Raw genomic sequence first — 115,060 nt, forward strand, 5'->3', positions numbered from 1 at the left:
AACCTCGGCAATGTCGAGCAACGACACGCGTGCCGGCACGCCGGTCGCCACGCGCGCCAGTGCTTCCGGCACGCCGGCTTCGGTAAAGACCTGCCGCTGCTGTGCGGCAGCCTGCGCAGATTCCTCGGGTTGCAGCGCGTCAATCTCGGGTGCCAGCGCATCGACCGCAGACCGGAAGTGCTCGACTGCGGTCGGCACATCGGCCACGCGCCGCCGCAGGAACCACAACGTCGCGCGCTCGTGCAACTGCGCGAGCGCCGTGAACAGGGTAGTTTGCGTTTCGTGCGGCACTTGAGCGTCCAGGGCATCGACTTGCTGCCAGAGCGCGTCGAGCCGGTAGACCGCGCGTGCGACGAGGCTTGCCCACACCACGGCAAGCGGCTCTGCGCCGGTCTCTTCGGCCATCCGGTGCACGAAGGTCACACCCGCTCGGTTGACGAGCGCGTTGGCGTGCATCGTCGCCAGAATCTCGCGACGCAGCGTGTGCCGGGGGATCGACGTAGCGCAACGCGTGTGCAGCGGCTGCGGGAAATACGCCGGCAGACCATCGGCCACGAAAGGCTGGTCGGGCAGGTCGCTGCCGAGCAGTACGTCGTACAGCCACATCTTGCTGTAGGCCATCAGCACGGCGCGCTCGGGTGTCGTCAGGCCGCCGCCGCTTGCGCGGCGGGCGTCGATGTCTTCATCGACGGGCAGGAACTCGATGGCGCGATTCAGGCGCCCGCCGCGCTCCAGATACCGCATCAGCCGCGCCTCGGGGTCGAGCCACAGCGCCGTGCGCGTGCGTGCAAGTGACAACGCCTGCGTCTGGAAGTAGTTGTCGCGCAGCACCAGTTCGCCCACCTCGTCGGTCATTTCGGCCAGCAGCGTGTTGCGCTGCTTGAGCGTCATCTCGCCGTCGGCCACGACCAGCCCCAGCAGGATCTTGATGTTGACCTCGTGGTCGGAACAATCCACCCCGGCAGAGTTGTCGATGGCGTCGGTGTTGATGCGCCCGCCATGCTGCGCGTATTCGATGCGGCCGAGCTGCGTGCAGCCCAGGTTGCCGCCCTCGGCCACGACCTTGCAGCGCAGCTCGGCGCCGTTCACGCGCAGGCCATCGTTGGCCCGGTCGCCCACCTGTGCATGCGTTTCGGTGCTGGCCTTGATGTAGGTGCCAATGCCGCCGTTGTAGAGCAGATCGGCGGGCGCCTTGAGGATGGCGTGCAGCAGGTCGTTCGGCGCCATCTCGGTGGCCGTCACATCCAGCATGGCGCGCACCTCCGGCGTGAGCGCGATCGACTTGACCGTGCGCGGGAATATGCCGCCGCCGGGGCTGATCAGCGCACGGTCGTAATCGGCCCAGCTTGAACGCGGCAGGTTGAATAGCCGCTCGCGCTCCGCAAAGCTTGTGGCCGCATCGGGCGACGGGTCGAGAAAGATATGCCGATGATCGAACGCTGCGAGCAGGCGGATATGGCGCGAGAGCAGCATGCCGTTGCCGAACACATCGCCCGACATGTCGCCCACGCCCACGACCGTGAAGTCCTGCGTCTGCGTATCGACACCCATCTCGCTGAAGTGCCGCTTGACCGATTCCCATGCGCCACGCGCGGTGATGGCCATCTTCTTGTGGTCGTAGCCCACTGACCCGCCCGAAGCAAAGGCGTCGCCGAGCCAGAAGCCATATTCGGCCGAGATGGCGTTGGCGTAGTCGGAGAACGTGGCCGTGCCCTTGTCGGCGGCAACGACCAGATAGGGATCGTCTTCGTCGTACCGCACGACATCGCGCGGCGGCACGACGCGGCCGTCGACGTAGTTGTCGGTCAGGTCGAGCAGCCCGCGCAGGAAGGTCTGGTAGCACGCCACGCCTTCGGCCAGATACGCATCGCGGTCGCTGGCCGGCGGCGGTTGCTTGACGACAAAGCCGCCCTTGGAGCCCACCGGTACGATGACCGTGTTCTTGACCATCTGCGCTTTGACCAGGCCCAGCACCTCGGTACGGAAATCCTCGCGCCGGTCAGACCAGCGCAAGCCGCCGCGCGCAACCTTGCCGCCGCGCAGGTGCACACCTTCCACGCGCGGTGAATACACCCAGATCTCGAACATCGGTTTGGGCTCGGGCAGGCCTGGCACGCGGGCCGGGTCGAACTTGAACGAAAGGTACGGCTTGGGCTGCCCCTGTCCGGAGTCCGGCAGGTTTTGGAAATAGTTCGTGCGTAACGTGGCTTCCACCACGCCCAGGAACTGCCGCAGGATGCGGTCTTCATCCAGGTTGGGTACGTCTTCGAGTGCCTCGTCGATCTGCTTGCGCAGTGTTTCGCTTGCACGCGAGCGCTCGGCCTCGGCCAGCGCGGGGTCGAAGCGCACCAGGAACAGCCGCACCAGCGCCCGCGCAATCGACGGATTGCCGTTCAGCGCGCTCTCCATATACGCATTGCTGAAGGTCGAACCGATCTGGCGGATGTAGCGCGCATACGCACGCAAGATGCGCACCTCGCGCCAGGTCAGGCCGGCCTGCAGCACGAGTCGGTTGAGATCGTCGTTCTCCAGCTCGCCGCTCCAGATGCGCGCGAAGGCGTCTTCAAAGCGTGCGCGGGCTTCGTCGAGATCGACTTCGCTGCCGTCGGTGGTCTCCATGCCGAAGTCGTGCATCCAGATCGGGGCGGCGTCGGCGGGTTCGATGCAGTAGGGGCGCTCTTCGTTGACGCGCACGCCTAGGTGTTCAAGCATCGGCAGGCTGTGCGACAGCGAAGTCGGCTGGCCGGCGCGGTAGATCTTGAAACGCAGCGCACCAGGCGGCGCTTCGAGCGGCCGATAGAGCTGCATGCTGAGCACGTTGCCAGTGGCTTCGGCGCCAATCAGCGGCTCCATCAGTTCAATGTCGCGCACCGCAAGGCGCGCGGCGTAGTCCTCGCGGAAGCCCGCAGGAAACGCGCCGGCATAGCGGCGCAGCAGGCGGTTGCCGCGCTCTTCGCCGCCGCGTTCGAGCAGCGCGTCGGCCAGGTCGTCCTGCCAGCGCCGGGCGGCCTGCACGATGCGGTCTTCGAGTTCGGCAACGTCCACCTCAGGCACGTTGCCCGGCAGCGTGCGCACGGTGATGTGGATGCGCGCCAGCATCGATTCCGACAGCAATGGCGTGAACTCCACAGCGGTGCCGTTATACGCTGCCTGCAGCAGGCCCTGGATACGCACGCGCAGATCAGTATTGAACTTCTCGCGCGGCACGAACACGAGGCACGACACGAAGCGGTCAAACGGATCACGGCGCACGAACAGGCGCGTGCGCTGGCGCTCTTGCAACCGCAGGATGCCGAGCGCGATGTCGTGCAGCGCTTCTCCGTCCATCTGGAACAATTCGTCGCGCGGGTATTGCTCCAGGATCGTGACGAGCGTCTTGGCCAGATGCCCGTCGGGAAGGAAGCCCGTGCGTCGGATGACGTCGGCCACCTTGCGACGCACCAGCGGAATGTCTTCAGCGGGCACCATGTAGACGTTCGACGTGTACATGCCCAGGAAGCGCCGCTGCCCACAGACACGGCCTTCGGCGTCGAACAGTTTGATGCCGATGTAGTCGAGATACCCGGGCCGGTGCACGGTCGCCCGCGAATTGGCCTTGGTGAGGAAGATGGGCTCGGGCGCGTCGATAAACTTGGCCGCGCCCGGTGCCAGGCGCGTCGTGTCCGGCGTGGACGTGTCGCGCAGCGCTTCTCGCAGCACCCCCAGGCCCGTGCCCGGTATGCCGCGCAGGTAATGGCCATCGTCTTGCGTGATCAGTTCGTAGTCACGATAGCCAAGGAAGGTGAAATGCCGCTCGAGCATCCAGGTAAGGAAGGCCTGCGTTTCCGCAATCTCGGCGCGTTCCACGTCCCCGGCGGAGGGCTGGGCGGCGCGAACGGCCAGCGCCTCGATGGCGGCGTGGGCGGCGGCCTGCATGGGCTTCCAGTCTTCCACGGTGGCACGCACGTCGCCCAGCACACGCATCAGGCCGTCGTGCAGCGCCTGCAGGCGTTCGGGCTCGGAAAAACGGTCGACCTCGATGTGGATGGTCGATTCGAAGCGGGCAGCGCCGTGGGTTTCCGTATCCGCGTCGGCGGGTGTATCGGGCATGTCGCCCGCAAGGGCCGCCGGGCGCTGGACACCGCCACCGGCCGATACCGCCACGCGCATGCCTGCGGCATCGCGCTGTACGCGGTAGACCGGGTGGAAGGCGGAATGCAGTGCCAGCCCCTGCCGGTTGATCTCCATGGTCACGGAGTCGAACAGGAACGGCATATCGTCGTTGACGATTTCAACGACCGTGTGACCGCAGTACCAGCCGTGCTGTTCGAGGCTTGGGTTGTAGACCCGTACGCGGGGTTGCCCGGACACGAATTTCTGACCGAGCTGCCAGTGCGCCATCGCAGCGCCGTAGAGGTCGGCAACGCTGCGCGAGATCACGTCTTCGGGGTCTGCCAGACCGTAGTAATGCCGCAGGAACGGCTCGAACAGGTCGGCAATATCGGGCGCACGTTCGCGCGCCAGGGCCACTGCATCCGCCATGTGCTGGCGGACCTTGTCTTCGTGCTGGGCAGGCATGAGGCGGCTCCCGAAGAAGGGCTGCCTCATGCTACGCCGCGTGCCCATGGCTGGCAATCAGCGTGCGCGGCGCACGGCTTTTCAGATGCCGCTGTGTGCAGTGCAGCGAGAGAAGAGGTGGTTCACTCGCTACTTGCCGCGTGCATCAGCGATGCGTCATCCAGCCTTTACGACGTTGATGCGCAGGGCCGGCTCACCCGCCGCGATGGCCAGCAGGCGGTCCACATTCGGGTGGGCGCCAGGGCGGTTGCGTGCGTCGATGGTGTGCTCGGCAAACACGGCCAAACCGTGCTCGGCGGCCTTGATATCGAGCTGGCCGAACGTCTGCTGCAGGTAGTGATACACCGCCACCGAACCTTGCTTACCCGGCTTGTTTTCGATATCGGCCACCACGGCGCCCTGGCCGTCGATCAGATCGATGCGTTCGATGCCGTCAATGGCGGGCAGTTGGGCGAGATTGTCCTTGAATACGCTGGTCGGTTGAATCACTGCGGTTGCTCCGTTGGTTGATCAGGCGGGCCGTATGTTAACGGCTCCGGCCCGACCCGCGCGAGCTTGCACGTTCTTCAACGCTTGGCGCCGGCCTTGTTCACCGCGATGGCTGCCTGGATGAGCGCTTTCAACGCCTTCTCGTTCACCTTGTCGCCCTCACGGAAGTCGATGGCGCGGCGCGTGTTGCCGTCCAGGCTGGAATTGAACAGGCCGGAAGGGTCAGGCACGGAGGCGCCCTTGGCAAACGTCATCTTCACCGTCTGCTTGTAGGCCTCGCCGGTGCAGATCAAGCCATGGTGAGACCACACGGGCACGCTCCATTTCCATTCCTCTACAACGTCGGGGTCGGCCGCGCGGATGACGGCGCGCAGGCGGGCGAGCATCTCGCCGCGCCAGTCGTTCAGCTCTGCAATGCGTGCGTCGATCAGCTCGGATGCGGGTGCGGCGGTGTCCTGCGTGCTTTTCTTCATGTGTCTGCCTCCGTGGTGGGCCTAAGCAAAACATTCTGGCAGGAACAACGGCCGGTAGCCACTCGGCAACGGTGGGCGAGATACCCCATCAGGCTGCGCGCCGGGAAGCTGACAAACCCCTTTTTTCTGCTTATGGAATCAGTGCGAAAAATAATTTGCGAAATAAAAGAGAAAATAAAACGGCGCTGAGTTAACGGCGACGAGAAAAATAACTTTAGCGATTTCGTGCAATTCCCCTGCTTGAGTAGGGATGTCAAACGATTTCGCCGGGAATCCAAGTTCCGCGCGGGTATGCGGCGCAATACCTGCGCACGGAAATTCAATACCGCAATGCCCGGATGGTCGATGTGGCGGTCATCGATTGGTCATCTTTCGACTTCAATAATTGCGCCTCCGATGTTCAGGAAAACATATTGAGGCATCCCTTCTTTCAGGGGGTGACTGAATCGAGAGAATTTCAAATGACCATTCGTCATCGCATTACATTGCTGGTGGTGCTGATGTTTGCCGCGCTGGCGGCCATCGGCGGATACGCGGTCTACCAGACCCGCGGCAGCGCGGCGGAGGTCCGCCAGGTGACGGAGGGCGTGGTGCCGAGCGCGTTGGCATCGGCTGACCTCGTATCGCTCGTCAAGGACGTGCAACTTGCGACGATGGTGCTGGTGTATGCGCCCGACGGCAACATCGTCGCGCAGGCCCGGGACGACCTGAAAACCAAGGAAGCGGCGCTGCGGGCGGCATTGGACGTGCAGGCCAAGCGCGCCAACAGCCACGCGCAGGAAGGCCTGGTTGCGCAGGCCAAGGAAAGCGTCGACAGCTACGTCGAGGCCATCCAGCAGACCACCGACATGAAGCTCGCGGGCAAGGACGAGCTGGCGCAGGCCTTCCTGTTTGCCAACGTGGCCAGCTATCGAGACGTGCTGGAAAAGATTGTCGAGACGCTGCGCATCGAGAAAAACCGTGAGAAAGACGAGGCCATTGCCGGCCTGAACGGCAAGCTCGCGAGCACGGCCACCACCATTGGCGTGGTGAGCGGCGTGGCCATCGTGCTGCTGACCGCCGTCGGCATGCTGCTGTATCGCCAGATCACCCGCCCGCTCACGCGCATGCAGGCCGAGATGAGCGAGATCGCCGCTAGCCAGGATTTCACGCGCCGTGTGCCGGTGGGCCGCATGGACGAGATCGGCCACTCGGTCGTCGCGTTCAACCAGATGATCGAGAAGATCCAGGAGAACGCCGCGCTGCTCAAGCAGAAGACGGCCGACATCCAGGCGATGCTGCAGAACATGCAGCAGGGCATCCTGACCGTGGTCGATGGCGGCGTGGTGCACGAGGAATACTCGATCTACCTCGAATCAATCTTTGAGACGCAGGAGATCGCCGGCCGCAAGCTGATGGAACTGATCTTTGCCGATACCAGCCTTGGCGCCGATGCGCTGTCGCAGGTGGAAGCGGCGGTCGATGCCTGCCTCGGGCAGGACATCATCAACTTCGCGTTCAACCAGCATCTGCTTGCGAGCGAGGTGGAAAAGCGCATGCCGGACGGACGCACGAAGACGCTCGATTTGTCGTGGTCGGCCATTACCGACGAGAGCGACACGATCCTGCGCCTGATGCTGTGCGTGCGCGATGTGACCGAGCTGCGCAAGCTGGCCGCCGAGGCCAGCGAGCAGCGCCGCAACCTGGAGATGATTGGCGAGATCCTGGCGGTGAGCCAGGAGAAGTTCCAGCACTTCATCGACAGCTCCACGACCTTTGTGCACGAGAACGAACGGATCATCCGTCAGTATTCGCAGGCGGACAGCGCGGCCATTGCGGCGCTGTTTCGCAACATGCACACCATCAAGGGTAATGCGCGCACGTACAACCTGCAGCATCTGACCAACGTGGTGCACGAGACCGAGCAGACCTACCACGCGCTGCGCGAACCTGACACCGAACACACCTGGGATCAGGACTGGCTGATGGAAGAGCTGACGCGTGTGCGCGAGGCCATCGAAAACTACGCCCGCATCAACGAGGTGAAGCTGGGCCGCAAGGGCGATGCAGCGTCAGGCCATGCCACGCAAGTCGCCCCCGATGTGATGGCGCGCATTCAGGAAAGCCTGCGCTTGCTGGAGTCGGCCAACCCATGCAGCCTGCACGAACTGGTTGCGATGCGCGATTCAATTTATGAGGAGCTGCGCCTCCTGGGCAGCGAAACGGTGGACGAACTGTTATCCGATGCGCTGCAATCGCTGCCGTCGCTGGCGCAGGAACTGGGCAAGGAGCCTGTGGCCGTGCGCATCGACGACAACGGCTACCGCTTGCGTACCGAGGCCCGCGGCATCCTCCAGAACGTGTTCATGCACCTGCTGCGCAACTCGATCGACCACGGCATTGAACGCGCAGACGAACGCATCGCGCACGGCAAGCCGGCGGCAGGCACGATCGACGTTGAAGTGGGTGTGGACCAGGGCATGCTGCAGATCACGCTGTGCGACGATGGCCGTGGCCTGGCGCTTGACCGCATCCGCAGTATCGCCATGGAGCGCGGCTGGATCGGCGCAGACCAACAGGCGACCGACGAAGACATCGCGCAGTGCATCTTCCGCCCTGGCTTTTCGACCGCAGACAAGGTGACAGAAGTGTCCGGACGCGGCGTCGGCATGGACGCCGTGCTGGAGTTCCTCAAGCGCGAGCAGGGCCGTATCGAGCTGCGCTTCACCGACGATCACAAGGGCGCGGCGTTCCGCCAGTTCCAGACGGTGGTGTGCCTGCCTGAACGGTTTGCGGTCGACAGCGTGAACGCCGAGCTAGGCGCGCAACGGGCAGTGCGCATGGACCTGGATAAGGAAGCATCGTGATGGGGTCGATTGTTTTGGCCGTGATGACTGGCGGCTTGGTCGCTGGCGTGCTGATGTGGCTGATCCGGCAGCGGAAGGTGAATGCGATGGCGCGCACCTTGGGCGATGCCGATCGCCGTATCGCCGATCTGTCGGCCGATCTGGGCAGGCAAGCCGCACGGGTGGAAACGGGCATGCATGAGGTTGCCGCACTGGAGACCACCGTTGCCCAGATGCGTGACGCTGCTGCCGATCAACTGGAAGTCATCGAGCACCTGCGTACCGAGTTGCAGTCGGCCACAGCCGCGAAGGAGCAGTGGGCGAGCCGCGCCGGGCAGATTGCCGAAGAAGCGGCGCGCCTGCGCGGCCTGGCGCTGACGTTCGAGCGCTGGCATGAACAGATGATCTCGCTCATGGAGCAGAACCACGATATGCACGCGAAGAACCAGGAGCTGCAATCCATCGTGCGGCATGTCGTGATCGTCTCGCTCAATGCATCCATCGAGGCGGCGCGTGCGGGCACGGCGGGCCGGGGTTTTGCCGTGGTGGCCAGTGAGGTGCGCGCGCTCGCCGCGCGTTCGGAAGAACTGTCGAAGAGCTATCGCAACAGCCTGCACCTGAACGATCTGACTACCACCGCCACGTTCCAGGACATCCAGGCGGGCGGCAAGATGATCACCGCGTCGCTGTCGAGCGTCGAGGCGCTGGCCAGCCAGTTTCAACACCAGCTTCACTAGGCAGGCCCGACGTGATCCGCAGCAACGCACAAGACAGTTTCGATCGCATCTTCCGCAAGGCCGCACGTACGCGGCTCACGCGGCAGCCGGAGGACACCTGCCATATCAGCACCGCCGCCGACGCTGGCACCCTGAATGGCGAGGACGCTCTCATCCTCACCATTTCGTCCATCGCATTCCGCCTCTTGCTGGTGCTGCGCTTTGATGACTCCGACGCCACGCGCGCCTACTTCACTGGTGAAGGCACGGGGCGTTCTTTTGAAGAGGCGCGTCTGGAGATCGGCAACCTGTGCTGCGGCGCGCTGAACCAGGAGCTGCTGCAGGTGTTTCCCGACCTTGGCATGTCCACGCCTTATGTGGTGAGCGCACGCTGCCTGCCGTATCTGCACGTGCTCAAGCCCGGTTACGTGGCCGCCTACGCGGTCACCATCAACGACACCGTGCGTGTGGACGCTACCGTGTGCGTGTGTGCCCATGCCCCGCTGGATTTCGTGGCCGATGTGAGCGATGGGGTGGAATCCGGCGGCGAGTTGGAATTGTTTTGATTGGATAGATTGAGAACGAGGAAAGCGTCATGAGCAAGATTCTGGTTGTCGACGATTCAAGCACCGTCCGCGATGAGGTGGCCGGTTTTCTGAAGAAGCACGGTCTGGCGGTGGACACCGCCGTGGACGGCAAGGACGGCCTGGCCAAGATCAAGGCCAACCCCGGCGTCAGACTCGTCATCAGTGATGTGAACATGCCCAACATGGACGGCCTGACCATGGTCGAAAAGGTGCGCGGTGAGCTGGGCAACAAGACGGTCAACGTCATCATGCTCACCACCGAAAGCAGCCCTGCCATGAAAGACCGCGGCAAGGCCGCTGGCGTGAAGGGCTGGATCGTCAAGCCGTTCAAAGGCGACGCAGTGCTGGAGACCTTCAAGAAGCTGGCAAGCTGAAAGACGGGGCGGCACGGCCGGGTGCTTCATGATCAACCCGGCGCTGGAGGGCATGGCGCCCGCGCGATTTTGGAGCCAAACTTGCTTGCCTGAAGTTGGTTTGGCCGAGGGAGCCATCATGCAAGAGCTCGCCTTTCGCACGCTGCTGTACCGCTACTTCTTCTTCGGCTGGCTGTTCAAAGACGCCAGCCGCGGCAACCTGTTCGAGCGCTCGGCCGCGTGGCGTTTCAACCAGGCGCACGCGCACTGGCTGCTGGCCTATATGCGGCGCTGGCTCTGGTGCGGGTTGCTTTTCTACGCCCTGGGCGGCGTGCTGGAACTGGGGCTCAACACGCCGGGCCTGTCGGTGCTGTTCTATGTGCCCAGCGCGTTGAGCGTGCCCGTCAACGTAGTCATTGGGGTGCTGTGGATTGGCCTGAAGGCACTGCCCGGGCCGCTGCGCGAGCGGTAGACGCGTGCGCGGCTAGATTGTGGCCAAGAGCAGCTCTTCGGCATTGCGCGGGGGGTGCAGGCCGTCGGCGCGGCCTGCAAAATAGCGCTCCGTCAACATGTCTGCCGAAATGTGCTGGGCGTCGCGAAAGCCGTTTTCGCGGGCCAGCGCGAGTATTTCGGGCGGCGTGAAGAAGCTGATGAACGGCGTGCCGCTCGCGCGTGCACCTTTCTCCGCCATCTCAAGGCCGGGCCGGACGTCCGGGTCTGCCATCTCCAGCGGCAGCAGGAACGTCATCGCGAGCATCGAACCCGGCGCAAGCGACGCCACCTGCCGCAGCGTGGCCGCATTCGCTGCCTTTGACAGATACATGCTCACGCCCGTGGACACCACAATGGCCGGCCTGCCCGTATCAAACCCGGCCGCGACCAGCGCATCCTGCCAGGATTCGCGTGCCTCAAAATCCACCGGAACGAAGCGCAGCCAATGCGGAACGCCGAAGCCCAGCGCTTCCAGGCGCTGCCGCTTCCAGGCCTGCGGCTCCGGCTGATCGACCTCAAACACCGTCATGCGCGATGCCACATCGGGCCGGCGTTGTGCAAAGCTGTCCAATCCCGCCCCCAGAATCACATACTGGCTCAAGCCACGGCCCGCTTGTTCGATGACGAGGTCTTCGATAAAACGTGCGCGCGCCACAATGGACGCGCGAAACGGACGTGTGAACTGCGGATCCATGTCGCCGCGTTGTTGCCAGCCGGGTTCCGGGGCCAGCAACTTCAGGCCTACCTCGTCTTCCAGCACATGCGGCGGTGCATCGCTGTGCACATGCAAGGCGCGCCACAACGCGACGCGCGCTGCAGTGCTGTCGGGGGATGCAGTTTGCGGTTCGTTCATCGCACACACGCCTTCATCGATGGATCGGTCGATCAATTGATCAATTCGGATGCTGATACTCGGGAAATACGGCAACGGCCTGTACGGGCTGTTTTGTCATGCAGACCTCGAACAGGCGGCTGCTGAGCCACTCGGCAAGCCAGGCCTGCACCGCCGGCAAAGGCTGACCGGCAAACCAGTCCGGCTCCACCGCTGCAAACTGCCGCACGAACGGGAAGATCGCCAGATCGGTCGCGCACGGTGTCGAGCCGCCAAGATAGCGTTGATCCAGCAGGCGTGATTCCAGTGGTATCAGCAGGGTTTCTGTTGCCCGGGCACGGGCCGTCTCGCGCGGAGCGGTCTCTTGCGGATAGCGGTCGGGGTATTTGTAGCGATCGAGCTGGCGTTTGAACTCCCCGTCGTTGGTGCGCAGCAGGGCGAGGTTGTCGGCGGATTGCGCGCGGCTCCACCAGCCTTCGGGGTCGCGTGCCCCGAAGGCCCAGCGCATGATGTCGAGGCTCTCTTCCAGCACGTCGCCGTCTGTCAGGTGCAAGACAGGAACAGTGCCTTTCGGGGACAGCGCCAGGAGTTCGGTAGGCTTGTCACGCATGATGATCTCAAACGTCTGGAAGCGCCGATTGGCTTGCAGCATCGCCAGGCGCGCACGCATGGCGTAGGGGCAGCGGCGATAGCTGTAGAGCAGGGGCAAGTCTTGATTGTCGGACATCGGTGCGAATTCGAGGCTACGGATTTCAGGCGCGCCAGGGTAGCGGATTCATGGGCGCGGCGCGTTAGGCCATCAGGCGTGAGTGCACTGATCGTCCTGACCGCCCGGAGCGCCGCACCGATTGCGGCGGCTGCCCGAACACGCGGATGAACGCGCGCCGCATGCGTTCCGGATCGGCAAAGCCCACGGCGCGCGCGACCTGTTCCAGCGATTCATCACCGGCTTCCACGCGCGGCCGGGCGATTTCTGCACGGAGCTTTTCGATGGCCTTGGCCGGCGTCTGGCCGGTCTCTGCCACAAATGCGCGATCGAACTGGCGGCGGCTCAGGTGGGCCACTTCGGCCAGGCGGTCGACGTCCAGCGCTTCATGCAGGTGCTCGCGCGCATAGCCCAGGGCACGTGCAATGCGGCTCGATGCCGGGTCCAGCTCCAGCAAGGTCGAGAACTGCGATTGCCCGCCGGGCCGCCGGTGGTAGACCACCAGCTCGCGTGCCACGGCGCGCGATACGTCGACGCCCAGGTCTTCCTCAATGAGCGCCAGCGCCAGGTCGATGCCCGACGAGATGCCAGCCGACGTCCACACCGGCCCGTCGTGGATGAAGATGCGGTCGCTCTGCACCTGCACGCGCGGATAGCGCCGCTGCAGCAGCGCCGCCATGCGCCAGTGCGTGGTTGCGCGGCGCCCATCGAGCAGGCCCGCCGCCGCCAGCGCAAAGGCGCCGGAACACACGCTCGTCATGCGCCGCGAGTGCTCTGCCGCTTCCCGCACGAAGGTGATCAGCCGCGGCGAAAACGCGTCTTCGCGCGGGCCGTTGCCGCCCGAGATGATCAACGTATCGAAGGCGGGATCGTCCAGGCCCTGCGTCTGCATGACGAGGCCGGGCGCGCTTTGCACCAGCGTGCCGCTTTCGGACAGCACGTCGATGCGATATGCCGGCTGCGGTGCGAGCCGGTTCGCCACGTCAAAGGCCGTCAGCGGGCCAGTGAAATCGAGCAGGCTGCAGCCCGGAAACACCAAAAAGCCGATTCTGCGCATGATGTCTTGAAATGAGGGATTAACGTCATTTAGGCCTGATGTTGCTCCGCCAGACTGCTGCTGTCAAACGCATTTCTGGAGAAACGATCATGACAACCGCGATGTGCTTACCGGCCACTTCGACGCCCATGTCGCGCCATCACCGCTGGAAGGTGCTGGGTGTGGGGGTGGCGGCCAATGCGAGCTTTTCGGCAGCGTTCTCAGGCATCCCGACAACGGCCGTGTTCATTCGCTCGGCGTATCACCTGGGCAATGCCGAACTGGGCGTGGCACTGGGCGCGTTGGGACTGGGCATCGCTATCAGCGAATTGCCGTGGGGCTTGCTGACCGACCGCTGGGGCGACCGCGCGGTGCTGCTGACGGGGCTGGGGCTGACCGCGCTGGCGCTGTTCGTGATGGCATGTTGCGTGGTGCCGCTGCATGGAAACGTGCCGCCGCTTGCGTGGCTGGTGGGCGGCATGCTGAGCGTCGGCCTGCTGGGCGGCAGCGTGAATGGATCGAGCGGCCGCGCCGTCATGGGCTGGTTTCGCGAAGGCGAGCGCGGATTGGCCATGAGCATCCGCCAGACCGCCGTACCGCTGGGCGGCGGCATTGGTGCCCTCGTGCTGCCGAGCCTGGCCGCGCATGCCGGGTTTGCCGCCGTGTATGGGGTACTGGCGGCGGCGTGTGCGTTGACTGCGGCGCTGACGTGGCTGTGGGTGCATGACGCACCGGACACGGTGAATGCAGTTGCACACACTGCGGCGCCTGGCGGTACGGGCCCGTTGCGCGATCCAACGCTGTTGCGCATGGCCTTGGCCATTGGGCTGCTGTGCGTGCCGCAAGGCGCGGTCGTCGCTTTTGCCACGGTGTTCCTGCGCGACTTTGCGCACGCCAATGTGCTCACGCTCAGCCTGACCATGGCAGCGGTGCAGGGCGGGGCGGCCGTCATGCGCGTGTGGAGCGGCCGCTGGACCGACCGTCACGGCAATCGCCGCGCCTATCTGCTTACCTGCGCGCGGTCGAGCGTCGCGCTGTTTGCGGTGCTGGCCGGGGTGGCGTGGATGACGTCGGCGCTGTCGATCGATCTGTCGGTCATGCGCATCGCGCTGGTGGCGGCCGTGGTGGCGGGCGGCATCTGCGTATCGGCGTGGCATGGCGTGGGCTATACCGAACTGGCCACCTTGGCCGGTGCGCAGCGTGCCGGCACGGCGCTGGGTCTGGGCAACACGGGCGCGTTTGCGGCGCTCGGTCTCACGTCGCTGTGCCTGCCGCAGGTGCTGGCGTGGTCGTCATGGCCCGTGGTGTGGCTGATGGCGGCGGGCAGCGCGCTGATTGCGTGGCGTGTGCTGCCGGCGGTACGTCCGTAGACGCGCGTAACGCCAATCCCCCTCGTTTCTTCCTATAGTGACCCGCAGGGCGCCGCCCCGCGCGGGCCCGCAAAACGAAGCAACGAAAACGAAACGAGGGGGCCACCATGGCAGGCCTGGATGTAATCGAGCACGTGGTCGTGCTGATGTTGGAGAACCGGTCGTTCGACAACCTGTTCGGCACACTGTATTCAAAGAGCGCGGAGTTCGACGGCCTGTCGGGCGAAGAGACCAATCCCGACGGCGGCGGTCAGCCGATCCGCGTATGGACGACGCCTGCGCCGCCCAACGTGATGACGCTGCCCAATCCCGACCCGGGCGAGCTGTTCACCGACATCAACCAGCAGCTCTTCGGCCAGCAGATGCCGCTGGGGCAGACGCCCACCATGCAGGGTTTCACCACCAACTACGCCAAGAACGGTGGCGGCCCGCGCGACATCATGCATTTCTTCACGTCGGACCAGGTGCCTGCACTCAGCACGCTGGCGCGCAACTACGCCGTGTGCGATGCGTGGTTTGCCTCGGCGCCGTGCCAGACGTGGCCCAACCGGTTTTTCGTGCACACCGGCACCGCGCACGGTTATCCGAACAACTCGCCGGTGCACTTTCCGTATCTCATGCCGACGCTGTTCAACGCGCTTGACGGCGTGGTGCCCGACGATTGGGCGGTTTATTACCACGACTTCGCGCACTCGCTCACGCTGACGCGGCTGTGGCTGCATCTGGACCACTTTCACCTGTTCGACGATTTTCTCGACGATGCGTCCAGCGGCAAGTTGCCCTCGTACAGCTTTATCGAGCCGCGCTACTTTGCTGATGTCGATTGGCCCAACGATATGCACCCGCCGCACGACGTCGGCTACGGCGATGCGCTCGTCGCGCAGGTGTACAACGCGCTGCGCAGTTCGCCGCAGTGGCATCAGACCATGCTCGTCATCACCTTCGACGAACACGGCGGCTGTTTCGACCACGTGCCGCCGCCCACCGTGGTGCCGCCCAGCCCGCCGCAACCCGGGCAGCTTTTCGCGTTCGACCGGCTGGGCGTGCGCGTGCCGGCGGTGGTGGTGTCACCGTGGATTCCCAAAGGCACCATCTTCCGCTCGACCGTGGCGCAGCCGTACGACCACACCGCGATCATCAAGACGCTGCGCATGCGCTACAACATCCGGACGCCGCTCACTGCCCGCGATGCCAGCGCACCCGACCTGGGGCAGGTCTTGGAATTGAGTGCGCCGGACGATAACCGCGACCCGGTCGCCGCCCGCGCCATGGCAGCGAACCCCGCTGGTTTGCAGGCCGCCCGCAACGCGCCGCTCAATGACTTCCAATGGGCCATGCACGAATCGGCGGCGATGCTGGCACCGCTGGGCACCGGTATCAGCATTGACGACCACGTGCGCAACTTGTCGACCGATCAGCAACCGCCCGTGCCCGCAGCGCAGAATGCCCAGCAGGCGGCGCAGCACATCAAGGACGTGCTGGCATCGATGGATCTGCCACACGCAGGGCAATGATCATGAACGCACCGCTTCCGCATCCGCCCGTCGTCATACGCGCTTTCAGACCCGGCGACGAGCCGCTCCTGCACGCCGTTTTTCGTTCTGCAGTGCACGGCATCGCCGCCCGCCGATACACGCCCGAACAATGCGAAGCCTGGGCGCCGGCCGACTACGACGTCGCCCAGTGGAATGAGCGCATCCGCCGCATCCAGCCGTTCGTGGCGGAAGTCGACGGGCAGCCCGTCGCTTATGCCGATTTGCAGGCAAACGGCTATATCGATCACTTCTTCGTATCGGCCGCGCATGCGCGAAGAGGCATTGGCCAACAACTCATGAGCCACATTCTCGGGTTGGCAGCGCAGCGCGACGTGCCGCGTGTGCAAGCCCACGTGAGCTTGAGCGCCGAGCCGTTCTTTGCCTGCAATGGTTTTCGCGTGGTCGTACGCCAAACGGTGACGGTGCGCGGTGTTCCGCTGGATAACGCATTGATGGAGCGGACGCAAGCGTGAGCCAAGAGTCGCATGGGGCTTTGTTCTTCGGGCAAACCCTCGGAATGTAGTTAAAGATTATTGAGGATCTGTCGTTAGTTTCGTTGAATTCAGTTCCCTCAGAGGAACGACTTCACGCTCCCCCAACTTCGCGCGACAGATATGAAGACGCTCTCCATCAAGGCACGGCTGGCGCTGGTGCTATTTGTTCTGGCTGTATTCCTGACGGGCGTCGGCGCGCTGGGGCTGGTCGGTAACCTGCGCTCCAACGCGGCGCTCAAGGAAACCTTCTCCAATAACCTTCCGTCCACGCGCGCGCTGGGGCAGGCCGAATCCAAGCTTGCGCAAGCACGCACCGCGCTGGACCGCGCCATCTTCGATCCTGATACCGCCAAGAGCGCGGACGCACTCGGCCGCGTCGCAATGCAGATTCAAAACAGCGAGAAGGCGTGGAAAGACTATCTGGCCCTGCCGTTCTCGACGCCGGAGGAAGAGCGCATTGCGGGCGAGGCCGGGAAGCAGCGCAGCCTCATCATCAAGGATGGGATCGGCGGCGCAATCGATGCGCTGCGGCGTGGTGACAAGGATGCCGCGCGCGTGCTGGCGCTGGAAAAAATCCCGACGCAGTTCCGCGCCTATGCGGAACAGTCCGATCGCTTGAATGCGATCCAAGAAGAAGTGTCCTCGGTTGCCTACGCGGCATCGCAGTCGTTCTTCAACGGGCTGCTGTGGACCTTCGGTATCGTGATTGCCATCGGGCTGGTGCTGGCGGCCGGTTGCTATTTCGTGCTCTCGCGCGCCATTTCGCGCCCGCTCGCAGAGATGCTCGTGCACTTCCATGAGATTTCGGGCGGCAACCTGACCACCGACGTTCGCATCCACTCGCGTGACGAGATGGGCCTGCTGATGGAAGGCCTGCAGCAGATGCAAGCCAAGCTGAAGGAGACCGTGGTGACGGTGCGTCGCGGCAGCGAGTCGATTGCGTCCGCCACGCAGCAGATTGCAGCAGGCAACACCAATCTGTCGCAGCGCACGGAAGAGCAGGCCAGCTCGCTGGAGGAAACCGCATCCAGCATGGAAGAGCTGACGAGCATCGTGAAGCAGAACGCCGACAACGCGCGTCAGGCGAGCACGCTGGCCGTCAACGCCTCCGAGATTGCCGTGCAGGGCGGTGCCGTGGTGCAGGACGTGGTGACGACCATGGGCGAGATCAGCGAATCGTCGCGCAAGATCACCGACATCATCGCCGTGATCGAAGGCATTGCGTTCCAGACCAATATCCTGGCGCTCAACGCTGCGGTGGAAGCCGCGCGTGCCGGTGAACAAGGCCGCGGCTTTGCCGTGGTAGCCGGTGAAGTGCGCACGCTGGCACAGCGCAGCGCGGCTGCCGCCAAGGAGATCAAATCGTTGATCGAAGATTCCGCCACGCGTGTGGAATCCGGCTCGACGCTGGTGGCACGTGCCGGCAAGACGATGGAAGAGATCGTCGTGGCCGTGAAGCGCGTGACCGACATCATGGGCGAGATCAGCGCGGGCTCGGCTGAGCAAAGCACCGGCATCGAGCAGATCAACGAAGCCGTCACGCAGATGGATGACGTGACGCAGCAGAACGCCGCACTGGTGGAAGAAGCCGCTGCCGCTGCCCAGGCACTGGAAGAACAGGCGGACGAGTTGCGCCGCGCTGTGGCGGTGTTCCGCGTGGCGATGTAAAGCACGCTTCCTGATGGGTTGCCCTGGCAGCGAAATGGCTGCCGCGGCGCTACACTGCGGGGTCGGCCTTCGGGTCGGCCCCGCTTTGTTTTATGCGGTGCACTCAGAAGCCGCTCATGGCCTTGCTCCGCCCCTCGAGCCGCTCGCGAAGAGCCATGAGCCGGTTCACATAACGATTATCCGGAGGTGTCATGCGTTTCCAGTGTCGTCGTGTTCCCGTTCGCGCCTTGGTGTCTGCAGCTGTGTTGGCATGCAGCGCCGGCGCGTTCGCACAGACCATCCCCGCCAGCAAGCCCGCGCCCACCACGCTCACGCCCGAGCAGCAGCGCTATCACGATATCTACAAAGAGCTGGTCGAGATCAACACGACGCATTCGGCAGGTGACACGACCAAGGCCGCGCATGCGATGGAAAGGCGCCTGCGCGATGCGGGTTTTGCCGCTGCCGACATGCAGGTGCTTGAGCCGTTCCCGAAGAAGGGCAACCTTGTGCTGCGCTTCAAGGGCACCGGTGCCAAGAAGCCGATGCTGCTGCTTGCCCACATTGACGTGGTGGAAGCCAAGCGCGAAGACTGGAAGACCGACCCCTTCAAGCTGCAAGAGACTGACGGCTATTTCACGGCGCGCGGCGCGATCGACGACAAGGCGATGGCCTCGGCCTTTGTGTCGGTGCTGGGGCAGCTCAAGCAGGAAGGCTTCAAACCATCGCGCGACATCATCCTCGCATTGACCACCGACGAGGAGCGCGGCGATGTGCCGACCAACGGCGCGTACTGGATCGTCAACAACAAGCCGGAGCTGGTGAAGGCCGAGTTCGGTATCAATGAAGGCGGTGGCGGCGAGCTGCGCAACGGCAAGCCGGTGCTCCACCGCATTCAGGTGGCCGAGAAGATGTACACGACGTACGAGCTGGAAGTGCGCGACGTGGGCGGACACAGTTCGGTGCCGACAAAGACGAACCCGATCTATGCGTTGTCAGCCGCGCTGGATCGGTTGGGGGCGTATCAGTTTCCGGTCAAGCTGGCCGACGTGACGCAGACTTACTTCGCACGCAGCGCGCCGCTGGCCACGGGGCAACTGGCGGACGACATGCGCTCGGTGGGCACCGGCAAGCCGGACCAGGCTGCAATCGATCGGCTTTCGGCCATTCCGTTCTACAACGCGCAGTTGCGCACCACCTGCGTGGCCACGATGGTCAATGCCGGCCATGCCGAGAACGCGCTGCCGCAATCGGCCAAGGCCACCATCAATTGCCGCATCCTGCCGCACGATGATCCGGCCGATATCGATCGTCAGTTGAAGCAGGTGATCGGCAACGAAAAGATCAGCGTGCGCTACGTCAACAAGCCGCTTGCAAGCCCCGCGTCGCCGCTCAATGGCGACTTGGTGAAGACGGTGGAGGCGCTAACGCAGCAGATGTGGAATGTGCCGGTGATTCCGGCGATGAGCACGGGGGCGACGGACAGCCGGTTCATGCGCAATGCGGGCATTCCCATGTATGGCGTGTCGGGGTTGTTTACCGAGCCGGCTGATTTGCGCACGCATGGTCTGGATGAGCGTATCGAGATTGCGCGGTTGTATGACGGGCGGGAGTTTCTTTATCGGCTTGTGAAGCAACTGGCTGAGTGAGTTGTTGGACGCTGCGCTCGCTTTTCTTCTGCGGGGGCGGCTGGGGGGTGCCGGTTTGTGTTGGGTTTCGTCCCCTGCCGGGGCCGACTTACTTTCTTTGTCTTGCCAAAGAAAGGTAAGCAAAGAAAGGCGCGCCCGAGATGGCGACTTCCCCTTGGATTTTCGTCACGGGGAGGGAGGGGAGGCAAACTCGCTGCGCTCAGACAGCCTCCCCTCTTTTTCCTCCCCGCGGCAAAAATCCAAGGCGCCATCTAGGGCAGGGTACGGCCACACCCTCTGCGTGCCGGAGTTGGCGGCGTTGCACACGTTTTGGGTGGTTACTTTCTCAGATGAAGCCGCCGTCGGTCATCAAGGTGCGGCCGGTGATCCAGCGGGCGTCGTCCGAGGCCAGGAAGGCGATGGCGTCGGCGATGTCTTCCGGCTCGGCCAGGCGGCCCATCGGGGTTGATTCGCGCATGCGTGCTTTCACTTCATCGGGAATCGGCGCGGTCATGTCGGTGCGCGTGAGGGCGGGGGCCACGGCGTTGACGGTGATGTTGCGCGGGCCCAGTTCTATGGCAAACGCGTGGGTGAGGGCGCTGACTGCGGCCTTGCTTGCCGCATACACTGCCAGCCCTGCGCGGGGCCGGTACACCAGGCTGGAAGACACGTTCACGATATGCCCGCCGCGAGCCGGCACATGTGGCAGCACCGCTTGCGTGACGAGAATCGTCGAGAAGGCATTGGTCCGGAACTGCGCGTCGAACGATGCGAGATCGATGCTGCCCACCGGCTGGCTTTCCAGGATGCCCGCATTGTTCACGAGGATGTCGATGGCGCCGAAGGTCTCGCGCACGGTGCTCACCATCGCGTTAACGGATACGGCATCGCCCACGTCGGCCTGCACGGCAATGGCTTGCGCGCCGGTGCCGCGAATGCTGTTGACTACGGCGTCAGCCTCTGCGGCGTTGCTGCGATAGACCACGGCCACGCGTGCGCCGTCGGCGGCCAGTCGATGCGCCACGGCGGCGCCGATGCCGCGCGAGCCTCCGGTGACGATGGCGGCGCGGCCTGCCAGGCGTTGCGCGGTCGTGGATGGGGTGGCTTGAGTTTCGGACATGCTGTTCTCCTGAATGGGTGCGATGTTTCGGGAGAACAGGTTACGAACGAGCGGGCTTGTGCGCAGCCCGTTCGGCCGCGACGCGGCGTTCCAGCATTGGAACGACCGAGCTGCGATCAGCCCTGCTGGCGTTTGCGGTATTCCGCCACCTTGTGCCGGTTGCCGCAGACAGCCATGCTGCACCAGCGGCGCTTGTGCGACTTGGTGCGGTCGTAAAACCACAGCGTGCATTCCGGATGTTCGCACACGCGCACGAGCTGGAAATCGCCCTCGGCGAGCAGATGCGCGGCGGCTTCGGCCAGCGGTGCCAGACACTGCTCGACTGAATCGGTTGGGCGCAGGCGCTCGACGCGCGGGGTGCCGTTTTCCCAGACCAACATGGGATGGCTTGGCGCCTGTCGCAGGAACACGTTGAGCGCATCGGCGCTGGCTGCACGGCCCGACTTGCGCGCCTCCACCAAGGTGCGAATCACCTCGCGAAGGTGCCGCGCCACGGCCAGCAGCACGCCGGGTGGATAGCGACCTGCCACGGGCTCGACGAGCCAGCCGGCGCGCACCAGCCAATCGGAGACATCGACGTCGTTTTGCCAGAAATCGTGGGGCTGGCCGTTGACGTTGGCCACGGTGTTGAGCATGTCCAGCACAGGGTCGTCGGCGATCAGCAGGGGCGCATCGGTGGCAGCAGCGGGTGCGGGCATGGCGGCTTTCAAAAAGGCGGTGGATTGAATTGTAACCGATTTAATTGGCTATGCAGGTTACTCATTGCACGCGTGTTTCAACGGGTCAGTCCGATGAAAAGCGCGCCGCATTACCATGTCTCATCCAAGTAACTCGCCGGAGACGATCATGAGCGCATGGCCCGATGCACGCGTGCTGGAGTTGTTCAACATCGAAGTGCCCATCGTACTGGGGCCGATGGCGGGGGTGGCTGGCGTGGAGCTGGCGATTGCCGTGGCGCGGGGAGGGGGCCTCGGTTCGCTGCCGTGCGCGATGCTCAGCGTCGAGCAGATCCGCCAGCAAGTCGAGCAGTTCCGGGCGGCCGTGGGTGGCCCCATCAACTTGAACTTCTTCTGCCATACGCCGCCGCAGCCTGACCCCGAGCGCGATGCCAAATGGCGCGCCCATCTGGCACCGTACTACGCCGAGTTCGGTATTGACTTGAACGCGCAAGCGCCAGCCGTCAACCGCGCGCCGTTCGACGAAGCGACCTGCGCGCTGGTGGAGGAATTGAAGCCGGAGGTGGTGAGTTTCCATTTCGGCCTGCCCTCGCCGGAACTGCAGGCCCGCGTAAAGGCTACGGGGGCGAAGGTCATCTCCGCTGCCACCACGGTGGAAGAGGCGCGCTGGCTGGAAGCGCGCGGCGTAGACGCCATCATCGCCATGGGCAACGAGGCGGGCGGCCATCGTGGCATGTTCCTCGCCAAGACGATCGAATCGCAGGTCGGCACGTTCGCGCTGTTGCCGCAGGTGGCGGATGCGGTGAAGGTGCCGATCATCGCAGCGGGCGGCATTGGCGATGCGCGCGGTGTGGTGGCGGCGTTGGCGCTGGGGGCATCGGCGGTGCAGATCGGTACGGCCTATATGTTGTCGCCGGAGGCTAAGACATCGGCCATTCATCGCGCGGCGCTCAAGCAGGCGACGGATGCCGACACCGCGCTCACCAACTTGTTCACAGGCCGCCCGGCGCGCGGCATCGTCAACCGCCTGATGCGTGAGATCGGCCCGATGAGCGCATTTGCCCCGGCCTTCCCCACGGCCGGCGGTGCATTGGCGCCGCTGCGGGCAAAGACCGAACCGACCGGCTCGGGCGATTTCATCAATCTGTGGTCGGGCCAGGCCGGCCAGCTGGCCACGGAAGACTCGGCCGAAGCCATCACGCGGCGCATTGCCGCCCAGGCGCTCGAACGGCTCACCTGAGTTTTTCTGTTGCATCGTTTCCCGCGCGGGTACGCCAGACGGCGTGCCCGTTTTATTTGACATCACAAATCGGTATGCGAACGATGGGAAAATTTTATGTAACTTGTGAAATGTAATTTCAAAGGTTACGATGGTTTCGCTGCTGTTTCCCCGAAACCCATCCCGGAGCCTTGCCATGAACGCCCCTGCCCGAACCGCTGATCTGGTTGTCGATGCGTATGCCCCAAGCGCTGTGCGCCACCGCACGGTGGATGTCGAGGGTGTGCGCGTGTTCTATCGGGAGGCTGGCCCAGCCGATGCGCCCACCGTGCTGTTGCTGCACGGTTTTCCCAGCGCGTCGCATATGTTCCGCAACCTGATCCCCCAGTTGGCGGAGCGCTATCACGTGGTGGCGCCGGACTTTCCCGGCTTTGGCCTGACGCAGGTGCCGAGCGGCTTCCGTTACACGTTCGACAACCTGGCGCGCGTGGTAGACGGTTTTACGCAAGCGATCGGCCTATCGCGTTACGCAATCTACGTGTTTGACTACGGCGCGCCGGTGGGCTGGCGTCTGGCGATGGCGCATCCGGGGCGCATCAGCGCCATCGTCACGCAAAACGGCAACGGCTATGAGGAAGGCCTGGGCGAGGGGCCGTGGGCGCCGGTCAAGGCCTATTGGGACAACCCGGACCAAGCGCATCGCCGTGAGTTGCATGCGATCGTTTCGGATGAGATGACGCAGTGGCAATACCTGGATGGCGTGCCGGACCCGACGCGCGTGGCGCCGGATGGCTATCTGCTGGATCAATATTTCCTGAGCCGTCCGGGCCAGCTCGACATCCAGATGGATCTGTTCCTGGATTACGCGAGCAATGTGGCGCTGTATCCGGCGCTGCATGCGTATTTCCGCGCGCATCGGCCGCCGCTGCTCGCGGTGTGGGGTCGCAATGACACCATCTTCATTCCGCCCGGCGCAGAGGCCTTCAAGCGTGACCTGCCAGATGCAGAGGTGCACTTTGTCGACAGCGGCCACTTTGCGCTGGAGACGCACCACACGGAAATTGGCCGACGCATGCTCGACTTTCTTGGCCGCGTGGTGAAGTAGCGGAACCTGCGGTTCAAGCCAGCGGTTGCATGGTGGATTCCGCAGCAAAGCGCTCGCGCAGGAACGCCACCAGCGCCTTCACCGAAGGCGGTACGCCGGCACGCGATGGATAGAGCGCGTGCAGGTCGGCCGGCTCGGGCGTCCAGCCGGGCAGCACCGTGCGCAGGCGGCCGCGGCCGAGCGCCGCATGACAGCAGTGCAGCGGCAGGATGGCCAAGCCGAGCCCGGCAATGGCCGCTTCGCGCAGGGCGATGATGTTGTCGCTGGCAAAGCGCGGGCGAATCGGCAGCGCGAGCCGATGGCCGCGCGCATCCTGCAGCACCCAATCGCGGCTGCGTGTGAGCGAGCCCTGTCCCAGGCACGGAAAGTCTTCCAGCGCGGCGGGCGTCTCCGGTTCACCTACACGGGCAACCAACACGGGGCTGCCGACCAGCACGCGCGGCGAGATAGCCAGATGCCGCGCCACCACATCGCGCGAGGGCAGTGGCCCCGTGGCCGCGCGGATCGCCACGTCAATGCGCTGCTCGATCAGGTCGACGTAGGTGTTGGACAGGTCCAGTTCAATGCGCAGCTTCGGATGCGCATCGGCAAATTCGGCCAGCCAACCTGCCACCAGTGTTTCCGCCAGCAACGGCGATGTGCCGACGCGCAGCACGCCGGCCGGTTCGCTGCGTGCCGCCCCAGCCAGTGCTTCAATGGCCGCCGACGCATCGGCCATGTCGCGCGCGTGCCGATAGACCGCTTCGCCCACGGGCGTGACCGATACGCGATGGCTTGAGCGTTGCAGCAGCCGCGTGCCGAGCTGCACCTCCAGCTCGGCAATGCGCCGGCTCAGACGTGACTTGGGGATGCCCGTGGCGCGCTCGGCAGCGGAAAAGCCCCCGGCTTCCACTACGCGCGTGAAGAGGTAAAGGTCGTCGAAGCGCTTCATGTTGGTACTGGGTTGCGGTCGAACCGCATTGAAGCATAGGCGCGGGCCGGGCATTGTCGCGGGCAATGGATCAGCGCTGTACAGTGTCGCTGGGCGGGGCTGCGCGCGTCGGAATACCGCGCAGACCGGATCGGAGTCTGGCACGCCTGCGCCCTCGCGCGGGCATCAATGCAAGGAGACGGCATGGACAGGCAAGGCACGCAAACGCAGGGGATGTCCCGCGATCGGCTCGCACGGGTCGAGCACTTCATCGATGACGCTTACATTGCGACGGGCAAGCTGCCCGGCGCGCTCGTCCAGGTGTGGCGGCGCGGCGAACTGGCCTTGAACTCCGTGCTGGGCCTGGCCGACCGCGACCGCCAGGTGCCGCTGGCCGAAGACTCGCTTTTCCGCATCTACTCGATGACCAAGCCCATCACATCGGTGGCGTTCATGATGCTGGTGGAGGAATGCAAGGTTGCGCTGGACGATCCGGTCAGCAAGTTCATCCCTGCATGGGCGAACCTGGGCGTGCACGCCGGCGGCTTCATGGAGGGCTTCCAGTCGCGCCCGGTCAAACGCCCCATGCGCATGGTCGACCTGCTGCGCCACACCTCCGGCCTGACCTATGGCTTCCACCAGAACACGAATGTCGACGCGGCGTACCGCCGGCTGAAGCTGGGCGATATTGCTACCGATGGCACGCTCGACGAGATGATCGAAAAACTGGCCGGCGTGCCGCTGGAGTTCTCTCCGGGCGAGGCGTGGAACTACTCTGTTTCCACCGATGTGCTCGGCTACCTGGTCGGCAAGATCAGCGGCATCCCATTCGAGACGTTCCTGAAGGAGCGGATTTTCGACCCGCTGGGCATGGTCGATACGGCCTTTCATGTGCCGGAAGAGAAGGCGTCGCGCTTCTGTGCGTGCTATGCCGTGGGGGCGATGGGCTCGAAGACGGTGTCCGACCGTGGGCCGGTCCTGCAGGACGATCCGCGCACGAGCCCCTACCTGAAGCCGCCCAGCTTCATTTCCGGCGGCGGTGGTTTGGTTTCCACCGCGGCGGATTACCTGCGCTTCTCACGCATGTTGCTGCAGGGCGGCGAGTTGGATGGCGTACGCCTGCTGGGGCCGAAAACGCTGGCGCTGATGACGGCCAACCATCTGCCGGGCGGGCGCGACATGTCGAGCCTGTCGTCGCCTTCGATGTTCAGCGAGGCAGCTTATGACGGCGTGGGATTCGGGCTGGGCTTTGCGACCACGATCTCGCAGGCGGCCACGTTGATTCCCGGCAGCACGGGCGATTTCTTTTGGGGCGGCGCGGCCGGCACCTTCTTCTGGGTGGATCCGCAGGAGGATCTGATCGGCCTGTTCCTGACGCAGGTCTTGCCGTCGTCTGCCTACCCAGTGCGTCGGCAATTGCGCACGCTTGTCTATAGTGCGATCACGGATGTGGGTGGTCCGGCGCGTTGAGCACGCGTTGACCATCAAGGAGGCGGAGCATGCTGCGCCACCGCCCTGATCATCACGTCGCTCAAGCGCCGATCAAACGTCGAACCGGACGCCCTGCGCCAGCGGCAGCGCGCCGCTGTAGTTGACGGTGTTGGTGGCGCGGCGCATGTAGCCCTTCCATGCGTCCGAGCCCGATTCCCGCCCGCCGCCGGTTTCCTTCTCGCCGCCAAATGCCCCGCCGATTTCGGCGCCCGATGTGCCGATGTTGACATTGGCGATGCCGCAATCGCTGCCCGCCGACGACATGAAGCGCTCGGCATCGTTCAGGTTTGCCGTGAAGATGGCAGACGACAGGCCCTGCGGCACGCCGTTCTGGATGGCGATGGCCTGTTCGGTGTCGCCGTCATACGTCACGACATAGAGGATGGGCGCGAAGGTCTCGCTTTCCATCACCTTCGTCGGCTTCGGCATCTTGACCAGCGCGGGGCGCACGTACCAGGCGTCGGTGCCCAGGTCTTCGCGTACGCGCTCGCCGCCCAGCACTTCGCCACCTTCGGCGCGGGCCTGCGCCAGTGCCTGCTGCATGCCGTCGAAGGCGGCCTGGTCGATCAACGGGCCGACCAGCGTGCCGTCAGCCAGAGGGTCACCAATCGCAATGCTCTGGTAGATCTTTTCCAGACGGGCCAGCAGCGTATCGGCCACCGAGCGATGCACGATCAAACGTCGCAGCGACGTACAGCGTTGGCCCGCCGTGCCGACGGCAGCAAAGGTGATGGCGCGTGCCGCCAATTCCAGATCGGCCGATGGCGTGACGATCATCGCGTTGTTGCCGCCCAGCTCCAGGATCGAGCGGCCGAAGCGCTCGGCCACCTTCACGCCCACCTGGCGGCCCATGCGCGTCGAGCCCGTGGCGCTGACCACGGGCACAAGGTGGCTGGCGACCAGCGCTTCGCCCACGTCGCGCCCGCCGATCAGCAGCTGGCTCAGCCCGGCAGGAATGGCCCCCGGCTTCTCTGCGTTGAACGCGTCGACAACCTGCTGCATCAGGTGCTGGCAGGCGATGGCCGTGAGCGGCGTTTTCTCCGACGGCTTCCACACGATGGCGTTGCCGCACACCAGGGCGAGCGCGGCGTTCCACGACCACACCGCCACCGGAAAGTTGAACGCCGAAATGATGCCCACCACGCCCATCGGATGCCACGTTTCCATCATGCGGTGCCCAGGGCGCTCGCTGGCGATGGTCAGGCCATGCAGTTGCCGCGACAGGCCGACAGCGAAGTCGCAGATGTCGATCATCTCCTGCACTTCGCCCAGCCCCTCGGAGGTGATCTTGCCGGCCTCCAGCGACACCAGTTCACCCAGTGCCGCCTTGTGCGTGCGCAGCACTTCGCCCAGGCGGCGCACCAGCTCTCCGCGCACGGGTGCCGGCACGACGCGCCACGCCAGATACGCCTGATGCGCGCTCTGGATGGCAGCCTCGGCCTCGCTGGCGGTATGCGATTTCACGGTCGCCAAGACCGTGCCATCGCGCGGGGCGCGGCTCGTCCAGTCCGTGCCTTCATAGGCCTTCAGGTCCAGGCCGAGGGCCTTCAGTACGGTCTGCAATCGTGTTCGTGAATCTGACATGGCGTGAATCCTTGCTCTTCTCTCGTGTTCAATCGAAAAACTGTTGCGGTGCGGCAGCGTTCAATTCAACGCTCGACGATGCGGTTCCAGCGCTTGCTCCACTCGGGGCGCTCTGCGTTGATGACGTCCCAGTCCAGCGCAACGGCCGTCTTCAGGATGGTGTTCATCTTGTTTTGCTCTTCCGCCGCCTTGCCCTTGAGCGGCGCCTTGGGGTTGACTGGATTGTAGGAGCCGTTTTCCATGGCGAGTGCCTGCGCCTCGGGGCTGATCAGGTAGTCCGCCAGCTTCTGCGCCAGCTCGGCATCCGGATTGTTGGCCAGCACGCACTGCGCGGTGAGCAGAACGACGGCGCCTTCCTTAGGTGCGACGAATTCCATCGGGATGCCCTTGGACTTCATCAGCTCCACCTGCGTGAGCGTGTACGGGAACAGCGCCGCATCGCCGGCCTGCATCATCTCCACCACCTTCGACGAGTTGGGGATGTACTCGACCACGTTCGGGCCGATGGTGGTGGGCCATGCCTTGAAGGCCGGGTCGACGTTCTTTTCCGTGCCGCCCTTGAGCCGGTTGAACATCAGGAAGGCATCCAGCCCGAACGACGAAGCCGGCATGGATTGCACGACCACCTTGCCCTTGTATTTCGGGTCCGCCAGATCACCCCACGAGGTGGGCGGCGTCCAGCCCTTGTCGGCAAAGATCTTGGTGCTGTAGGCGAGGCCCGTCAGGCCCATCGACAAGCCGACCGCGTAGTCACCCTTGAGGTGCGCAATGGCGGGCACAGCCGCCAGATTGGCCGATGGCTTGAGTTTTTCGCACAGCCCCATGCCGATGGCGCGGAACATGACACCGTCGTCCAGCGTCATCACGTGCATCTGTGCCTTGCCCTTGGTCGCCTGGGCCTTGGCGAGGATGTCGGTGGAGGTGCCGGGCACGACGACGACCTTGACGTTGTTGGCTTTCTCGAACGGCGGGAACACGAACTGCGTGTAGGTGCGTTCCATGTTGCCGCCGTTCATGCCGATGTACAGCGTCTTGGTGTCGGCGTGGGCGGCGCCCGCGGCGAGCAGCGCCATACCGGCAGCCGCAGCAATGACGGACGTGAACGATGTTTTCGCGTGTTTCACAAGCATGGTGATCTCCTGGGGCATCAAGTGCATCAAGCTGCCGGTGGCAGAAAGCGTTGGATGGAAAAGGGCTCGATCGGCGTGGTGGTGCGGCCTTCGGCAATCAGCTCGGCCATGACATCGCCCACGCCGGGGCCGAGCTGGAAGCCGGCACCGGCAAAGCCAAAGGCGTGGAACAGGCCGGGGCGGCGGGCACTGGGGCCAATCACGGGCTGGTCGTCTGGCAGGTTGCCTTCCGTGCCACTCCAGGTGCGGATGATGTGGGCGCCTGTGAGTTGCGGCAGCAGCGCCGCCAGTTGCGGCAACTGGCGCAGGATCGCCACGTGCGAAGAGCGTGCGCGCTGGTCGTCCAGCACGTAGCCGCGCCCGCCGCCGAACACCACATTGCCGCGCCGCACCTGGCGGCAGTAAATGCCGCCGCCTTCCACGCCCAGGCTCCAGGGCAGGAAGAATGGCAGCGGCTCGGTCACGCCCATGGTGGGCGGGATGGTGAACATCGGTACGGGTTCGCCCCATTGCGCCGCAAACTGGGCCGCCCAGGCCCCGGCGCAGTTGACCAGCGCGGAGGCTTTGACTTCCAGATCGCGGTCATGCTGCCGTGCATGGACGACGAAGCGGGCGCCATCGTGTTCGACCGATTGCACCGGCGCGTGCTCGCGCACATCGGCGCCTGCCGCCTGCGCCGCGTGCGCAAATGCGGGCGACAGCAGGCGCGGGTTGGCCTGTCCGTCTTCCGGGCACAGCGAGCCGCCGACGACCTGGTCGCCGCCCATCGGAAAGACCTTTTGCAGTGCAGCCCGGCCTTCGATGAGCTGCAACCCAAGGCCGTAGCCCTCGCTTCGGGCCGCATAGCTGGCCAGGGATTCCATGTCGGCCACGCCACGGGCGATCTTGAAGTGCCCGCTGCGCTCGTACTCGGCCTCGGTGCCGATCAGCTCGGTCAGACGCCCCCAGATCTGGTGCGAACGCTGGGCCAGCGGCAATTGCTCAATGGAGCGCCCCTGGCGGCGCACACCGCCAAAGTTGACGCCGCTGGAGCGCGATCCACAGAGGTCACGCTCGAGCAGGGTGACGGCCAGCCCGCGCCGCCGCAGGAACAGCGCGGTGGCGCTGCCCATGATGCCCCCGCCGATGATGGCCACGTCGCATGCAAGCTGCTCACGCATGGTGGCCCTCCGGTTCGATCACCTCGGTCACATCCAGCGGCAGCGGCTTGATCGGTGCCTGCCCGCGCAATCGGCCCACCTGTGCCAGCGGAACGGACTGCGCGTGCGCCAGGATTTCCGCTGCCGCTGCGCCGCACATCCGACCCTGGCAGCGGCCCATGCCGACCCGGCACAGCGCCTTGAGCCGATTCAGTTCATGCACGCCGCATTCGACCGCCGTCTGGCGCAGGGTGCCCGCTGTGACGTTTTCGCAGCGGCACACGACCAAGTCGTCGCTGGCGTGCGCGGCCCAGTCATCGGGAAAGGGGAAGGCGACTTCCAGCGCGTGGCGGAACTGCTCGATCTTCCGCAGGCGCCGGCGCAGCGCGGCCAAGCGATCGGCATCGACGGTGATTTGCCGATCCTGCAACAGGGCGAGCGCGGCCAGTTCGCCGGAGTACTCGGCCGCGTCGGCCCCCATGATGCCCGCGCCATCGCCCGCCAGATAGACGCCCGCGACGGAGCTGCGCCGCATGGCGTCGATGCGCGGTACATGGCAACGGTGCAGCGCAGAAAACTCGAACGCGCAGCCCAGCAGATCGGCGAGTTGTGTTTCGGGCCGCAGCGCGTAGCCCATACCCACCGCGGAGCAAGCCGTGCGTTGTTCGCGGCCGGCGCTGTCTTGCCAGACGAGTTGTTCGACCGCCGCGTCGCCTTCGGCGCGAAGCAGTCGCACGCCGTGATGCATGGGAATGCCGTGCAGCTTGAGCCAGCCCACCAGCGCCATGCCCTTGGCCATGACGGCAGGCTGGCCCAACATTGCCGGCGCCGCCTTGTAGCGCGCGGTGGCCGGGGCAGTGTCGAGCACCGCCACGACGTTTGCGCCGGCCTTCGCGTACTGGCAGGCCACCAGATACAGCAGCGGGCCGGTGCCAGCAAACACCACGGCATCGCCAATCGCGCAGCCCTGGTATTTGAGCGCGACTTGCGCACCGCCGAGCGTATAGACGCCGGGCAGCGTCCAACCCGGGATGGGCAGCACGCGGTCGGTGGCGCCGGTGGCGACGATCACATCGCGCCACGGCAGGCTGCTGACCGCGCGCGTCGGCACATGCAGCAGGTCGAGCAGATCAGGCTGGGCATTCCAGACCAGGGTCTGCGGGTGGTAATCGATCTGGGGTTGGAGGCGGTCGAAGGTGGCGTGTACGGCCTGCGCACGTTCGGCTTCGGTGCCATACAGATCTGCGGCGCTCCGGGCAAAGCCGTCCGGCTGGCGGCGATAGATCTGGCCGCCGGCGCGCGGCGCTTCATCCAGCACGATGGGTTTGAGGCCGTGCGCCAGCAGCGTCTGCGCCGCACGCACACCTGCCGGCCCGGCACCGATGATGACGGGCTGCAGATCCTTTTGCGACTGCCGCTGCAGCGTGGGGGCGGATTGCGTCATCACGCGGCTCCCTCGTTGCCGGCCGGTTGCGTGCAGATGTGCATGCCGGGTTCGATCATGGTCTGGCAGGCACGCAGCGATTTGCCGTCGGCCAGACGTACCCAGCAGTCCTGGCATGCGCCCATCAGGCAGAAGCCGGCGCGCGGCTGCTGGCTGAATTCATTGATGCGCAGCTGGCGCGTGTGTGTGAGCACGGCCGTCAGGATGGTGTCCCCGGCGAGGGCTTCAGCGGGCTGGCCATCCAGCACAAAGGCCACCGTGGGGCGATTGCGCTCTTTGAGGCGCTGGAGTTGCGCGCGGGCAGAGCGGTTTGCAGGAGCATTCATCGTGATCTTTGTCTCAATGCTTGCCGATCAGAATCCGGTCCAGGCCGTAGACCTTGTCCAGCAGCAGCATCAGCGCCAGCGTGAGGAAGACGATCAGCGCCGACACGGCGGCCATCATCGGGTCGAGCGATTCCGTGGCGTACATGTACATGCGCACCGGCAGCGTGACGGTGGCGGGCGACACCACGAAGATCGACATCGTCAGTTCATCAAAGCTGTTGATGAAGGCCAGCAGCCAGCCGCCCGTGATGCCCGGCAGGATCATCGGCAGCGTCATGCGCCGGAACACCGTGAAGCTGCTCGCACCCAGCGAATAGGCGGCGTGCTCGACCGAGTGGTCAAAGCCGACCAGCGCCGCCATCACCAGCCGCATCGTGTATGGCGTGACGATCAGCGCGTGCGCGAAGATCAGCCAGCCGAAGCTGCCTTGCCCGCCCACCAGCGAGAACATGCGCAGCAATGCCACGCCCAGCACAAGGTGCGGAATGATCAGCGGCGAGAGAAACACGCCTTGCAGATACTGCAGCCCCGGCGCGCGATAGCGCACGATGGCCATGGCGGCAGGCACCGCCAGTGCGGTCGACAGCGTGGCCGCCGCCAGGCCCAGCCAGAGGCTGTTCCAGAACGATTGCACGAAGTCGGGGTGATGCAGCACCTGGTCGAACCAGCGCAGCGAGAAATGACTGGTGGGCAGCGTGAGTGTTTCTTCGGGGGTGAAGGCGACGATGCACACGATCACGAGCGGTGCCAGCATGAAGGTGATGACGAGCGCGTTGAAGATGAGCGCGAGCGGTCCGTTCTTTTGCATGTGCGCTCCTTCAGCCCAACGTTTTCTTGTAGCGGCCTTCGATCATGCGGTTCCAGCCCAGCATGATGACGAGGTTGGCCGCCAGCAGAATCAGCGCGATGGCTGCACCCAGCGGCCAGTTCAGTTCGTTCAGGTATTCGTCGTAGATGAGTGTGGCGACCATCTTCACGCGGCGCCCGCCCAGCAGGCCCGGAATGGCGAATGAGCTGGCCGCCAGGCCGAACACGATCAGGCTGCCCGACAGAATGCCCGGCATGACCTGCGGCAGCACCACGCGGCGCAACGTGGTGAAGTGCGATGCGGACAGCGACAGCGCGGCGTTTTCCACCCACGGGTCGAGCTTTTGCAGTGATGTCCACACCGGAATCACCATGAACGGCAGCATCACGTGCACCAGCGCAATCACGACGGCCGTCTCGTTGTAGAGCAGCTTGACCGGGCCGATGCCGACCGCCTTGAACGCGGCGTTGATCAGGCCTTCGGGCCCGAGCAGCATGCTCCAGCCGAATGCGCGCACCACGACCGAGATCAGCAGTGGCGCCAGGATGATGAGCAGGAAAATCGAGCGCCACGGCTTGCGCATCCGGCTCAGGATGTAGGCCTCGGGCGCGCCGATCAGGATGCAGATCAGCGTCACGAGCGCCGAGACGCGCAGCGTGCGCCAGAAGATTTCGTAGTAGTACGGGTCTTGCACCACGTGCAGGTAGTGCGCAAACGTGAAGGTGCCCGCAATCGGTCCTTTGTCGGCGTCGAATGCGTTGAACGACAGCATCACGCTCAGCGCGAGCGGCACGAACAGCATCACGCCGAAGAGCGCCAGCGCCGGGCCGGTCATGCTCCACGGCACCCAGATCGGTCTGCGGCTCATGCTGCGGTCCCCTCGGTGCCGATCACGCGCACATAGCGGTCTTCCCAATCCACGCCGACGGTCTGACCCACTTCGCGCGGGGCGTCGCCATCGTTCACGGCAGAGACCAGCATCGCGCCGAGCGGCGTGTCGACGGTGTACATCCACTGGTTGCCGAGGAAGAAGCGTTCGGTCACGCGGCCTTCGCAGCGGCCGGTGCCGTCGGTGTTGCACGTCATTTTTTCGGGGCGCAGCGCCAGCACGACCTTGCTGGCCGCGGGCGTGCCAGGCGGCAGTGCCAGTTGCACGGCGCCGACCGTTGCGCGGCGTTCGCCATCGGCACCGGACACCACGGCCGCATGCAGCAGGTTGGCCTTGCCGACAAAGGTGGAGATGAACGCATTGCGCGGATGCTCATACACCGCCAGCGGCGTATCCACCTGCGTGATGCGGCCCGCTTCCATGACGACGACGCGATCGCTGATCGACATGGCTTCCGCCTGGTCGTGCGTGACCATGATGGTGGTCGTGCCGACCTTGCGCTGGATTTCACGCAGCTCGAACTGCATCTCTTCGCGCAGCTTGGCGTCCAGGTTCGACAGCGGCTCGTCCAGCAGCAGCACCGGCGGTCTGATGACCAGCGCGCGTGCCAGGGCCACGCGCTGGCGCTGGCCGCCCGACAGCTCGCGCGGGTAGCGGTCGATATGTTTGTCCAGATGCACGAGCGCCAGCGTCTGCAGGGCGCGCTCGCGGCGTTCCGCTGCCGGGCATTTGCGCATCTCCAGCCCGAACTCCACGTTCTCGCGCACCGTCATGTGCGGGAACAGCGCGTAGGTCTGGAACACGATGCCCAGGCCGCGCGCGTTGGCTTTCGCGCGGGTGATGTCCTTGCCGTCCAGCTCGATCGAGCCCTCGGTCACCTCTGCGAAGCCCGCAATCATCTGCAGCGTCGTCGTCTTGCCGCAGCCCGACGGGCCCAGCAGCGAGACGAATTCGCCCTTGTGCACGTTCAGGTTGAAGTCCTGGACGACCCGGAGGTCGCCGTACTGCTTGGAGACATGGTTCAGGCGCAGAAAACTCATCGGTGATCCTTTGCGACTGGGGGCGTCGCCAGACTCTTCCAATTGAACAATATGAATATGCTATTGCAACAGGTGTGCCAAAGCATCGATTTCGCCTAGGTGTATACGCTGTAGTTGGAATTTTTCTATTATTTATTCCGTTTATCGGAATACAATCGATCCACCAAATTCAGTCCATTCCAGCTTTATGTCTGTCGATTCCGAAGACGACGCGCATCAGCGCAGCGCCATGCACCGCACCTTCCAGATCCTGCGCACCATGGCGGAGCAGCAGCACCAAGGTGTGCGCGTCACCTACCTGGCCAAGACCCTGGGAATGACCCCCGCCACCACGCACCGCCTGCTGCAGGGACTGACGCAGGAGGGCATGGTCGAGCAGGATCAGCAGAACAAGCTGTACCGGCTGAGCCTGGATCTCTTCTGCCTGGCGGCCCAGGCGGGCGCGGTGAACGACTTGCGCTCCGTCGCCCGGCCGGCCCTGCTGCGGCTGAATGCAAGCCTGGGCGACACGGTGTTGCTGCTGGTTCGCTCGGGCTTCGATGCGGTGTGCCTGGATCGCGTAGAGGGGCAATACCCGATTCGCACCTTCACCGGCGATGTGGGCGGCCGGATCGAACTCGGCGTAGGCCAGGGCGCGCTGGTGATCCTGGCGCACCTGCCCGATGCCGAGCAGGAGGAGGTGCTGCGCTACAACCTGCCGCGCATCCGGCACTACAGCGTCTACGACGAGGTCTATCTGCGCTCCGAGGTCAGGAAGGCACGCGAGCGCGGCTACAGCGCCAAGACGGACGGGCTGCTTGAAGGCATGGCCGGCATTGCCGTGCCGGTGTTCGATCGCAATGGCAATGTCGTCGCCGCGCTTTCTGTGGGGACGCTCGCCAACCGCCTGAGCGCCGAGCGCCTGCCCATCGTCTACGACATGCTGCTGCGCGAGGCCAATCGGCTGACCACGCAGATCAATCCGTTTGATCCGACGCTGCGCCGTCCGATGCAATCAATGGCCGTGAGCGACACCTATCGCGCCATCTGATCTGACCGGGCGATCATGCGAGCACGCTCCCCGGGTTCAGCAGGCATTGCGGGTCGAGCGCCTGCTTGATGGTCTGCATCAACTGCAGGGCGACCGGCGCCTTGTAGTGCGGAAGGTGGTCGCGCTTGAGCGCGCCGATGCCGTGCTCGGCCGAGATAGAGCCGCCAAAGCGGTGGACGGACTGGTACACCGCATCGCCAATCGCAGCCTCATGCGCGGCAACGAACGTTGCAGCATCCGCGCCCGCCGGCGGCTGCACGTTGTAGTGCAGGTTTCCATCGCCCAGGTGCCCGAAATTGATGAGCCGCAGCCCAGGCGCCAGAGCCTGCAGTTGCGCATCGGTCTGCGCCACAAAGTCGGGGATGCGCGAGATCGGCACCGAGACATCGTGTTTGATGTTGGGTCCTTCAGCCGCCTGGGCCAGGGTGATGCTCTCGCGGATGTGCCACAGATCGTGCGCCTGCCGGATGTTCTCGGCGATGATCGCGTCGGTCACGATGCCGTCTTCCATCGCGGTTTCCAGCAGGTGTTCAAACTGCGCCCGGGCGTGCGCCTCTGACTCACTGTCGGAGGCTTCCAGCAAGACGCACCACATCGTGTCGCGCCACAGCGGCACGCGCAGATGCGGATAGTGCGTGTCGACCAGCTTCAGCCCTTCCTGGCTCATCACTTCAAAGCCTGTGAGTGCGGCAGACAGATGCCGGTGCGACAAGGCCAGCAACGCCGTGGCGGCTTGCAGCGAAGGCACGGCGGCCCACGCTGTCAATTGCGCGGCAGGTTGCGGATACAGCCGCAGCGTGGCCGCCGTGATGATGCCCAGCGTGCCTTCGCTGCCGATGAACAGATTGCGCAGGTCATAGCCGGTGTTGTCCTTGCGCAGGCCTTGCAGGCTCTCCCAGATTTGCCCGTTGGCCAGGACGACTTCCAGCCCCAGGCACAGCTCGCGCGCATTGCCATAGCGCAGCACTTGCGTGCCGCCCGCGTTGGTCGCCAGGTTGCCGCCGATCGTGCAACTGCCTTCCGCGCCCAGGCTCAACGGGAACAGCATGCCCGCCTCGCTTGCCACGTCCTGCAATGACTGGAGGACGCAACCGGCGTCCACTGTCATCGTCATGTTGGCGGCGTCGATGGCGCGCACGGTCTGCATGCGGCGCAGGCTCAGGATGATTTGCTCGCCGCTGGCATCGGGCACCGAGCCTTCCACCAGGCCCGTATTGCCACCCTGCGGCACGATGGACGCACCAGCTTGCGCACACGCGCGCACGACCGCAGCCACTTCGGCCGTGCAGCCGGGCCGCACGACGCACAGCGCCTTGCCGCGCACGCGCTGGCGCCAATCGGATTCGTATTCGGCGCAGTCGTCGCCGGTTAAAACATTGGCGGGCCCAACGATGTCGCGCAAGGCCGGAATCAGGTTGTCGGGTGTCATGGCAATGCGATGAAGGTTGTCTCTATTTGAGGAAACGTCAATGCATGGCCAGTGCCACGGCTGCGGCCAGCCGCTGCACGGCCTGTTCGATCTGCGGCACCTCGGGCGCGGCAAACGACAGGCGCATCGTGTTGAGTTGCGCGTTGTCCGGGTAGAACGCCTTGCCCGGCACATAGAGCACCTGCTGCGACACAGCGGCATCAAAGAGCGCTTGCGGGTCGATCGACTGTGCGAACGTTGCCCAGACAAACATGCCGCCTGCCGGCGCCGCGCACTGCACACGGCCATCCAGCCGCGTGGCGATGCCTTGCACCAGGGCCTGCATGCGCCGTTGATACTCGATGCGCGCGCGCTGCACCGTGGCCGGATAGCGGCCGCTTTCCAGATAGCGCGCCGCTACCATCTGCGCCAGCGGAGACGTGCACAGATCCACCGTCTGTTTGGCAATGGCGCACCGGCGCAGCAGGCTGCTGTCGGCCAGCATCCAGCCGATCCGCAGCGCGGGAGCGACGGTCTTGGACAGACTGGAGAGATACACCACCGGGTTCGTGCCGCCTGCGGCCAACCGGTCGCCCTCCGCACGCAGGGTTGCTGGCATGGCAGCGGGGTTGCCGTCCGGCGCATCAAAGCGCAGCTCGCCGTACGGATCGTCTTCCACCACCCAGAAGCCGTGGGTGCAGGCCAACTGCACCAGGGCTTCGCGCCGCTGGGCAGCCAGCAGCGTGCCGCGCGGGTTGGAAAAATTCGGCACGGTGTAGAGCAGCTTGGGGCGCTGCGTGGCAGGCAACCGGTGCAGCAGGTCGGCCAGCGCATCGGTTTGCAGGCCGTGTTCGTCCATCGGCACGGGCACGATGCGGGCCTGTGCCAGGCGCAAGGCTTGCAGCGTGGCAGGGTAGGCGGGCACTTCCACCAGCACCGTATCCCCCGGCTCGATCAACGCACGCACCAGCAGGTCAAACGCTTGCTGCGAGCCCGTGGTCACCATCATCTGCTCGGCGCTGGCCTGGATGCCCCGTGCGCCCATCAGCGCGGCAAGCGCCGTGCGAAGGACGGGCAGCCCTTCAGTCGCGCCGTACTGCAAGGCCTGCGCATCGCCCGCCATGGCCTGGGCGGCGGCGTGCGCCAGCCCTTCGGCATCGAACAGACTGGGCGACGGATACCCGCCCGCCAGCGAGATCATCCCCGGCTGGCTGAGGTACGGAAACAGTTCGCGGATGGGCGAGCCGGGGGGGTTCGCAAACGGGGCGGCAAAGCCCGGCATGGCGGCAGGCGTGTGCGGGCCGGTCATGCGGCCTCCACCACAGGCGTGCCGCGCAGCACGGCGCGCACCTGATCGATCGAGCGCTGCTGCGCCGCCTCGTACAACGCGATTTCGTCATGCACGCGTGCGCCCAGCGCAGCCTCAAACACTTGCTGTGCGGCGTTGGCTTGATACTGCCTCTGCTCTTCGCCGCCCAGGTTGGACTGGAAGATGCCCGCCGCGCTCACCGGCAAGAAATCTTCATACGTGATGGGATCGGCTTGCACCCAGCCCTTGGTCAGAAGTTCCTCTAACGATGCATCGGCCGCCGTTGCGGTGTCGGTGTCGGTGTCGGCGTGGGCATGGCCTGACGGCGTGAGGCTGTAGCGATAGAACGCCAACTCTTGCGCTCGCAATGCCTCATGAGTATCCGGAAAGGCGCGGAACGCCTGGGCCAGCTGACTTCCGTAGTTGGGCGCTGCGCTGCCGGCACTGCCCATGCTGCGCACCTCGGCCAGCAGTTGGTCGTATAGCGCGCGGCCCTTGCGCGTGAGCGCCACGCCGCGCTGCTCGATTTCGCCAAAGCGCGCCGTGTGGGCGCCGGCGTGGTCGGTAAAGCGCACCGCTTCTTGCAGCGCCTTGAAGCTCGTCTGACGCAGCAGGATGGGGCAGCGCCGGCGCGGCGGACCTTCCACCACATCCTTGGCGTCCATGCCGCGTGCGGGCATGGCGGCCTGCGCGGCGTCGATGTCGAGCGTGCGCGGCGTCAGGTGATTGATGTGGGGGCCGCGGAAGCACACCACGTCGGCCACAAGACGGTGAGCGGCTTGCAGCGCACGATACGTCTCGGCATCGACCGTGGCGGTGCTGTGCCAGCGGAAGGTCTCCAGCGCCTCGCGTACGAACGCGTCGGCATCTGCGTCGGCCAAGCCGCCGTCGGCCTCGCATTGGGCAATCAATTCCAGTACGCGCGGCGTAAAGATCTGCCGGCGCGCCAGGATGGCAGCGGCCTTGTCGCGCAGGGCGGCGTCGGCAATCAGTTCAAGCCGCAACAGCGAGGTGAACACGCGAAACGGATTGGCCAGCAACGCGGCATCGCCCACCGGGCGAAACGCCGTCGAATGCACGGGCACGCCAGCCACCGACAGATCGTAGTAACCCACCGGCTCCATGCCCATGACGGCAAACAGCCGGCGCAGCGTCGCCAGCTCGGCTGCCGTGCCGACGCGGATGGCGCCGTGGCGCTCGACGTCCAGCCGCTCCAGCTCGCCCGACAGCGCCATCTGCGCGTGCAGGGCGGGGTCGGCGTCTAGCGTGCAAGCGTTGATGTCACCCACCAGTTCGACCAGGGTGCCGTACTGCGGCACCTCTTCACGGTACATGGCCGACATGGCGCGCGAAAAACGGGAGCGGATTTCGTTGGCGTGGATGAAGTGGGAGGCCGAAGGTTGATGCGGAACGCTCATGACAAGGTGGGGTTTGGCAGCGGTGAAGCGATGCTAGGGTGGCGAATGAAGCGCGGTCAAACGATAATCCGGACATAGATCATTCCAGACCAGAATGACTTGGCGACTTCCGCGCCGCACAAATGCCCCCCATTCCCATGTTCCTGTCCCGCCGCTTTCTGCCGCCGATGTCCCTGCTATGCGCGTTCGAGGCCGCCGCGCGCCACCAGAGCTTCACGGCGGCCGCTGCTGAACTGCATCTGACGCAAAGTGCCGTCAGTCGCCAGATCCGCGCGCTGGAAGATCGCCTGGGTGCTGAGCTGTTCGTGCGTGAACGCCAGACCGTACGGCTAAGTGCGGCGGGCCAGGCGTATGCGGAGGAAATCCGCGGCGCGTTGGTGCGCATCTCCAGCGCCACGGTCGGGTTTCGAGCCAATCCGCAAGGCGGCAGCTTGAATCTGGCCATCCTGCCGACGTTCGGCACCCGCTGGCTGGCGCCGCGCCTGCCGGCGTTTTTTGACGCGAACCCCGGCATCACTATCAATCTGACGACGCGGCTGTCGCAGTTCGACTTTCAACTGGAAGCGGTGGACGCGGCCATCCATTTCGGTACGCCGCATTGGCCGGGGGCGGAACTGGCCTTGCTGATGAGCGAAACCGTCGTGCCTGCCTGCAGCCCGGCATTGCTGGCGCGGTACGACTTTGCGCAGCCGCGCGATCTGCTGCATGCGCCGCTGTTGCACCTGGCCTCGCGCCCCGATGCCTGGCCGCGCTGGCTGGCCAGCCATCAGGTGACGGGGGCAGAACCCCAGGGCATGCTGTTCGACCAATTTGCCATGGCCGCGCAAGCGGCGGTTGCTGGCTTGGGCGTGGCGTTACTGCCGCGTTTTCTGATCACCCACGAGCTGCAGCAAGGCGACCTCGTGCGGGCGTTGCCGCATGTGCCCGAGATGGAGAGCGCCGAGCGTTACTACCTCGCCTGGCCCACGAGCCGTGCCGACTATCCGCCGCTGCAAGCCCTGCGGACATGGCTGGTGAAGGCCGCCCAAGATTTCATGTCGACGCAGGCTGCCGACTGAAACGCAACGTCTTCGCAGAGCGCAAAAACACGCGAGTTCGGCATCAAACCAGCGGTGGCGAATTGGTGCGTAAAGCGTCCACTGGAGGCTCTGTAAAGTTCGCAGATCGAATCGGTCGGATCGGGTCTGCGGTAGCGCCAGCTGCGTGGCGGCTACGCGGGCGTGGCGGAGCCGGGGTCGAGTACTTCGCCAGCGACGTCGTCAGCAAATTCGTAGCGGCCTTTGCCCAGCTTTTTGGCGCGATATAGCGCATCGTCTGCAGCGGCGACAACTGCAGCGCGGTCGACGTTGTGACGTAGGCGAGAGACGCCGATGCTGCAACCGAGCTCGATGACCACCTCGCCAAACTTGTACGGCCTGGCGCCGACGGAGATGAGGCGGGCGGCCAGTCGATGCAACGTGTCGTCATTGACGGGGCCGACGATGACGGCAAACTCGTCGCCGCCAAAGCGGGCAACGAAGTCCGTCGGGCGCATGACGGTGCGCAGCCGGTCTGCAAAGCTACGAAGCACCTCATCGCCAGTGGCGTGACCATAGGTATCGTTGACGCGTTTGAAGCCGTCCAAGTCGATCAGCAGCAGGGCGCCGAGCTCACGGCGGTTGTCAGAGGAGACGGCCTTTGCCAGCTGGTCTTCGAAACCAGCACGATTGAGCAAGCCCGTAAGATGGTCGGTTTCTGACAAAGACTTCAGGCGGAGCTCCTTCTCTTTGCGGGCAGTGATGTCCGTGATCAGGACGTGCACGCCAATGACGGAACCGTCGGGCCGGAACTGGGGAACGTACTGCACTTCCTTGTAGGCGAGCGACCCACCGGTGCGCTCTTCTCGCTCGAACCGTTGAGGACTGCCTGCTAGCGCCCTTTCGAGCGGTTCGCGCAACCGCTCATATGCGGCGATGCCAAAGACTTCCGGAACGGTTTTGCCGATGAGTTTGGAGCGCGGCATTTCCACCTTTCGGGCGTAGGACGTATTGGCAAATTCATATCGGCCGTCTGCTCCCACAAAGCACACCTCGCCTGGCATGGCGTCCGTCACTGTTCGCAAGGTTTCAGCGTTGCGTTCCACAACCTCCTTGGCGGCTCTTTCTTGGCTGATGTCGCGCATGATTGCCGAGTAGTGGTCCAGCCGACCGGTCGCGTCGCGATGGACGATGACGGTGTGGGCCACGGGCACGGCTTCGCGCTTGGCGTTGTACGCGAGCGTTTCGCCCATCCAGACGCCAGACCGCAGGGCGGCCGGCACGGCGACCTCTCTCAGCGTCCGGACAGTTTCTGGCGGGTGATAATCGGCAATGGTTGTCTCGCTGATTGCCTTGTCGGCAGGCAGTCCGGCGAATGCGCGCCCGGCGGGATTAATGTAGGTCAGCTTGCCATCGCGGTCTGTTTGGGCAATGAAGTCCGGGGTGGCTTCAAGAACCGACATCAGGGCGGTAATCGACTGTTCCGCTCGAACACGTTGTGTGATGTCTTCGACCACGCCGACATATCCGCGCGCTTTTCCGTCGACGACGACCGGCGCCGCTGTGACCGAGATCTCCCGTTCCGGCTCGCCCGGTATGCAGATGCGCTGATTGTCTCGGAAGACGATCCGGTTCTCTCTTGCCGTATCCCACGCGTGCTCTGCGCGTTGCCTGTCTTCTGGGGCGAGCCGTTCGCGCCACTGATTCGCAAGCGCGGCTTCCTTCGATAGGCCAAGAATTCGGCAGTACGCCTCGTTGATGTAGGTCGTCTGGCCATCGTTTCGGGTTCTGAAGAAGCCGAGCGGGGATGCGTCGTTTACCGCTTCGAGTTCCGCACGCTGCCGCACGACCTCTCCCATGAGCGCGCGCAGGTTGCCGACAATGGATTCGATTTCAGGCGATGCGGGGCCAATATCGAGCTTGGTCAAACGGCTCCATTCATCGCGATCCGGATTGCGCAGGGCCTTATGCAGACGTCCCAGCGGGCGCAGCAGCAGATGCATCGCACCCCACACAGAGCAGGCCACCAGCATGATGAGAAAGAACGCAGCCCAACCAAACCTGTGCCGCATGGCCGCAAACGGTGCATCGACTTCGTCCCGCGGAATGACCGAGCCAACCGTCCACCCGACAGCGATGACGTTTTCCATGCTGACCATGGGCTCCGTTTCGTCTAAGGGCCGGCCGGCCAGGGCGCGAGCAATTGTGGGGTCTGTATTGGTGTTGGCCAGCAGCTTGGTGTCATCCGGGTGAATGACGAACACCGGGTCGTTACCGCGTTGCACGACGAATAGGTAGCCGTTTGTGCCGATGCGCGCGTTGCGCATGTCGCCCAGGAAGTTCGGACGCAGGAGGCCCAGGGAGGCGCAGAAGACGCCGGCCATATGGCCAGTCTCGTCAAAGACGGGCGCAGCCAACACGATGTTTGGCGCCCCTCCGATGCGGTTTCGCAGCGGTGCCGATATCGTGGGCTGACCCACGACGACGACCTGCTTGAAATAGTCCCGGTCATGGACGTCTAACCCGATCACCCGTTGCGCATGCGGAGAAATGGCACTGACCTTGCCATCCATGCCGACAAGGAAAACGCTATCGAACAGACCGGCCACGGGCGCGATCGATTGGAAGTAGCGCCGAACGTCTTCAGGCGAGCGAAATTGAACGGAGTGCGTCTGTCCGGCGGTGCGTTGCACAAGATCGAGATACTCGTCCAACCGCTGGCGCAGGTCGGCGGCAACGTCCTTCACCAGCGCTTGCTGATGCTCCCCGACCAGTGCCTGGATTTCCCCGCGAAATTTGTTCTTTTGGCTGATGAAGAAGCCAGCGAGCAGCACGGCCACAATGATGGTGGCAAAAAAGGCGGCTTGGAGCTTAAGGGTAGGCTGGGTCATGCGTAGTTCGTTTTCTCATACGGCTTCACCCGTGGCGGGCCTTACCGTGTCCCCTGTTGGCACCTGATGCCGACGAGCTAGGCCGTTCGTGCGAAATGGTGGCGATGTGTAAAACCAGTTCACGACTGCTCGCACTGCAAACGCCTCCGTTTTGCGAAGGGCGTAATTCAGGGCGTTGAACTGGCGTTCGAGAGATTGGGCATCGCGATATCGCGCGCAGTGCCGCAACTCTTATTTTTGTTTTGCACCGTTTGTCCAATCGGACTGATGCGGGGAAACCTGAGAAGGGATGTCCGGTTTACTTGATCTGCATCAAGGATTTGCTTTCTTCGCGACGGCGCCGGGAAGCGTCGAGACTCCTTCCCCGTCGACTCTGGCGTCCCGGATGGGCTCCGAATTGAGTCGCCACTTCTACTGGAGAATGTGAGTCTCCGGGTTTCTATTACTGTTCAAAATGCCATGGCAAGTGCTTGATCCTATTGCCACGAAAGCCTTGTTTCTGCCGGAAAAAATCTTGCACCTGGGCAGCGATCTGCATTTAGAATCAACGGCTTACATAAAAAATCGACCATGTCCATCCAACACGCACTGCTGACATCCTTGCTGGAAAAGCCCTCGTCGGGCTACGAGCTTGCTCGACGCTTTGACAAATCGATGGGCTATTTCTGGAGCGCCACGCATCAGCAGATCTACCGTGAGCTTGGCCGCATGGCCGAAGCCGGCTGGGTGAGCGTGGAAGAAGAGGAAGACAGCCGCAAGAAGACGTACACCGTGCTGCCGCCAGGCCAGGCCGAACTCGCCCGCTGGGTACTGGAGCCGACCGTGTCGTCGGACAACCGAGAGGAAGTGCTGGTGAAGCTGCGCGCCGAGGCGGTGATCGGCCCGCTCGGTTTTGCCGACGAGATGCAGCGCCTGATCGAGCAGCACCGCACGCGCCTGAACACCTTCCGCGAGATCGAGAAGCGCGATTTCTCGCGGTCTGATCTCACACGTGCGCAGCGGTTGCAGCACGCAGTGCTTCAGCGCGGCATCGTTTACGAAGAAGGCTGGCTCGCGTGGGCAGACGATGTGCTGCCGTTGCTGGAGCCAGCCTCTGTGACGGCCTGATGGCCTGTTGATCTAAGGGCCTGGCCGCTTACACCGTCGCTTTGTCACCCGCCGGAGCGCGCAGCGCTTCGATGTTGTTCAGGCGACGGCGTGCCACCTCGAACTCTTCGGCAAAGCGCTTGACGAGTTCTGCCGCCGGTACCACGCGCTTGACCGCGCCCACGCCCTGACCGGCGCCCCAGATGTCCTTCCATGCCTTGGCCTTGGCACCGCCGCCCGAGCCGAAGTTCATCTTGCTCGGGTCCGATTCCGGCAGCGCGTCCGGGTCCAGGCCGGCGCCTTCGATGCTCTTGCGCAGGTAGTTGCCGTGCACGCCGGTGAACAGGTTCGTGTAGACGATATCGCTGGCGGTGCTTTCCACGATCGCTTGCTTGTAGCCCTCGATCGCGTTGGCTTCTTCGGTAGCGATGAACGCAGATCCGACGTAGGCCAGGTCTGCACCAGCAGCCAATGCTGCCAGGATCGCATTGCCATTGGCGATGGCGCCCGACAGCAGCAGCGGGCCGTCAAACCATTCGCGAATTTCATGGATCAACGCAAACGGCGAGGTGGTGCCCGCATGGCCACCCGCGCCCGCCGCCACGGCGATCAGGCCATCCGCGCCTTTCTCGATCGCCTTCTTGGCAAATTTATTGTTGATGACATCGTGCAGCACGATGCCGCCGTAGCTGTGCACCGCCTGGTTCACATCTTCACGCGCACCCAGCGAGGTGATGACGATGGGCACCTTGTACTTCACGCACAGTTCCAGGTCGTGCTCCAGACGGTCGTTCGATTTGTGCACGATCTGGTTAACGGCAAACGGTGCTGACGGCTTGTCGGGGTGCTGCGCGTCGTATTCGGCCAGCTCCGTGGTGATGCGCTGCAGCCAGGTTTCCAGCAGCTCGGCCGGTCGCGCATTGAGCGCCGGAAACGAGCCAACCACGCCCGCCTTGCACTGCGCGATCACGAGGTCGGGGTTGGAAATGATGAACAGCGGCGAGCCCACCACGGGCACGGACAGGCGGTTTTGCAGGATCGGGGGCAGCGACATGGCAGTCTCCGTTGGTCTTGGTATGGAATTGAGGTCTTAATCAGGGAAAGGCGTTCAGGCGCCGGCCTTGAGCAGGCCGATCTTGTCGCCCAGCTTGGCGCCCATGGCCGCGCCGAGTGCCTGCAAACCAGTGGCCGGGCGGACCATGACTTCGAACTCGACGATCTTGCCTTCAGCGTTGAAGCGCACCATGTCGATGCCCTTCAGGGCCTTGCCGCTCACGTTGGCGCTGAATTCCAGCACCACGCTGGCGCCATCGTCGGTGGCGAAGCTGCGGTGGTATTTGAAGTCTTCGAAGACAGTGTTGACGGTGCGCAGCACCAGCGTGGTCGCCGTGCGGCCCGGGTAAGGCGTATGCGCCACGGGTGAGCGGAAGACCACTTCGTCGGCAAACAGCCGGTCGAGATCGTCCATGTTGCCGCTGTCGAGCATGGCATGCCAGGCCTCGAGCGTGGCTTGCGCGGGGGCGTTCAATGTCTGGGGAATCGGCTGCGGCATGCTGGCTCCTGAGCAGAAAGTGCAACGGATTGCATCAACGTGGGATGCAACATAGCACAGCCGTCTTTTTCTATGCAACAAGTTGCATAGTGGGGCTATTCGACTTCAGACGAGATCAGCCGGCATCATGGTCCGGGTGCTGGGCACGTACCACGATGACGGTGCGGTGCGACAGGCGCGCCGTGCGCTCGGCCACGCTGCCCAGCAAAAGGCGCGCGAGCCCGTGCTTGCCGTGCGAGCCCACCACGATGGTGTCGGCCTGCCAGCGCTCGGCCTCGTGCTCGAGCGCGTGGCCGATGTCGTCGTCGGTGGAGTCGAGCATCAGCACGCCGGTTTCAGCAGCGGTGCCGTCAGCGTCGAACAGGCGTTGCAATTCGACCAGCGATGCGCTGGCCGTCCGGTGTGCCTCTTCGCGCAATTTGTCGATGCTGTAGATTTCGCGCGACTCCGGCATGCTCGGCGAGCCGATCGCCCACACGACCCGGACCCGGCCGTTGAATGCACGGGCAAGGGCGGCGGCTTCTTCCACCGCCAGGTGGGCTTCATGGGTGCCGTCGAAAGCGGCAAGAATGCGTTGATGCATGGGGCGCTCCGCAGAATCGGAATGGAATGCCTCACTGTAGCAGCGCAGGTGGGCGATGCTGCACCCGGATGTGCCCGGGTTGCGCCGCGTCAAACGGAAGCCGTCGCGCGCGCGGGGTGCGCCAGCAGCAGGTCCAGCAGCCCTTGCGCCGCCACCGACAGGCTACGCCCGTCGCGCCGGATGACATACAGCGTGCGCACGAGCCCCGGCAGCGGCAACGGCCGCACCACCAGCTCCGGCAAACGGAACTGGAACAGCGCCAGCGCGGGAATGACGGTGATGCCCAGGTTGGCCGCCACCAGCGCGGCCGCCGTGGCAAGGTGTTCGACTTCCATGCCGCTGCGCAGCTTGGTCGGGTGCAACGCCGCATCGAGGTATTGCCGGATGCTCGTGTTGCGCGCGAGGTGGATGAACGGCGTATCGACGAGATCGCCCACGGCCAGCGCCTGCTTGCGCGCCAGCGGGTGATCCTGGTGACAGACGAGGTGGAAGTCGTCGGTGCAGAACGGTTGTGCGGCCAGCCCTGCCATGTCGGCGCCCATGGCCGCGATGGCGAAGTCCGCCGCGCCGCGCCGGACCATGTCGATGCACGGGTCCGAGAGTTGATCGTGCAGCGCCAGTTGAATGCCCGGATGCTGGGCAGAGAACGCGGCCAGCACGCCCGGCAGAATGCCCGCCGCGATCGACGGCAAGGCGGCCACCGTCACGCGCCCCGTGCGTGCGGCGGCGCGATCGCGCAGCTCCGAGAACGTCGCCTCGAAATCGGCCAGCAGGCGCAGCGCCGATTCGGCAAAAGCTTCGCCCTCGGGGGTCAGTTCAACATGGCGCGTGTTGCGGTCGAACAGGCGCACGCCGGCATCAGCCTCCAGGTTCTGGATCAGCGCGCTGAAGGCCGATTGCGACAAGTGGCACGTCTGTGCCGCCTGCGTGAAGTTCTTGTGCTCGCGCAGCGCGGCAAAGGCGCGGAGCTGCTTGACGGAGAGGTTCATGGCGATGCCGGGCGTGGTCCGCCAGCTTAGCCTGGAATCTCCAGCGTGAGCAGGGCGCTTGCGAGCGACTTGCCATGCGCATCCAGCGCCAGGGATCGCGTTACGCCGCCGGCCAGGGCCCCGTGGAGCACGAAGTTGAGCGCGCCAAGCTGCGGCAGCACGTAGCGCTCGACATCGCCGCGAACGAGTTCAGCGAAATGCGCGCGCACGCGCTCGGCTGTGACGTGCTGTTCAAGCATGGCGAAGTCTTCCGCGCATTCCGGACGAAGCGCGATGACGGAGATGCACGAGATGTCGCCCTTGTCGCCGGCGCGGGTGTGGGCGAGGTCGCGGAGGGTGCGGGGCATGTCAGCTCTCCAGAATGTGCACGGCGTGCGGGGCGAGTTCAGCGGGAATCAACGTCGATGCCACGGCGATGATCTCGCGCGCGCTCTTGGTCGCGCCGCCGCCGCCGGACGGGCCGCACGTCAGCAGGGTTTCCACTTCGTTGCCGATGCGCACGGCTTCGGCCATCGACTCGGTGCGCGCGGCCACGCGCACGCGCACTTCGTACGGTTCGGCGTCGGTGCGGGAAAGGGCTGCGCCGTGCAGAGCATCCACGCCGATCAGCTCGAAGCGCGTTTCCGTCATCTGCACGCCGGTGAGCGCCAATCGCTCGCGCACGATGTCGAGCGCCAGCTTGCCGCGGGCGACCGCGTTCGGGCCGGCATAGCTGATCTGGCCTTCGCCGATGTAGCTGTCGAGATAGCCGATCGACACCTTCAACTGGCCCGTGCGCGGGGTGCCCGTGGCGCCTTCAATGACGACGCGGTCTTTGCCGCTGCCGCGCATGCGCACGTTGGAGAAGTCCGCCACCACGTCAGGCGTGAGGTACCGCGCAGGGTCATGGATCTCGTACAGCAACTGCTCCTTGCACGTGGCTTCGGTGACAAGCCCGCCGGCCGTGGCGACCTTGGTGATGAGCACCGAGCCGTCTTCACCGACTTCGCCAATGGGGAAGCCCAGACGTGCGAGATCGGGCACGTCCTTGATGCCGGGGTCGGCAAAGTAGCCGCCGGTGATTTGCCCCGCGCATTCGAGCAGATGCCCGGCGAGCGTGCCGCAACCAAGGCGATGCCAGTCGTCCATGCGCCATCCAAAGGTGTGGATGAGCGGCCCGAGCGCGAGCGCCGGATCGGCCACGCGCCCGGTGATGACGACGTCCGCACCTTGCGCCAGCGCATCGACAATGCCCTGCGCGCCGAGGTACGCATTGGCCGACACCATACTTGCCTGCAGCGATGCGACTGGCGCGCCGCCATCCATCAGCGTGAAATCCTGGCCGCGGGTTTGCAGCAAGTCGAACACATCGTCGCCGGTCACAGCCGCCACGCGCAGCTTGAGGCCCAGCTCGCGGGCGATGTCGCGCGTACGCTCGGCAGCCGCCTGCGGGTTGGCCGCGCCCATGTTGGTGACGATGCGGATGCCGCGTGCCGCGCAGGCGGGCAGCACGGTGCGCATGCGCGCTTCGAGCAGCGGGTCGTAGCCGTGCGATGGGTCTTTGCGGCGCACCTGCTGCGCGAGCGCGATGGTGCGCTCGGCCAGGCACTCAAACATCAGCACATCGATGTCGCCGTGCTCCGCCAGTTCCAGCGCCGGTTCGATGCGGTCGCCCGAATAACCGGCGCCGCCGCCGATGCGCAGTGTTTTCAACTCGGTCTTCATGCCATCACCATCACCACGGAAGCACGCCCAGTACCACGGCCACTGCGGTCATCAGCAGCGAGGCACCGAACAGGAAGGGGATCGAGAATTTCTGGTGGTCTGCCAGTTCGATACCGCACAGGCCGACCACGAGAAAGGTCGCAGGAGTGAGCGGGCTGACCGGGAAGCCGGTGGTCATTTGGCCGAGGACGGCCGCCTGTGCCACATGCACGGGCGCAACGCCCAGCATCTTCGATGCTTCGGCCACGACGGGCAGCACACCGAAGTAGAACGAATCCGGATCGAACAGCAGCGACAGCGGCATCGACAGCACGCCCAGCACCACCGGAATGTGGTGCGCCATCCCGGGCGGAATGAAGTCGACCGCCGTCTTCGCCATCGCGGTGAGCATGCCGGACTTGCTCATGATGCCGGTGAACACGCCGGCGGCCAGCAGAATGCTCGCCATCATCAACGCGGCCTTGGCGTGGGCGTCCACCCGCTGGCGTTGCTGATCGACGTTCGGGTAGTTGATCAGCAGCGCGGCCACCACGCCGAGCATGAACATCACCACCGGGTCGACCTTGCCGCTCACCATCACGCCCATCACCACAACGGTGAGGATGAGGTTGATCCAGAAATTGCGGGGGCGACGCAGCGCTTGTTCCGCGTCTGACAGCGGGCGCGCAACGACTTGCGCGCCGCCGGCGTGGTTGGCTAGGCCCAGCCGTCTTTCTTCACGCTTGCCCAGCAGCCATGCGCAGGCAAACACGAAGATGAGCCCCGCAATCTGCACCGGGATCAGCGGGTTGAAGATGTCCGTGACGGGCATATGCAGCGATGCGGATGCGCGGATCATCGGCCCGGTCCACGGCAGGAAGTTCACGCCGCACGCCATCGACGTTACGCACGCGAGGATGCGGCGGTCCATGCCGAGCCGGTCGTACAGCGGCAGCATGGCGGGAATGGTGATCAGAAACGCCACCGCGCCCGAGCCATCCAGGTGAATGAGCAGCGCAAGCAGCGCCGAGCCCACCACGATGCGCGGCGGGCGGCTGCCCACGGTGCGCAGGATGCGATCGATGATCGGGTCGAGCATGCCGGCGTCGGTGACGATGCCGAAGTACAGGATGGCGAAGATGAACATCCCCGCCACAGGCGCGACGTCTTTGATGCCGCCGATGATGAACTTGCTGGTGTTGAGCCCGAAGCCGCCCACAAGCGCGGCGATGACGGGAATGGCGATGAGCGCGACCAGCGGCGACATGCGTTTGGTCAGGATTACGACAAACAGCGCAACGATGGTCAGTAGCCCGAGCAGTGCGAGCATGGTCTCCTCCGAGTGAGGGGTCGATGGACCCTAGGATTCGGAATCCCTGTTGGCGGGATTTAGGAGCGACTGTAGAAGTTGGTGATCTGCCTGTGAAACAGAATATTTGGATCGATTGTGCGGATTTGTGGATGAGTGGTGCCGACGCCGCCCGCCAAATCGCGGCAGAATGTCTCGCATCCCAATCCAACCATCCAACGCCGGAGCCCTCGTGAGCGCTACCCCGACCGTCCTGATCCTGCCCGGCTGGCAGAACTCCGGCCCTGAGCATTGGCAATCGCGCTGGGAACGCCTGCATGGCGATCGCCGTGTTGAACAGCGCGACTGGTTTGTCCCCAAGCGGGCGGATTGGGTGGCCGCGCTGGAAGCCGAAGTCAGCGCAGCGCCCGGCGATGTCGTTTTGGTGGCGCACAGCCTCGGCTGCGTGCTGACGGCACATTGGGCGGCCACGTCGGCGCGTGCCGTGCGGGTGCGCGGGGCCTTGCTGGTGGCACCGCCACAGCTCGATCGCGCCGACATGCCATTCGAGGTGGCCGACTTCCGCCCCATTCCGCAGCAGCGTTTGCCGTTTCCCGCTGTGCTCGTTTTCAGCACCGACGATCCATTCAGCGACGCCGCCTGGAGCCACAGCCAAGCCGAAACGTGGGGTGCGGAGCCCGTCAACCTAGGCGCGCGCGGCCATATCAATGCCGAATCGGGCCTCGGTGACTGGCCAGAAGCCCGCGCGATCGTCACCAAGTGGACGAAAGACCTCATCTGAAATCAGCGGGATGCGGGGCTTGACCCTGAAGCTTCTTCAGGGTTTTGAATGGAGGCATGAAACCCGATCTCGCCTCCATCCTGCCTGTCCACGACCACGCCAAGCCGGAAGCTTCCGGTTGCGGCGGTTGCTGCGGTCATGCGCAACCGGTCGCAAGGGACGCCGCCCAACCTGCGCATGATCATGGCCACGACCATCACGATCACGACGATCATGATCACGGCCACGCGCCCGAAGCCGCTGCTCCCGTCGATGCCGAAGCGCGCGCAGCCGCCACCGGCCGCACCGTCGTGCGTATCGAGCAGATGGATTGCCCGACCGAAGAGCGCATGATCCGCGCCAAGCTGGGCAACGCGGATGGCGTTGTCGCGCTGGATTTCAACTTGCTGGAGCGTCATCTCACCATCCACCACACCGTTGACGATGTGGCGCCCTTCCTGGAGGCGCTGCGCGCCATCGGCATGGACGGCGAGGTGCTTGAACAGCGCGATCGCCTGGCCGCAGCCCCTGCGGAGCCGTCCCATATCTCGCGCCGCACGTGGCTGCTGGGTATTGGAGGCGTGGCCGCGTTCGGCGCTGAAGCCATCGCCTGGTCGCTTGGCGATCATGCGTGGCCGGTGCTGGCCTTGGCGTTAGCCTCCATTGCATTGGCCGGCGGGCCGACGCTGCGCAAGGGCTGGATTGCCGTGCGCGCGCTCACGTTCAACATCAACTTCCTGATGGCGGTGGCCGTCGTCGGCGCGCTGCTGATCGGCAAGTGGGCTGAAGCGGCCATGGTGATCTTCCTGTTTGCCGTGGCAGAAGCCATCGAAGCCCGCGCGCTGGTGCGGGCCCGCGATGCCGTGCGCGCCCTGACGGCCATCGCGCCGGACACCGCAGAGTTGGCCGATGGCGCAGGCGATTGGCGCGATGTGGCGGTCGACAGTGTTGCCGTCGGCGCGCGCCTGCGTGTGCGCACCGGCAGCCGCGTGCCGGTCGACGCCCGCATCGTGAGCGGCCGCGCGGCGCTGGACGAATCGCCCGTCACCGGCGAAAGCCTGCCGGTGGAAAAAGCCGTTGGAGACAGGATCCTCGCCGGCACGATCGTCACCGACGGCGTGGTCGAGGCGCAAGCCACGGCGCTGGCCGCGGACAGCACGCTGGCGCGTATCGCGGGGGCTATCCAGCAAGCGCAATCGCAGCGCGCGCCCACGCAGCGCTTTGTCGATAAGTTCTCTTCCATCTACACGCCCGCGATGATGTTGCTGGCGTTGGCGGTGGCCGTCATCGGCCCGCTCGTCACGGCCGACGGTTGGCTGGCTTGGACCTATCGCGCGCTCGTGCTGCTGGTGATCGCCTGCCCGTGCGCGCTGGTGATCTCCACGCCGGTGACGGTCGTCAGCGGTCTGGCCGCCGCCGCACGCCGCGGCATCGTCGTCAAGGGCGGCGTGTATCTGGAAAGCGGGCGGCGCCTGCGTGCGCTCGCGCTGGACAAGACCGGCACGCTCACCGCAGGTCGCCCGGTGCTCGACGCGGTGAAGTTGCCCGACGGCGCACGCCGCGCCGTCGCGGATCTGAACGCCGCGACCGACGCGACACAGCTGCATGCGCTGGCAGTGGCAGCGGCGCTCGATGCCAACACCACGCACCCGATTGCCGTGGCCATCGTGCAGGCCGCTGCGGCGCACGGCGCGGTCGATGCGAATTCAGTGGAAGACCTGTCTGTGCTGCCGGGTCGTGGCGTGGCGGGCACGCTCAATGGTGTGCGCTGGCATCTTGGCAACGCGGCGCTCGTCGCAGAGCGTGGCTTCGACACGTCCGCCTGGCGTGCTGCTGCCGAGTCGCTGCAAGCGGAGGGCATGTCCGCCGTCACGCTGTGCGACGCGAACGGTGTCGTGGCGCTGTTCGGCGTGCGTGACCGCGAGCGTGCCGAAAGCGCCGAGGCCATCGCCGCATTGCGCGCGCTGGACGTGACGCCCGTCATGCTCACCGGCGATGACCGCCGCGCTGCACAGGCCATCGCCAAGACGGTCGGCATCGACAACGTGCACGCAGAGCAGCTCCCCACTGACAAGCAACGCGTGGTGGGTGAGCTTGCCGCACAGCACGGCTTCGTCGGCATGGTGGGCGATGGCATCAACGATGCCCCCGCACTTGCGCGGGCCGATATCGGTTTCGCCATGGGCGCCGCCGGTACCGCCACCGCGCTGGAAGCGGCCGACGTGGCCATCATGGACGACGACCCGCGCAAGCTCGCCAGCTTCATCCGCATCAGCCGTCGCACGGTGGCCGTGCTGCGTCAGAACATTGTGCTGGCGCTGGGCATCAAGGCGGTGTTTCTGGCGCTGGCCGTGATGGGCGACGCCACGTTGTGGATGGCGATCTTCGCCGACGTGGGCGCGAGCCTGCTGGTGGTGTTCAACGGCCTGCGCGTGATGCGCACGCGCGCTTGAGTTGCCGGCGCGCGCGGGGCAACGCGATCAGCGCAAGCCGGTGATGCGCGCGTCTTTCGGGTAGGTGATCTGGTAGTCGGCAGAAAAGCGCGCGCTTTCGCCGGCCGGGATCGTCTGCTCCCACGCGATCACGCCGGGGCGGCGTTCCCAGTTGCGCTTGGCGGGTTCCGGCGAGAAAGTGGAGCGCACCTTGATGTCGTCGGACTGGCTGACCGGCGTGGCTTCCAGGATCTGCACGTCGATCGCGTCACGGTGGCGGTTGCGCACCGTGTACAGCGCCGCCAGCTGGCGCTCGTTGCGGTTGTCGAGCAGGCCCACGCTGCGTTGGAAGGTCTTGGGCGTTTCCACCACCACGCTCACAAGATCGTCGCGGCCAAAGGGCAGCGTGACCTTCTGGTCTTCGCCTGCCGGATTCCACTGTGTGCTGCCAACTACCGCGCCATCGCGGCGCAACTGCATGTTGCCGGCGGGCCAGATGCCTTGCGGGCGGTCCACGGTGGCGACCAGGTAGGCGGTGGCGTCCATGCGCGGCGTGCTGCGCGCCGCAAGCTTTGCGGGCAGCGTTTCGCTCGCCAACGTGAGCGTGACCTTCTGGGCGTCGGAGGGCAGCTCAGTGGCGCCTTGCACGTCGAACTCCGTGGCAAACGCGGTCTGGACGGCGTTCACTTCGAATAGCGGCTCGCTGTCTGCCTCACGTTGCTCATTGTTCCGGCCGAATCTGGCCTTGGGTGCTGGCGCCATCGCCGCTGCAGGCGCGGCGGGGTAGGGCATCGCCTGCGGCGGCGGCTGAATATCCAATTGCCACGCATACGGCTCCGGCCCGCGTGGCGTGTTGCGCGGCTGGCCGGTCGACAGGCGCAGATGCACGCCGCGCCAGTCCTCGCCGGTGGACTGCGCAAGCGTGGCCTGCCGCTCGATGACAACGTTCGAACGCACCGAGTCCACGCTTGCCTGATATGCCGGCCGCCAGCCCGCACGCGAGGTCTGATAGCTGACGCGTAATTCACCGCCGCGCGGTGCCGCTACGGCAATGCGCACCGTGCGCAGCGTGCTGGACGCCGAGCCGTGCGTGCGTTGCAGCGCGTCAAGCTGCGCCTTCAGTTCAGCATCGCGCTTCTTCAGTTGTTCCTGGCGGGTAAAGACGTCTTGCGCGTTGCGGGCCAGCGCGTCGGTCGCGCGGCCGAGCGTGGAAAAATCGGTGGCCGGCGCGCGGCCATCGCCGCCCGTGCGTTCGCTCACAGCCTTCAGGTAGCTGGCCGACAGCGCATTCGCCTGGATCTGCACGCCAAGCGCGGCGCGCTGGTCTTCCAGTGCGCGGATTTGTGTGTCGAGTGCCGTTCTGGCGCAGCCGCTGCCTTCGCTGGGAACGCTTTCCACGCGCACATCCCCAACGCGGATGCTGCTGTCGCCTTCCACGCGCAGACTGTCGGCGTCGAACGTCATGGGCAGGCAGGCCAGCTCTACGCTGCGGGCGCCCGCAGCCACAGTGGCCGTGCGCACGACCGTGGCGCTATCCGGATACAACGTGACATCGGTGATGCGCGAAGGCGTCGCTGCCTGCGCCGTGACGGCCGCGGCAGACGCAATCGCGCCAAGCGCCGCGCATGCCACACGTTGTCGATGCTGGAATCGTGCTGCTGCAGCCGGTTTCGTCTTCATCCGCCTCACCCACGTGTCGTGAAATGCGGCGAGTATCGCACGTCAAAGCGCACGTCAAAGTGATGTGCCCGGCATGGAGAAAGACAGCTCAGCGATGCACGCCGCGAATATGCCGATACGCGTGTTCGCCCTCGCCATGTTCATGGCTGTGGCCGTGATGATTGCCGGCAACAGGCTCTTCGTGCAGCGATTGCAGCACGCCGCACTCAGCCACCGAAGCCGCCGTCGTGCAGCGTTGCCCGATCGCCTCGATCTGGCCTTTGAGATCGGTCAGCTCGGCGATGCGCGCTTCAACGTGACGCAGGTGTTCGTCCAGTAGGTTATTAATCTCTTCGCACGACGCCTGCGGGTTGGCCTGCAACTCAAGCAGCCGGCGGATTTCGGTGTGCGCCATATCGAGCGACCGGCACTTCGCAATGAAGGCCAGCAGCTCGACATGCTCAGGCGTGTAGACGCGGTAATTGTTGGCGGCCCGTGCCGGCGGGGGCAGCAAGCCCTGCGCTTCATAGAAGCGGATGGTCTCGATGCTGATGCCCGTGCGCTGGGCGAGTTCGCCAATTTTCATACGCGTTGAAAAAAGAATCAGAAAACAGTCGGCTCAGCGGTCACGGCTTCAACGCCGGCGACTTTCAGGCAGGCGTCCAGGCAGGCGCGGCAGGCAGTTGCACAGGCGCTGCAATGGCCCTGGCCGTGATGATCGCATTCTTCGGCGCACTGAGAACAGATCTCGGCGCAGTCTTCCAGCAGCAGTTCTGCGAATTCGCTATTGCGCTCGAGGAATTTGCGCGTGAGAGCGCAGTATTCCGCGCAATCCGTGCACACGCCGATGCAGCGCGCCATGGCTTCGGCGTGGCCATTCTTGCCGGATTCCGTCGCGCAATGAGTGCAAGCGGCCTCGCATGCCTGCAGCGCCTGGATCACACTGGCAAATCGCTTGGCATTCTCTTTCGCGGTCGGACGAGTGGTCATGTCGGTTCTCCTGTGGCAGTGGATGTGCACGCGCGCGCGCTTGGGAAAGGATGAGCCCGGGCGCCGCCCGAAACCCATCTCTCCAATTTAGCAACTCGCGCTCCACTGCGTGAGCCAGACTTGTGCGTTACACCGCTTCCGCCTCGCTCTTGCCGCTGCGCAGCATGCCGTTACCCGCCCGTGCGATCAGGCGATTCACGCCCCCCACGACGGCCCGGATCGACGCCGTTGTCAGGTTGGCATCCACGCCCACGCCGAATACGCTGCCCGCCATGCCCGGCGCGGCCATTTCAGCAAATGCGATGGCATCGGCGTTGGCGCCCTGACCCAGCGCACGTTCCTCGTAGTGATGGATCGACACGGGTGCCGCCAGCACGTGCGACAGCGCATGCACCAGCGCATCCAGTGGCCCGTTGCCGGTGCCTTCGCAGATGTGCTCGCGGTCAGCAATGTTCACCACCAGGCGGATGTGCTGGCTGCCGTCGTCGCGCTCGGTCAGGCGGTGCGATACGTAGCCGATCGCGCCATCGCCGCGCAGATAGGTCTGCTGGAACAGTGCCCAGATGTCGGCGCCCGTGGCTTCGCGGCCGCTTTCATCGGTCAGCTGTTGCACGGTGCTGCTGAATTCCACCTGCAGGCGGCGCGGCATGGCAACGCCATAGCCGGATTCCAGCAAATAGGCGATGCCGCCTTTGCCCGACTGGCTGTTCACGCGAATGATCGAGTCATACGTGCGGCCCACGTCGGCCGGGTCGATTGGCAAGTAGGGCATTTCCCACAGCGCATCGGGCTTCTGCACCGCAAAGCCTTTCTTGATTGCATCCTGGTGCGAACCCGAGAACGCCGTGAACACCAGGTCGCCCACGTACGGATGGCGAGGATGCACCGGCAGTTGCGTGCAGTCTTCGCAGGTCCGTGCCACGTCATTGACGTGCGAGAAATCCAACTCCGGATCAACGCCCTGCGAGTACAGGTTCAACGCAAGCGTGACGAGATCCACGTTGCCGGTGCGCTCGCCGTTGCCGAACAGGCAACCTTCCACGCGATCGGCGCCGGCCATCACGGCCAGTTCAGCCGCAGCCACGGCCGTGCCGCGGTCGTTGTGCGGATGCACGGACAGGATGATTGAATCGCGGCGCGCCAGGTTGCGGTGCATCCATTCGATCTGGTCGGCGTAGATGTTTGGTGTGGCCATCTCCACCGTGGCCGGCAGGTTGAAGATGATCTTGTGCTCGGGCGTCGGCTCCCAAACCTCGGTCACCGCGTTGCAAACCTCCAGCGCGAAATCCAGTTCGGTGCCGCTGAAGACTTCGGGGCTGTATTGATACGTCCACTGCGTCTCGGGCATCGTTTCCGCGATCTCGCGGATCAGCTTGGCGCTTTGCACGGCAATGCGCTTGACGCCCTCGCGGTCAGTGTTGAACACCGTGCGGCGGAACACCGGTGCCGTTGCGTTGTAGACGTGGATGATCGCGCGCTTGGCGCCGCGAAGTGATTCCATCGTGCGGCGGATGAGGTCTTCGCGCGCCTGCGTGAGCACTTCGATGGCCACGCCGTCGGGGATGTGTCCACCCTCGATCAGCTCGCGCACAAAATCAAAATCGGTTTGGGATGCAGCGGGGAAAGCGGCTTCGATTTCCTGGAAGCCAATCTGCACGAGCATCTTGAACATGCGCATCTTGCGCTCGGCGTTCATGGGCTCGAACAGGGCCTGGTTGCCATCGCGCAAATCCGTGCTCATCCAAATAGGTGCACGGGTGATGGTCTTGTTGGGCCAGGTGCGATCGGCGAGGGCGATGGCGGGGAAGGGGCGGTATTTGGTGCTGGGGTTCTTCAACATGGTGTGTGCGTCCGGTGAGATCGAGATCGGTTTCGTACAACGGGGACAGCCGCGGGGGCGGCGTCCGGGGTGGCCGGAATCGGGTTCGGGATGTGGCGGCCAGACAGCCACGGGCGCGTGGTCTGGCAACCGATCGGTAGTCGTAGCGAAAGCGGGATCGAGGCAGGCATGAGAGGCTCCAACGATTTGGCGCACAGATTGCGCCACACACAAGGCCCGTCACCAGTTAAGGCACGGACCGATCAAATACCGGAACGAGGGGGAAAGAGAGATCTACGCGCTTACACGCGTAGTAGAGAAGCGGATAGCAGACCGCGCACGCACGAGAGGGTGCGGGCAGGAGCGGTACGGAGGGTGGTCTGCTGAGAGTGCATTTGGCGATAGTGATGGTGACGGCGGGGTGTTGTCAAGTTGGCTGGGCGGATTCCGGACGGTTTTTTCGGGGCAGATGAAACACCAGGTCCAGAGGCAACGAAAACGTGTGCTGCCCGCCAGAAACCATGTGACGTGGGCGCCAGCAGAACCTATCCGAACCTGCTTTAATACACCCCGTCCATGCCGACAGCCCGCTATATCAAAGGGTCTATAACGGCAAGACCCCTTCACGCCCCACAAGGAGAATCCCCCAATGGTCACGTTGAACATCAACGGCAAACCGGTGGAAGTTGATGCTGATCCGTCGACGCCGCTGCTCTGGGCGTTGCGCGACAACCTCGGTCTGACTGGCACGAAATTCGGTTGTGGTGTCGCTTCGTGCGGCGCCTGCACGGTGCACCTGAACGGTCAGCCCACGCGCAGTTGCGTGCTGCCGATCTCTGCGGTGGCCGGCCAACAGATCACCACGTCCGAACACATCGCCGATGACAAGGTCGGCAAGGCGGTGCTCGATGCGTGGGTCAAACACGATGTGGCGCAATGCGGCTACTGCCAGAGCGGCCAGATGATGAGCGCGGTGGGTTTGCTGCGCACCAAGAAGAAGCCGACCGACGCCGATATCGATAGCGCGATGGCCGGTAACCTGTGCCGCTGCGCGACGTACCAACGCATTCGCGCGGCCATTCACGACGCAGCGAAATCGCTGGCCTGAACCCCACCGGAGAATTCACGATGCGTATTCGAAATCTTGAAGCGCTGGCCGGTGGCGGCGCGCAACATCAACCGGCGTCTGCGGATGCTGGTACGGCAACGCTTGATCGCCGCAGCTTTCTGAAACTCACGACGCTGGCCGGCAGCGGCCTGGCGCTGGGTGTGGCGCCGATGCTGGCCGGCGCGCAGGACGCCAAGGCCAAGCCGCCATCGCCGCCCCAGGCGTTCATCATCATTGCGCCGGACAACACTGTCACCGTGGCGGTGAATCGGCTGGAATTCGGTCAGGGCGTGCACACGGCATTGCCGATGGCGCTGGCCGAAGAACTCGACGTGGATTGGCGCAACGTGCGCGGCATGTTGGCGCCTGCGGGCGATCCGTACAAGGACCCGGGCTTCGGTATCCAGATGACGGGCGGTTCGACCGCGCTGAACCACTCGTTTCAGCAGTACCGCGAGTTGGGCGGCCGGGCGCGTGCCATGTTGATCTCGGCGGCGGCGGAGCGCTGGAAGGTCGATCCGTCGACATGCCGCACCGCCAATGGCGTGGTCACGTCGGGCAGCCACCGCGCCACGTATGGCGAACTGGCCCAGGCGGCGATGGCGCAGCCCGTGCCTGCGCAGGTCACGCTGAAGAACCCGTCGCAGTTCCGCATTGTCGGCAAGCCGACGCCACGTCTGGATGCACGTGCGAAGCTCGACAGCTCGCTCAAGTTTGGCCTCGACACGCGCCTGCCCAACATGAAGGTGGCCGTGCTTGCTCGCCCGCCGCGCTTTGGCGGTAAGGTGGCCAAGTACGACGCGGCTGCGGCCAAGGCGGTGAAGGGCGTGGTCGATGTGCTGCAGATCCCGACCGATCGTGGCGGCGCGGGCGTTGCCGTTATCGCCGACGGCTACTGGCCCGCCAAGCAGGGCCGTGACGCGCTGCAAGTCACGTGGGAAGACGCCGGCTCGACGGTGTCTACACCCGCGCTGATGGCCGAGTACAAGAAGCTCGCCGGCCAGCCCGGCACGGTGGCCAAGGCTGCCGACATGAGCGCAATCCAGTCTGCCGCCACGCGCATCCAGGCCGATTACGAGTTCCCGTACCTCGCGCACGCGCCAATGGAGCCGCTGAACTGCACGATCGATCTGCAGAAAGACGGTGGCAAGACCACGGGGGCGAAGGTGTGGGTCGGCTCGCAGTTCCAGACCATCGACCAAGGAGCGATCGCCAAGGTGCTCGGCGTATCGCCCGAGAAGATCGAGCTGAACACGATGATGGCGGGTGGCGGTTTTGGCCGGCGCGCGATCACCACGTCGGACTACGTAGTGGAAGCGGCCAACGTGGCCAAGGCCTATGCGGCAGCCGGGCACAACGGCCCCATCAAGGTGATCTGGAGCCGCGAAGACGACATCCGCGGCGGCTACTACCGCCCGATGCATCTGCACCGCGTCAACGTGGGCGTGGACAGCAGCGGCAAGGTCGTCGGCTGGGACCACGTGATCGTCGGTCAGTCGATCCTCAAGGGCACGCCGTTCGAGGCTTTCATGGTCAAGAACGGTGTGGACGAAACGATGGTCGAGGGCGTGGTTGAAAACGACTACGGCTTCCCGCTGCAACTGACGGTGCACCATCCGGACGTGAACGTGCCGGTGCTGTGGTGGCGTTCCGTGGGCCACACGCATACGGCCTACGTGATGGAAACGATGGTCGACGAGGTTGCGCATGCGGCCAAGCAGGATCCGGTCGCTTTCCGCCTCGCGCGCTTTACCGGCAAGGAGCACGAACGCCATCGTGCGGCACTGCAGCTCGCTGTCGACAAGTCCGGCTACGGCAAGCGCAAACTGCCCAAGGGCCAGGCCTGGGGCGTGGCGGTGCATGCGTCGTTCGAATCGGTGGTGGCGTATGTGGTTGAGGTGTCGGTCGACCAGGGCAAGCCGCGCGTGCATCGCGTCACGGCCGGTGTGCATGCCAACCGTGTCGTCAACCCGATGGGCGCGGAAGCGCAGATCCAGGGTGCCTGCGTGTTCGGTCTGGCGATGATTCAACCCGGCTTTGCCATCGACATCGAGAACGGCGCCACCAAGAACAGCAACTTCACCGATTTCCCGCCCGTGCGCATGCCCGACGCGCCGCTGGTGAACGTGTTCTTCGTGCCGTCGGAAGACAACCCGACCGGCCTGGGCGAGCCCGGCACGCCGCCGATTGCACCGGCGGTAGCCAACGCGTTGTTCACCCTGACCGGCAAGCGTCAGCGCAAGCTGCCGTTCGATACGGTGTGAGTGTCATCGTCGCGTGATGTGATCGAAGCCGGCATGCAGTCATGTGTGCCGGCTTTCTTATTCTTGCAGCCCTATCCATCGAGTTTTGCGGACTGATTCTTGCGTCCGCGATTGCGTTGTTCACCCTCCGGAGGAGCATGTCATGGCATTGAATATCCTGTACACCGCCCACGCCAAGGCCACAGGCGGCCGCAACGGCCACACGCAGACCGAAGACGGCCAGGTCTCGCACGACTTGTCGGTGCCCAAGGCCATGGGCGGCCCCGGCAAGCCCAACACCACCACGCCCGAAGACCTGTTTGCCGCCGGCTATGCCGCGTGCTTTGGCTCGGCGTGCGACTTCGTTGCGAAGAGCATGCTCAAGCTCAATCCGAGCAACATCGAGATCCACTGCGATGTGGGTATCGGTACGCGCGAGGAGGGCGGTTTCGGTCTGAAGGTGGGCCTGACCGCACGGATCAGCGGTCTGTCGCAAGCCGATGCCGAGAAACTGGTGGCCCAGGCGCATCAGGTGTGCCCGTATTCGAACGCCACGCGTAACAACGTGGAAGTCACGCTCAAGACCGAGGTGGCCTGATGCAGCAGCGGCCTGTTGTTGGCGTGTTGCTGGCCGCAGGCCGCGGCTGCCGGTTTGATGCGGCGGGCGTGGCCAACAAGCTGCTTGCCTTGCTGCCCGACGGCACCCCCGTTGCGGTCCAGGCCGCCCGCCACTTGAAGCAGGCATTGGGTGACGTGGTGGCAGTGGTGCCCGCCGCTGCCACGCATGGCGCGCAGGTCGATCAATTGGCCGCGCTCTTGGGCGAAGCAGGCTGCGAAGTCCTGCGGTGTGCCGATGCCGCTCGTGGCATGGGCGCCAGCCTGGCAGCCGGTGTGGCCGCGCGCCCGCAAGCCGGCGGCTGGGTCATCGCCCTGGCCGACATGCCGTGGATTGCGCCCGAGACGATCACTCAAGTTGCCAACGCACTCGACTCGCACGCTTGCGTTGCGCCCTTTCACGCCGGGCAGCGGGGTCACCCCATTGGCTTCGGCGCCGACTTCTTCGCAGGGCTGACATTGCTTGACGGCGACGAGGGCGCGCGGCGGCTGATCGACCCCACCAAGCTCGTCCGCATTGAGTCGGATGACGCGGGCATCCTGCGCGACGTCGACACGCCCGCGGATCTGGCCCCGTGATCTGACGGGATTGGCTTACAACGAAGCGCCGCCGTACTCGCCTGCAGGAAAAAGCTCCAGACACCGCGCACGCACGGCGCATGTCGGTTCTATGTATGCGGTGATCGGACCTCGGCTGAGTGCCGCAGTTTTCGGCGCGTGTGCCGATCTCAAGCATTTGATTTCGACAGTGTGAGGGGCCGGGTTTTGAGGCCGGGTGCATGTGATGCTGCTGCGACTGGTCAACAAACTCTGAGACGCTTGATTCGTTCCCGATACCGGCTTGTCCAGTGGCTTTGGACGCTGACCAGCGGTACCTCGATCGCGCCAGAGAATTGATACTTTGCGCCTGCAGTGGCGGCGTGTAAGGTACTGACTGGTTTCGGATACAGCGACCACAGCAAGACTTCTCGCGCGAGCTGAATCGAGAACAACAATACGGATGGCGCCTTCCACCTATGACACGCGATTTGCGCGCCGCACACGCTAACTCCCACCGCGAGATGCTCAAGGTCGTCATTGCGACGTCGCTGGTCACGTGTCTTGAGCTGTTCGACTTCACGGTGTTCAGCTACTTCGCTGTGATGATCGGAGACCAGTTCTTTCCGGCCACGGATCCGATGACGTCGCTGTTGCTGGCAGTCGGTACTTTTGGCGTCGGCTTCTTCATGCGACCGCTCGGCGCCATGGTGATCGGCGCTTACGCCGACCGGGTCAGCCGCCGAGCCGCCATGACAACCACTATCTGGCTGACGGCCATCGGGACGGCCGCGATTGCCGTATGTCCACCGTTTGCAGTGATTGGCGCGGCGGCACCGTTCCTCATCATCGTCGGGCGGTTGCTGCAAGGCTTTGCCGCCGGCGGTGAGGTGGGGACGGCCGTGACGTTCGCGATGGAAGCTGCGCCTCCAGCACAAAGCGGGATTCTGGTCAGTTGGCAATACGCCAGTCAGGCTGCGGCCGCGTTGCTCGGCGCGTTGCTCGGCACACTGCTCACGAGCACGATGTCGCCGGCAAGCCTGACGCAGTGGGGTTGGCGCATTCCTTTTCTGATCGGGTTGTCGATTGTGCCCGCTGGTCTGTACCTGCGTCGTCAGCTTGCCGATCGTCCTGTTCCTCGCGCCTCCAATCGCCGCACCTCCATACCGGTTGTCGAACTGTGCCGGGAGCACGGCGGCACGCTGGCGCTGGCCACATTGTCGAAAATCTGGAGCACGGTGCCGGTCTACGCGGTCATTACCTATATGCCGAGCTACGTGACGCGGGTGTTGCACATGCCCGCCATCATCGGGTTCATGTCGTCGACGCTATCGACATTGCTGCTGGTGGTGGTGTCGCCGCTGTCGGGCCTGCTGGCAGACCGATTACCACGGCGCAAGCCAATCGTGCTCATCACATCGGGCACGACTGCGGTCCTGGCATACCCGGTCTTCGCGATGATGACGCATGCACAAAGCCCGGTGGCCGTCCTGCTTGGCTCTGCGGTGATCAGCGTCTTGCTGGCGCTTGGTACCAGCATCGGCGCGTTGCTTGTTCTTGAGGCGTTTCCGGCGCGGGTGCGTGCCAGCGGCTTCGCGATCTCGCATGCCCTGGGCATCACGCTGTTTGGCGGCACCGCGCAATTCATCATCACCGGGCTGATCAAGTGGACGGGTGACCCGGTATCCGCTGCCTGGTATGTGGCGCCCGCATGCCTGGTGAGCTTCTTTGCCGTGCTCGCGTTCAAGGAGCGCCGCGCTGCGGCCTGAAACCGCTGCTCATGTGCTGACTGCGATCGGCTCGTTGCGCGAAACTTGTGGCCGCGCGTAAGACGTTTTGCCGGACAGCGCCCGGAAGTCTTGGGGTGCCATGTCGTATGCACGACGGAACGCGCGCGTGAAATCGGACGAACTCTTGAAGCCAAGCCCGAACGCGATGTCTGTCACGGTCAGGTTGGGGTGGCGGACCAGTTCGCCTGCCGCTTCGCGCAGACGCAGGTGGCGGATGTAGGCACCCAGGCCGCCCTCGTGCTGAAACAGGCGATACAACGTCTGGCGAGGCAGTTGTAGCGCCTGCAGAACGCTCTCTGGCGACAGGTCTTCCTGGCGCAGATGGGCTTGAATGTAGCGCCGCACGCGACCGAACATGGCAGCCCGCGCCGCGGCGCGCGCGTTGCCGCTCAGTTGGGCTTGCTTGCCGAACGCAGAGACCATGAGTTGTGTGCTCGCACGAATGGCGTTGCCCGCCGCGTGCGCGCTCATGTCTGCAATGTCCTGACTGAGTGCCGTCACCGTCTCGACGATCAGTTGCGTAAGCGGCGTCGTGTTCGCGATCAATCGGCCGTGCAGGGCTTCGGGGTCGGGAAAAATGTCTCCGGCCAGTGCGCCCGGCACAAAGATGGTGGCGACCCGGCAAGCGCTGCGTTGCATGCGCACAGGCTGGCCCATGTGCAGTGCGAGGATGCTGCCAGCTGTCAGCAAGTTGTTGCGCGACGAAGACGAACGCACGGCGAGATCAGTGACACCGCCTTCCAGAAACACGTGGAAGGCGTAGTCGCGTATCGGGTCGGTCGAGATGCGCGCGAGCGAGCGGTCCAGCGCCATCGCATCGGACCGGCAATCGGAGAACATCAGATCGTCGATCTTGTAGCGATCGATGGCAGCGTGAAACGGCCTTTCAAGATCGGCTCGCGACGGAAGAACGTCGATGATGTGGCCGACCCTCTCTCGCCACGCCAGCAACGGCGGCTGATGCGTTTGCGTCCGCACGTCGAAGTGGCTGTGAACGATGGAAGATTCACCCGGCGAGCGAACGTCAGCCGTGAACGTGCACTGTTCCATGCAAGAGAGTTCCGCCCCGTGAGTATTCTGCAGTGCTGCTTTTATGTACTGCTTCTTATGGTTGGGACTGTATCGAAGAAACCGCGTGCAGCGCGGCGCCCCCCACCAAAGGGTGAGGCCCAAGACCAACACAGTGGGCACAAAGTGACCTTGTCGGCGTTTTATCGCACTGACGATGCTTCCTATGTGAAGCGCGCTTCTTGTGTGTGATCGCGCCGGAGCAACGGTGCATATTCGTGCAATTCGCGCGGCGCGATATCAAACGCGCGACGGAATGCACGCGTAAAGCTCGACGCATCGTTGAACCCCAATCCCGAGGCAACGTCCTGTATGCCTCGATGCGGCAAGCGCACCAGCTCGTCGGCCGCCATCCGCAGCCTGCGATTGCGGATATACGCGGCCAGCCCACCTTCATGCTCGAAGAGTCGATAGACGCTGGCGCGTGAGAAATGCAGCGATGCCAACACGCTTTCAGGCGACAGGCCCGGATCACGCAGATGCATTTCCACATGCCGCCGCACCTTGCCATAGACGGCAGCGCGTACCGCCGCGCGGGCGTTGCCGGCAAAGCCCGCCTGCTGGGCGAAGGCTGCAAGGATCAGCTCCACCGCCGTGAGAAAAGACTGATGCGCTTCTTCCTTACTCAGCCCAACGATTTGTCGCCTGAGCGCGATGACATGCTCGATCAGCAGGCACGTTATCGGGGTGGCGGCATGAATCCAGCGGCCATGCAGCGACGCCGCGTCAGGGAACAACTGTTCCACCAGCGCGCGCGGCACAAATAGAAGAAGGAGCCTGCCCTCAAAGCTTCGGATGGTGCAGGGCTGATCCATGTCCAGCGCGAGGATGCTAGGCACGCGCGGATTGGGCTGCGCTTCAGTGCGCGGCTTGTTGCCCAGAAACTGCGACGGCGGCCCTTCAAGAAAGATGCTGAACGTGACATCGCGAACGCTCTCGGTCGAGACCCGACCCAGCGATCGCACGGCCAGATTTGGCGCGGTGAGAAAGTCGATGAGGCTCAGGTTGTCGATCGTGTAGCGGGACAGTGATGCATCGAACGTATCCTCCGCTTGTTTGCCCGGAGGCCGTATGTCGTAGACGGGGCTCATCCGCTCCTGCCAGGCTAGAAAGCTCTTTCGCGCGTCGCCTTGAACGCTGAAATCGCTGTGCACGATGCCGGGCGCGAGCGTCGGTTGCTCGGGCAACAACAGGCGGCTGAGTGGCGGCGCAGTATGGAGCGCATCGTCGTTCATTGCTGTGCGCATCGCGGAGTCTCGAAATCGGTCCGCCGTGGTGGCGCGTCACACGGCGGGCCAACGCCGGCCGCGAGCGGGCAATGTTTCATGCAAGAGCGTCCCCGTCCCGTGAATAATTTTTGTGATGCGACTTTCATGCACCGCTTCTTATCGCCGGGACTGTATCGAACAAATGGCGTGCGACACAGCACTCCCCCACAAAGGGTGAGGCACGGGACCAACACTCCGCAGCGCTTTTGGCGGCACCTAACGGCGCTGCGCCAGCGCGTCCTCCATCAATCCCGTCACCTCTTCCAAGGCGCGATCGCGCGGCACGCTGTGGTGGCGCACTGCAATGGTGCGCGCCGCGTTCCGGTATTTGGGGTTGCCCAATAGATCGTGTAGCACCGCGTGGAATCCGGTCTCCACATACGCCGGCAGGATGCCAAGGCCGGCGCCCATGGCGGCTACGCGCTCGGTGATCATCAGTTGCTCGATATGCTGCGGGAGCAGCAGCATCGACACACCGGCGAGTAAGCAGTTCAATGCTGTGCCGTGGCCCGCGTGGGTGATGGCCAGCGTGCAGCCGGCAAGCAAGGGGAGCAGCCGGACGGGCTGCCGATAGAGCCGCAGGCCGCGGTGGCGGTTTGCCGTCTCCCTGCTGAGGTCGGGGATGACTGCAATCACTTCGGCGCCGGAGGCTTCCAGCGCTGTCAGCACGGTATCCAGCCAGGGCTGCACTTGCAGATACACGAAGACGTGTGGCTTGTCGGGTTGCTGCCATTGCACGAGTTCGCCCGTGTCCGGCTCGGGTACCGGGCCAAGAAAGGTGGTGCTAGGCGGCCGCAACGGCGCGTAGTGGTCCAGCTCCGGCAGCGTCAACAGTCGGGTGTGGTCGGCGGTGAGTAACGTCGTAAGCGGTTGTGGCGAATCGAACAACGCTTGGATGTTGCGCTCCACGGCGACCTGTGTTTGCGCGCGCGCTTCAGCGTTACTCGCCTCCCAGGGGCGAAAACACGGTGCCGGGGAGAGCGTGGGCGGGATGGTAAAGCCGGTGCCGACCTGGACAGTGCCGATGCCCGCGCGCTTGGCGGCCAAGAGTGCAAGCGGCGCGTGGTCGATCACGACGAGATCCGGTTGGAGTGTGGCATACAGGTGCTGCCAGGCTTGCACCATGCCCCCCAGCAGATCGGGCTGCGTGGCGCCATAGGTGGCAAGAATGTCGGCGTAGGTCGCAATCTCGCGGCCCAGCGTTGCGACGTTTGTTGGCGTTGGGCAGGCAAACCAGCGGATGCCGTGAGGCGCCAGATAGCGCTGGGCCGCGGCCATCGATTTCAGCCCGAACACCACCTCGTGCCCACGCGCTTGCAGCGCTAGGGCAATAGGCAGCAGGCGCCACAGGTGCCCGTGGTTTTCACCCAGTTCCCACGCAAAAACGATCCGGCTCATGCACGGTCCTGGTGCGTGGTGGTGCGCGTCGCGGGAGTACGTGGGTACATGCAAAGGGTTCCGGGCGATGGGCACGGATCTTATCGATATTTCTACGCCGCGCGGAACTTTCCAAAAACTGAGACGCACGGTCAAGACTGGCCCAAAAAAAATCGTCACTATCGGGCCCGACACACATGTGTCAGCAGTCCGGGGGGAGTTGGTAGCGGCTCAGGACTGTCGGTCAAACGCTCGCTTGCGGCATCCGGTGCCGCATCAAAACAGAGTCAGCCGGCAGGTTTGCCTGATCCAAGAACGTGCTTGCAGAGGCGCGCAGAACATAACAGCGCCATTTGCCAGAACGTACCGGATTGCGAAACGGGGAAGTCGTTCGACGCAAGCAAACCGCACGGTGTTGAGGCTCGGGGGAAACCGACAGGCAGACCTTGAGCCTCAACACCTGTGGCGGGGCGCCGCTCGGATTGGCCGTTCAACCGCCTATCTCAGGTACGAAAACAATGGCTCAACGCAATCAGTTTCCTAAACAGAGCACCTTGGCGCTGGCAATCGCGGCTGCGCTCTCCAGCATGGTCCCGGCCATCGCTGCGGCCGATACGACTGTCAGCACTGCGCTCACCACCTCGCAGTTCTGGGGCGCCGGCAACTACACGGTAACCAGCAGCGGCAGCGTTTCGAGCGCTGGCACTGCGCTGGGCACCGATGGCACGCTCGGCACGCTCAGCAACAGCGGCTCGATCGTCGGGAGCAATGCCGGAATTTCCTCTTACGGTGGCTCGATCGATACGTTGAACAACGCGGCCGGCGGCGTTATCGGTGCGATCGGCCAGGCGGGGGGCAACGGCAAGGCCGGCGGCATCATGATGCCGCCTCCCATGCCGCCAATGCCGGGGCCCGGCGGGCCAGGGAGTGGGGGCGAAAACGCGTTTGGCCTGGCGGCAAGCAACATCACGACGCTGAACAACAACGGCACGATCATGGGCGTCGGCGGTAACGGCGGCGCCGGCGGTTCTGGCGTGCCCGGCGGTGTAGGCGGCGCTGGCGGTAGCGGCACGGCCCTGATCAACAGTGCGCTGATCACGACGCTGAACAACGGCGGCACCATCCGTGGCCAGGGTGGCAACGGTGGCGCTGGCGGCACGGGCGCTGCCGGCGGCGTCGGCGGCAACGGCTTCGGCATTCAGAACCAAGGGACCATCGTCTCGCTCAGCAACACCGGCGCCATCAGCGGAACCGGTGGCAATAACGGAACCGGCACCAATGGCGCGGGTACGGGCAGCGGCTTTGGCATCTTCAACAGCGGTGCAATCACCACGCTGAACAACGCTGGGAGCGGCACCATCCAAGGTGGTGTGAACGGCATCCTCAACGGTGCCGCGATCGGTACGTTGACGAACAGCGGCACCATCAGTGGCACCGGTGGCAACTCCGTTGGCATCGCAAACTACGGCGGTACGATCGGCGGGTTGACCAACAACGCGGGTGGCGTCATTAGCGGTAGCGTCGCAGGTGTCAACAACTTCGGCACGATCCAGACGCTGAACAACAGCGGCACCATTCTTGGCCTCCCCTCGGGTACCGGCCCGCAGAATGCGGGCGTTGTCAACGGCGGCTCGATCGGCACGCTCACCAATAGCGGCAGCATTAGCGGCGGCGGCGTCGGTATCACCAACCAAGGAACGATCAACGCGCTGACCAACAGCGGTGTGATCAGCGGCCGCGCCCCAGGCCTCTACAACGCCAGCACGATCGGCACGCTGGTCAACCGCGGAACGATCAGCGGCGGAACGGTGGGCACCATGCCTTTTGTCGCCGGCATTCTCAACGCCGGAACGATCGGCGCGCTGGATAACAGCGGCACCATCACCGGCGCCGGCAATGCCATCAACAGCACCGGGTCGATTGGCCCGATCACCAACTCAGGCGTGATCGCCGGCAATATTACGAGCCAGAGCCATCAAGATCTGACCATCAATGGCGGCACGGGCACGACATTCGGCACCCTGACCGGCTTTGGCGGAACGATCGGCACGATCGTCAGCCCCAACGGGGGCGTCGTATTCGGCTCGGGCAACCTGGTGCTGAACGACAACATCGGTGTCGCGACGACCTCCCCTAACCTAGCCAGCGTCAGCGCTGCCTCTGCTGCCCCGACCTCCACCGGCGCGGTGGCAGTGAGCAACACGGGCGCGGTTCTGCAGGTCAACAACACGATCAGTGTTTTCGGCACCTACAACCAGAGCGCGGCCGGTACGCTGCAGATTGGCGTGAACACCGGTGCGGTCGCCAACGGTTCCCTGACGGGCGACACCGGCTATGGCCGTCTGGTAGTTTCGGGCGCGGTGAACATCGCTTTGGGCTCGGCCGTTTCGTTTGCGCAGGTCAATCCGTATCCGTTTGCGGCGGGTCAGCGTTATGTGATCGTTGATGCGTCCAGCACCGGCACCAACTACAACGAAGGCACGCTGCGGTATGGGATTCGCGGCTACAACAGCGTCCTGACAGGCGCCAACGTTACAGCCAACGGCCGCAGCGATCTGGTGGTGACCGTGGTCAGCGCAGATCTGATCCCGACCACGAGCCCCACGCCGGCACCTGCGCCGGCACCTGCTCCGGCTCCCGCGCCTGCACCGGTCCCCAGCCCGGCGACTGTGCCGAACGCCCAAGCGGCGCTCACGGGTCTGTCGCAGTACACGGGCATCAGCGATCCGGCCCTGCTGAACCTGTACAACGCCTCGATGGCGCTGAACCTGGGCAGCAGCGACGCCGCCAACCACGCCGGCAAGCAACTGAACCCGGTGTCGCAGGGGTCTACGGCCCAGGCCGCACTGGCACCGACGCTGGATGTGCTCAACATCATCTCCACACATGCCGACAACGTGCGCCTTGCCCAAGCCGGTGGCCTGAGCGGTGTTTCGACCGGTGAAGCGGCTCCGGCATGGGGCGTGTGGGGCCAGGCATTTGGCGGCCACGCACACCAGGACCAGCGCGATCAGGTGGACGGCTACAGCGCCAACTTCGGCGGCCTGCTGTTCGGTGTCGATCACGCGGTCAGCGACGCATGGCGTGCGGGCGGAGTGTTCAGCTACAGCAACGCCAAGATCAGCAACACGGGCGACACCGACGGCAACTCGACGCGTGTGAATTCGTTCGGCCTGATGGGCTACGCCAGCTACTCGGGCAGCCCGTGGTACGCGAACTTGTCGGCCGGCGCCGTGCAGCAGCACTACGACACCACCCGCGCCGTCAACTTCCCCGGCTTCTCGGGCAACGCCAACGGCAGCTTCAGCGGTACGCAGTACGTGGCCCGCGCCGAAGCCGGCTACCCGTTCGCCACGGCTGTTGCCACGGTCACGCCGCTGGCAAGCCTGACATATGGCTACCTGCGCCAGAACGGCTACACCGAATCGGGTGGCAATGGCGCGGCGCTATCGGTGGGCGCGTCGCACACGACGTCGGTCACCAGCGACCTTGGCGTGAAGCTCTCGCGCGAGCTCGCAACCTCGTACGGCACGCTCGTGCCAGAATTGCAGGTTGCATGGCGCCATGAGTACAACAACACGCGTACTCAGACGCACGCCAGCTTTGCGGCAGACCCGACGGGCCAGACCAGCTTCACGTCGTTGGGTGCCAGCCCGGTGACGGATTCGGCTGTTCTCTCTGCCGGTGTCAAGTTGCTGCGTGCGAACAACCTGAGCATCAGTGCGCGCTACTCGCTGCAAGTGGGTAGCGGGTACGTGTCGCATGCCGGCAGTCTGCAACTGCGTCAGTTGTTCTAACGACTTGTAGTGATGTGCCAATGGCGCGCCTCCCGAAAGGGAGAGCGCGCTCATTGTTTTATGGGGTGGTAGATGCGCCCCCATAAAACAATGAACACCCTGTTGCTTCAACGCTCTCGCTCGGTGGGCGCCGACTCTTTTCGATAACCCACTGAGCGCGCTATCAGCTGCAGGCAGGGTTCGTTTCGCAGACGGGCAGCGTGCCGTCTGCGCCAGTTGTTCTAAGCAAAGAAAAGAAGTACCGAAGAGCGCGTTTTCTTGCGGGAAGGCACGCCTTTCCTTCTAGTACGATCACGCTCCTACTCTCATCGAGTGAGCCCTTGGAGTCCCGCATGTCGAGCGCGTCCAATCCAGATCCAATCAGCATTCCCGAAGCGCTCAACCGTGCACATGCGCACTGGAACGCAGGCCAGGCGGCGGAAGCGGGAATCTATTGCCAGCATGTGCTGGCCGCATGGCCGGGCCAGGCCGATGCCCTGCATCTGCTCGGCCTCATGGCGCATGCCTATGGCAACCTGGATCTGGCCATTGCCCACCTGCACCAGGCTTGCATGGCACCACGTGCACCCGCCGTCTACTCCAGCAACCTCGCGGAGATGTATCGCCAGAAGGGCATGCTGGCTGAAGGTCAGGAAGCTGCCCAACGCGCGGTGGCGCTGGACCCATCGCTTGTTCCGGGCTGGAGCAATCTTGGCATCCTGTTGCAGGAGGCAGGCAAGCTGGAGCAGAGCCTCGCATGTCTGGAACGGGTCGTGACGCTCACACCTGATGCACCCGAGGCGCACAACAATCTGGCCAATACGTATCGACGGTTGGACAGGCTCGGCCAAGCCGAGCAGCACTACCGCCAGGCGTTGGCCCTGAACCCGCACTATGCCGAGGCGCACAGCAACCTCGCTTTCCTGCTGACCGCGCAAGGACAGTACGACCAGGCTGCCGCAGAAGCGCGCATGGCCATCGAACTCAACCCGCGTCTGGTCGATGCCTACTTGAACCTGGCCGATGTGGAGGTGACGCGCCATCGGCATGCCGCGGCGCTGCAGGTGCTGGACGCGTTGCAGGCCTTCGCGCCACAGCATCCCGCCGGTTTGACCGCCCGTGCGAAGGCGCTGGCGCAACTGGAGCGCCTGGACGACGCCCTCGCTTGCGCGCAGCAAGCGACGACATTGGCGCCGCGTAGTGCTGAAGCCCATCATGCACTGGCGCAGGTACTTCAGGCGCTTGGCAAAACCGATGAGGCGCTCGCGCATTTCGAGCAGGCCGCAACGTTGCCTGGCACGGTGGCCGAAGAGGCGCTGGTGGGAAGCGCCACGCTTTGGATGGAATCCGGTCAGAAGGAGGCCGCTCGGGCAGCCTTCGATCGAGCGCTGTCGATGTATCCCGGTTCCATACGGGTGCTCACGGCTCGCGCCGAGGCTAAGACATTCCGTGCTGACGATCCGGATGTTGGGGCCATTGAAGGCTGGCTTGCCAACGAAGCACCGAAGCCGATAAACGAACGCATCTCGGCGCATTTCGCGTTGGGGAAGGCCTATCTCGACCTGGACGATGCGCCGCGCGCCTTCGTGCACCTGCATACCGCAAACCAGCGCAAGCGTGCGACGTTTGCCTACGACGCCAAGGCGACCCAGCAATGGATGCAGCGCATCTCTGAAGTCTTCACCGCCGAACGGATGAAGCGCCTGGCTGCCGCTGGCACGCAGTCTGATCTGCCGGTATTCATCATCGGCATGCCGCGCTCTGGTACCACGCTGGTCGAGCAGATCCTGTCGTCGCACTCGCAGGTCATGGGCGCGGGCGAGCTTTCAGCGCTACGCCAGGTAGTGGAGGGCGCCGGTCTGTTCCCCGACATCGCGCAGGTGCTGACCCCGGCGGACGCGCAGCGCCTGGGCCAAACCTATCTGAGCCGTACCGAACCGTTGGCACAAGGGCGGCGACGCCTGATTGACAAGATGCCGGGCAATTTCATCTATGCGGGGCTGATCCCGCTGATCCTGCCGGGTGCCCGCATCATCCATTGCAGGCGCGATCCGGTGGACACGTGCCTATCGTGCTACACCAGGCAATTCGGCGGTGAACAGCCGTTCGCCTACGATCTGGCGGAGCTTGGTGAGTTCTACACCGACTATCAGAAGCTGATGGCCCATTGGGCCCAGGTCCTGCCAACCGATCGATTCATCGAAGTGGACTATGAGCACGTGGTGGATGACCTGGAAGGCGAGGCAAAACGCCTGGTCAGCTTCCTCGGTCTGCCTTGGGAAGACGCTTGCCTGCAGTTCCACGCAAATGACCGCGTCGTGCGCACCGCCAGCGTCAACCAGGTGCGCCAACCGATCTACACCACATCCAAGGGACGCTGGCAGAAATACGCCGATCATTTGGGCCCGCTGCTTGCCGCACTCGGGATGAGCGCACCGTGAATGACGTCGATGTCGCCACGATAGAACGCCAGGGCCGCACCCTGCTGGCCGACGGGCGCCTGAACGAGGCCGAGGCGCTGGTGCGGCCATGGCTGGCATCCGGCACCGGACCGTTGATCTTGTGGCAGGTGCTGGCTGACGCGATTCGCCCGCAAGGCAAGATTGCCGAGACGCAGGCCATTCAACAGATGCTGGTGGCCAACATGCCCGGCAATCTCACCGCGCGCTTCAATCTGGCCGAAACGCTGCTGCTGCAAGGCGACTTTGAGCGCGGCTGGCGCGAGTACCACCACCGCTACGGCATGCCGCACACCGCGGCCATCGAGCGCAAAGTCCAACGTCCGCGGTGGGACGGCCGGCCCATTCCGGGCAAGACGCTGTTAATCCACGATGAACAGGGCTACGGCGATACGTTCCAGTTCCTGCGCATGGTGCGCTGGGCAAAGGAGCGCAGCGGCGCGCGCGTCATCCTGGAGGTGAACGCGGAAAGCGCATCGCTGGCCAGCCGTTACCAAGGCTTTGATGCACTGACGGCGCGCGGCCAATTGCCGCCTGTGTTCGACGTGCATTGTGAGCTGATGAGCCTGCCGATGGTGATGGGCCTGAAGCTGTCTGATTTGCCTGGTGCCACCCCGTATCTGTCGGCGGACCCGCAACGCGTCGCCAAGTGGCAGGCGCGCCTGGCCGGGTTGCCGCGTCCGCTGGTGGCGCTGGTCTGGGCCGGGCGCCCCACGCACGTCAACGATGCGAATCGCTCGATGAAGCTGACGGACCTCGCTCCGCTCTGCCAGCCCGATGTCACGTTCCTCGCCATCCAGAAAGGACCGGCCGCACAGCAGGCCGCGTCGCCGCTGCCCGGTATGTCGATGGTGTCGCTCAGCGACGAGATTCAGGACTTTGAAGACACTGCCGCCATCCTCGCCGTGGCCGATCTGCTGATCTCGGTGGATTCGTCGCCGGTGCATCTGGCGGGCGCCCTGGGTCGCCCCGCATGGGTGATGCTGCCGCTTGTGCCGGACTGGCGCTGGCTGCTCAATCGCAACGACACGCCGTGGTATCCGAGCGTGCGTTTGTTCCGCCAGCCGTCTCGCGGTGATTGGGGTGGCGTCATGGGTGCCATGGCGCAGGAGTTGGCGCAGCTCGCGGGCGTACGCGCATGACAGCTCTGTCGCCTCTCACATCAAAGGTTTTGACGGCGCTGTTCGCTGGGCTTCTGGTTGTGCTTTGCAGCCTGCTGTCCGACTGCACGACACTGGACCGCGATGCCCACGCCGATGCGCTGGCGGCGCCGTTCCAACTGCATCGTGAGCAAGTGAAGACGGAACACTTCGTGTTGACCGCTTTCGTGCGCATGACGCGTGCAGACCAGCCGCTCACTGTCTACATCGAGGGCGATGGCTTGGCCTGGATTTCCCGCACGGAGCCATCGGCCGATCCGACCCCGCGCAGGGCCACCGCTCTTGCCCTGGCTGCAGCGGACCCGGCACCGAATGTCGTGTATCTCGCCCGGCCCTGCCAGTTCACCCCGATGGCGTTGAACCCGCTGTGTGCTGTGCCGTACTGGACCAGCAAGCGCTTCGCACCGGAAGTCGTGGCATCCATGAACGAGGCCGTGAGCCGGTTCGCAGCGAAGGTGCCTGGCCAGCCCGTTCACCTCGTCGGCTATTCAGGGGGAGGGGCGGTGGCTGTGCTGGTTGCTGCACGGCGCGCGGACATCGCATCCATCCGCACCGTGGCCGGGAACCTCGATACGGAGTTCATCAACCGCCTGCACGACGTCTCGGCGATGCCGGAATCGCTGAACCCGATCGATGCGGCGCCGCGTGTGGCAATGGTCCCGCAACTGCATTTCAGCGGCGCAGACGACACCGTGGTGCCACCGGACGTGGCGCAGCGTTTCGTGCGGGCGACCGGTGGTCGATGCGCGCAGGCCAACATCGTGCTGGGCCTGGACCACAGCGGCGATTGGGCCGGGCAATGGCCGGCGCTGCTGCCGTTGGCACCCGCCTGCAAAGCACGCTAAGGAGCACGACATGCAACCGATTCCCTCCACGCTCTGGCTGACGGGGCTCAGCGCCGCCGGCAAGACCACGGTGGCCCTGGCCGTGGCCGAATCGCTCACAGCCCAAGGCGTGCCGTGCCGCGTGCTGGACGGCGATGCCGTGCGCAAGCAGCTCTGCCCGGATCTTGGATTCTCCAGGGCCGATCGCAGCGAAAACGTGCGCCGCGTGGCGCAATGGTGTGCGCAGATCAACAACACCGGCACGTGGGCAATTGCCGCCCTGATCTCGCCCTACCGCGATGACCGCGAGCGTGCCCGGCAGATTGTCGGTGCGTCGCGCTTTCATGAAGTGCATGTCGCGACGCCGCTGTCCGTGTGCGAGGCGCGTGACCCAAAGGGGCTATACAGGAGTGCTCGCACTGGAGTGGTCTCCAGCTTTACCGGCATCAGCGATATTTATGAGCCGCCACTGGCTCCAGCGTTGTCGATTGATACCGGTCGGCAATCGACGCAGGCATGTGTCGCAGCCACACTGGCGTTGCTTGGGATGACCAGCGCAAGCGACAGGCCCCCGGCGTGCCTCGCGTAGGCGCGCAACCTTGTTTGGCGGACGAGTTCGCCAATGCCGTGAGGAGCTGATTCCGGCGTAGGGTCAAACTCAATCCGTCTCGTCGTCGATAGACAAGCCCTGGATGCGGAACGTGCTGGGCGCCACGCCGTACCACCGCTTGAAGGCCTGCGAGAACGTGGACAAGTCGGCGAAGCCAAGCCGCTCCGCGATCTCGCCGAGCGCAAGTTCACCTTCCCTGAGCAGCGCCTCGGCCATCGCGCCGCGTGATTCGGCCAGCAACGCCCTGAAGGTTGTGTCTTCATCGTGCAGCCGACGCTTGAGCGTGCGTTCGCTGGTGTTCATCAGGCGCGCCATGCTGCTTAGCGTAGAGAGCGTGTTGCCTGGCGCTGCGCTCAAGTAATGGCGGATCATTGCCGCCGTGCCCACACGTAAGCGCCGCTCTTCTATGAGGCGGCTGCACATCTGCTCGCACATCGATGCCGTGATGGGGTTGGCGTGTGGCAGTGGCCGGCTCAGAAATGTTCGGTCGAACGCAAGACTGTTGACGTGCGCTGAATATTCCGGCTCCGCGGCGAAGAGCTTCCGGCGCATCGGAGAAGGTCCACGCGTGAGCGGAGGGCTGGCCCTGAGCGTAAAACGAGAGAGTGCAAAGTCGTCTCCTCCGATTTCCTTCAGCAAGATCGCGGCGGCGGCCATGTCGCGCTCCACAACAAACCGCTTCACCTCATCGGCCAGCTCCGGCTCGCCAAAACTCAGCACGGCGAGGTGGCCTTCTTCGTGATACGTGATCACGGTAAATGCGTAGGTGAGCGGCAGGAAACGCAGGGCTAACGCCATGGCATCGCCCGCCGTGGCACTGCTGATCAGGCCGTAGCCCCACACCCCATACGCCGAAAAGTGGTAGCGCAGCCCCAGCTCCAGTCCGAGCCCTGGCGGATGCTTCAACAGGCGCAGCAGGTTGCCAACCACGCGCAGCTCCTGCGCAGCGGTCAGCTCCACATTCGGGTCGGACAGTTGGGCCAGCGACAGCTGCGTGCCGGCCAGCAGCTTTACCGGCGAAAGCCCACGCTCCTGCCCGAAATCGACCAGCAAGCGCGCGCTGGCCGGGCTCCGAGTGAACTCCCAGAAACGCATACGGAGAAACCCTTGGGACGTGCCATTTGGCCCAAATACTAAAACAGTTGTCCCCGCGCGCCATTGGTGTTTTCCCATGCCGGAAGCAACATCAAGCGCATCCGATATGCCGCTCCGGTGGTGTTTGCAACCCCCGCTTCCAGGAAGACCCAGATCTTCCCGAGCCCGTGGCGCCAGCCTTGCACGTCGGCTTGCCAAGCGGCTGGCGGCTTACAGCGCTTGGTTCAAAAAAACATTGTGGAGACAACAACATGGGCAACATCTTCGACTACGTCATTGTGGGCGGCGGGTCCGCCGGCAGCGTCGTGGCAGGGCGACTCACTGAAGACCCGGCGGTGACGGTCTGCGTTTTGGAGGCAGGCGGTGGCGGGAGTGCACCCGTCATCAATATCCCGACCGGCGCCGTTGCGATGCTGCCGACCAAGCTCAACAACTGGGCATTCGAGACCGTGCCTCAGCCCGGGCTTGGCGGCCGCAGGGGATATCAACCGCGTGGCAAGGCATTGGGTGGTTCATCGGCGATCAACGCGATGGTCTACATACGCGGGCATCGCAATGACTACGACGACTGGGCCGCGCGCGGCAATGTCGGTTGGTCCTATGAAGACGTGCTGCCGTATTTTCGGCTCAGCGAGCACAACGAGCGGCTCGATAACGCATGGCATGGCCGGGATGGCCCGCTTTGGGTCAGCGACCTGCGCTCCGACAACCCTTTCCAAGCACGCTACCTGGAAGCCGCACGCCAAGCGGGATTGCCGCTAACGGATGACTTCAACGGTGCAGAACAGGAAGGCGTCGGCATTTACCAGGTGACGCAAAAGCACGGTGAGCGGTGGAGCGCAGCACGCGCCTACCTGTTGCCGCACATCGGGCGGCGAGACAACCTGAGCGTCAAGACGCACGCCCAAGTCCAGCGCATCCTGTTCGAGGGCAAGCGGGCCGTGGGCGTTGAAATCCTGCAAGGCGGCCAGCTTCACACCGTGCGGGCACGCCGCGAAGTGGTGCTGGCCGCCGGCGCATTCCAGACCCCCCAGTTGCTGATGCTCTCCGGCATCGGCCCTTCTGATGAACTGGATCGTCTCGGCATTCAGACGCGCGCGCATCTGCCGGGGGTGGGCAAGAACTTGCAAGACCATCCGGACTTCATCTTCGGTTACCGGGCGCGCAGCCTCGACACGATGGGCGTGTCGCTCGGTGGCGGCCTGCGCATGCTGAAAGAGATCCGACGATTCCGCCAGGAACGGCGAGGCGCGCTCACGTCAAACTTTGCCGAAGGCGGCGGCTTTCTCAAGACCCGTGCCGGGCTCGCGATGCCCGACGTCCAGCTCCATTTTGTCGTCGCGCTGGTGGACGACCATGCGCGGTCGTTTCATCTGGGTCATGGGCTGTCTTGCCATGTCTGCCTGCTGCGTCCGCGCAGCCGCGGCTCCGTCACCCTGCAGAGCAACAACCCCCAGCACGCGCCGCTAATCGACCCCTCGTTCTTCCAGGACCCGCAGGATCTCGAAGACATGGTGGCGGGCTTCAAACTCACGCGCAGGCTGATGCAGGCACCGGCGCTGGCTGAATGGATCACGAAGGATGTGTTCACCGCCAACGTGAGCACCGACGACGAGATTCGCGAGGTCCTGCGGCAGCGCACCGACACCGTCTACCACCCGGTCGGCACATGCCGGATGGGCAACGACCCGCACGCCGTCGTGGACGCTCAACTGCGCGTGCGAGGTCTGGAGGGCCTACGCATTGTTGATGCTTCTGTCATGCCCACGCTCATCGGCGGCAACACCAACGCGCCAACGATCATGATTGCCGAGAAGGCGGTCGACATGATGCGGGGCCGCAGCCGGGTCCAGCCAGCGCCACGCGAAGCGGTCTCCGTGCCCGCGCAGTCCCAATTCAATGCCTTGGAGGAAAGCAGCCATGCTTTCAGCTAACCCCAACCGCTCTTCCGACGCGGCAACACCGCACGCAGCCATCATCATCGGATCGGGCTTTGCCGGCATTGGCATGGCCGTGGCGCTCAAGCGGGCCGGGCTGCACGACTTCGTCATCCTGGAGCGGTCACATGACGTTGGCGGTGTCTGGCGCGACAACAGTTATCCGGGGGCGGCGTGCGACGTGCCCTCACACCTGTATTCCTTCTCTTTCGAGCCCAACCCGAACTGGTCGCGCATCTTTGCGCCCCAAGCGGAAATCCACGCGTACCTGCAGCATTGCGCGCGCAAATACGCCGTCGAGCCGCACATCAGATTCGGCGCGGAAGTCGCGCGTGCGCAGTATGACGAACAGCATTCGGTCTGGCAGGTCACGCTACAGGATGGGACAACGCTCAGCGCCACGCTGCTCATCAGCGGCACTGGGCAGTTGAGCCGCCCCGCCTTCCCGCAATTGCCGGGCATGGAAACCTTCAAGGGGCACACCTTCCACTCCGCGCACTGGGATCACGGCTATGCGCTCTCAGGCAAGCGCGTGGCGGTGGTGGGAACGGGCGCATCGGCCATCCAGTTCGTGCCGGCCATCGCGGATACCGTGCAGCAACTCACGGTCTTCCAGCGCTCGCCGGCCTACATCATGCCTCGCCCTGATCGCGCTTATCGGCCCTGGGAGAAGGCAGTGTTCCGGGCGCTGCCATGGGCGATGAAGCTGCACCGCGCGATGATCTACGCGCGCTATGAGTCTCGCGCGCTGGCGTTCACGCGCTTCAAGGGGCTCATGCAACTGGCGGTGGGCGTGCCCTTCCGGCGACTGCTCTCAAAGCAGGTTCCTGACGCCGCGCTGCGCGCCAAGCTCCAGCCCGACTATCCGATCGGCTGCAAGCGCATCCTGCTCTCAAGCGAATACCTCGCGGCCATGAGCAAGCCCAACGTTCACCTGGTGACCGAAGGCATCCGCAGGGTGACCCCAGGCGGCATCGAAACCATTGACGGCACGCGCCACCAGGTCGACGCCATCATCTACGGCACAGGTTTTGCCGCCACTGAATTCCTTTCGCCCATGCGGATTACCGGACGCGCGGGCCTGGACCTGAACGATGCCTGGCGACGCGGTGCTGAGGCATACCTGGGCTTGACCGTACCGGGCTTTCCCAACTTCTTCATGCTGTACGGCCCGAACACGAATCTTGGGCATAACTCCATCGTCTACATGCTGGAGAGCCAGATCGCCCACGTCATCCGCTGCTGCAAAGCGATGACAGCAACCCATACGACCAGCATCGAAACGGATGCGCGACGCTACCGGCGTTTCAATGCGCATATTCAGCAGCGCCTGGCGAAAACCGTCTGGAGCGGGTGCAAGAGCTGGTACGTGGATGCAAGCGGCCACAACAGCACCAATTGGCCTGGCTTCACGTTGACCTACCGCTGGCTGACCCGGTTTTCGAGCCTGCAGGCATACCGCCTGACGCGAGCGCTGCCAGGATCGGTGGGCTTGACCGCCGGCGTTGCCGTGGCCGAACCGCAAGGGTGGTGGGAAGCGGCCAATGCATGGTTCCTGCGCAACTTCCTGCGTATCGGTTTTCGCTCGCTCATCGGGCCGCCTTTCGGTGCTGCCGTTCAGCGCAGCGTCGTGCGCGTGCTGTCTCCGCTCATGCCGGGCGTGATCGGAGTGATCCGCTACCGGGACTTGGTCGGCGACGTGCCGGTTGAAGTGGTGGCGCCCAAACGTGGCGAGACCGACGGCGCCATGCTCTACCTGCACGGAGGTGCCTTCTGCCTCGGAGGCTCGGGCACGCACCGCAGCATTACGACCCGCCTGGCGGTGGAATCTGGCATGCCGATCTGCGTGCCCAACTACCGGCTTGCGCCCGAGCACCCTTACCCTGCCGCGCTGCACGATGCACTGGCGTGCTACGACGCGCTGCGCAGCCAGGGCTATGCGGCAGAGAAGATCGTCGTCGCGGGCGACTCTGCCGGAGGCGCACTGGCCCTGGCCCTGGCGCTTGCATTGCGGGAGCGCGGCGATACCGCTCCTGCATGCCTGCTGCTGATCTCACCCGTGACCGATGCCACGTTGAGCGGCGACACGCTGGTGTCTGAGCGGACCCACGATCCAATGATCCGCCGCGGCTGGCTCGAACAAGGGCTGCGCTGGTACCAGGCACCCGCCGGAGCCGCTGAGCACACGCCGCTCGAGGTCGACTTACGTGGACTGCCGCCCATGTTGATCCAGGTTGGCGAGCACGAAGTGCTGCGATCGGATGCCACCCGGCTGGCAGAGCACGCTACGAGCTGCGACGTGCCGTGCCGCATTGAGGTTCACGCTGCGCGTTGGCATGTCTTCCACCTTCAATCGTTTTATCTACGCTCCGCGGTTGAGGCACTGCGCACGCTTGCCGATTTTGCCCGCGAGCGGATAGCGAGCGGGGCAAGCGTCGCACGTGCCGACGTGCCGCCGCTTGGATGACCAGGCATGAGGCGTATCACACCGAAACCGCCACACGGCGCACCGATCTGCGGCGACCAAGCAAGTCAAACACGCGAGCGGATCGTGGCTTACGCCTTGAAGACCTTTAACGAGGTCGGCGTGGCAAGCGTCACGACCACCGGCCTCTGTGCGGGGCTCGACATGAGCCCCGGCCATTTTTACTACTACTTTCGCGGCAAGCAAGCGGTCGTGATGCATCTCTTCGACTACTTCAAACGCGACATGCAGGCGCAACTCCGTGGTCGTCCGGGCGGCGCCCTGTCGGGCGAGCGCCTATCCGAACGCCTTCTCAAGGTGCTCGAGTGCGTCTGGGAATACCGGTTTCTTTACCGGGACATGAATGGGCTGATTGCATCAAGCCGGACGCTTGAGCAAGGGTTCAAGGAACTGGTCGACCAAAGCGTGCATGCTCTGAGCACCGCGCTCTGCGTAGACCGATCTGAGCATCAGGGCGGGCCGCGCCTGGCTCAACTGGAAACTGCTTGCCGCTGTGCGGTCATCGTGGCGACGTATTGGCCTTCGTTCCAGTTTCTGCACAACGCCAGGCAGCTCCATGACCGGAATCCTACGACGCATGCGGTTCACAAGGTACGCGACCAGATACTGGCATTGTTGCGGCCGTTTCTAGAGACACCGTCGGACGACGCCTGCGCAGCAGCGTTGGACTGTGCACGGCGCCCGCGAGAAGTCGAAGCGTCAGTCTTACCGGCATGATCGAAGCGGCCTGATATTGCGCGTGTAGTCCTAGCGCCCTGGGTTCGAACTGATCGAGCGCTTCAGCCGTTTTTGAGGGTGGTGCGACTTGTCCACAGCAATGCGCACACCGCTTGCAGAACCTCGCGCAAGCGCTTGACGCACAAGGGTTTGTTGCACGATGTAACAGCGCCCGTCGATGTGGATAACTTGCCCTGCACGCACACGTTTTATGTGATCTGCACGTTTGCCGAAACCCGTCAAGCCCTTTTGTGACTTGGGTCTCGGCGGGCGAGGCGGGTTATGCACAGAACATGTGGATAAGTCTGTGGGAAACACCACCCGACCCGCGTGGCGACGGGTTTGGATCGGCGCTGCTCGCGAATGTGGCACGGACTTGTCGGCGAGGATGGCCAGCACATTGCAACGATTGATTACAACTTGAAACAGCAAGTCGAACGCCCGTTGCCCAGACTTTCGTTACGCGATGGCTTGATCGCGACCGACGCATTCAAGGAGAAGAACATGGTTCGGGTACTGACGATTCTGCTGGCCGGTGCCACGCTGCTGACGGCAACCGGCTGTGCCGACATGACGGCACGTCAACGCAATACCGCTATTGGCGCGGGTGTGGGCGGGTTAGCCGGCGCTGCTTTGATTGGTGGTCCGGGTGCCACGCTTGGTGGTGCCGCATTGGGCGGCCTGGTGGGCAACGTATCGACGCGTTGATTTCCGTTCGACACTAGCGTCGACCTAAAAGAAACGGACCCGAGGTTAAAACTTTGGGTCCGTTTTTTTATGCCTGTGCGCGGCTTCGACTGCGCAGCAACTCTTCCAGCGCCGACACTTCCAGCGGCCGCCCAAACAGGAAACCCTGCACCTCGTCGCACGCATGTGCAGACAAGAAAGCCGATTGCTCTGGGGTCTCCACACCCTCGGCCGTGACCGTCATGTTCAGTGCGCGGGCCATCGCGATGATGGTCTTGGTGAGCGCCACGCAGTCGGCCACCCCGGGTACGCCGCTGATGAACGATCGATCGATCTTGATGTTGTGGATCGGCAAGCTGCGCAGGTATGACAGCGACGAGAACCCGATGCCGAAATCATCGAGCGAGATGCGCACGCCCCGCGCGGCCAGACTCATCAGCAAACGCTGTGTCGATTGCCGGTCGGCCAGCAGCACGCTTTCCGTCAACTCCAGCTCCAGCCGGCCCGGCGCCATGCCCGACGCCTTGAGCGCCTCGTCGACGTCGCGCTCGATCACGCCGGCATCGCACTGCCGCGCGGACACATTTACCGCCATACGCCCCGTGAAGCCGAATTTGCGCGCCCATGCCTCGCCCTGCGCGCAGGCTTGCATGAGCGCCCAGCGGCCAAGTTCGAGGATGTAGCCCGACTCTTCCGCCACGTCGATGAACTCGGTGGGCGACACCGCGCCCAGCTCGGGGTCGGACCACCGCATCAGCGCCTCGACCGCCACCAGTTCGCCAGAGTCCAGCGCGTACTTGGGCTGATACACCAGCCGCACCTGACCGCGCCCGAGCGCACGCCGCATGCGCTCGTTGAGTGTGAAGCGGCGCAGCATCTGTGTTTCCAGCGTGCGCGAATACCGGGTGATGCGGTTGCGGCCGCTTTCCTTGGCGCGGTACATGGCGGCTTCAGCATGGCTGACCAGCGAAGCCGCATCGGCGCCATCTTCCGGGTAGGCCGCTACGCCAATGCTGGCTGACAGATGCACCTCGCGCTCGCCGCCGGTAAACGGGCGGGCCAGCGCGTCGAGCACCTGTTGCGCGAGTGTGTCGGCGGCGCTCGGATCATCGATGGCCACGCAAAACTGATCGCCCCCCAGGCGTGCCAGCAAGGCGCGCTGACCCGCCTGGCTGCGGATGCGCTGCGCCGCCATGTTCAGCACCTGGTTGCCCACGTGGTGCCCCATCGCCTCGTTCACGGTTTTGAAGTGGTCGAGCCCGATATACAGCAGCGCGGATTCGCCCGTGGACGGCAGCGTCAGCCGCGCATCGAGCCGCTCGATGAACGCCGCCCGATTGGGCAGACCCGTGAGCGAATCTTTGGTCTCCAGCAGACGAAGTTGCTCGTAAGCGGAGCGCTCGGCCGTGATATCGGTAAAGATGACCAGCACCGCATGCGGTGAGGCACTGTCCGGTGAGAACATCGGCAACACCGATTCACGCAGCCACACGATCTGCCCATTCCCGGCCGGCACACCCACAACGACGTTGCTGATTGCGCGCCCCGTGCGGGCGGCCAGCGTGGAGGGCCATGCGGCGCGCGGCAGGATGGCGCCGTCTTCGCCCAGCATCATGTCGTTCAGTGCCACACGGGGGCGGCCTTTCCATGATGCGCCGGACATGCGCAGAATCTCGGCCGCGCTGCGGTTGTACGACAGCACGCGGCCATCGGTGGACAGCGTCAGCACGCCCTCGCTCAAATGATTGACGACCAGCCGGTACTGATCGCGCAGCTCGCGGGCCTGGCGATATTCATTCTCCAGGCGCAGCAGCTTGACCAACGCGGCGATGTAGCGGCCGCACTCCGCGCGCAACGTTGAGTCGTCGGGCGGGTTGGCAGTTGGGAAGAAGAGGCAGAGCAGATCATCGGCGACGGCCATGCCGCCATGCTGGGCCGGGATGCGGCACAGCCATGTCGGCTGCGCGGTATCCAACACGCGGACGACCGCTTCGCGCAAAGCCGCGGGCGCATTGGTTTCGCGAATCAGTTCGATGGGCGCCAGCTCATTGAGCAGCGGTGCGATGCGGGCCAGTTCGATATCGAACTCACCCTGTGCTGCGGTGGGCAGGTGCGCTGCGTGATCGTCGCGCAATGCCAACTTGGCCCGGGCACGCTGCGTGCCATAGAGCCTCGCGCGCCCCGAGACGACGCGCACCACCACGCACAGCGCCGACGGCAAGGCCGCTTCCAGCGCCCGCAGCGCGGCATGCAACCGCTCGCCCAGCGACGCGGCGGACGGCAGCGTGGAAAGCAGATGATCGAGATGCTCGTGCGGCAGCGCTGCACCAATGGCCTCGGCGCTCAGCACGCGTTCGCCGGCCTTGCCAGGCAGCTGCGCATCGAGCGGCAGCGGCAATCCGTGCACGACAACCTGCTGCGCCGGCAGCCCGTCAAAGCGGGTCGGCGTGACCGTCAGCCGAACGCTGACCACCTCGTTGGAATCGCCTGCGGAAAGGGCTGAGACAAGTTGTGCTGGCGATATGGCCCCAGCATCGGGCTGGCTTACATCGGCGTCTTCGCCGGTATGCGTCTCCAGCCACGTGGGCATGTCCTGGAAGAAGCGCGAGAAGGGCTCGCCAAGCAGTTGATCGGCCGACAGCGCCCGCACCATGCAGACGCCCGCCGCATTGGCAAAGACGATGCGGCCTTCGAGCACCACATAGAGCGGAACCGGAAGGCTCTGCGCCGACAACGGGTAGGAAATTTCGTCTGGCATCCCGCGCTCCAACCTGAGGTATCGCCCGTCCTCTCTCATTAAGCGTGGACTTCGGAGGCGCGCAATAAGAACGCGCCGTCTACCGGAAGTCGGGGGCAGTGCTGTTCATGATGCGCAAAACTCGTGCGCGGCGCAAAGTCTAGTTTGTGGTCGATACAACACATTCCGGATTCGCTTTGTCGGCCCCGCTGTTGTTCTTATGGGTTGCGGGTTTCAAAACGGCTTGCTGCGGCTGGGCTGAGGGCGCTGATCCTATTTCAGTATCCACGCCATTTCTACCTTGCTGCGTGGCGAAATGCTGATCTATCCAGCAATGCGTCAGTGCCAACCCGATTGCACACATCAAAACGCATGTTCCCATTGTCAGGATGAAATAAGCGCTGATCCGTTCGACTGAACGTTCGGGAAAGAAAAAGGTCGCGGCGGCAAAGAGGATGCCTGCCAGTACGCCAACAAGCAAAGGCAGATAGTAAAAACGACGCGGCAAGGGCGTATTCATTGTTGTCTCGTCCAACTGCAACCATGAGGGTGGTGCTTTGAATCGATTTACTGACAAACCCGAATGGGCATGCCATGGCGGATCCAATCGCGTTGCATGGCAGACGCGCACGCTGCGGCCTGCGTATGAGTTGATATTGCGTTTGCTGTACTGCTGCGGATTGCTGCTTGCGGCAAAAGCCGGAATTGCGGGACCCGGCTGCGCTTGCTATGGTGGTGGCACTGAAATGCAGCGCGATACCAGCCTGCGGCTTTGCATGATCGCGTACGCTAATCCGATGCGTCAATCCGGTTTTCCGGTTGAAACTGAGCATCCGGTGTGCCACGAGTTGATTCCTTGCTGAGTGGAGCCGTTTGAAGGGGAACGATCAAAAACGTTGAAATTTGATTTCAGTTATGAATACAATTGATCTAATATCTGATCCACACCAGACTTCACACCAGAATTTATTGGGAGCGCATATGGCGACATACAAGGAATTGATTGCACAAAAGGCCAAACTGGAAGAGCAGATCGAAACTGCGCGCGCCAAGGAACTGGAAGCGGTGATCCAGCAAGTGCGCCAGACGGTTGCCGAATATGGCCTGACGGCTGAAGACCTGGGCTTGGCTCAGCGTCGCGGCCGCCGTGCCGGTGCGAAAGCGCCGGTGCCGGCCAAGTACCGTGACCCGAAGACGGGCGCAACGTGGTCCGGCCGCGGCCGTGCTCCGGCCTGGATCGGCAAGAACCGCGATAAATTCCTGATCGCCTGATCTGCCAGGCGCTGCCTGACGCGCGCGCAAGCGTGCAATGCAAAAGGCCCACCTGTCCGGTGGGCCTTTTGCATTGCTGCGCACGATGATCGTTCCTGTATAACGACGGCATGACGCCCCGCCTGCCCAAATATCTCGAACTGGCCGACCGCATTCGGCTCGACATCCTGCACGGAACTTTGCCGGCCGGCAGCATTGCGCCCAGCGAGAACGAAGTCGCCCAGCGCTACGGCGTATCGCGCTTGACGGCGCGCCGCACGCTGAATGAGCTGGCGGCGCGCGGGCTGCTCCGGCGCTCGCGAGGGCAGCGGAGCGTGGTGCTCGATCGCGTGGGACCGCATCGGCCGGTGCTGTACGCGCCGGGCCAGTCCGACGCCGCGCTGGAATACGTCCCGGGCGCCGTCTATACGGTCAGTGCATTTCAACTGGAGGCGGCCGACGAGACCGTGGCTGCCGCGCTTGACCTGGCGGTGGGCGCGCAGGTGGTGTTTGTCGAGCGCCGCGCCCAGGTGGATGGGCAGCCCATCATGCTGCTGCGTACGTGGCTCACGTCCCGGCTTGCGGCGATGCTCGAGGCGCGCGACTTTGAAGATCGCCTGTTCGTGCAAGTCTTTCAGCGCGCCAACCTGACCATTGCGCGCTCTCGCGAGGCTCCGCTGGCCTGTGTGGCCGATGCTTACCAGGCCGCGCAGCTCGGCGTGGAAGCCGGCGTGCCGCTGGTCCGTGTGCGTCGTATCGGCTACAGCGTGGCTGATGTACCGATCTCCCTCACGTACTGCGATTTTTCCCCCGAGCGCTACACGCGCGAAGTCGACATCCGCGTGCTCCAAAACGACTGAAAGCGCACTGCGCCAGACCGGTGCAGAAACGGCGCCACACACCCCGCGATGGGGACTTGTCCGCCTAAAGTATTCAAGCTAGTCTGCGCCCCTTCCCCCGAAAACATATTTATTTGTGAAGCGACGCTTTGCCGACAGCGTATTGGCACGGCAGTTGCATTCACGGCGCCATCTCAGCGGCGGCGGGTTGAGCCACCTGCCGCCCCAATGCTGATTCAGTCGATTCAACACACCGGAACCACAAGAGGGAGAAATCAATAATGCAACTCAAGCGACGTTTTTCGCTGGCCGTGCTGGCCGCCGCCGCTGGTCTGACCGCAGGCGCGGCGCAGGCTCAATCGTCTGTGACGCTGTACGGTCAGGTGGATGCCTGGGCGGGCGCCACCAAAAACCTGGGTCAGGACCGCGCCTGGGGCGTCAACTCGGGCGGTATGTCGACGTCGTACTGGGGTCTCAAGGGCAGCGAAGATCTGGGCAACGGCCTGAAGGCAATCTTCACCCTGGAAGCGTTCTTCCGCCCCGATACGGGCAAGTCCGGCCGCTTTGATGGCGACCACTTCTTCGCACGTAATTCGTTTGTCGGTCTGCAGTCGAACAGCTGGGGCTCGATCAAGCTCGGTCGTAACACCCCGCCGTACTTCGTTTCGACGATCCTGTTTAATCCGTTCATCGATTCATACACGTTCTCGCCGATGGTGTTCCACACCTACCTCGGCAACGGCCGTTCGGGCGCCGCGGGCATCTCGGGTCTGGTGGGGGATTCGGGCTGGGACAACTCGATCATGTATTCCACGCCGGACATGGGCGGCCTGACGGCTAACCTGATCTACGGCGCGGGCGAGCAAGCCGGCCACAACGGTCAGAACAAGTGGGGCGGCAGCCTGCTGTACTTCCGCGGCAACTTTGCAGCTACGGCGGCGTTCCAGCAGGTGCGCTACGACGGCGCGCCTGGCGACCTGAACAGCCTGGTGGCAGGCTTTGCGCGCCAGACGGCGGGGCAGCTGGGTGCCACGTATGACTTTGGCGTGGTCAAGGTGTACGGCCAATACCAGTACATCAAGAACACGATCAGCACCGGCGACGCGAAGAGCAACGGCGGCCAACTGGGCGTGTCGGTGCCGGTGGGCCCGGGCAGCATCCTGGCGTCGTACGCGTACACGAAGACCTCGGGTGCGGCTGACGTGAAACGCAACACCTGGGCGGTCGGTTACGACTATTCGCTGTCCAAGCGCACCGATGTGTATGCGGCGTACTTCCGCGACAAGGTGTCGGACCTTTCGACGGCCGACACCTTCGGTGTAGGCATCCGCGCAAAGTTCTAAGCCTTTCGCGTTCTGCTTTCCTTGTCACCGTCCGCGTCTCGACACCGCGGGCGGGCATTTACAACGGCGTCCGGATTCCGGGCGCCGTTTTTTGTTATGCGGAAGACGGGTAAGAGCTGAGCGTCAGCCCGTGCGCGCCAGGCGCAGCGGCGGTGAGGGCTGCGAAGAGGACTCCGCCCCAATGTTCGGCTGATTCAGCAGCATGGCGCCGCGTTGCGTGGCGACGAAGACGGCCTCGGTACGGCTGCGCACTTCCAGCCGGCGATACAGCGCGTTGATATGCGCCTTGGTTGTCGCCTCGGAAATACTCAGCATGCGGCTGATGGTTTTGACCGGATGCCCGCGCGAGAGCAAGACGAGAATCTCATATTGACGCTGCGTCAGGCCGAGCAATGCGCCATCGTCATTACCGTTGGCAGAACCTGCCGCAATGGCTTCAGGCCGTGTCAGCACGATCGACGCCGGCACATAACGGCCGCCGGCGAGCACCAATTCCAATGCCGCTGCAATCAATTTGCCGGAATAGCTTTTCAGCAGATAGGCCGAGACATTCAATTGCATCAGCGTCCGCACGTGCGCAGCGGAGTCGGTTTCGCCCAGTACGGCGACATGCCGGGGATGCGGCTGTTGCAACAGTCGGGAGAGGGCTGGCAGATCGTCGATGCCGGGTAAGGGCAGGCCGATCAGGGCCAGTTCGGCGTCCGCATGCGCCGCGAGGTTTTCAAAGAGAGCTTCGTCTGGCTCGACGCTGACCACTTCTGTGATGGCCGGCAAGGATTGCAACACATGGGTCGCGCCGGCACGCACCAAAGGGTGTGCCTCCACTACGATTGATTTCACTGCGCCGCCTGTCTGGTTATGGTTTGTTTGCCCATTTCCGGAATCAGCTTGTTGCCGCGTCTATTTGAACCCAGCAGGTCCAAAATCAATATGGCCGTGCTTGTGGAAATGCTTCTGGCGTGCGGTCTCGGTATATTTCCCCGTTCAACCGGCGGTCACCGCAATGCGGTGCCACCGGGCCGAAACCTTGGCACGCCATTCAGGCGCAAATTCCTTCCGGTTTTTCTTGTTTATGTCGCCAGGCGCGGAGGATTAACCCCGCCAAAATCGCAGAATAAATCCCCAGCATGCTTGTTGCACCCATCAATGGGATGTAAACCTTTTTGTTTACCCCGATCGGTGGTGTGCTAGACCCCCTATAGATAGCAGGATCAGGCAGCAGCAGCTAGCCCCACTTCACGCCCATTGACGTGAGCGTAAAGCGGGGCTTTTGTACCCAAAAAACGTGTTGTGGTGGCTTATTGCGCGACGACCGAGAAGCGTGGCATCGACAGCGGTTGCTTGCCGTCGCGGCCATAAGGGGTGCCGCCGCCATTGTTGGCAGCATGCAGCACGGACAGCGCGTTCTGCGTGGCGCGCAGGCGCAGGTCGATCAGGGTGCCGTTGTCGATGTTGCGCTGGCGCAGCAGGCGGGCCAGGGCCAGGTTCTCGTCGAACAGGCGGCTGGCGGTTTCATCGGTACGCAGGTATTTGACCAGCCCGTACGGATCGGCGCCGCCGTGCTGAGCCCACCACAGGCGGCGGTCGCGGTCGGCCTCGCCCAGCGCGGCGAGCTGTTTCTGCTTGGTCTGGGTGATGCGTTCGAGCTCGACCATGTCGCCATCGCGCAACGCCTGCGCTTCGGCATCCAGGGTGAGGGTGGCTGCGCGCAGCAGTTCCTGCTCGTCGGCAAGGGTGCGGATCAGCAGTGTGTTATCCATGGTGACTACCTCAGGCTCAGGCTTGGAAGCTTGGGCAGCCGCCGGCTGGCACACCGCCCCGCCGCGATCGGTCCGAACGGACCGGCGGCGTCAGAAAATACAGGGGACGGACGACGGGAACCCCCCGTCAGACCTTCTTGGATCGCGTGGAGAGCAGCGATTGCGCGTCGGAAAGCGCCGCATCGGCGATCTTGCCGGCGTCCATCTTGAGCGTGCCATTCTGAATGGCACTGCGGATCTGCTCGACGCGCGCGGCATCGAAGTCGCCGCTGCCCACTTGGCGCGAGACTTGTTGGACCGACAGCGACGGCGCATCGCCGGTGTGGCGCGTAGTGCCCGAAGCCGTCGTAGCGGCCGGGGACGAACCGGTCGCGCGCGTCGACCCGGACGCAGCGTCCTTGGTCGGCGCAACGGCCGGCGTGTTGTTCACGATATGGTTGATTTTCACGGGTGTCTCCGAAGAGCGCGTTCATCCTAACACCCATATCGGCCAACCCCGGCCCAAACTTTAGCGGCAGGTAACGATAACGCATCACAGTGTGAAAGTGATCTATCGTTATCAATTTGGCATCAAAACTGGATCGCCACGACGCCGGCGGACTGCGCGATACCGGAGACGACATTGCCGTTGGCAGTGCGCACCTGCGCCACTTGGCCCACGGCAGCCTGGTTCATGGCTCGGCCGTCGCTGCTGACCTGGAAGCCGCCGCCCTCGGCGATGAGCTTGACGGTCTGGCCGGCTTGCACGGCAACCGGCAGGCGCAGGCTTTCGGCGCGCAGCGGCTGGTTGGCGGCCACGCTTGTGAGCAGTACACGCCCCACCACATCGGCCGGCTGTTGCACGACCGAGGCCGGCAGCATCGACAGGTCGCCCGTGCGGGCTTCCAGATCCCCCATATCAAGCGTCTTGCCCGGCGGGAGCTGGTGCGAGGCGACGTAATACGTCCCCGTAATCTGAATCGTGGCCGGCACCCAGGCCGCCCAGGCGTGAGGCGTGCGGCAGCGCACGCCCACTTGTATACGGCCGCGCAGGCGGTTGGCCGCGGGCAGCATCAGGTCGATCTGGTCGCAAGGCTGGTTGGCCACGCGTGCATCCACGGGGCCCACTTCCACCGACGCACGTGGCGCTCCCGTTTCATTCGTGCCGCCCAGGATGTCCAGTTGCGACTGCAGTTGCTGCTGAATCTGCATCTGGATGGCGTTCGGGCCCTGGATGGTGGTGGGCTGCGCGGGCTGTTGCACGGCTTGGGCCGGCGGATAGCCGACGCGCACCATGCCCTGTGCGTGCGCCAGGATCGGGTGCGCGATGCTCGCCAGCAGGCCCAGCGCCAGGATCAACAACAGCTGGCGCTTGCGCCCAGCCAGCGGCATGGCCGTGGCGGCAGGTCGGTTCTGGTGGTGCGCGCTGCGTGCAAACCGCGTGGACATGGAGAGCCCCTTCATCAAAAGTCCGGTGAAGTTTAGCCACGCGTGCGCGAACGCCAAATGCGGAAATGTCGGCCAATCCCCCCCTTATTCGGACGAATGGTCTTGCACACCGGCCCCTAGACTTTGCAACGTGGTGAAGTCCCTGGCGTTGTGCGGTTCCTGGCCGTACAGCCTGCCCCGGTAGACGGCCAGGTTGCCCATTCTTCGGCCAGATATCGGATTCGCAGACAGGTCTTTTCCACTGAGGTTGCATGACGGCAACTCAGCATGACAAGCGGTTCAGCGGTTTTGGAGACGGCATCGGCGGTTTTGAAGGGGCCGCTGATGCCGAGTTCTCCGGCCGAAGGGAACGCGCAACACGCAAACGCAACACAGAACGCAACCCAGGCGGGTGGCAGCAGTAACCAGGGCGCCACGCGCAAGGAATGACAGACATGGTCGACAAGCTGGATCAGTTGTTCGGTTTTCAGGAGCAGGCGCTGCACCTGCGCTCGCAGCGCCACCAGATTCTGGCCTCGAACATCGCCAACGCCGATACGCCCAACTACAAGGCGCGCGACTTCGATTTTCAGTCGGCGCTGCAGAAGGCGGTCGGCCAGCAAAGCGGTAACAGCCTGCCGATGACGGCAACGGCCTCAGGCCATCTGACAGTGGATGGCGCACCGGCCGGCGATGTGTCGCTGATGCAAGCGTCGCTGTCGCAGCAGACCAAGGCACTGCAGGGCGAAGTGCAGTACCGCACGTCGCAGCAGCCGTCCATCGATGGCAACACGGTTGACATGGATGGTGAGCGCATGCGCTTTGCCGATAACACCGTGCGCTACGAGGCCGATCTGAGCATCGTGACGCAGAAGATCAAGTCGATGCTGGCGGCCATTCAGAACAGCTAGCGCGCGATGTAGCACCAGCAGCAAGAGCAGCAAGAGCAGCAAGAGCAGCAAGAGCAGCAAGAGCAGCAGACAGGCATTAAGACGACCGCGCTGCAATCACGCGCGGCGAAAGAGGGGCGGGAACTGTGTGGCGCTCCGGGCCGGGAAAGATCGGTCCGGAGCAAGCCGCCATACAGAACAACCGGATCGGTTCGGCAGCAATGCCGGCAACAGTATTTGAAGACATCGGAATCAACATGTCGCTATTCAAGGTGATGGATGTAGCTGGCAGCGCGCTCACCGCGCAGTCCAAGCGCATGAACGTGGTCGCCTCCAACCTGGCCAACGCCGAAAGCGTGACGGGCCCGGACGGCAAGGCATACCGCGCCAAGCAGGTGGTGTTCTCGCCCGCGCAGGAGTCTGACGACTACGCCACCGGCGTGTCGGTCGACCGCGTGGTGGAAGACACCGTCACCCCCATGAAGCGCATGCACCAGCCGGGCAACCCGCTGGCCGATGCCGACGGCTACGTGACCATGCCGAACGTCGATGTGGTGGACGAAATGGTCAACATGATTTCTGCGTCGCGCTCGTACCAGGCCAACGTGGAAGTCGCCAACACCACCAAGACGATGGCCTCCAAGGCTCTGACCCTGGGCCAGTAAGCGGCACCTTCCTAGCGAGACACGAACATGACCGTCAGCTCAACCACCAACACCACCAGCACCGCGGGTACGACCTCCGGCAACCAGCTCGCCATCACCAGCGGCAACGACCTGCAAAACACGTTCATGCAACTGCTCGTGGCGCAGTTGAAGAACCAGGATCCGCTCAACCCGATGGACAACTCGCAGATGACCTCGCAACTTGCGCAGATCAACACTGTGAACGGCATCCAGCAGTTGAACACCACGATGTCGAGCATGCTCACGCAGAACGCGACCACGCAGGCGTCGTCGATGATCGGCCGCACCGTGCAGGTGCCGACCAACAACCTGACGCTGGCTTCGGGCGCCGCCAACTTCGGCGTCTCGGTGCCCACCGGTGCCGACGATGTCGTCGTCACGATCACGAACGCTGCGGGTTTGGCTGTGCGCACCGTCGACCTCGGCCAGATGGCAGCCGGCAGTGGCAACTACACGTGGAACGGCAAAGACGACAAGGGCAACCAGCTCGCCGACGGCGCCTATTCCATCAAGGTGACGGCCACGCAGGGTGGGAAGGTCGTCACGGCAAACGCGCTCGGCACCGACAAGGTGGCTGGCGTCACCATCAACAACGGCACGATGCAGCTGGCGTTGGCGTCTGGCGGAACCGCCAAGCTGTCCGACGTTGCATCGATTCAGTAATTACCGGTCAACTGCGGGCAGACCCCGCGCTTTTATCTTCTACGGGAGAACACTATGGGATTCCAGCAAGGCCTGAGCGGTCTCGACGCCGCCTCTGCAAACCTCGACGTGATCGGCAGCAACGTGGCAAACGCCAACACTGTCGGCTACAAGAAATCGACCGCCGAGTTTGGCGACGTGTACGCACGCTCGCTCGTGGGTGCGTCCGATAACCAGATCGGCCAGGGCGTGAGTGTGACCAAGGTGTCGCAGTCGTTCACGCAGGGCAACGTGACCAACACCGGCAACCCGCTGGATATCGCCATCAACGGCACGGGCTTCTACCGCATGGTCGACCCGTCCAGCGGCCAGGTGTCGTACACGCGTAACGGCCAGTTCCAGACCGACAAGAACGGTTTCATCATCTCGGCCACCGGCCAGAACCTGACCGGCTACGGCGTGGATTCCACCGGCAAGGTCAACACCGCCGTGCTGACCAACCTGAAGATTCCCGTCAACGACCTGGCGCCGCTGGCGACCACCAACACCGCGTTCGGCGTGAACCTGGATGCTGCCGCCACGGTGCCGACCACCACGCCGTTCTCGGCCACCAACTCGGCCACGTTCAACCACTCCGTTTCGGAACAGGTGTACGACGGCACGGGCACGGCCCACATGCTGACCAACTACTACGTGCGCACCGCCGCAGGCTGGGATGTGTACTCGCAAGTTGACGGCAACAACCCGACCGGCGGCAACCCGGTGACGTCGCTGACGTTCAACAGCAGCGGCCAGCTGACTTCCACGCCGAGCAAGATCGCCACGGCCTTCGCCGGCATGAGCATCGCCAGCATGGATTTCACGGGCACCACGCAGTACGGCGGCGGCTATAACGACACCGCCCCGGGCGTGACGCAAGACGGTTACGCCACCGGCCGCCTGGCCAGCTATGCGGTCGGTACCGATGGCACCGTCACCGCGCGCTACTCCAACGGCCGCACGTCGACGCTGGGCCAGGTTGCCATGGCCAACTTCAAGTCGCCCGAAGGTCTGCAGAACATCGGCGGCAACCAATGGGTGGAAACGTCCAACTCGGGCGCCCCCAACCTGGGCACGCCGGGCATGGGTTCGTTCGGCCTGCTGCAATCGTCGGCGGTGGAGCAATCCAACGTGGACCTGTCTGCCGAGCTGGTCAACATGATCATTGCCCAGCGCTCGTATCAAGCCAACGCGCAGACCATCAAGACGCAGGACACCATCCTGCAGACCCTGGTGACGATGTAATCGTCGTTGCCCGAAGCTGACTGACCGCACACCAAGGACACTCGCATGGACCGCTCGATCTACGTGTCGATGACTGGCGTAAAGCACCTGTTCGATCAACAGGCTGCCAGTGCCAACAACCTCGCCAACGCCAGCACCACCGGCTTCAAGGCGCAGATCGACGCGTTCCATACGGTGGGTGTGCAAGGCGATGGCTCGCCCACGCGCAGCTACGTGATGGCCTCGGCCATCGGTACGGACCTCGCGCCCGGCCCGATCGAGACCACCGGCCGCAGCCTGGATGTGGCCATCGACGGGCAAGGCTTCTTTGCCGTGCAGACGCCCGATGGCGGCGAGGCTTACACCCGCGCCGGTACGTTCCAGCTCGGTCCTGACGGCACGATCCAGACGCTCTCCGGCCAGCCGGTGCTGGGCGATGGCGGCCCGATCACGCTGCCGCCCGACACCACGGTGCAGTTTGCCAAGGACGGCACGGTCAACGCGATCAGCGCCGACAGCCGTACGCCGCCTGTGTCGCTGGGCCGTCTGAAGCTGGTGAGCATCGACCCGTCGAACATCGACCGCGGCGCCGATGGCCTGTTCCGCCAGCGCGACGGCCAGGATGCCGATGTGGATGAGAAAGTCCGTGTGACCGGCGGGGCGCTGGAAGGCAGCAACGTCAACCTGACCGATTCGCTGGTCAACATGATCGAAATCTCGCGCCAACTGGAAATGCAGATGAAGTCGCTGCACACGAGCGACACGAACGCCCAGTCGGCCAATGAACTGCTGCGCCACGCCTGAACGGCCGGCGCAATGAATTGAATCAACCAAGGACTCGAACATGATTCGCTCCCTGTGGATTTCCAAAACCGGGATGGACGCCCAGCAATCGCAGCTGGATGTCATCTCGAACAACCTGGCGAACGTCAACACGACGGGCTTCAAGCGCTCGCGCGCCGTGTTCGAAGACTTGCTGTATCAGAACGTGCGCGAGCCGGGTGCGCAGTCGTCGCAACAGACCACGCTGCCTTCGGGCATGCAGATCGGTACCGGTACGCGCATCGTTGCCACCGAGCGTCTGCACACGCAGGGCAACCTGCAGCAGACCGGCAACTCGACCGACGTGGCCATCAACGGCAACGGCTTCTTCCAGGTGCAGATGCCCGACGGCACGCTGGCCTACACGCGTGACGGCAGCTTCCAGATCAACGCGCAGGGGCAGCTTGTGACCTCCAGCGGCTACCCGGTCCAGCCGGCCGTGACGGTGCCGCAGAACGCCACCAGCCTGACCATCGGCAAGGACGGCGTTGTGACGGTCACTACGCCGGGCACGGTCAACAACACGCAGGTGGGCACGTTCCAGCTGGCCAACTTCATCAACCCGGCCGGCCTGCGCAGCATGGGCGAAAACCTGTACGCCGAAACCGAAGCGTCGGGCACGGCCAACCTGGCCAACCCGGGCTCGAACGGCGTGGGCGCGCTCAATCAGAACTACGTTGAAACGTCCAACGTGAACGTGGTGGAAGAAATGGTCAACATGATCCAGACGCAGCGTGCGTATGAGATCAACAGCAAGTCGGTCCAGACGTCGGACCAGATGCTGGAGAAGCTGTCTCAGCTTTGAGCTGACGGCGCAGTTTTTGAGGATGTAGTGCGATGCATACCCCCCCGGTTTACTCGCTCCAGAATGGCAAGCACAGCGGCCGCGCTGTGTCTGCTGTTCGAGTCGTTCGATTGGCCGTGCTTGGCACGGCCGCCTTGCTCGCTACGGCGTGCGGCATGCTGCCGCCGCCGGCCCCGATCGTGCAGGGTCCGACAACCGCGCGCCCGCCGATGCCGGTGATGGCACCGCGCCAGAACGGGGCGATCTACCAGGAAGTGGCATCGGGCAGCGGCGGGTTCCGCGGCATGTTTGAAGACCGCCGCGCCCACATGGTGGGCGACACGATCACGATCGTGATCACCGAGAACACGGCGGCCAGCAAGCAGACCTCCGGCAGCGTCAACCGCACGGGCAGCATGAGCGCTTCGGTGCCGACGTTTGCCGGCATGAACCCGGGCGTGCTGTCGCTGCTGGGTGTGTCGGCCAGCGACGCCAACAAGTTCGACAGCAAGGGCGCCAACGGTGCGCAGAACAACTTCACGGCCACGATTACCGTCACAGTGGTGGAAGTGCTCGGCAACGGCAACCTGGTGGTCAGCGGCGAGAAGCAGATGGCCGTGGGCCAGGGCACCGAGTCGATCAAGTTCTCCGGCGTGGTCAACCCGACCACCGTCAACAATCAAAACACCGTGTTGTCTACCCAGGTGGCGGACGCACGCATGGAATACCGCGGCACGGGCTATGTGGCCGAAGCCCAGCAGATGGGCTGGCTGTCGCGGTTCTTCCTGACCGTGTCACCGTTCTGAGGGATCTGCCATGACTTTGCATCGAACGAGGTTGTATCGAACCCTTGGCGCGGCCCTGGTGGCACTGAGCGCAATTTCCGCAGTTGTTCCGACAACGGCACACGCTGATCGCATCAAGGATCTGACCACCGTTGCCGGCGTGCGCGACAACGCGCTGATCGGCTACGGCCTTGTCGTCGGCCTGGACGGCAGCGGCGACCAGACCACGCAAACCCCGTTCACGGTCCAGAGCTTCAACAACATGCTCACGCAGTTCGGCATCAATGTGCCGGCCGGCGCGAGCATCCAGCTCAAGAACACCGCCGCCGTGGTGGTGACGGCTACGCTGCCTGCCTTTGTGCGGCCGGGTCAGACCATCGACGTGACGGTGTCGTCCATCGGTAACGCCAAGAGCCTGCGTGGCGGCACGCTGCTTCTCACGCCGCTCAAGGGCGTGGACGGCCAGCTCTACGCATTGGCACAAGGCAACGTGGTGATTGGCGGCGCAGGCGCATCGGCCAATGGCAGCAAGGTGCAGATCAACCAGCTCGGCGCCGGGCGTATCGCCAATGGCGCCACGGTGGAGCGTGCCGTGCAGGCCACGGTGGGCGAGGCGGGCAGCATCCAGCTCGATACGGGCACGACGGATTTCGGCACCGTGCAGAATATTGTCACCGCCATCAACAAGCAGTTCGGCACGGACACGGCGCAAGCCGCGGACGGCCGCACGATCAACGTGCGCGCACCGGCCCTGGCGTCGGACCGCGTCGGTTTTCTGGCCAAGCTGCAGAACATCGACGTGACACCGGCGCTGGCCGCCGCACGTGTGGTGGTCAACGCCCGCACGGGCTCGGTGGTCATGAACCAGCTCGTCAAGCTCGAGCCCTGCGCGGTGGCGCACGGCAGCCTGTCGGTCACCATCAGCACAGATCCGGTCGTCAGCCAGCCGGCGCCGTTCTCGCAGGGGCAGACGGTGGCCGCAGCGCGCTCGAACATCGAGGTCAAGCAGCAAGGCGGCAGCCTCATCAACGTGAAGGGCGGCACCAACCTGGCGGACGTGGTCAAGGCCATCAACGCGATTGGCGCCAACCCGCAAGACCTGATCTCGATCCTGCAGGCGATGAAGGCGGCCAACGCGCTGCGCGCCGATCTGGAAATCATCTGACGCTGGGGAGGCCACGATGAACCAAACCGACCTCACCAGCCGGCTGGCGCTCGATTCCCGAGGGTTCGAGTCGCTCAAGCAAACGGCACGTACGGACCCGACCGGCGCCGCCAAGACCGTCGCCAAGCAGTTCGATGCGATCTTCGTGAACATGATGCTCAAGCAGATGCGCGATGCATCGCCGCAGAACGGGCCGCTCGATTCGTCGTCGAGCAAGATGTACACGTCGATGCTTGACCAGCAGCTTTCGCAGACCATGGCCTCGCGCGGCGTGGGCGTGGCAGACCAGCTTCTGAAACAGATGCTGCGTCAGGCCAACCATGTGAACCCGGATGCGGGTGGCAAGGTGAATACCGCGCTGTCCAACACGACGGCGACCAATACCGCGCTGCCGGGTGCCGCCGGTGCCACCAACGATGCCGCGAAGGCCATCGCCCGTTCGTCGCTCAACAGCATGGCCGCAGCCGTTGCGCCGGGCACGGAAGACGACGGCTCGGGCATCAGCACCGTGCCGCGCCCGGGCCTGGAAGAACGCGTGCAGCGTGCGCTGGCCGCCCTGCGCAAGCAGGCGGATGCCCAGGCGCAGGCCCCCAGCGCGCCGCCAGAAGTCGACCTGTCGACGGTGGCATCGGAGCCGCGCGGCGAGCGCATGAGCAGTTTCTACAACAAGCTGATCGGCCACGCATCGCAGGCGGCGCAGGAAACCGGCATTCCCGCCAACTTCATGATCGGCCATGCCGCACTGGAGTCCGGCTGGGGCCGCCGCGAGATCAAGGCAAAGGACGGCACGAACACGCACAACCTGTTCGGCATCAAGGCCGGCGGCTCGTGGGCAGGCAAGACCGCCACGGTGACCACCACCGAATACATCGGCGGCGTGGCCCATAAGGTCCAGGAGAAATTCCGCGCGTACAGCTCATATGCCGAGGCGTTCAAGGACTACGCCAACCTGCTGGCCAACAACCCGCGCTACAGCAACGTCGTGGCAGCGGGCAACGGCAACGATGCGGCGTCGTTTGCCAAGGGCTTGCAGCGCGCAGGCTACGCCACGGATCCGAACTACGCCCACAAGATCATGGCGGTGCTCAAACAGATCGTTTGAGTGATTTAAGAAGCATATTTTGGCGACGACGGCCGGCTCAAGTTTGCGCTTGTCCGGCCGATGTTGTTTCTAGAGCTTATTCCGGCGGCTTCGTGCTGCCCGCACCGAGACAACTATGAGCAGCTCCCTTCTGAATATTGGCGCGTCCGGCCTGCGGGTTGCCGATATCAACCTGCAAGTGACCGGCAACAACATTGCCAACGCCAGCACGCCCGGCTATTCGCGCCAGGAAGCCGTGCAGACGGAAAACATTCCGCTGTATGCCGGCGTGGGCTATCTCGGCCAGGGCGCCAATGTCACGACCGTCAAGCGCATCTACGACCAGTTCCTGACTGCACAGGTGCAAAGCGGCCAGGCCTCGACCAGCGCGGCCGACCAGCTCAATAGCCTGGTGTCGGGCTTGAGCCAGTACATGTCGGACAGCAACAGCGGCCTGACTTCGTCGCTCACCAGTTTCTTCAACGCCGCCGATGGCCTGGCCTCCAAGCCGTCGGACACCACCGCGCGCCAGGTTTTCCTGAACGCCGCCGCTGGCCTGCAAAGCCGCTTCAATTCGATTGCCGGCCAGTTGAGTTCGCTCAACAGCCAGGTCAACACGCAGGTGCAGACGCAGATCAGCGCGGTCAACGGCACGGCGCAGCAGATCGCTTCGCTGAACGACCAGATTTCCAAGGCGGAAGCGTCGACCGGCCAGCCGGCCAACGACCTGCGTGACCAGCGCGACCAGCTTGTCCAGACGCTCAATCAGTCGATCAAGGCGAGCGTGGTGCAGACCGGCGACGGCCAGTTCAACATCTACGTGGGCAACGGCCAGGCGCTGGTGCAGGGCAACAAGAGCTACCAGTTGACGGCGGTGCCATCGCAGTACGACCCGACGCAACTGTCGGTCGGCTACAAGAGCCCGGGCGGTACGGTCAACATCGACGACAGCCAGCTCGGCGGCGGTGCGCTCGGCGGCCTGATGGACTTCCGCAACAACACGCTTATTCCGGCGCAGAACAGCCTGGGCCGCCTGGCCACGGCCGTGGCGGCCGACGTGAACGCGCAGAACAAGCTTGGCATGGACGCCAACGGCAAGATGGGCACGGACCTCTTCTCCGTGGCCAACCCGAGCGTTGCGCCCAGCACGAGCAACACCGGCAGCGGCACGCTGACTGCCAGCATCACCAACGCCAATGCGGGGCAGGGCTACGACTACCAAGTCAAATACCAGGGCGGCGCCTACACCGTTTCGCACTATCCGGACGGCTCCGCCTCCGTAACGGTGTCGAGCTGGCCGACCACGATTGACGGCGTCACGCTCAACCTGTCGGGCACGATGAACAGCGGCGATTCCTTCCTGGTGCGCCCGACCGCCAACGCGGCGGCCACCATGCAGACGCTCACGACCGATTACCACAACGTGGCCGCGGCCTCGCCCGTGGTGCTCAACCAGGGCAGCAACAACACGGGCAGCGCCACGGTGTCGTCGCTGGGGGTGGACAGCACGTATGCCGGTTCGCCGCTCGCCTCGCCGGTCAACCTGACGTATAGCTCGGCCGTGGGTGGTTCGCTGTCGGGGTTCCCGGGCAGTGTGACGGTCACGGTGGGCGGCACGTCCACCACGTACACGGGCGGCACGGCGCCGTACACGCAGGGCGCGACGTACGCGTTCAACGGCGTGCAGATGACGCTTTCGGGCTTGCCCGGCAACGGCGACACGTTCGCCATTTCAGCCAACACCGCCAACAGCACGGACAACCGCAACGCCAGCGCGCTGGCCAAGCTGCGCAACAGCAATCTGCTGGACGGCGGCACGACCTCGATCGGCTCGGCATGGAACAACCTCGTCACCCAAGTGGGTGTGCAGGCCAACCGCGCCAGCACCAACCTGACCTCGCAGAAGGCGCTGCTGGCCAGCTCTACGCAACAGCAGCAGTCGGTGTCGGGGGTGAACCTCGATGACGAGGCGATGAACCTGATGAAGTACCAGCAGGCGTACCAGGCCTCGGCCAAGGTGATGCAGACGGCCAATTCGCTGTTCGACAGCTTGCTGTCGATTGCCGGCGGCTGATCGGGCGGCTGAAGAAATCGCCCCGCCTGCCGATAACGTCCTAAAGCCCTACCGTCCGGACCGATCATGCGAGTCAGTACCGCCCAATTCTTTGCAGCGTCTTCCGCTTCGATGCAGAACACGCAATCGAACCTGCTCACGTTGCAGCAGCAGATTGCGAGCGGCATCGCGCTCAACAGCGCGGGCGACAACCCCAGCGCGTTTGGTCAAATGGCGCAACTGCAGCAAACGCAGGATGCCAACGATCAATACCAAGCCAATCGCGACGCCACCGACGCGCGTCTGACCAACGTGTCTTCCGCGCTGACCAACCTGGTGACCACGCTGCAGCAGGGCAAGCAGACATTGGTGGGTGCCAACACCTCGCTGATGACGGATTCGCAACGCATTGGTGTGCTGGCGCAGGTCAAGCAGCAGTACCAGCAGCTGCTGTCGACGGCCAACCAGCGCGATGCCTCGGGCGTGGCCCTGTTTGGCGGCGCCAACGGCACGACCGATCCTTTCACCAACACCAGTGGTTCGGTGCAGTACGTTGGCAGCGGCCAGCCGCCCACGGTGCAGGTATCCCAGAACATTTCGATGCCGAATTCGGTGTCGGGTGATTCGGTGTTTGTGCGCATCCCCAACTCGGATCCGTCCAACCCGAACACCAACCAGAGCATCTTCAAGACGTACGAGAACCTGATCTCGGCGCTGTCAACCCCGATCAACGCGGCCACCCAGGCCACGGACGTCGCGAACCTGCAAAAGGCCGTGCAAACGGCGCAGGGCAATCTGGACAATGCTTATCAGGTCGCCCTGCAAGCGCAGGTGACGGTGGGCACGCAGCAAGCGCAGATCACCACGCTCAACAGCAGCGGCTCGAACTACGGCGAGCAGTTGAAGGAGCAGATCTCGAAGCTCCAATCGGTGGATTACACCACCGCCATTTCGCAGTTTTCTCAGCAGCAGGTGTCGCTGCAGGCCGCGCAGAAGACGTTCACGGCCATGCAGGGCATGTCGCTGTTCCAGTACATCAATCCTTGATGCGGCGCGGTCGGGCGGGCGGAGGGCGCGGCGTATCATGTCGGCTCACCTACCGTCAGGACTGGTCATGCCCATCCAGTATCTTCGCCGCCTGACCAGCCCGGAACGCTCAGAGGATGCCAACCGGCGCCTCGGTCAGTCGCTGGCCTTCGTGGCGGGCGCCGCCAACGCAGGCGGATTCCTCGCGGTCAAGCAGTACACCTCCCACATGTCCGGCATCGTCTCGGCGATGGCCGACTCGCTTGTGCTGGGCGATATCGTCCTCGTGCTTGCCGGCTTTGCTTCGCTGCTGGCATTCCTTTGCGGTGCCGCCTGCACGGCGGTGCTCGTCAACTGGGGCCGCCGGCGCAGCACGCAGAGCGAATTCGCGTTGCCGCTCATGCTCGAGGCCGCGCTGCTGTTGCTCTTCGGCCTGATGGGCACGTCGCTTGGGCAATACCGGGTCGTGTTCGTGCCGGCCACCGTGGCACTGCTGTGTTTCCTGATGGGGCTGCAGAACGCCATCATCACCAAGATTTCGAAAGCGGAAATCCGCACCACGCACGTGACTGGCCTGGCCACCGATATCGGCATCGAAATCGGCAAGGCGATCTACTGGAACCACGGGCACCGCAACCTGCCGGCCGTTGTGGCCAATCGGCCCAAGCTGCGACTGCTGGCGTCATTGCTGGGGATGTTCTTCGTGGGCGGCGTGGCGGGCGCGTTGGGCTTCAAGCATCTGGGCTATGCCGCCACGATTCCGCTGGCGTCCATCCTGATGCTATTGGCCGTTGTGCCGGTGGTGGATGATCTGCTGGCGCGCCGTCGGTGAGCGGGGCCCGGCTGCATAGGCCTGGGCGCGGGCGGCGCTTCCCTCAGGCCATTTCCCGCCGGCATACCTCGTGCAGCGTATTGAGGCGCCGCTCCGGATTGACCACGAATGGATTCGTTTCGTCCCAGGCGTAGCCCGCCAGGATGGCGCTGATCATGCGGCGAATGCCTGGCGAGTGGCGCGGGTGGAAGATGATGTCCTGTAACTCGCCCGAGTACCACCGGTCAACGAAGGCCCGGAACGTATCGACACCCTTGCGTAGCGGCTTGTCGTAATCGGCAAGCCAATCGACGGTTTCGCCGTTGAGTTGGCGTACGAGGACGCGCGTTGCCAGGTCTGCCGAGCGCAATGCGATCGTTACGCCTGACGAGAACACCGGGTCCAGGAACTCGCCCGCATTGCCCAGCAACGCATAGCCTGGCCCATAGAGGCGCTCTACATTGGCCGCGTAGCCACCGATCTGTCGCACGGGCATGAGGAACGGCGCGTCGCCAATCAGCGCTGCAATATTCGGTTCGGCCTGGATCAGCTTGCGCAAGGTCGCTTCGCGCTCTGCCTCTGGCACATCGAGGAAACTCGCTTCGGCTACGCAGCCGACTGACGAGCGGCCGTTGGCCAGCGGGATCATCCAGTACCAGACGTCGCGCCGCTCCGGGTGAACGGCGATGCAGATCTTGTCGCGATCGGTGCTACCGGCAGGCAAGGCGTCGCGCACGTGTGTGAACAGCGCGGCACGCGTTGGCATGCGGGTGGGCGCTTCAAGATTGAGCAGGCGTGGTAGCACACGGCCAAAACCGCTGGCGTCTAGCACGAAGCGGGCGTGTACGGCATACGCGTTTCCAGCTTCGTCTTCTACCTCCAGCACAGGCGCATCGCCCGGCTGCATCGTGCGCACAGTGTGACCAAAGCGAACGTCGGCGCCTTGTTCGGCGGCGCTTTTAATCAATGTTTGATCAAACACCGCACGTTCAACCTGATACGTCGTGCCCCAGCCAGCGGAATGCTTGTCTCGGAAATCGAAGGACGCGTGCTTGTCCTGATGTACGAAATACGCCCCGTTCTTGTACTGGAATCCTGCTTCCACAACGGCTTGCAGCATGCCCGCCGCTTCAAGGTAGGCCATGCTTTGGGGCAGCAAGCTTTCGCCAATGGAGAAGCGCGGGAAATGCTGGCGTTCGAGCACCAGCACGTTGTGGCCGGCCTTTCGCAGCAAGGCCGCAGCAACAGCACCGGAGGGGCCGGCGCCGATGATGGCGACGTCGACGTGTGTTGCTTCAGCGGTCATCAGATCATGCCTCCGTTTACGCCAATCACTTGTCGCGTCACATACGACGCTGCGTCCGACATCAGGAAGCCGACCACGGAAGCCACTTCTGCGGGTTGGCCGACACGTTGCATCGGCACGGCTTGCAGGGCTTGGTCGATGTGTTCCAGGTGGGCCAGCATGTCGGTTTCGATCAACCCGGGTGCCACGCAGTTGACGGTGATGTGGCGCGAGGCAAGCTCCACTGCCAGTGCCTTGGTGGCACCGATCAGGCCGGCCTTGGCCGCGCTGTAATTGACCTGCCCGCGGTTGCCCATCACACCCGAGACGGACGCTATGGTGACGATGCGTCCGCCCTTGCGCGCACGCACCATCGGCATGGTCAGGGGGTGCACAACGTTGTAGAAACCGTCCAGGCCGGTTTCAAGAACGATGTCCCAGTCTTCGTCGGTCAGGGCGGGGAAGGCAGCGTCACGTGTGACGCCTGCGCTGAGGACGATGCCGTAGTAGGCACCGTGTGCTTCAAGGTCCGCGTTGAGTTGTGTGCGGCAGGCGTCGCGATCGCGCACGTCGAACTGCAGCACGCGGGCAATGCCGCCCTTTGCCTGGATGTCTGCGACGATGGCATCGGCCTCTGCACGGCTGCTGCGGCAATGCACGGAAACGTCAAACCCGTCGGATGCCAGTTGATAGGCGATGGCGCGGCCAATACCGCGGCTCGCGCCCGTCACAAGAACACGGCGGCTCATATGGTGAGACTCCCTTGAAGATCGTTCGGCTGAATACCGCGATCATCGCATGAGCCGGGGGCTTGCCCGCGCGAGCGGTAGACGCTTACCGCGGCAGCGTACTGAACTGGCTGAACGCCCGCCCACCCAAATCCAGCGCATCCATCACAGACCGCTCCACCACCGGCGCCAGCGACGTCATCATCACCATGACCAGCATCAGCCCCACCACGAGCGTGGCGGCGATGCCCACGGCAAACGGGTTGAGCGCCTGTGCCGTGCGGGAGAGCACGGCAAAGCCGAGGTTGACGATCATCATGATCGCGATGATGGGCAGGGCGATGCGCAGGGCCAGCGCGAAGACGATCGTGCCGCCCCCGGCCAGCGTCTGCCAGCCCGAATTGGCCAGCGGCGACGCTGAGACGGGCAGGGCGGTGAAGCTGTCGAACAGGGCGTGCAGCAGCACGAGATGGCCGTCACCTGCAATGAACGCGGTAACGGCCGTGAGGCTGAGGAAGCGGCCGAGGAGCATGCTGCTCTCGGTTTGCGTTGGGTCGAGCAGCGAGGCGAAACCCAGGCCTATCTGCACCGACATCACTTCGCCGGCACCGCTGATGGCCGAGAACACAAGCTGCACGCAAAAGCCCAGCGCCAGCCCGATCAACACCTGCACCAGCGTGATCCACAGCCCTTCGTATGAGCCCACCGACAGGCCTGCGGGCACCGGCAGCATGGGCGCCAGCGCCACCGTGATGACCACGCCAAATGCCACCTTGATCGACGTCGGGATCTCGGTGTTGGCAAACGGGGGTGCAATGGCGATAAACGCCAGCACGCGCACCAGCGGCCACCAGTACATGGCGATCCAGCCGTTGAGCTGCGTGGCGGTGAATTGGATCATCGTTGATTTGGCGGCTGCGTCAGCTAGGTGTCGTCAATTCACGTAGTTGGGGATATTGGTCAGCACGCCGCGCGTGTAGTCGACGATCACGGCGACGATCCACGGGCCGGCCAGCACCATCGTGGCCGCGACGGCCAGCAGCTTGGGGATGAACGACAGCGTCTGCTCGTTGAGCTGCGTGGCGGCCTGGAACACGGCCACCAGCAGGCCGACGACGAGCGACACCAGCAACATCGGCGCGCCCACCATCATCGCGACCTGCATGGCCTGTCGGGCCATATCCAGAACGTACTCGGGTGTCATGTCGGTTTCCTATCGGCGCTCATTGCACAAAGCTCTGCGCCAGCGAGCCCAGCAGCAGGTGCCAGCCATCCACCAGCACGAACAGCATGATCTTGAACGGCAGCGAGAAGATCGACGGCGTCACCATCATCATCCCCATCGACATCAGAACGGCTGCCACCACGATGTCGATCACCAGGAACGGGATGAAGATGGCAAAGCCGATCTGGAACGCGCTCTTCAGCTCGCTGGTGACGAAGGCTGGAATGAGCGCGCGCATGGGCGTCTGCTCGGGCGATGCAATGGCCGGCATGTTGCCCATCTTGACGAACAGGGCGAGGTCCGGCTCGCGCGTCTGCTTGAGCATGAACTGGCGCAGCGGCGTGGCGGCCGTATCCATGGCCTGTTCAACGGTGATCTTGTTGTCACGCAGCGGCACGTAGGCGTCGGTGTAGACCTTGTCGAGCACCGGCGACATGACGAAGAACGTGAGGAACAGCGCCAGCCCGATCAGCACTTGATTGGGCGGCGTGGTTTGCGTGCCCAGCGCGTGGCGCAGCAATGACAGCACGATGATGATGCGGGTGAAGCTGCTCATCATCAGAATGATCGCTGGCAGAAACCCGAGTGACGTCAGGAAGACCAGCGTCTGGACGGGCAGCGAATAGCTTTGGCCCCCAGCGGTGCCCGTGAGCAGCGGCAGGCCGGGTTGCGCCTGTGCGAATACGGCGGGCGCGGCGCCCAGCAGGGCCATTGCTATCAGGCAGCGGAAGAAGGTGCGCGCGTTCATTCCGACTTCCCCGTCAGATGACGCTTGAGCTGGATGGACAGCGCGTCGGCAAAGCGGGGCGGCTTGCCGGAGCCCGAAGTGCCGTCACCGGAATGATCGTCCGGCGTGGAGGCGGCTTCAGCGGGGCGCGGCAGCGTGTGGAGCGTCTGCACGTGCTGCTGAGTGACGCCCAACACGAGCCATGTGCCCTCCACATCGACGACGACGATCTTCTCGCGGGCGCCCAGCATCTGCTGCGCGACCACGGTGATCACCTGGCTGCGGCGCCGGCCTAAACCTGCGGGGCCCATGCCCGCGCGCTGCTGCAGACGGCGCAGCAGCCAGCCGGCCGCCACGATCATCGCCAACACTACAAACAGCCCGCCTAGCGTGCGGGCCCAATCAACTGCATGGTTCATTTCAACACCTTGCCCGGGGGGAGCACTGGTTGCTGTCAGGGTGCCGATTGACGGCGTACTTGTGTGGCTTATCGGTTCAACTTACGGATACGTTCCGACGGCGTGATGATGTCGGTGAGGCGGATACCGAACTTCTCGTTGACCACCACCACTTCACCTTGGGCGATCAGGTAGCCGTTGACAAGTACATCCATCGGCTCACCGGCCAGTGCGTCGAGTTCTACCACCGAACCTTGCGCGAGCTGCAGCAGGTTCTTGATGGGCACCTTGGTGCGACCCAGCTCCACCGTCAACTGCACGGGGATGTCCAGGATCATGTCGATGTCGTTGCGTTGGGCGCCGCCCAGGCCGTCTGCCGTCAGGGGCTTGAACACCGGGTTGGATTCGGCGGCGGGCGCAGCCGCCGGCGGGTTTGCCGCGGCACGCTGCGCGGCTTCCAGGGCCATGGCCTCTTCCATCGTCATCTCGACATCGATGTCGTCGGCGTTGGCTTCGGGGTTCATGGTCGGTTCAGTTGTCATCGTCAGACTCCGTGGCAGCCTCGCTGCCGCTCATATTCAGCATGCGGTTGACCCGCAGTGCGTATTGGCCGTTGAACGTGCCGTAGTTGCATTCCATGACGGGCACACCGTCTACCTTGGCGGTCACGCAGTCATCCAGCTCCAGCGGAATGACGTCGCCGACCTTCATGTTCAGGATGTCTGACACCTGCACCTTGGCCGTAGCGAGGTCGGCAATCAGCTCCACCTCGGCGGTCTGCACCTGTTGCGACAGCAGCCGCAGCCAGCGCTTGTCCACTTCCAGCGCTTCGCCCTGGATGGCGGAGGTGAGCCGGTCGCGGATCGGCTCGATCATGGTGTACGGCATGCAGATGTGCACGTCGCCGCCGTTGTTGCCAAGCTCAATGCTGAAACTGGTGGTGATCACCACTTCATTGGGCGTGGCCACGTTGGCGAACTCGGTGTGCATTTCCATGCGCAGGAATTCGAAATCGATCGGATAGACCGGCTGCCACGCCTTGGCGTAGTGCTCGAAGACGAGGTGCAGCATGCGCTGGATGATGCGCTGCTCCACGTCGGTAAAGTCGCGGCCTTCCACGCGCATGTGGAAGCGCCCGTCGCCACCGAACAGGTTGTCGACCACCAGGAAGATCAGGTTGGGGTCGAACACGAACAGCGCCGTGCCACGCAGCGGCTTGACGTGCACAAGGTTGAGCGAAGTCGGCACCACCAGGTTGCGGATGAACTCGCTGTACTTCTGCACCTTCACCGGCCCGACGGAAATCTCCGCATTGCGCCGCATGAAGTTGAACAGCCCGATGCGCCAGTTGCGCGCAAACCGCTCGTTGATGATTTCCAGCGTGGGCATGCGCCCACGGACGATGCGCTCCTGCGAGCCCAGGTTGTACGAGCGTATGCCCGAGGGGTCGGCGGCTTCGACGGGGTCGTCGTCCGCGTCATCGGACACGCCCTTCAGGAGCGCGTCGATTTCCTCCTGGGAAAGAAACTCTTCCTTGAGCATGTCACTGGATCACAAAGTTGGTGAACAAGACGTCTGCGACGGGTGATTCCTTGCCGACAGCCTTGAAGACGTGTTCGCACAGTTCAACGATTTCCTTGGACAGCTTGACCTTGCCCTCCGCCGGGTACAGCTCGGTGGGCGTCTTGCTGGCCAGCAGCATCAGGACCTTGCTGCGCAGCTCAGGCGTGTAGGCCTTGATCTCTTCTTCGGCATGCTTGTCGAAGCTCTTGAATGTGATGCCGATCTGCAGATAACGGTCGTTGCCTTCCTCGGGCTGCAGATTGACGGTCAGGGTTTCCATGGCCACGAACACCGGCTCTTTGGGCTTGGGCGGTGCAGCGGGGCCGGATGCGGCGTGGTTGCCGCCTCCGAGAAAGAACCAGGCAGCGCCGCCGCCCATGCCGACGAGCAGGAGCACGATCAGGATGATCAGCAGCAGCTTGGTAGAGCCGCCCTTTGCTGGGGCGGGGGCGGTAGTGGCGGCAGCGGCTTCGGCCATGGGGATCACTCGGGGACTAAGGGGGGGGTGGGCTTTCCCGGCTCGCATCGCGCAACACACCGTAAAACAACGCAAAGCACAGAGTCGGGTTCTCGGATGGCATTCTTCCCCACCTGTGTCCAGCTCATTCCAGCAAGAAACGCGGTCAATCCCGCTTATCTCGGGCGTTTGCGATGTGCAGGGTCGGGCGGTGCGTACACAAAAAGTGGTTTTTAAAGCACTTTCATGTGCCAATGATGTTGCATCGCGCGCCTTGGCGCCCGCCCCGGGTGGCCAGTTCCGCCGCAAAAGTGACGTTGGCCCGAAAGATTTGCCCGTGCGTGCCGTTGTAATGGAGGAACGCGCCGGCACGTCCCGGCCCTGCATACCTGCGTTGCCTTGCCGGAAGCCGCCTTGAATTCCTTGCCCTTTTCCACCCGTATTGACCTTGCACTTGTCGATGCCGATGGTTTGCCGGCCGACTGTCCTGCGCGCGGAGAGCCGCCGGGCTTCTGCCCGAAGCTGGACCTGCTGTCGATGGTCAACGCGCTGACAGAGGGCATCCTCGTCTGTGGGGCAGACCGCCGCGTCACCTACGCCAATCCGAGCGCCGCACGGCTGCTGGGTTTGCCGGTGGAAGCGCTGGTGGGGCGCTTGCTGCCCACGGTTGTCAACGCCGCGGTGGACGAATTCGACGCGTCCATCCACGAGGCCGACTGGCCCGATCAGGACGTGATCGCCGAAGGTCAGCCGCAGTTGAACCAGATTTTCGGGATGCACTGCGTGGATGGCCGCACCGTGTGGGTTTCCAGCAACTGGACGCCGCTGTATGCCGACGGCGGTCATTCGATGACGGCCTCCCCACGGGCGTCGGAAGCCGGCGCGACGCCATACTCGGTGCTGGTGTCGCTAGTCGACATCACGCAGATCCGCGAAGCGCAGCAGCGCATCCGGCATCTGGCCACGCACGACACGCTCACGGGCCTGCTGAACCGCTCCGCGCTGGAAGATCGCCTGGAGCACGCGCTGGCAATCGCGCGCCGCAACCAGTCGCGCGTTTCGGTCATGTTCCTCGACCTGGATCGTTTCAAGAACGTCAACGACACGCTGGGCCACCAGTTTGGCGACATGCTGCTGCGCGAGGTCGCTGCCCGCCTGCAGGCCTGCGCGCGCGAAGCCGATACCGTGGCCCGCCTGGGCGGCGATGAATTCGTGGTCATGCTCGAAGCGCTCGATGGCCTGGGCACGCGGCGTGTGGCCGAGCGCATTCTCTCGGCCATCAGTGCGCCGTTCTATATCGAAGGGCAGGAGTTGTATCTGGGCGTGTCAATCGGGATTGCCGTGGCGCCGCACGACGGCGACGACCCGAACACGCTGCTGCGCAAGGCCGATGCCGCCATGTACCTGGCAAAGGAGCGCGGCCGCAACAACTTCCAGACTTTTACGAGTGACCTCGACGACCGCGTCTCGCGCCGCTTCCGCATTGAATCGGGCTTGCGCCGCGCAAGCGATCGCAACGAGTTCTATGCCGACTACCAGCCGCGCGTTGACGTCAGGAGCGGCCGCATCGTCGGCGTGGAAGCGCTGATCCGCTGGAACTCGGCCGATTTCGGCCGCATGATGCCTGGCCAGTTTATTCAGGACGCCGAAGAAACCGGCCTGATCGTCGAGATCGACCGCTGGATTCTGCGTGCCGCCTGCGACCAGCTTGCGCGCTGGCGCCGCATCGGGCTGCCGGACTTGCGCATGTCGATCAACCTCTCGGGCCAGGCATTCAGCTCGGGGCAGCTGAGTGCGATGGTGCGTGGCGCGCTATCGACCAGCGGCTTGCCCGGCAACGCGGTGGAACTGGAGATGACCGAAGGCATTCTGATTCGCGACGATCCGTCATTGCATGCGTTGCTCACCGAGCTGCGCGCGATGGGCGTATCGCTGGCCCTGGACGATTTCGGTACCGGATATTCATCGCTGTCGTATCTGCACCGCTTCCCGATCGATACGCTGAAGATCGACCGCTCGTTCGTTCAAGACCTGCCGCACGTGGCAGAGCGCGCGGCCATCACGCGGGCCATCATCATGATGGCGCAGGCCATGGGCATGAAGACCGTGGCCGAAGGCGTGGAGACCACCGGGCAACTTGAATTTCTGCGCGAAGTCGGTTGCGACGAGTTTCAGGGCTATCTGCTCACGCGGCCGCTGGAGCCGGCAGCGGTGCAGGACCTGGTGCGCGAGAACGCGCGCCGCTACGGCGAGCGTGTTCCCAGATTCTTGTAGATCCAGAGTTTTTTAGGGTGCCCTGAAAAGCGTAGCGAGCGCCCCGAGGTTGGCGTGAGAAGCGCAGCCGTACATGGGTACGGCGAGCATCGCACCGCCAAGATCGGCTCGCGCAGTAGCTTTACGGGACACCCTAGAGTTGCAGGCCGTTGCTGACTACGTACATGGTCAGCTCGGCGTTGTTGCGCAGCTTCATCTTCGAGAGCACCCGCCCCCGGTACACGCTGACCGTCTTGACGCTGATCTGCAGCGCCTCGGCGATCTCGCCCAGCGTGCGGCCAGAGCCGAGCATGCGCAGCGTCTGGAATTCGCGGTCGGAAAGGATGTCGTGGCGCGGCTTGTCCCAGTCGACATTCAGGTTGTCGGCCAGGACTTCCACGAGGTCCGAAGGCAGGTATTTCTTGCCCTTGGAGATGGCGTTGACGGCGGCCAGCAGTTGCGGCTGGCTGGCGTCCATCGGCAGATAGCCAGAGGCGCCCGCCTTCAGCGCCCGTACGGCAAGCAGCGCTTCAGGGTGGCGGCCCAGTGCCAGCACGGCCAGGCGCGCATGCTGTTGGCGCACGGTCTTGATGGTCTGGAATTCGTCTCCGGTGGCCGATTCCACCGAGAAGAGCATGACGTCCCACTCGCGCTGGGCAAGCAGGTCGTTATTGGCATCGCGCAGGTCCGGCACGGCCTCGATCTGCCGGGCCAGGCGCGAATCCTTGAGGATCTGGCGCAGGCCGACACGGGCAATATCGTGCGGT

Annotated in this window: 101 protein-coding genes (2 of these 101 cut by a window edge); 49 read left to right on the top strand and 52 right to left on the bottom strand. The window is 64.2% G+C overall.

The window, feature by feature from the left end; genetic code table 11:
• The 3 genes from BM136_RS05960 to BM136_RS05970 all read right to left on the bottom strand — a co-directional run.
• Positions 1-4,557: the 5' portion of an NAD-glutamate dehydrogenase gene (locus BM136_RS05960; RefSeq protein WP_092970987.1), read on the bottom strand. 366 nt of this gene lie to the left of the window's left edge; only the first 4,557 of its 4,923 coding nucleotides appear in the window; its start codon is at positions 4,555-4,557; its stop codon lies beyond the left edge, outside the window.
• Positions 4,558-4,713: 156 nt separating this feature from the next.
• Positions 4,714-5,046, bottom strand: a complete 333-nt coding sequence (locus BM136_RS05965) for a DUF2322 family protein (protein WP_092970988.1) — start codon at positions 5,044-5,046, stop codon at positions 4,714-4,716.
• Positions 5,047-5,123: 77 nt separating this feature from the next.
• The gene (locus BM136_RS05970; protein WP_092970989.1) at positions 5,124-5,519 is read right to left on the bottom strand and encodes a DUF1801 domain-containing protein; all 396 of its coding nucleotides are present in this window, start codon (positions 5,517-5,519) and stop codon (positions 5,124-5,126) included.
• A gap of 461 nt (positions 5,520-5,980) precedes the next feature.
• Between BM136_RS05970 and BM136_RS05975 the strand changes: the two genes are divergently transcribed.
• The 5 genes from BM136_RS05975 (at position 5,981) to BM136_RS05995 (ending at position 10,472) form a co-directional block, all read left to right on the top strand.
• Positions 5,981-8,365, top strand: a complete 2,385-nt coding sequence (locus BM136_RS05975) for a HAMP domain-containing protein (RefSeq protein WP_092970990.1) — start codon at positions 5,981-5,983, stop codon at positions 8,363-8,365.
• On the top strand, positions 8,365-9,081 hold the full coding sequence (locus tag BM136_RS05980; RefSeq protein ID WP_092970991.1) for a methyl-accepting chemotaxis protein: 717 nt from the start codon (positions 8,365-8,367) through the stop codon (positions 9,079-9,081). The genes BM136_RS05975 and BM136_RS05980 overlap by 1 nt, the downstream gene beginning before the upstream one ends.
• An 11-nt stretch (positions 9,082-9,092) precedes the next feature.
• On the top strand, positions 9,093-9,626 hold the full coding sequence (locus BM136_RS05985) for a hypothetical protein (protein WP_092970992.1): 534 nt from the start codon (positions 9,093-9,095) through the stop codon (positions 9,624-9,626).
• A 29-nt stretch (positions 9,627-9,655) separates the two neighbouring features.
• Positions 9,656-10,021 (top strand): response regulator, encoded by a 366-nt coding sequence (locus BM136_RS05990; RefSeq protein ID WP_024977498.1) that lies wholly within the window; start codon positions 9,656-9,658, stop codon positions 10,019-10,021.
• Between the two features lie 118 nt (positions 10,022-10,139).
• On the top strand, positions 10,140-10,472 hold the full coding sequence (locus BM136_RS05995; RefSeq protein WP_024977499.1) for a hypothetical protein: 333 nt from the start codon (positions 10,140-10,142) through the stop codon (positions 10,470-10,472).
• Positions 10,473-10,484: 12 nt separating this feature from the next.
• On the opposite strand, the gene BM136_RS06000 is transcribed toward BM136_RS05995, so the two are convergent.
• The 3 genes from BM136_RS06000 to BM136_RS06010 all read right to left on the bottom strand — a co-directional run bounded on the left by BM136_RS06000 (position 10,485) and on the right by BM136_RS06010 (position 13,087).
• Positions 10,485-11,345 (bottom strand): class I SAM-dependent methyltransferase, encoded by an 861-nt coding sequence (locus tag BM136_RS06000; protein WP_092971343.1) that lies wholly within the window; start codon positions 11,343-11,345, stop codon positions 10,485-10,487.
• A gap of 40 nt (positions 11,346-11,385) precedes the next feature.
• Positions 11,386-12,051: a glutathione S-transferase gene (locus BM136_RS06005; RefSeq protein WP_092970993.1), complete on the bottom strand. Its 666-nt coding sequence runs from the start codon at positions 12,049-12,051 to the stop codon at positions 11,386-11,388.
• Between the two features lie 64 nt (positions 12,052-12,115).
• Complete coding sequence (locus tag BM136_RS06010) at positions 12,116-13,087, bottom strand: GlxA family transcriptional regulator (RefSeq protein ID WP_092970994.1); 972 nt, start codon at positions 13,085-13,087, stop codon at positions 12,116-12,118.
• Between the two features lie 89 nt (positions 13,088-13,176).
• Here BM136_RS06010 and BM136_RS06015 point away from each other — a divergent pair, with 89 nt between their 5' ends.
• The 5 genes from BM136_RS06015 (at position 13,177) to BM136_RS06035 (ending at position 19,761) form a co-directional block, all read left to right on the top strand.
• Positions 13,177-14,436, top strand: a complete 1,260-nt coding sequence (locus tag BM136_RS06015) for an MFS transporter (RefSeq protein ID WP_092970995.1) — start codon at positions 13,177-13,179, stop codon at positions 14,434-14,436.
• Positions 14,437-14,543: 107 nt separating this feature from the next.
• Positions 14,544-15,950 carry an alkaline phosphatase family protein gene (locus BM136_RS06020; RefSeq protein ID WP_092970996.1) on the top strand — a complete coding sequence of 469 codons (1,407 nt, stop codon included), beginning with the start codon at positions 14,544-14,546 and terminating at the stop codon, positions 15,948-15,950.
• A gap of 2 nt (positions 15,951-15,952) precedes the next feature.
• A complete protein-coding gene (locus BM136_RS06025; protein ID WP_092970997.1) occupies positions 15,953-16,444 on the top strand; it encodes a GNAT family N-acetyltransferase in 492 nt (163 codons plus the stop codon).
• A 141-nt stretch (positions 16,445-16,585) separates the two neighbouring features.
• Positions 16,586-18,133 carry a methyl-accepting chemotaxis protein gene (locus BM136_RS06030; RefSeq protein ID WP_092970998.1) on the top strand — a complete coding sequence of 516 codons (1,548 nt, stop codon included), beginning with the start codon at positions 16,586-16,588 and terminating at the stop codon, positions 18,131-18,133.
• Positions 18,134-18,324: 191 nt separating this feature from the next.
• Complete coding sequence (locus BM136_RS06035; RefSeq protein ID WP_092970999.1) at positions 18,325-19,761, top strand: M20/M25/M40 family metallo-hydrolase; 1,437 nt, start codon at positions 18,325-18,327, stop codon at positions 19,759-19,761.
• 325 nt (positions 19,762-20,086) lie between these two features.
• Here the strand turns inward: BM136_RS06035 and BM136_RS06045 are convergent, their stop codons facing one another.
• Both BM136_RS06045 and BM136_RS06050 read right to left on the bottom strand, forming a co-directional pair.
• The gene (locus BM136_RS06045; protein WP_092971000.1) at positions 20,087-20,860 is read right to left on the bottom strand and encodes an SDR family NAD(P)-dependent oxidoreductase; all 774 of its coding nucleotides are present in this window, start codon (positions 20,858-20,860) and stop codon (positions 20,087-20,089) included.
• 116 nt (positions 20,861-20,976) lie between these two features.
• A complete protein-coding gene (locus tag BM136_RS06050; protein ID WP_092971001.1) occupies positions 20,977-21,558 on the bottom strand; it encodes a CGNR zinc finger domain-containing protein in 582 nt (193 codons plus the stop codon).
• 148 nt (positions 21,559-21,706) lie between these two features.
• On the opposite strand from BM136_RS06050, the gene BM136_RS06055 reads away from it, so the two are divergent.
• On the top strand, positions 21,707-22,777 hold the full coding sequence (locus tag BM136_RS06055; RefSeq protein ID WP_092971002.1) for an NAD(P)H-dependent flavin oxidoreductase: 1,071 nt from the start codon (positions 21,707-21,709) through the stop codon (positions 22,775-22,777).
• A gap of 175 nt (positions 22,778-22,952) precedes the next feature.
• Positions 22,953-23,861: an alpha/beta fold hydrolase gene (locus BM136_RS06060; RefSeq protein ID WP_092971003.1), complete on the top strand. Its 909-nt coding sequence runs from the start codon at positions 22,953-22,955 to the stop codon at positions 23,859-23,861.
• Positions 23,862-23,874: 13 nt separating this feature from the next.
• Here the strand turns inward: BM136_RS06060 and BM136_RS06065 are convergent, their stop codons facing one another.
• Entirely contained in the window at positions 23,875-24,792 is a 918-nt protein-coding gene (locus BM136_RS06065; RefSeq protein WP_092971004.1) for a LysR substrate-binding domain-containing protein, read from the bottom strand.
• A 183-nt stretch (positions 24,793-24,975) separates the two neighbouring features.
• Here BM136_RS06065 and BM136_RS06070 point away from each other — a divergent pair, with 183 nt between their 5' ends.
• On the top strand, positions 24,976-26,241 hold the full coding sequence (locus BM136_RS06070) for a serine hydrolase domain-containing protein (RefSeq protein WP_092971005.1): 1,266 nt from the start codon (positions 24,976-24,978) through the stop codon (positions 26,239-26,241).
• A 72-nt stretch (positions 26,242-26,313) separates the two neighbouring features.
• Here BM136_RS06070 and BM136_RS06075 read toward each other — a convergent pair whose 3' ends face one another.
• The 8 genes from BM136_RS06075 to BM136_RS06110 form a co-directional block, all read right to left on the bottom strand.
• Entirely contained in the window at positions 26,314-27,846 is a 1,533-nt protein-coding gene (locus BM136_RS06075; RefSeq protein WP_092971006.1) for an L-piperidine-6-carboxylate dehydrogenase, read from the bottom strand.
• Between the two features lie 65 nt (positions 27,847-27,911).
• Complete coding sequence (locus BM136_RS06080) at positions 27,912-28,976, bottom strand: ABC transporter substrate-binding protein (protein ID WP_092971344.1); 1,065 nt, start codon at positions 28,974-28,976, stop codon at positions 27,912-27,914.
• Positions 28,977-29,002: 26 nt separating this feature from the next.
• Entirely contained in the window at positions 29,003-30,136 is a 1,134-nt protein-coding gene (locus BM136_RS06085) for an NAD(P)/FAD-dependent oxidoreductase (protein ID WP_092971007.1), read from the bottom strand.
• Positions 30,129-31,559, bottom strand: a complete 1,431-nt coding sequence (locus BM136_RS06090) for an FAD/NAD(P)-dependent oxidoreductase (protein ID WP_092971008.1) — start codon at positions 31,557-31,559, stop codon at positions 30,129-30,131. Before BM136_RS06090 ends, BM136_RS06085 begins: the two co-directional genes overlap by 8 nt.
• Positions 31,559-31,885: a (2Fe-2S)-binding protein gene (locus BM136_RS06095; RefSeq protein WP_092971009.1), complete on the bottom strand. Its 327-nt coding sequence runs from the start codon at positions 31,883-31,885 to the stop codon at positions 31,559-31,561. Before BM136_RS06095 ends, BM136_RS06090 begins: the two co-directional genes overlap by 1 nt.
• Before the next feature lie 13 nt (positions 31,886-31,898).
• A complete protein-coding gene (locus tag BM136_RS06100; RefSeq protein ID WP_092971010.1) occupies positions 31,899-32,693 on the bottom strand; it encodes an ABC transporter permease in 795 nt (264 codons plus the stop codon).
• A gap of 10 nt (positions 32,694-32,703) precedes the next feature.
• The gene (locus tag BM136_RS06105) at positions 32,704-33,561 is read right to left on the bottom strand and encodes an ABC transporter permease (RefSeq protein ID WP_092971011.1); all 858 of its coding nucleotides are present in this window, start codon (positions 33,559-33,561) and stop codon (positions 32,704-32,706) included.
• A complete protein-coding gene (locus tag BM136_RS06110) occupies positions 33,558-34,622 on the bottom strand; it encodes an ABC transporter ATP-binding protein (RefSeq protein WP_092971012.1) in 1,065 nt (354 codons plus the stop codon). Before BM136_RS06110 ends, BM136_RS06105 begins: the two co-directional genes overlap by 4 nt.
• 187 nt (positions 34,623-34,809) lie before the next feature.
• Between BM136_RS06110 and BM136_RS06115 the strand changes: the two genes are divergently transcribed.
• Positions 34,810-35,652: an IclR family transcriptional regulator gene (locus BM136_RS06115; RefSeq protein ID WP_092971013.1), complete on the top strand. Its 843-nt coding sequence runs from the start codon at positions 34,810-34,812 to the stop codon at positions 35,650-35,652.
• A gap of 13 nt (positions 35,653-35,665) precedes the next feature.
• On the opposite strand, the gene BM136_RS06120 is transcribed toward BM136_RS06115, so the two are convergent.
• Genes BM136_RS06120 through BM136_RS06130 form a run of 3 tightly spaced genes read right to left on the bottom strand, consistent with a single transcriptional unit; the run spans position 35,666 to position 39,787 of the window.
• Positions 35,666-37,081 carry an FAD-binding oxidoreductase gene (locus tag BM136_RS06120; protein WP_092971014.1) on the bottom strand — a complete coding sequence of 472 codons (1,416 nt, stop codon included), beginning with the start codon at positions 37,079-37,081 and terminating at the stop codon, positions 35,666-35,668.
• 37 nt (positions 37,082-37,118) lie between these two features.
• Positions 37,119-38,369 carry an aminotransferase-like domain-containing protein gene (locus BM136_RS06125; protein ID WP_092971015.1) on the bottom strand — a complete coding sequence of 417 codons (1,251 nt, stop codon included), beginning with the start codon at positions 38,367-38,369 and terminating at the stop codon, positions 37,119-37,121.
• Entirely contained in the window at positions 38,366-39,787 is a 1,422-nt protein-coding gene (locus BM136_RS06130) for a 2-oxoadipate dioxygenase/decarboxylase HglS (RefSeq protein ID WP_092971016.1), read from the bottom strand. Before BM136_RS06130 ends, BM136_RS06125 begins: the two co-directional genes overlap by 4 nt.
• 137 nt (positions 39,788-39,924) lie before the next feature.
• On the opposite strand from BM136_RS06130, the gene gcvA reads away from it, so the two are divergent.
• Complete coding sequence (gene gcvA / locus BM136_RS06135) at positions 39,925-40,845, top strand: transcriptional regulator GcvA (protein ID WP_092971017.1); 921 nt, start codon at positions 39,925-39,927, stop codon at positions 40,843-40,845.
• A gap of 152 nt (positions 40,846-40,997) precedes the next feature.
• Here the strand turns inward: gcvA and BM136_RS06140 are convergent, their stop codons facing one another.
• Complete coding sequence (locus BM136_RS06140; protein WP_092971018.1) at positions 40,998-43,694, bottom strand: PAS domain-containing protein; 2,697 nt, start codon at positions 43,692-43,694, stop codon at positions 40,998-41,000.
• Positions 43,695-44,264: 570 nt separating this feature from the next.
• Between BM136_RS06140 and BM136_RS06145 the strand changes: the two genes are divergently transcribed.
• Complete coding sequence (locus BM136_RS06145; protein ID WP_092971019.1) at positions 44,265-44,801, top strand: PadR family transcriptional regulator; 537 nt, start codon at positions 44,265-44,267, stop codon at positions 44,799-44,801.
• A gap of 28 nt (positions 44,802-44,829) precedes the next feature.
• Here the strand turns inward: BM136_RS06145 and BM136_RS06150 are convergent, their stop codons facing one another.
• The 7 genes from BM136_RS06150 to BM136_RS06180 form a co-directional block, all read right to left on the bottom strand.
• The gene (locus BM136_RS06150; protein ID WP_092971020.1) at positions 44,830-45,834 is read right to left on the bottom strand and encodes an NAD(P)H-dependent flavin oxidoreductase; all 1,005 of its coding nucleotides are present in this window, start codon (positions 45,832-45,834) and stop codon (positions 44,830-44,832) included.
• A gap of 54 nt (positions 45,835-45,888) precedes the next feature.
• Positions 45,889-46,332, bottom strand: a complete 444-nt coding sequence (locus BM136_RS06155; protein ID WP_092971021.1) for a nuclear transport factor 2 family protein — start codon at positions 46,330-46,332, stop codon at positions 45,889-45,891.
• Positions 46,333-46,447: 115 nt separating this feature from the next.
• A complete protein-coding gene (locus BM136_RS06160) occupies positions 46,448-46,915 on the bottom strand; it encodes a universal stress protein (RefSeq protein WP_092971022.1) in 468 nt (155 codons plus the stop codon).
• 89 nt (positions 46,916-47,004) lie between these two features.
• Positions 47,005-47,904, bottom strand: coding sequence for a LysR family transcriptional regulator (locus tag BM136_RS06165; protein ID WP_092971023.1), 900 nt, complete (start codon positions 47,902-47,904; stop codon positions 47,005-47,007).
• 26 nt (positions 47,905-47,930) lie between these two features.
• Positions 47,931-48,251 carry an AtuA-related protein gene (locus BM136_RS06170; protein WP_092971024.1) on the bottom strand — a complete coding sequence of 107 codons (321 nt, stop codon included), beginning with the start codon at positions 48,249-48,251 and terminating at the stop codon, positions 47,931-47,933.
• 1 nt (position 48,252) lies between these two features.
• The gene (locus BM136_RS06175; protein ID WP_092971025.1) at positions 48,253-49,608 is read right to left on the bottom strand and encodes an acyclic terpene utilization AtuA family protein; all 1,356 of its coding nucleotides are present in this window, start codon (positions 49,606-49,608) and stop codon (positions 48,253-48,255) included.
• A gap of 10 nt (positions 49,609-49,618) precedes the next feature.
• A complete protein-coding gene (locus tag BM136_RS06180) occupies positions 49,619-50,917 on the bottom strand; it encodes a CitMHS family transporter (protein WP_092971026.1) in 1,299 nt (432 codons plus the stop codon).
• 211 nt (positions 50,918-51,128) lie between these two features.
• On the opposite strand from BM136_RS06180, the gene BM136_RS06185 reads away from it, so the two are divergent.
• Together BM136_RS06185 and BM136_RS06190 are read left to right on the top strand one after the other, a co-directional pair.
• Positions 51,129-51,677, top strand: coding sequence for an RBBP9/YdeN family alpha/beta hydrolase (locus BM136_RS06185; RefSeq protein ID WP_092971027.1), 549 nt, complete (start codon positions 51,129-51,131; stop codon positions 51,675-51,677).
• A gap of 56 nt (positions 51,678-51,733) precedes the next feature.
• The gene (locus BM136_RS06190; protein WP_092971028.1) at positions 51,734-54,109 is read left to right on the top strand and encodes a heavy metal translocating P-type ATPase; all 2,376 of its coding nucleotides are present in this window, start codon (positions 51,734-51,736) and stop codon (positions 54,107-54,109) included.
• A 27-nt stretch (positions 54,110-54,136) separates the two neighbouring features.
• Here BM136_RS06190 and BM136_RS06195 read toward each other — a convergent pair whose 3' ends face one another.
• The 4 genes from BM136_RS06195 to leuA all read right to left on the bottom strand — a co-directional run bounded on the left by BM136_RS06195 (position 54,137) and on the right by leuA (position 58,577).
• Positions 54,137-55,768: a DUF4139 domain-containing protein gene (locus BM136_RS06195; RefSeq protein ID WP_254775621.1), complete on the bottom strand. Its 1,632-nt coding sequence runs from the start codon at positions 55,766-55,768 to the stop codon at positions 54,137-54,139.
• A gap of 88 nt (positions 55,769-55,856) precedes the next feature.
• The gene (gene cadR / locus BM136_RS06200) at positions 55,857-56,333 is read right to left on the bottom strand and encodes a Cd(II)/Pb(II)-responsive transcriptional regulator (protein WP_092971029.1); all 477 of its coding nucleotides are present in this window, start codon (positions 56,331-56,333) and stop codon (positions 55,857-55,859) included.
• 17 nt (positions 56,334-56,350) lie between these two features.
• On the bottom strand, positions 56,351-56,737 hold the full coding sequence (locus BM136_RS06205) for a four-helix bundle copper-binding protein (RefSeq protein ID WP_092971030.1): 387 nt from the start codon (positions 56,735-56,737) through the stop codon (positions 56,351-56,353).
• A 127-nt stretch (positions 56,738-56,864) separates the two neighbouring features.
• Entirely contained in the window at positions 56,865-58,577 is a 1,713-nt protein-coding gene (leuA, locus tag BM136_RS06210) for a 2-isopropylmalate synthase (protein WP_092971031.1), read from the bottom strand.
• Between the two features lie 628 nt (positions 58,578-59,205).
• Here leuA and BM136_RS06215 point away from each other — a divergent pair.
• From BM136_RS06215 to BM136_RS06235, 5 genes are all read left to right on the top strand, one after another.
• Complete coding sequence (locus tag BM136_RS06215) at positions 59,206-59,664, top strand: (2Fe-2S)-binding protein (RefSeq protein WP_004631388.1); 459 nt, start codon at positions 59,206-59,208, stop codon at positions 59,662-59,664.
• A 20-nt stretch (positions 59,665-59,684) separates the two neighbouring features.
• Positions 59,685-61,928 carry a xanthine dehydrogenase family protein molybdopterin-binding subunit gene (locus tag BM136_RS06220; protein ID WP_092971032.1) on the top strand — a complete coding sequence of 748 codons (2,244 nt, stop codon included), beginning with the start codon at positions 59,685-59,687 and terminating at the stop codon, positions 61,926-61,928.
• Between the two features lie 142 nt (positions 61,929-62,070).
• Complete coding sequence (locus tag BM136_RS06225) at positions 62,071-62,505, top strand: organic hydroperoxide resistance protein (RefSeq protein WP_092971033.1); 435 nt, start codon at positions 62,071-62,073, stop codon at positions 62,503-62,505.
• Complete coding sequence (locus tag BM136_RS06230) at positions 62,505-63,101, top strand: nucleotidyltransferase family protein (RefSeq protein WP_092971034.1); 597 nt, start codon at positions 62,505-62,507, stop codon at positions 63,099-63,101. Before BM136_RS06225 ends, BM136_RS06230 begins: the two co-directional genes overlap by 1 nt.
• A gap of 437 nt (positions 63,102-63,538) precedes the next feature.
• Entirely contained in the window at positions 63,539-64,828 is a 1,290-nt protein-coding gene (locus BM136_RS06235) for an MFS transporter (protein WP_092971035.1), read from the top strand.
• Positions 64,829-64,837: 9 nt separating this feature from the next.
• On the opposite strand, the gene BM136_RS06240 is transcribed toward BM136_RS06235, so the two are convergent.
• The 3 genes from BM136_RS06240 to BM136_RS06250 form a co-directional block, all read right to left on the bottom strand.
• Entirely contained in the window at positions 64,838-65,899 is a 1,062-nt protein-coding gene (locus BM136_RS06240) for an AraC family transcriptional regulator (RefSeq protein ID WP_092971036.1), read from the bottom strand.
• A gap of 182 nt (positions 65,900-66,081) precedes the next feature.
• Entirely contained in the window at positions 66,082-67,152 is a 1,071-nt protein-coding gene (locus BM136_RS06245) for a helix-turn-helix domain-containing protein (protein WP_254775623.1), read from the bottom strand.
• 249 nt (positions 67,153-67,401) lie between these two features.
• Positions 67,402-68,583, bottom strand: a complete 1,182-nt coding sequence (locus BM136_RS06250) for a glycosyltransferase (RefSeq protein WP_092971038.1) — start codon at positions 68,581-68,583, stop codon at positions 67,402-67,404.
• Positions 68,584-69,080: 497 nt separating this feature from the next.
• Here BM136_RS06250 and BM136_RS06255 point away from each other — a divergent pair, with 497 nt between their 5' ends.
• The 5 genes from BM136_RS06255 to cysC all read left to right on the top strand — a co-directional run bounded on the left by BM136_RS06255 (position 69,081) and on the right by cysC (position 77,370).
• Entirely contained in the window at positions 69,081-72,359 is a 3,279-nt protein-coding gene (locus tag BM136_RS06255) for an autotransporter outer membrane beta-barrel domain-containing protein (RefSeq protein ID WP_092971039.1), read from the top strand.
• A gap of 332 nt (positions 72,360-72,691) precedes the next feature.
• Positions 72,692-74,779, top strand: a complete 2,088-nt coding sequence (locus BM136_RS06260; RefSeq protein WP_092971040.1) for a tetratricopeptide repeat-containing sulfotransferase family protein — start codon at positions 72,692-72,694, stop codon at positions 74,777-74,779.
• Positions 74,776-75,939, top strand: a complete 1,164-nt coding sequence (locus BM136_RS06265) for a glycosyltransferase family 9 protein (protein WP_092971041.1) — start codon at positions 74,776-74,778, stop codon at positions 75,937-75,939. Before BM136_RS06260 ends, BM136_RS06265 begins: the two co-directional genes overlap by 4 nt.
• On the top strand, positions 75,936-76,802 hold the full coding sequence (locus BM136_RS25500) for an alpha/beta hydrolase (RefSeq protein WP_217649345.1): 867 nt from the start codon (positions 75,936-75,938) through the stop codon (positions 76,800-76,802). The genes BM136_RS06265 and BM136_RS25500 overlap by 4 nt, the downstream gene beginning before the upstream one ends.
• A 10-nt stretch (positions 76,803-76,812) precedes the next feature.
• Positions 76,813-77,370 (top strand): adenylyl-sulfate kinase, encoded by a 558-nt coding sequence (gene cysC, locus BM136_RS06270; RefSeq protein WP_217649346.1) that lies wholly within the window; start codon positions 76,813-76,815, stop codon positions 77,368-77,370.
• 69 nt (positions 77,371-77,439) lie between these two features.
• Here the strand turns inward: cysC and BM136_RS06275 are convergent, their stop codons facing one another.
• Positions 77,440-78,486, bottom strand: coding sequence for an AraC family transcriptional regulator (locus BM136_RS06275; RefSeq protein WP_092971043.1), 1,047 nt, complete (start codon positions 78,484-78,486; stop codon positions 77,440-77,442).
• A gap of 251 nt (positions 78,487-78,737) precedes the next feature.
• On the opposite strand from BM136_RS06275, the gene BM136_RS06280 reads away from it, so the two are divergent.
• From BM136_RS06280 to BM136_RS06295, 4 genes are all read left to right on the top strand, one after another.
• On the top strand, positions 78,738-80,420 hold the full coding sequence (locus BM136_RS06280) for a GMC family oxidoreductase (protein WP_092971044.1): 1,683 nt from the start codon (positions 78,738-78,740) through the stop codon (positions 80,418-80,420).
• A complete protein-coding gene (locus BM136_RS06285; RefSeq protein WP_092971045.1) occupies positions 80,407-82,890 on the top strand; it encodes a flavin-containing monooxygenase in 2,484 nt (827 codons plus the stop codon). Before BM136_RS06280 ends, BM136_RS06285 begins: the two co-directional genes overlap by 14 nt.
• A 6-nt stretch (positions 82,891-82,896) precedes the next feature.
• Positions 82,897-83,625, top strand: a complete 729-nt coding sequence (locus tag BM136_RS06290) for a TetR/AcrR family transcriptional regulator (RefSeq protein ID WP_092971046.1) — start codon at positions 82,897-82,899, stop codon at positions 83,623-83,625.
• A gap of 504 nt (positions 83,626-84,129) precedes the next feature.
• Entirely contained in the window at positions 84,130-84,333 is a 204-nt protein-coding gene (locus BM136_RS06295) for a hypothetical protein (RefSeq protein ID WP_009277078.1), read from the top strand.
• A 67-nt stretch (positions 84,334-84,400) separates the two neighbouring features.
• On the opposite strand, the gene BM136_RS06300 is transcribed toward BM136_RS06295, so the two are convergent.
• The gene (locus tag BM136_RS06300) at positions 84,401-87,070 is read right to left on the bottom strand and encodes a putative bifunctional diguanylate cyclase/phosphodiesterase (RefSeq protein ID WP_092971047.1); all 2,670 of its coding nucleotides are present in this window, start codon (positions 87,068-87,070) and stop codon (positions 84,401-84,403) included.
• A gap of 139 nt (positions 87,071-87,209) precedes the next feature.
• Complete coding sequence (locus BM136_RS25120; protein WP_139219351.1) at positions 87,210-87,569, bottom strand: hypothetical protein; 360 nt, start codon at positions 87,567-87,569, stop codon at positions 87,210-87,212.
• Between the two features lie 37 nt (positions 87,570-87,606).
• Between BM136_RS25120 and BM136_RS25125 the strand changes: the two genes are divergently transcribed.
• The 4 genes from BM136_RS25125 to BM136_RS06315 all read left to right on the top strand — a co-directional run bounded on the left by BM136_RS25125 (position 87,607) and on the right by BM136_RS06315 (position 90,482).
• The gene (locus BM136_RS25125; protein WP_139219352.1) at positions 87,607-87,912 is read left to right on the top strand and encodes a hypothetical protein; all 306 of its coding nucleotides are present in this window, start codon (positions 87,607-87,609) and stop codon (positions 87,910-87,912) included.
• A 118-nt stretch (positions 87,913-88,030) separates the two neighbouring features.
• A complete protein-coding gene (locus BM136_RS06305) occupies positions 88,031-88,321 on the top strand; it encodes an H-NS histone family protein (RefSeq protein ID WP_009240021.1) in 291 nt (96 codons plus the stop codon).
• Positions 88,322-88,431: 110 nt separating this feature from the next.
• Entirely contained in the window at positions 88,432-89,160 is a 729-nt protein-coding gene (locus BM136_RS06310) for a GntR family transcriptional regulator (RefSeq protein WP_092971048.1), read from the top strand.
• Between the two features lie 260 nt (positions 89,161-89,420).
• Positions 89,421-90,482, top strand: a complete 1,062-nt coding sequence (locus BM136_RS06315) for a porin (protein ID WP_092971049.1) — start codon at positions 89,421-89,423, stop codon at positions 90,480-90,482.
• Between the two features lie 123 nt (positions 90,483-90,605).
• Here BM136_RS06315 and BM136_RS06320 read toward each other — a convergent pair whose 3' ends face one another.
• The 4 genes from BM136_RS06320 to flgA all read right to left on the bottom strand — a co-directional run bounded on the left by BM136_RS06320 (position 90,606) and on the right by flgA (position 93,670).
• A complete protein-coding gene (locus BM136_RS06320; protein WP_092971050.1) occupies positions 90,606-91,322 on the bottom strand; it encodes a LuxR C-terminal-related transcriptional regulator in 717 nt (238 codons plus the stop codon).
• Between the two features lie 458 nt (positions 91,323-91,780).
• Positions 91,781-92,242 (bottom strand): flagella synthesis protein FlgN, encoded by a 462-nt coding sequence (locus BM136_RS06325; RefSeq protein WP_004631399.1) that lies wholly within the window; start codon positions 92,240-92,242, stop codon positions 91,781-91,783.
• Positions 92,243-92,369: 127 nt separating this feature from the next.
• The gene (gene flgM, locus BM136_RS06330) at positions 92,370-92,690 is read right to left on the bottom strand and encodes a flagellar biosynthesis anti-sigma factor FlgM (RefSeq protein ID WP_092971051.1); all 321 of its coding nucleotides are present in this window, start codon (positions 92,688-92,690) and stop codon (positions 92,370-92,372) included.
• A gap of 122 nt (positions 92,691-92,812) precedes the next feature.
• Positions 92,813-93,670: a flagellar basal body P-ring formation chaperone FlgA gene (flgA, locus tag BM136_RS06335; protein ID WP_092971346.1), complete on the bottom strand. Its 858-nt coding sequence runs from the start codon at positions 93,668-93,670 to the stop codon at positions 92,813-92,815.
• 434 nt (positions 93,671-94,104) lie between these two features.
• On the opposite strand from flgA, the gene flgB reads away from it, so the two are divergent.
• The 12 genes from flgB (at position 94,105) to BM136_RS06395 (ending at position 105,678) form a co-directional block, all read left to right on the top strand.
• A complete protein-coding gene (flgB, locus tag BM136_RS06340; RefSeq protein ID WP_024977565.1) occupies positions 94,105-94,560 on the top strand; it encodes a flagellar basal body rod protein FlgB in 456 nt (151 codons plus the stop codon).
• Between the two features lie 236 nt (positions 94,561-94,796).
• Entirely contained in the window at positions 94,797-95,204 is a 408-nt protein-coding gene (gene flgC, locus BM136_RS06345) for a flagellar basal body rod protein FlgC (RefSeq protein ID WP_004631403.1), read from the top strand.
• A 27-nt stretch (positions 95,205-95,231) separates the two neighbouring features.
• Positions 95,232-95,888 (top strand): flagellar hook assembly protein FlgD, encoded by a 657-nt coding sequence (locus BM136_RS06350; protein ID WP_092971052.1) that lies wholly within the window; start codon positions 95,232-95,234, stop codon positions 95,886-95,888.
• Between the two features lie 54 nt (positions 95,889-95,942).
• The gene (gene flgE / locus BM136_RS06355; protein WP_092971053.1) at positions 95,943-97,151 is read left to right on the top strand and encodes a flagellar hook protein FlgE; all 1,209 of its coding nucleotides are present in this window, start codon (positions 95,943-95,945) and stop codon (positions 97,149-97,151) included.
• Between the two features lie 45 nt (positions 97,152-97,196).
• The gene (gene flgF, locus BM136_RS06360) at positions 97,197-97,934 is read left to right on the top strand and encodes a flagellar basal-body rod protein FlgF (protein ID WP_024977569.1); all 738 of its coding nucleotides are present in this window, start codon (positions 97,197-97,199) and stop codon (positions 97,932-97,934) included.
• A 40-nt stretch (positions 97,935-97,974) separates the two neighbouring features.
• Complete coding sequence (flgG, locus tag BM136_RS06365; protein WP_009240010.1) at positions 97,975-98,757, top strand: flagellar basal-body rod protein FlgG; 783 nt, start codon at positions 97,975-97,977, stop codon at positions 98,755-98,757.
• A 32-nt stretch (positions 98,758-98,789) separates the two neighbouring features.
• A complete protein-coding gene (locus BM136_RS06370) occupies positions 98,790-99,542 on the top strand; it encodes a flagellar basal body L-ring protein FlgH (protein ID WP_092971054.1) in 753 nt (250 codons plus the stop codon).
• 10 nt (positions 99,543-99,552) lie between these two features.
• On the top strand, positions 99,553-100,686 hold the full coding sequence (locus BM136_RS06375) for a flagellar basal body P-ring protein FlgI (protein WP_092971055.1): 1,134 nt from the start codon (positions 99,553-99,555) through the stop codon (positions 100,684-100,686).
• 16 nt (positions 100,687-100,702) lie between these two features.
• Positions 100,703-101,788, top strand: coding sequence for a flagellar assembly peptidoglycan hydrolase FlgJ (gene flgJ / locus BM136_RS06380; protein WP_092971056.1), 1,086 nt, complete (start codon positions 100,703-100,705; stop codon positions 101,786-101,788).
• A gap of 115 nt (positions 101,789-101,903) precedes the next feature.
• Entirely contained in the window at positions 101,904-103,841 is a 1,938-nt protein-coding gene (gene flgK, locus BM136_RS06385; protein WP_092971057.1) for a flagellar hook-associated protein FlgK, read from the top strand.
• A 66-nt stretch (positions 103,842-103,907) separates the two neighbouring features.
• Positions 103,908-104,867, top strand: a complete 960-nt coding sequence (gene flgL / locus BM136_RS06390; protein WP_092971058.1) for a flagellar hook-associated protein FlgL — start codon at positions 103,908-103,910, stop codon at positions 104,865-104,867.
• 67 nt (positions 104,868-104,934) lie between these two features.
• On the top strand, positions 104,935-105,678 hold the full coding sequence (locus BM136_RS06395; protein ID WP_092971059.1) for a YoaK family protein: 744 nt from the start codon (positions 104,935-104,937) through the stop codon (positions 105,676-105,678).
• Positions 105,679-105,721: 43 nt separating this feature from the next.
• Here the strand turns inward: BM136_RS06395 and BM136_RS06400 are convergent, their stop codons facing one another.
• The 9 genes from BM136_RS06400 to fliL form a co-directional block, all read right to left on the bottom strand.
• On the bottom strand, positions 105,722-106,963 hold the full coding sequence (locus BM136_RS06400; protein WP_092971060.1) for an NAD(P)/FAD-dependent oxidoreductase: 1,242 nt from the start codon (positions 106,961-106,963) through the stop codon (positions 105,722-105,724).
• The gene (locus tag BM136_RS06405) at positions 106,963-107,691 is read right to left on the bottom strand and encodes a 3-ketoacyl-ACP reductase FabG2 (protein WP_092971061.1); all 729 of its coding nucleotides are present in this window, start codon (positions 107,689-107,691) and stop codon (positions 106,963-106,965) included. The genes BM136_RS06400 and BM136_RS06405 overlap by 1 nt, the downstream gene beginning before the upstream one ends.
• Before the next feature lie 85 nt (positions 107,692-107,776).
• Entirely contained in the window at positions 107,777-108,571 is a 795-nt protein-coding gene (gene fliR, locus BM136_RS06410) for a flagellar biosynthetic protein FliR (protein ID WP_092971062.1), read from the bottom strand.
• 33 nt (positions 108,572-108,604) lie between these two features.
• Positions 108,605-108,874 carry a flagellar biosynthesis protein FliQ gene (gene fliQ, locus BM136_RS06415; RefSeq protein WP_004631435.1) on the bottom strand — a complete coding sequence of 90 codons (270 nt, stop codon included), beginning with the start codon at positions 108,872-108,874 and terminating at the stop codon, positions 108,605-108,607.
• A gap of 19 nt (positions 108,875-108,893) precedes the next feature.
• A complete protein-coding gene (gene fliP / locus BM136_RS06420) occupies positions 108,894-109,643 on the bottom strand; it encodes a flagellar type III secretion system pore protein FliP (protein WP_092971063.1) in 750 nt (249 codons plus the stop codon).
• Positions 109,640-110,041: a flagellar biosynthetic protein FliO gene (fliO, locus tag BM136_RS06425; protein WP_092971064.1), complete on the bottom strand. Its 402-nt coding sequence runs from the start codon at positions 110,039-110,041 to the stop codon at positions 109,640-109,642. Before fliO ends, fliP begins: the two co-directional genes overlap by 4 nt.
• Positions 110,042-110,109: 68 nt before the next feature.
• On the bottom strand, positions 110,110-110,562 hold the full coding sequence (gene fliN, locus BM136_RS06430; protein ID WP_092971065.1) for a flagellar motor switch protein FliN: 453 nt from the start codon (positions 110,560-110,562) through the stop codon (positions 110,110-110,112).
• Positions 110,552-111,562, bottom strand: coding sequence for a flagellar motor switch protein FliM (fliM, locus tag BM136_RS06435; protein WP_092971066.1), 1,011 nt, complete (start codon positions 111,560-111,562; stop codon positions 110,552-110,554). Before fliM ends, fliN begins: the two co-directional genes overlap by 11 nt.
• Before the next feature lies 1 nt (position 111,563).
• Positions 111,564-112,061, bottom strand: a complete 498-nt coding sequence (fliL, locus tag BM136_RS06440; protein ID WP_092971067.1) for a flagellar basal body-associated protein FliL — start codon at positions 112,059-112,061, stop codon at positions 111,564-111,566.
• Between the two features lie 516 nt (positions 112,062-112,577).
• Between fliL and BM136_RS06445 the strand changes: the two genes are divergently transcribed.
• Positions 112,578-114,314 (top strand): sensor domain-containing protein, encoded by a 1,737-nt coding sequence (locus BM136_RS06445; protein ID WP_092971347.1) that lies wholly within the window; start codon positions 112,578-112,580, stop codon positions 114,312-114,314.
• 133 nt (positions 114,315-114,447) lie between these two features.
• On the opposite strand, the gene BM136_RS06450 is transcribed toward BM136_RS06445, so the two are convergent.
• A protein-coding gene (locus tag BM136_RS06450; protein ID WP_092971068.1) for a LuxR C-terminal-related transcriptional regulator crosses the window boundary here: on the bottom strand, positions 114,448-115,060 show its 3' portion. 23 nt of this gene lie beyond the right edge of the window; 613 of the gene's 636 nt are visible here — the last part of the coding sequence; its start codon lies beyond the right edge, outside the window; the stop codon is at positions 114,448-114,450.

Origin of the sequence: Ralstonia sp. NFACC01, assembly GCF_900115545.1 — a bacterium.
GTDB classification, from domain to species: Bacteria; Pseudomonadota; Gammaproteobacteria; order Burkholderiales; family Burkholderiaceae; genus Ralstonia; species Ralstonia mojiangensis.

Excerpts from the sequence above, each read along its gene's own strand:
- BM136_RS06105 (WP_092971011.1), bottom strand. The coding sequence starts at position 33,561 with ATGAGCCGCAGACCGATCTGGGTGCCGTGGAGCATGACCGGCCCGGCG.
- BM136_RS06145 (WP_092971019.1), top strand. The coding sequence starts at position 44,265 with ATGTCCATCCAACACGCACTGCTGACATCCTTGCTGGAAAAGCCCTCG.
- BM136_RS06150 (WP_092971020.1), bottom strand. The coding sequence starts at position 45,834 with ATGTCGCTGCCCCCGATCCTGCAAAACCGCCTGTCCGTGCCCGTGGTG.
- BM136_RS06205 (WP_092971030.1), bottom strand. The coding sequence starts at position 56,737 with ATGACCACTCGTCCGACCGCGAAAGAGAATGCCAAGCGATTTGCCAGT.
- BM136_RS06115 (WP_092971013.1), top strand. The coding sequence starts at position 34,810 with ATGTCTGTCGATTCCGAAGACGACGCGCATCAGCGCAGCGCCATGCAC.
- BM136_RS06285 (WP_092971045.1), top strand. The coding sequence starts at position 80,407 with ATGCTTTCAGCTAACCCCAACCGCTCTTCCGACGCGGCAACACCGCAC.
- BM136_RS06060 (WP_092971003.1), top strand. The coding sequence starts at position 22,953 with ATGAACGCCCCTGCCCGAACCGCTGATCTGGTTGTCGATGCGTATGCC.
- flgL (WP_092971058.1), top strand. The coding sequence starts at position 103,908 with ATGCGAGTCAGTACCGCCCAATTCTTTGCAGCGTCTTCCGCTTCGATG.
- BM136_RS06225 (WP_092971033.1), top strand. The coding sequence starts at position 62,071 with ATGGCATTGAATATCCTGTACACCGCCCACGCCAAGGCCACAGGCGGC.
- BM136_RS25120 (WP_139219351.1), bottom strand. The coding sequence starts at position 87,569 with ATGAATACGCCCTTGCCGCGTCGTTTTTACTATCTGCCTTTGCTTGTT.
- BM136_RS06005 (WP_092970993.1), bottom strand. The coding sequence starts at position 12,051 with ATGTCCGACAATCAAGACTTGCCCCTGCTCTACAGCTATCGCCGCTGC.
- BM136_RS06305 (WP_009240021.1), top strand. The coding sequence starts at position 88,031 with ATGGCGACATACAAGGAATTGATTGCACAAAAGGCCAAACTGGAAGAG.
- BM136_RS06295 (WP_009277078.1), top strand. The coding sequence starts at position 84,130 with ATGGTTCGGGTACTGACGATTCTGCTGGCCGGTGCCACGCTGCTGACG.
- BM136_RS06250 (WP_092971038.1), bottom strand. The coding sequence starts at position 68,583 with ATGAGCCGGATCGTTTTTGCGTGGGAACTGGGTGAAAACCACGGGCAC.
- BM136_RS06400 (WP_092971060.1), bottom strand. The coding sequence starts at position 106,963 with ATGACCGCTGAAGCAACACACGTCGACGTCGCCATCATCGGCGCCGGC.
- BM136_RS06240 (WP_092971036.1), bottom strand. The coding sequence starts at position 65,899 with ATGGAACAGTGCACGTTCACGGCTGACGTTCGCTCGCCGGGTGAATCT.
- flgJ (WP_092971056.1), top strand. The coding sequence starts at position 100,703 with ATGAACCAAACCGACCTCACCAGCCGGCTGGCGCTCGATTCCCGAGGG.
- BM136_RS06140 (WP_092971018.1), bottom strand. The coding sequence starts at position 43,694 with ATGACCCAGCCTACCCTTAAGCTCCAAGCCGCCTTTTTTGCCACCATC.
- cadR (WP_092971029.1), bottom strand. The coding sequence starts at position 56,333 with ATGAAAATTGGCGAACTCGCCCAGCGCACGGGCATCAGCATCGAGACC.
- fliO (WP_092971064.1), bottom strand. The coding sequence starts at position 110,041 with ATGAACCATGCAGTTGATTGGGCCCGCACGCTAGGCGGGCTGTTTGTA.
- BM136_RS06180 (WP_092971026.1), bottom strand. The coding sequence starts at position 50,917 with ATGCTCGCACTGCTCGGGCTACTGACCATCGTTGCGCTGTTTGTCGTA.
- BM136_RS06235 (WP_092971035.1), top strand. The coding sequence starts at position 63,539 with ATGACACGCGATTTGCGCGCCGCACACGCTAACTCCCACCGCGAGATG.
- BM136_RS06015 (WP_092970995.1), top strand. The coding sequence starts at position 13,177 with ATGACAACCGCGATGTGCTTACCGGCCACTTCGACGCCCATGTCGCGC.
- BM136_RS06065 (WP_092971004.1), bottom strand. The coding sequence starts at position 24,792 with ATGAAGCGCTTCGACGACCTTTACCTCTTCACGCGCGTAGTGGAAGCC.
- BM136_RS06075 (WP_092971006.1), bottom strand. The coding sequence starts at position 27,846 with ATGTCAGATTCACGAACACGATTGCAGACCGTACTGAAGGCCCTCGGC.
- BM136_RS25500 (WP_217649345.1), top strand. The coding sequence starts at position 75,936 with ATGACAGCTCTGTCGCCTCTCACATCAAAGGTTTTGACGGCGCTGTTC.
- BM136_RS06275 (WP_092971043.1), bottom strand. The coding sequence starts at position 78,486 with ATGCGTTTCTGGGAGTTCACTCGGAGCCCGGCCAGCGCGCGCTTGCTG.
- fliR (WP_092971062.1), bottom strand. The coding sequence starts at position 108,571 with ATGATCCAATTCACCGCCACGCAGCTCAACGGCTGGATCGCCATGTAC.
- BM136_RS06405 (WP_092971061.1), bottom strand. The coding sequence starts at position 107,691 with ATGAGCCGCCGTGTTCTTGTGACGGGCGCGAGCCGCGGTATTGGCCGC.
- BM136_RS06070 (WP_092971005.1), top strand. The coding sequence starts at position 24,976 with ATGGACAGGCAAGGCACGCAAACGCAGGGGATGTCCCGCGATCGGCTC.
- BM136_RS06395 (WP_092971059.1), top strand. The coding sequence starts at position 104,935 with ATGCCCATCCAGTATCTTCGCCGCCTGACCAGCCCGGAACGCTCAGAG.
- BM136_RS06110 (WP_092971012.1), bottom strand. The coding sequence starts at position 34,622 with ATGAGTTTTCTGCGCCTGAACCATGTCTCCAAGCAGTACGGCGACCTC.
- cysC (WP_217649346.1), top strand. The coding sequence starts at position 76,813 with ATGCAACCGATTCCCTCCACGCTCTGGCTGACGGGGCTCAGCGCCGCC.
- BM136_RS05980 (WP_092970991.1), top strand. The coding sequence starts at position 8,365 with ATGGGGTCGATTGTTTTGGCCGTGATGACTGGCGGCTTGGTCGCTGGC.
- BM136_RS06315 (WP_092971049.1), top strand. The coding sequence starts at position 89,421 with ATGCAACTCAAGCGACGTTTTTCGCTGGCCGTGCTGGCCGCCGCCGCT.
- BM136_RS06165 (WP_092971023.1), bottom strand. The coding sequence starts at position 47,904 with ATGAACCTCTCCGTCAAGCAGCTCCGCGCCTTTGCCGCGCTGCGCGAG.
- BM136_RS06035 (WP_092970999.1), top strand. The coding sequence starts at position 18,325 with ATGCGTTTCCAGTGTCGTCGTGTTCCCGTTCGCGCCTTGGTGTCTGCA.
- BM136_RS06260 (WP_092971040.1), top strand. The coding sequence starts at position 72,692 with ATGTCGAGCGCGTCCAATCCAGATCCAATCAGCATTCCCGAAGCGCTC.
- fliN (WP_092971065.1), bottom strand. The coding sequence starts at position 110,562 with ATGACAACTGAACCGACCATGAACCCCGAAGCCAACGCCGACGACATC.
- BM136_RS06085 (WP_092971007.1), bottom strand. The coding sequence starts at position 30,136 with ATGCGTGAGCAGCTTGCATGCGACGTGGCCATCATCGGCGGGGGCATC.
- BM136_RS06350 (WP_092971052.1), top strand. The coding sequence starts at position 95,232 with ATGACCGTCAGCTCAACCACCAACACCACCAGCACCGCGGGTACGACC.
- BM136_RS06280 (WP_092971044.1), top strand. The coding sequence starts at position 78,738 with ATGGGCAACATCTTCGACTACGTCATTGTGGGCGGCGGGTCCGCCGGC.
- BM136_RS06130 (WP_092971016.1), bottom strand. The coding sequence starts at position 39,787 with ATGAGCGTTCCGCATCAACCTTCGGCCTCCCACTTCATCCACGCCAAC.
- flgC (WP_004631403.1), top strand. The coding sequence starts at position 94,797 with ATGTCGCTATTCAAGGTGATGGATGTAGCTGGCAGCGCGCTCACCGCG.
- BM136_RS06010 (WP_092970994.1), bottom strand. The coding sequence starts at position 13,087 with ATGCGCAGAATCGGCTTTTTGGTGTTTCCGGGCTGCAGCCTGCTCGAT.
- BM136_RS06155 (WP_092971021.1), bottom strand. The coding sequence starts at position 46,332 with ATGCCGCAGCCGATTCCCCAGACATTGAACGCCCCCGCGCAAGCCACG.
- flgK (WP_092971057.1), top strand. The coding sequence starts at position 101,904 with ATGAGCAGCTCCCTTCTGAATATTGGCGCGTCCGGCCTGCGGGTTGCC.
- fliQ (WP_004631435.1), bottom strand. The coding sequence starts at position 108,874 with ATGACACCCGAGTACGTTCTGGATATGGCCCGACAGGCCATGCAGGTC.
- flgF (WP_024977569.1), top strand. The coding sequence starts at position 97,197 with ATGGACCGCTCGATCTACGTGTCGATGACTGGCGTAAAGCACCTGTTC.
- BM136_RS05990 (WP_024977498.1), top strand. The coding sequence starts at position 9,656 with ATGAGCAAGATTCTGGTTGTCGACGATTCAAGCACCGTCCGCGATGAG.
- flgE (WP_092971053.1), top strand. The coding sequence starts at position 95,943 with ATGGGATTCCAGCAAGGCCTGAGCGGTCTCGACGCCGCCTCTGCAAAC.
- BM136_RS06000 (WP_092971343.1), bottom strand. The coding sequence starts at position 11,345 with ATGAACGAACCGCAAACTGCATCCCCCGACAGCACTGCAGCGCGCGTC.
- gcvA (WP_092971017.1), top strand. The coding sequence starts at position 39,925 with ATGTTCCTGTCCCGCCGCTTTCTGCCGCCGATGTCCCTGCTATGCGCG.
- fliM (WP_092971066.1), bottom strand. The coding sequence starts at position 111,562 with ATGCTCAAGGAAGAGTTTCTTTCCCAGGAGGAAATCGACGCGCTCCTG.
- BM136_RS06290 (WP_092971046.1), top strand. The coding sequence starts at position 82,897 with ATGAGGCGTATCACACCGAAACCGCCACACGGCGCACCGATCTGCGGC.
- BM136_RS06220 (WP_092971032.1), top strand. The coding sequence starts at position 59,685 with ATGCGTATTCGAAATCTTGAAGCGCTGGCCGGTGGCGGCGCGCAACAT.
- BM136_RS06050 (WP_092971001.1), bottom strand. The coding sequence starts at position 21,558 with ATGCCCGCACCCGCTGCTGCCACCGATGCGCCCCTGCTGATCGCCGAC.
- BM136_RS06190 (WP_092971028.1), top strand. The coding sequence starts at position 51,734 with ATGAAACCCGATCTCGCCTCCATCCTGCCTGTCCACGACCACGCCAAG.
- fliL (WP_092971067.1), bottom strand. The coding sequence starts at position 112,061 with ATGGCCGAAGCCGCTGCCGCCACTACCGCCCCCGCCCCAGCAAAGGGC.
- BM136_RS06095 (WP_092971009.1), bottom strand. The coding sequence starts at position 31,885 with ATGAATGCTCCTGCAAACCGCTCTGCCCGCGCGCAACTCCAGCGCCTC.
- BM136_RS05995 (WP_024977499.1), top strand. The coding sequence starts at position 10,140 with ATGCAAGAGCTCGCCTTTCGCACGCTGCTGTACCGCTACTTCTTCTTC.
- BM136_RS05970 (WP_092970989.1), bottom strand. The coding sequence starts at position 5,519 with ATGAAGAAAAGCACGCAGGACACCGCCGCACCCGCATCCGAGCTGATC.
- BM136_RS06245 (WP_254775623.1), bottom strand. The coding sequence starts at position 67,152 with ATGAACGACGATGCGCTCCATACTGCGCCGCCACTCAGCCGCCTGTTG.
- BM136_RS06125 (WP_092971015.1), bottom strand. The coding sequence starts at position 38,369 with ATGACCGGCCCGCACACGCCTGCCGCCATGCCGGGCTTTGCCGCCCCG.
- leuA (WP_092971031.1), bottom strand. The coding sequence starts at position 58,577 with ATGTTGAAGAACCCCAGCACCAAATACCGCCCCTTCCCCGCCATCGCC.
- flgG (WP_009240010.1), top strand. The coding sequence starts at position 97,975 with ATGATTCGCTCCCTGTGGATTTCCAAAACCGGGATGGACGCCCAGCAA.
- BM136_RS06445 (WP_092971347.1), top strand. The coding sequence starts at position 112,578 with ATGGTCAACGCGCTGACAGAGGGCATCCTCGTCTGTGGGGCAGACCGC.
- BM136_RS06175 (WP_092971025.1), bottom strand. The coding sequence starts at position 49,608 with ATGAAGACCGAGTTGAAAACACTGCGCATCGGCGGCGGCGCCGGTTAT.
- BM136_RS06255 (WP_092971039.1), top strand. The coding sequence starts at position 69,081 with ATGGCTCAACGCAATCAGTTTCCTAAACAGAGCACCTTGGCGCTGGCA.
- BM136_RS06090 (WP_092971008.1), bottom strand. The coding sequence starts at position 31,559 with ATGACGCAATCCGCCCCCACGCTGCAGCGGCAGTCGCAAAAGGATCTG.
- BM136_RS06370 (WP_092971054.1), top strand. The coding sequence starts at position 98,790 with ATGCATACCCCCCCGGTTTACTCGCTCCAGAATGGCAAGCACAGCGGC.
- BM136_RS06310 (WP_092971048.1), top strand. The coding sequence starts at position 88,432 with ATGACGCCCCGCCTGCCCAAATATCTCGAACTGGCCGACCGCATTCGG.
- BM136_RS06020 (WP_092970996.1), top strand. The coding sequence starts at position 14,544 with ATGGCAGGCCTGGATGTAATCGAGCACGTGGTCGTGCTGATGTTGGAG.
- flgA (WP_092971346.1), bottom strand. The coding sequence starts at position 93,670 with ATGTCCACGCGGTTTGCACGCAGCGCGCACCACCAGAACCGACCTGCC.
- BM136_RS06375 (WP_092971055.1), top strand. The coding sequence starts at position 99,553 with ATGACTTTGCATCGAACGAGGTTGTATCGAACCCTTGGCGCGGCCCTG.
- BM136_RS06080 (WP_092971344.1), bottom strand. The coding sequence starts at position 28,976 with ATGCTTGTGAAACACGCGAAAACATCGTTCACGTCCGTCATTGCTGCG.
- BM136_RS06100 (WP_092971010.1), bottom strand. The coding sequence starts at position 32,693 with ATGCAAAAGAACGGACCGCTCGCGCTCATCTTCAACGCGCTCGTCATC.
- BM136_RS06030 (WP_092970998.1), top strand. The coding sequence starts at position 16,586 with ATGAAGACGCTCTCCATCAAGGCACGGCTGGCGCTGGTGCTATTTGTT.
- BM136_RS06045 (WP_092971000.1), bottom strand. The coding sequence starts at position 20,860 with ATGTCCGAAACTCAAGCCACCCCATCCACGACCGCGCAACGCCTGGCA.
- BM136_RS06170 (WP_092971024.1), bottom strand. The coding sequence starts at position 48,251 with ATGCCCCGCACCCTCCGCGACCTCGCCCACACCCGCGCCGGCGACAAG.
- BM136_RS06055 (WP_092971002.1), top strand. The coding sequence starts at position 21,707 with ATGAGCGCATGGCCCGATGCACGCGTGCTGGAGTTGTTCAACATCGAA.
- BM136_RS06025 (WP_092970997.1), top strand. The coding sequence starts at position 15,953 with ATGAACGCACCGCTTCCGCATCCGCCCGTCGTCATACGCGCTTTCAGA.
- BM136_RS06300 (WP_092971047.1), bottom strand. The coding sequence starts at position 87,070 with ATGCCAGACGAAATTTCCTACCCGTTGTCGGCGCAGAGCCTTCCGGTT.
- BM136_RS05975 (WP_092970990.1), top strand. The coding sequence starts at position 5,981 with ATGACCATTCGTCATCGCATTACATTGCTGGTGGTGCTGATGTTTGCC.
- BM136_RS06215 (WP_004631388.1), top strand. The coding sequence starts at position 59,206 with ATGGTCACGTTGAACATCAACGGCAAACCGGTGGAAGTTGATGCTGAT.
- BM136_RS06230 (WP_092971034.1), top strand. The coding sequence starts at position 62,505 with ATGCAGCAGCGGCCTGTTGTTGGCGTGTTGCTGGCCGCAGGCCGCGGC.
- flgB (WP_024977565.1), top strand. The coding sequence starts at position 94,105 with ATGGTCGACAAGCTGGATCAGTTGTTCGGTTTTCAGGAGCAGGCGCTG.
- BM136_RS06120 (WP_092971014.1), bottom strand. The coding sequence starts at position 37,081 with ATGACACCCGACAACCTGATTCCGGCCTTGCGCGACATCGTTGGGCCC.
- BM136_RS06195 (WP_254775621.1), bottom strand. The coding sequence starts at position 55,768 with ATGAAGACGAAACCGGCTGCAGCAGCACGATTCCAGCATCGACAACGT.
- BM136_RS06160 (WP_092971022.1), bottom strand. The coding sequence starts at position 46,915 with ATGCATCAACGCATTCTTGCCGCTTTCGACGGCACCCATGAAGCCCAC.
- BM136_RS06325 (WP_004631399.1), bottom strand. The coding sequence starts at position 92,242 with ATGGATAACACACTGCTGATCCGCACCCTTGCCGACGAGCAGGAACTG.
- fliP (WP_092971063.1), bottom strand. The coding sequence starts at position 109,643 with ATGAACGCGCGCACCTTCTTCCGCTGCCTGATAGCAATGGCCCTGCTG.